Annotated in this window: 89 protein-coding genes, 5 tRNA genes and 1 pseudogene; 66 read left to right on the top strand and 29 right to left on the bottom strand. The window is 38.8% G+C overall.

The window, feature by feature from the left end; genetic code table 11:
* Positions 1-85: 85 nt before the first annotated feature.
* Positions 86-1,099: an AraC family transcriptional regulator gene (locus tag GBI66_RS15495; protein WP_151716703.1), complete on the top strand. Its 1,014-nt coding sequence runs from the start codon at positions 86-88 to the stop codon at positions 1,097-1,099.
* Between the two features lie 507 nt (positions 1,100-1,606).
* Positions 1,607-3,952, top strand: coding sequence for a TonB-dependent hemoglobin/transferrin/lactoferrin family receptor (locus GBI66_RS15490; protein WP_151716701.1), 2,346 nt, complete (start codon positions 1,607-1,609; stop codon positions 3,950-3,952).
* Between the two features lie 101 nt (positions 3,953-4,053).
* On the opposite strand, the gene GBI66_RS15485 is transcribed toward GBI66_RS15490, so the two are convergent.
* On the bottom strand, positions 4,054-5,199 hold the full coding sequence (locus GBI66_RS15485; RefSeq protein WP_151716700.1) for a DUF1624 domain-containing protein: 1,146 nt from the start codon (positions 5,197-5,199) through the stop codon (positions 4,054-4,056).
* A 292-nt stretch (positions 5,200-5,491) separates the two neighbouring features.
* Here GBI66_RS15485 and GBI66_RS15480 point away from each other — a divergent pair, with 292 nt between their 5' ends.
* Positions 5,492-5,779: a hypothetical protein gene (locus GBI66_RS15480; protein WP_151716699.1), complete on the top strand. Its 288-nt coding sequence runs from the start codon at positions 5,492-5,494 to the stop codon at positions 5,777-5,779.
* 26 nt (positions 5,780-5,805) lie between these two features.
* Here the strand turns inward: GBI66_RS15480 and GBI66_RS15475 are convergent, their stop codons facing one another.
* Entirely contained in the window at positions 5,806-6,723 is a 918-nt protein-coding gene (locus tag GBI66_RS15475; RefSeq protein WP_151716698.1) for a LysR family transcriptional regulator, read from the bottom strand.
* Between the two features lie 118 nt (positions 6,724-6,841).
* Between GBI66_RS15475 and GBI66_RS15470 the strand changes: the two genes are divergently transcribed.
* The 4 genes from GBI66_RS15470 to GBI66_RS15455 all read left to right on the top strand — a co-directional run bounded on the left by GBI66_RS15470 (position 6,842) and on the right by GBI66_RS15455 (position 9,923).
* Positions 6,842-7,822, top strand: coding sequence for an MBL fold metallo-hydrolase (locus tag GBI66_RS15470; RefSeq protein ID WP_151716697.1), 981 nt, complete (start codon positions 6,842-6,844; stop codon positions 7,820-7,822).
* 137 nt (positions 7,823-7,959) lie between these two features.
* Positions 7,960-8,925: a LysR family transcriptional regulator gene (locus tag GBI66_RS15465; protein ID WP_151716696.1), complete on the top strand. Its 966-nt coding sequence runs from the start codon at positions 7,960-7,962 to the stop codon at positions 8,923-8,925.
* Between the two features lie 184 nt (positions 8,926-9,109).
* Entirely contained in the window at positions 9,110-9,439 is a 330-nt protein-coding gene (locus GBI66_RS15460) for a hypothetical protein (protein WP_005183401.1), read from the top strand.
* A gap of 256 nt (positions 9,440-9,695) precedes the next feature.
* Entirely contained in the window at positions 9,696-9,923 is a 228-nt protein-coding gene (locus tag GBI66_RS15455; RefSeq protein ID WP_005183398.1) for a hypothetical protein, read from the top strand.
* A gap of 189 nt (positions 9,924-10,112) precedes the next feature.
* Here GBI66_RS15455 and GBI66_RS15450 read toward each other — a convergent pair whose 3' ends face one another.
* A complete protein-coding gene (locus GBI66_RS15450; RefSeq protein ID WP_005183397.1) occupies positions 10,113-10,343 on the bottom strand; it encodes a hypothetical protein in 231 nt (76 codons plus the stop codon).
* A gap of 292 nt (positions 10,344-10,635) precedes the next feature.
* Here GBI66_RS15450 and GBI66_RS15445 point away from each other — a divergent pair, with 292 nt between their 5' ends.
* The 11 genes from GBI66_RS15445 to GBI66_RS15395 all read left to right on the top strand — a co-directional run bounded on the left by GBI66_RS15445 (position 10,636) and on the right by GBI66_RS15395 (position 21,567).
* Complete coding sequence (locus GBI66_RS15445) at positions 10,636-11,247, top strand: translesion error-prone DNA polymerase V autoproteolytic subunit (RefSeq protein WP_151716695.1); 612 nt, start codon at positions 10,636-10,638, stop codon at positions 11,245-11,247.
* A gap of 4 nt (positions 11,248-11,251) precedes the next feature.
* Positions 11,252-12,550 (top strand): Y-family DNA polymerase, encoded by a 1,299-nt coding sequence (locus tag GBI66_RS15440; RefSeq protein ID WP_151716694.1) that lies wholly within the window; start codon positions 11,252-11,254, stop codon positions 12,548-12,550.
* A 179-nt stretch (positions 12,551-12,729) separates the two neighbouring features.
* A complete protein-coding gene (locus GBI66_RS15435; protein ID WP_151716693.1) occupies positions 12,730-13,638 on the top strand; it encodes an AraC family transcriptional regulator in 909 nt (302 codons plus the stop codon).
* 48 nt (positions 13,639-13,686) lie between these two features.
* Entirely contained in the window at positions 13,687-14,565 is an 879-nt protein-coding gene (locus GBI66_RS15430; protein WP_151716692.1) for an AraC family transcriptional regulator, read from the top strand.
* A 122-nt stretch (positions 14,566-14,687) separates the two neighbouring features.
* On the top strand, positions 14,688-15,602 hold the full coding sequence (locus tag GBI66_RS15425; RefSeq protein WP_151716691.1) for an alpha/beta hydrolase: 915 nt from the start codon (positions 14,688-14,690) through the stop codon (positions 15,600-15,602).
* Positions 15,603-15,694: 92 nt separating this feature from the next.
* Positions 15,695-16,846: an NADH-dependent flavin oxidoreductase gene (locus GBI66_RS15420; RefSeq protein WP_151716690.1), complete on the top strand. Its 1,152-nt coding sequence runs from the start codon at positions 15,695-15,697 to the stop codon at positions 16,844-16,846.
* A gap of 21 nt (positions 16,847-16,867) precedes the next feature.
* The gene (locus GBI66_RS15415) at positions 16,868-17,761 is read left to right on the top strand and encodes an AraC family transcriptional regulator (RefSeq protein WP_151716689.1); all 894 of its coding nucleotides are present in this window, start codon (positions 16,868-16,870) and stop codon (positions 17,759-17,761) included.
* Between the two features lie 241 nt (positions 17,762-18,002).
* Entirely contained in the window at positions 18,003-18,929 is a 927-nt protein-coding gene (locus tag GBI66_RS15410; RefSeq protein ID WP_151716688.1) for an alpha/beta hydrolase, read from the top strand.
* A 38-nt stretch (positions 18,930-18,967) separates the two neighbouring features.
* Positions 18,968-19,885: an alpha/beta hydrolase gene (locus tag GBI66_RS15405; RefSeq protein WP_151716687.1), complete on the top strand. Its 918-nt coding sequence runs from the start codon at positions 18,968-18,970 to the stop codon at positions 19,883-19,885.
* A gap of 78 nt (positions 19,886-19,963) precedes the next feature.
* On the top strand, positions 19,964-20,794 hold the full coding sequence (locus GBI66_RS15400) for an SDR family NAD(P)-dependent oxidoreductase (protein WP_151716686.1): 831 nt from the start codon (positions 19,964-19,966) through the stop codon (positions 20,792-20,794).
* 20 nt (positions 20,795-20,814) lie between these two features.
* Positions 20,815-21,567 (top strand): SDR family oxidoreductase, encoded by a 753-nt coding sequence (locus tag GBI66_RS15395; RefSeq protein ID WP_151716685.1) that lies wholly within the window; start codon positions 20,815-20,817, stop codon positions 21,565-21,567.
* A gap of 63 nt (positions 21,568-21,630) precedes the next feature.
* Here the strand turns inward: GBI66_RS15395 and GBI66_RS15390 are convergent, their stop codons facing one another.
* On the bottom strand, positions 21,631-22,551 hold the full coding sequence (locus GBI66_RS15390) for a LysR family transcriptional regulator (RefSeq protein WP_151716684.1): 921 nt from the start codon (positions 22,549-22,551) through the stop codon (positions 21,631-21,633).
* Positions 22,552-22,649: 98 nt separating this feature from the next.
* Here GBI66_RS15390 and GBI66_RS15385 point away from each other — a divergent pair, with 98 nt between their 5' ends.
* Positions 22,650-23,246: an FMN-dependent NADH-azoreductase gene (locus GBI66_RS15385; protein WP_151716683.1), complete on the top strand. Its 597-nt coding sequence runs from the start codon at positions 22,650-22,652 to the stop codon at positions 23,244-23,246.
* A gap of 74 nt (positions 23,247-23,320) precedes the next feature.
* Here the strand turns inward: GBI66_RS15385 and GBI66_RS15380 are convergent, their stop codons facing one another.
* Both GBI66_RS15380 and GBI66_RS15375 read right to left on the bottom strand, forming a co-directional pair.
* On the bottom strand, positions 23,321-23,956 hold the full coding sequence (locus GBI66_RS15380) for an SDR family oxidoreductase (protein WP_151716682.1): 636 nt from the start codon (positions 23,954-23,956) through the stop codon (positions 23,321-23,323).
* Positions 23,957-24,178: 222 nt separating this feature from the next.
* A complete protein-coding gene (locus tag GBI66_RS15375; protein ID WP_151716681.1) occupies positions 24,179-25,279 on the bottom strand; it encodes an MBL fold metallo-hydrolase in 1,101 nt (366 codons plus the stop codon).
* Positions 25,280-25,560: 281 nt separating this feature from the next.
* Here GBI66_RS15375 and GBI66_RS15370 point away from each other — a divergent pair, with 281 nt between their 5' ends.
* From GBI66_RS15370 to GBI66_RS15345, 6 genes are all read left to right on the top strand, one after another.
* Positions 25,561-26,208 carry a hypothetical protein gene (locus tag GBI66_RS15370; protein ID WP_151716680.1) on the top strand — a complete coding sequence of 216 codons (648 nt, stop codon included), beginning with the start codon at positions 25,561-25,563 and terminating at the stop codon, positions 26,206-26,208.
* A gap of 16 nt (positions 26,209-26,224) precedes the next feature.
* Complete coding sequence (locus tag GBI66_RS15365) at positions 26,225-27,190, top strand: D-glycerate dehydrogenase (protein ID WP_151716679.1); 966 nt, start codon at positions 26,225-26,227, stop codon at positions 27,188-27,190.
* Positions 27,191-27,301: 111 nt separating this feature from the next.
* Positions 27,302-27,889, top strand: a complete 588-nt coding sequence (locus GBI66_RS15360; RefSeq protein ID WP_151716678.1) for a 1-acyl-sn-glycerol-3-phosphate acyltransferase — start codon at positions 27,302-27,304, stop codon at positions 27,887-27,889.
* 155 nt (positions 27,890-28,044) lie between these two features.
* A complete protein-coding gene (locus GBI66_RS15355; protein WP_228267302.1) occupies positions 28,045-29,457 on the top strand; it encodes a M48 family metalloprotease in 1,413 nt (470 codons plus the stop codon).
* A gap of 31 nt (positions 29,458-29,488) precedes the next feature.
* A complete protein-coding gene (locus GBI66_RS15350; RefSeq protein WP_151716676.1) occupies positions 29,489-29,854 on the top strand; it encodes a GFA family protein in 366 nt (121 codons plus the stop codon).
* A 40-nt stretch (positions 29,855-29,894) separates the two neighbouring features.
* Positions 29,895-30,254: a hypothetical protein gene (locus tag GBI66_RS15345; RefSeq protein WP_151716675.1), complete on the top strand. Its 360-nt coding sequence runs from the start codon at positions 29,895-29,897 to the stop codon at positions 30,252-30,254.
* A gap of 78 nt (positions 30,255-30,332) precedes the next feature.
* Here the strand turns inward: GBI66_RS15345 and GBI66_RS15340 are convergent, their stop codons facing one another.
* A complete protein-coding gene (locus GBI66_RS15340; RefSeq protein WP_004808327.1) occupies positions 30,333-30,779 on the bottom strand; it encodes a GatB/YqeY domain-containing protein in 447 nt (148 codons plus the stop codon).
* A gap of 29 nt (positions 30,780-30,808) precedes the next feature.
* On the bottom strand, positions 30,809-31,024 hold the full coding sequence (gene rpsU / locus GBI66_RS15335; protein WP_004652785.1) for a 30S ribosomal protein S21: 216 nt from the start codon (positions 31,022-31,024) through the stop codon (positions 30,809-30,811).
* A 145-nt stretch (positions 31,025-31,169) separates the two neighbouring features.
* On the opposite strand from rpsU, the gene tsaD reads away from it, so the two are divergent.
* The 3 genes from tsaD to GBI66_RS15320 all read left to right on the top strand — a co-directional run bounded on the left by tsaD (position 31,170) and on the right by GBI66_RS15320 (position 33,303).
* Entirely contained in the window at positions 31,170-32,177 is a 1,008-nt protein-coding gene (tsaD, locus tag GBI66_RS15330; protein ID WP_151716674.1) for a tRNA (adenosine(37)-N6)-threonylcarbamoyltransferase complex transferase subunit TsaD, read from the top strand.
* Between the two features lie 173 nt (positions 32,178-32,350).
* A complete protein-coding gene (locus tag GBI66_RS15325; RefSeq protein WP_005183352.1) occupies positions 32,351-32,854 on the top strand; it encodes a hypothetical protein in 504 nt (167 codons plus the stop codon).
* A 125-nt stretch (positions 32,855-32,979) separates the two neighbouring features.
* Positions 32,980-33,303, top strand: a complete 324-nt coding sequence (locus GBI66_RS15320) for a hypothetical protein (protein ID WP_151716673.1) — start codon at positions 32,980-32,982, stop codon at positions 33,301-33,303.
* 20 nt (positions 33,304-33,323) lie between these two features.
* Here GBI66_RS15320 and GBI66_RS15315 read toward each other — a convergent pair whose 3' ends face one another.
* The 3 genes from GBI66_RS15315 to GBI66_RS15305 all read right to left on the bottom strand — a co-directional run bounded on the left by GBI66_RS15315 (position 33,324) and on the right by GBI66_RS15305 (position 35,502).
* Positions 33,324-34,238, bottom strand: coding sequence for a DMT family transporter (locus GBI66_RS15315; RefSeq protein ID WP_151716672.1), 915 nt, complete (start codon positions 34,236-34,238; stop codon positions 33,324-33,326).
* Positions 34,235-34,813: a TetR/AcrR family transcriptional regulator gene (locus tag GBI66_RS15310; protein ID WP_151716671.1), complete on the bottom strand. Its 579-nt coding sequence runs from the start codon at positions 34,811-34,813 to the stop codon at positions 34,235-34,237. The genes GBI66_RS15315 and GBI66_RS15310 overlap by 4 nt, the downstream gene beginning before the upstream one ends.
* 146 nt (positions 34,814-34,959) lie before the next feature.
* Positions 34,960-35,502, bottom strand: coding sequence for an HPP family protein (locus GBI66_RS15305; protein WP_151716670.1), 543 nt, complete (start codon positions 35,500-35,502; stop codon positions 34,960-34,962).
* Between the two features lie 92 nt (positions 35,503-35,594).
* Between GBI66_RS15305 and GBI66_RS15300 the strand changes: the two genes are divergently transcribed.
* Positions 35,595-36,155 (top strand): TetR/AcrR family transcriptional regulator, encoded by a 561-nt coding sequence (locus GBI66_RS15300; protein WP_151716669.1) that lies wholly within the window; start codon positions 35,595-35,597, stop codon positions 36,153-36,155.
* 64 nt (positions 36,156-36,219) lie between these two features.
* Here GBI66_RS15300 and GBI66_RS15295 read toward each other — a convergent pair whose 3' ends face one another.
* Both GBI66_RS15295 and GBI66_RS15290 read right to left on the bottom strand, forming a co-directional pair.
* Positions 36,220-37,320, bottom strand: a complete 1,101-nt coding sequence (locus tag GBI66_RS15295) for a DUF6670 family protein (RefSeq protein ID WP_151716668.1) — start codon at positions 37,318-37,320, stop codon at positions 36,220-36,222.
* Between the two features lie 101 nt (positions 37,321-37,421).
* A complete protein-coding gene (locus tag GBI66_RS15290) occupies positions 37,422-38,312 on the bottom strand; it encodes an ATP-binding protein (protein WP_151716667.1) in 891 nt (296 codons plus the stop codon).
* Between the two features lie 174 nt (positions 38,313-38,486).
* Here GBI66_RS15290 and GBI66_RS15285 point away from each other — a divergent pair, with 174 nt between their 5' ends.
* The 11 genes and pseudogenes from GBI66_RS15285 (at position 38,487) to GBI66_RS15235 (ending at position 50,590) form a co-directional block, all read left to right on the top strand.
* Entirely contained in the window at positions 38,487-39,995 is a 1,509-nt protein-coding gene (locus GBI66_RS15285) for a DUF3336 domain-containing protein (protein ID WP_151716666.1), read from the top strand.
* On the top strand, positions 39,970-40,788 hold the full coding sequence (locus GBI66_RS15280) for a serine/threonine-protein kinase (protein ID WP_151716665.1): 819 nt from the start codon (positions 39,970-39,972) through the stop codon (positions 40,786-40,788). The genes GBI66_RS15285 and GBI66_RS15280 overlap by 26 nt, the downstream gene beginning before the upstream one ends.
* Before the next feature lie 106 nt (positions 40,789-40,894).
* Positions 40,895-40,979: transfer RNA gene (locus tag GBI66_RS15275), tRNA-Leu, on the top strand.
* A gap of 68 nt (positions 40,980-41,047) precedes the next feature.
* A tRNA-Trp gene (locus GBI66_RS15270) sits at positions 41,048-41,121 on the top strand.
* Positions 41,122-41,268: 147 nt separating this feature from the next.
* A tRNA-Leu gene (locus GBI66_RS15265) sits at positions 41,269-41,353 on the top strand.
* Between the two features lie 67 nt (positions 41,354-41,420).
* Positions 41,421-41,494: transfer RNA gene (locus GBI66_RS15260), tRNA-Trp, on the top strand.
* Positions 41,495-42,063: 569 nt separating this feature from the next.
* Positions 42,064-43,107 (top strand): arginine N-succinyltransferase, encoded by a 1,044-nt coding sequence (gene astA / locus GBI66_RS15255; RefSeq protein WP_151716664.1) that lies wholly within the window; start codon positions 42,064-42,066, stop codon positions 43,105-43,107.
* A 449-nt stretch (positions 43,108-43,556) separates the two neighbouring features.
* Positions 43,557-45,009: pseudogene (locus GBI66_RS15250) on the top strand (amino acid permease).
* Positions 45,010-45,255: 246 nt separating this feature from the next.
* A complete protein-coding gene (locus tag GBI66_RS15245) occupies positions 45,256-48,075 on the top strand; it encodes a type VI secretion system Vgr family protein (RefSeq protein ID WP_151716663.1) in 2,820 nt (939 codons plus the stop codon).
* Positions 48,075-49,625 (top strand): hypothetical protein, encoded by a 1,551-nt coding sequence (locus GBI66_RS15240; protein ID WP_151716662.1) that lies wholly within the window; start codon positions 48,075-48,077, stop codon positions 49,623-49,625. Before GBI66_RS15245 ends, GBI66_RS15240 begins: the two co-directional genes overlap by 1 nt.
* Positions 49,626-49,642: 17 nt before the next feature.
* Positions 49,643-50,590 carry a hypothetical protein gene (locus GBI66_RS15235; protein ID WP_151716661.1) on the top strand — a complete coding sequence of 316 codons (948 nt, stop codon included), beginning with the start codon at positions 49,643-49,645 and terminating at the stop codon, positions 50,588-50,590.
* Positions 50,591-50,951: 361 nt separating this feature from the next.
* On the opposite strand, the gene purB is transcribed toward GBI66_RS15235, so the two are convergent.
* From purB to GBI66_RS15215, 4 genes are all read right to left on the bottom strand, one after another.
* The gene (gene purB, locus GBI66_RS15230) at positions 50,952-52,340 is read right to left on the bottom strand and encodes an adenylosuccinate lyase (RefSeq protein WP_151716660.1); all 1,389 of its coding nucleotides are present in this window, start codon (positions 52,338-52,340) and stop codon (positions 50,952-50,954) included.
* A gap of 108 nt (positions 52,341-52,448) precedes the next feature.
* Complete coding sequence (gene hflD / locus GBI66_RS15225) at positions 52,449-53,180, bottom strand: high frequency lysogenization protein HflD (RefSeq protein ID WP_151716659.1); 732 nt, start codon at positions 53,178-53,180, stop codon at positions 52,449-52,451.
* An 18-nt stretch (positions 53,181-53,198) separates the two neighbouring features.
* The gene (gene mnmA / locus GBI66_RS15220) at positions 53,199-54,332 is read right to left on the bottom strand and encodes a tRNA 2-thiouridine(34) synthase MnmA (protein WP_005183263.1); all 1,134 of its coding nucleotides are present in this window, start codon (positions 54,330-54,332) and stop codon (positions 53,199-53,201) included.
* Between the two features lie 4 nt (positions 54,333-54,336).
* Positions 54,337-54,825 carry an NUDIX hydrolase gene (locus GBI66_RS15215; protein WP_151716658.1) on the bottom strand — a complete coding sequence of 163 codons (489 nt, stop codon included), beginning with the start codon at positions 54,823-54,825 and terminating at the stop codon, positions 54,337-54,339.
* A 255-nt stretch (positions 54,826-55,080) separates the two neighbouring features.
* Here GBI66_RS15215 and GBI66_RS15210 point away from each other — a divergent pair, with 255 nt between their 5' ends.
* The 4 genes from GBI66_RS15210 to GBI66_RS15195 all read left to right on the top strand — a co-directional run bounded on the left by GBI66_RS15210 (position 55,081) and on the right by GBI66_RS15195 (position 58,058).
* Positions 55,081-55,413, top strand: coding sequence for a GNAT family N-acetyltransferase (locus tag GBI66_RS15210; RefSeq protein WP_228267301.1), 333 nt, complete (start codon positions 55,081-55,083; stop codon positions 55,411-55,413).
* 97 nt (positions 55,414-55,510) lie between these two features.
* On the top strand, positions 55,511-56,224 hold the full coding sequence (locus GBI66_RS15205) for a nucleotidyltransferase family protein (RefSeq protein ID WP_151716657.1): 714 nt from the start codon (positions 55,511-55,513) through the stop codon (positions 56,222-56,224).
* 318 nt (positions 56,225-56,542) lie between these two features.
* Entirely contained in the window at positions 56,543-57,718 is a 1,176-nt protein-coding gene (fmdA, locus tag GBI66_RS15200; protein ID WP_151716656.1) for a formamidase, read from the top strand.
* 43 nt (positions 57,719-57,761) lie between these two features.
* A complete protein-coding gene (locus GBI66_RS15195; protein ID WP_151716655.1) occupies positions 57,762-58,058 on the top strand; it encodes an FmdB family zinc ribbon protein in 297 nt (98 codons plus the stop codon).
* 101 nt (positions 58,059-58,159) lie between these two features.
* Here GBI66_RS15195 and GBI66_RS15190 read toward each other — a convergent pair whose 3' ends face one another.
* The 4 genes from GBI66_RS15190 to GBI66_RS15175 form a co-directional block, all read right to left on the bottom strand.
* On the bottom strand, positions 58,160-58,924 hold the full coding sequence (locus GBI66_RS15190; RefSeq protein WP_151716654.1) for a DUF4262 domain-containing protein: 765 nt from the start codon (positions 58,922-58,924) through the stop codon (positions 58,160-58,162).
* A gap of 66 nt (positions 58,925-58,990) precedes the next feature.
* Positions 58,991-59,533, bottom strand: a complete 543-nt coding sequence (locus GBI66_RS15185; RefSeq protein WP_151716653.1) for a gamma carbonic anhydrase family protein — start codon at positions 59,531-59,533, stop codon at positions 58,991-58,993.
* A 92-nt stretch (positions 59,534-59,625) separates the two neighbouring features.
* Positions 59,626-60,774, bottom strand: a complete 1,149-nt coding sequence (gene dacC / locus GBI66_RS15180) for a D-alanyl-D-alanine carboxypeptidase PBP5/6 (RefSeq protein ID WP_005183245.1) — start codon at positions 60,772-60,774, stop codon at positions 59,626-59,628.
* A 127-nt stretch (positions 60,775-60,901) separates the two neighbouring features.
* A complete protein-coding gene (locus tag GBI66_RS15175; RefSeq protein ID WP_005183242.1) occupies positions 60,902-61,303 on the bottom strand; it encodes an MCR_0457 family protein in 402 nt (133 codons plus the stop codon).
* A 337-nt stretch (positions 61,304-61,640) separates the two neighbouring features.
* Here GBI66_RS15175 and GBI66_RS15170 point away from each other — a divergent pair, with 337 nt between their 5' ends.
* Positions 61,641-62,003 carry a hypothetical protein gene (locus GBI66_RS15170; RefSeq protein ID WP_151716652.1) on the top strand — a complete coding sequence of 121 codons (363 nt, stop codon included), beginning with the start codon at positions 61,641-61,643 and terminating at the stop codon, positions 62,001-62,003.
* A 100-nt stretch (positions 62,004-62,103) separates the two neighbouring features.
* Here GBI66_RS15170 and GBI66_RS15165 read toward each other — a convergent pair whose 3' ends face one another.
* On the bottom strand, positions 62,104-62,478 hold the full coding sequence (locus GBI66_RS15165) for an MCR_0457 family protein (protein ID WP_005183237.1): 375 nt from the start codon (positions 62,476-62,478) through the stop codon (positions 62,104-62,106).
* 339 nt (positions 62,479-62,817) lie between these two features.
* On the opposite strand from GBI66_RS15165, the gene surE reads away from it, so the two are divergent.
* The 3 genes from surE to GBI66_RS15150 all read left to right on the top strand — a co-directional run bounded on the left by surE (position 62,818) and on the right by GBI66_RS15150 (position 65,591).
* Entirely contained in the window at positions 62,818-63,588 is a 771-nt protein-coding gene (surE, locus tag GBI66_RS15160; RefSeq protein ID WP_005145925.1) for a 5'/3'-nucleotidase SurE, read from the top strand.
* Between the two features lie 110 nt (positions 63,589-63,698).
* Entirely contained in the window at positions 63,699-64,523 is an 825-nt protein-coding gene (locus tag GBI66_RS15155; RefSeq protein ID WP_151716651.1) for a peptidoglycan DD-metalloendopeptidase family protein, read from the top strand.
* A 138-nt stretch (positions 64,524-64,661) separates the two neighbouring features.
* The gene (locus tag GBI66_RS15150) at positions 64,662-65,591 is read left to right on the top strand and encodes a LysR family transcriptional regulator (RefSeq protein WP_005183230.1); all 930 of its coding nucleotides are present in this window, start codon (positions 64,662-64,664) and stop codon (positions 65,589-65,591) included.
* Between the two features lie 39 nt (positions 65,592-65,630).
* On the opposite strand, the gene GBI66_RS15145 is transcribed toward GBI66_RS15150, so the two are convergent.
* Positions 65,631-68,261, bottom strand: coding sequence for a Lon protease family protein (locus GBI66_RS15145; protein WP_005183228.1), 2,631 nt, complete (start codon positions 68,259-68,261; stop codon positions 65,631-65,633).
* 187 nt (positions 68,262-68,448) lie between these two features.
* Here GBI66_RS15145 and GBI66_RS15140 point away from each other — a divergent pair, with 187 nt between their 5' ends.
* The 4 genes from GBI66_RS15140 to rpmE all read left to right on the top strand — a co-directional run bounded on the left by GBI66_RS15140 (position 68,449) and on the right by rpmE (position 72,555).
* On the top strand, positions 68,449-70,623 hold the full coding sequence (locus GBI66_RS15140; protein ID WP_151716650.1) for an MFS transporter: 2,175 nt from the start codon (positions 68,449-68,451) through the stop codon (positions 70,621-70,623).
* A 2-nt stretch (positions 70,624-70,625) separates the two neighbouring features.
* Entirely contained in the window at positions 70,626-71,027 is a 402-nt protein-coding gene (gene gloA, locus GBI66_RS15135) for a lactoylglutathione lyase (protein WP_005213261.1), read from the top strand.
* A 136-nt stretch (positions 71,028-71,163) separates the two neighbouring features.
* Positions 71,164-72,132 (top strand): bile acid:sodium symporter family protein, encoded by a 969-nt coding sequence (locus GBI66_RS15130; RefSeq protein ID WP_151716649.1) that lies wholly within the window; start codon positions 71,164-71,166, stop codon positions 72,130-72,132.
* 198 nt (positions 72,133-72,330) lie between these two features.
* Complete coding sequence (rpmE, locus tag GBI66_RS15125) at positions 72,331-72,555, top strand: 50S ribosomal protein L31 (RefSeq protein WP_005145945.1); 225 nt, start codon at positions 72,331-72,333, stop codon at positions 72,553-72,555.
* Between the two features lie 99 nt (positions 72,556-72,654).
* On the opposite strand, the gene GBI66_RS15120 is transcribed toward rpmE, so the two are convergent.
* The 3 genes from GBI66_RS15120 to epmB are packed head-to-tail and all read right to left on the bottom strand — an operon-like array spanning position 72,655 to position 77,514.
* On the bottom strand, positions 72,655-74,748 hold the full coding sequence (locus tag GBI66_RS15120) for an EAL domain-containing protein (RefSeq protein WP_151716648.1): 2,094 nt from the start codon (positions 74,746-74,748) through the stop codon (positions 72,655-72,657).
* The gene (locus GBI66_RS15115; RefSeq protein ID WP_151716647.1) at positions 74,730-76,484 is read right to left on the bottom strand and encodes a GTPase; all 1,755 of its coding nucleotides are present in this window, start codon (positions 76,482-76,484) and stop codon (positions 74,730-74,732) included. Before GBI66_RS15115 ends, GBI66_RS15120 begins: the two co-directional genes overlap by 19 nt.
* 13 nt (positions 76,485-76,497) lie before the next feature.
* Positions 76,498-77,514 (bottom strand): EF-P beta-lysylation protein EpmB, encoded by a 1,017-nt coding sequence (gene epmB / locus GBI66_RS15110; protein WP_004808250.1) that lies wholly within the window; start codon positions 77,512-77,514, stop codon positions 76,498-76,500.
* Between the two features lie 354 nt (positions 77,515-77,868).
* Between epmB and efp the strand changes: the two genes are divergently transcribed.
* The 8 genes from efp (at position 77,869) to GBI66_RS15070 (ending at position 86,657) form a co-directional block, all read left to right on the top strand.
* A complete protein-coding gene (gene efp, locus GBI66_RS15105; RefSeq protein ID WP_004808248.1) occupies positions 77,869-78,438 on the top strand; it encodes an elongation factor P in 570 nt (189 codons plus the stop codon).
* Between the two features lie 359 nt (positions 78,439-78,797).
* Positions 78,798-80,900 (top strand): carbon starvation CstA family protein, encoded by a 2,103-nt coding sequence (locus tag GBI66_RS15100; protein WP_151716646.1) that lies wholly within the window; start codon positions 78,798-78,800, stop codon positions 80,898-80,900.
* 2 nt (positions 80,901-80,902) lie between these two features.
* Positions 80,903-81,205, top strand: a complete 303-nt coding sequence (locus tag GBI66_RS15095) for a YbdD/YjiX family protein (RefSeq protein ID WP_004770453.1) — start codon at positions 80,903-80,905, stop codon at positions 81,203-81,205.
* Positions 81,206-81,283: 78 nt separating this feature from the next.
* The gene (locus GBI66_RS15090; protein ID WP_151716645.1) at positions 81,284-82,243 is read left to right on the top strand and encodes a MoxR family ATPase; all 960 of its coding nucleotides are present in this window, start codon (positions 81,284-81,286) and stop codon (positions 82,241-82,243) included.
* 13 nt (positions 82,244-82,256) lie between these two features.
* Complete coding sequence (locus GBI66_RS15085; RefSeq protein WP_151716644.1) at positions 82,257-83,174, top strand: DUF58 domain-containing protein; 918 nt, start codon at positions 82,257-82,259, stop codon at positions 83,172-83,174.
* A 2-nt stretch (positions 83,175-83,176) separates the two neighbouring features.
* Entirely contained in the window at positions 83,177-85,162 is a 1,986-nt protein-coding gene (locus tag GBI66_RS15080) for a DUF3488 and transglutaminase-like domain-containing protein (RefSeq protein ID WP_151716702.1), read from the top strand.
* 35 nt (positions 85,163-85,197) lie between these two features.
* Positions 85,198-85,274: transfer RNA gene (locus GBI66_RS15075), tRNA-Val, on the top strand.
* A gap of 177 nt (positions 85,275-85,451) precedes the next feature.
* Positions 85,452-86,657 (top strand): tyrosine-type recombinase/integrase, encoded by a 1,206-nt coding sequence (locus GBI66_RS15070; protein WP_151716643.1) that lies wholly within the window; start codon positions 85,452-85,454, stop codon positions 86,655-86,657.
* Positions 86,658-86,708: 51 nt separating this feature from the next.
* On the opposite strand, the gene GBI66_RS15065 is transcribed toward GBI66_RS15070, so the two are convergent.
* Positions 86,709-87,113 carry an XRE family transcriptional regulator gene (locus tag GBI66_RS15065; RefSeq protein WP_151716642.1) on the bottom strand — a complete coding sequence of 135 codons (405 nt, stop codon included), beginning with the start codon at positions 87,111-87,113 and terminating at the stop codon, positions 86,709-86,711.
* 148 nt (positions 87,114-87,261) lie between these two features.
* Here GBI66_RS15065 and GBI66_RS15060 point away from each other — a divergent pair, with 148 nt between their 5' ends.
* From GBI66_RS15060 to GBI66_RS15050, 3 genes are all read left to right on the top strand, one after another.
* Complete coding sequence (locus GBI66_RS15060) at positions 87,262-87,861, top strand: hypothetical protein (protein ID WP_151716641.1); 600 nt, start codon at positions 87,262-87,264, stop codon at positions 87,859-87,861.
* Positions 87,862-88,188: 327 nt separating this feature from the next.
* The gene (locus GBI66_RS15055; protein WP_151716640.1) at positions 88,189-89,130 is read left to right on the top strand and encodes a phage/plasmid replication protein, II/X family; all 942 of its coding nucleotides are present in this window, start codon (positions 88,189-88,191) and stop codon (positions 89,128-89,130) included.
* Entirely contained in the window at positions 89,127-89,345 is a 219-nt protein-coding gene (locus GBI66_RS15050) for an AlpA family phage regulatory protein (RefSeq protein WP_151716639.1), read from the top strand. Before GBI66_RS15055 ends, GBI66_RS15050 begins: the two co-directional genes overlap by 4 nt.
* A gap of 50 nt (positions 89,346-89,395) precedes the next feature.
* On the opposite strand, the gene GBI66_RS15045 is transcribed toward GBI66_RS15050, so the two are convergent.
* On the bottom strand, positions 89,396-89,725 hold the full coding sequence (locus GBI66_RS15045) for a pyrimidine/purine nucleoside phosphorylase (RefSeq protein ID WP_151716638.1): 330 nt from the start codon (positions 89,723-89,725) through the stop codon (positions 89,396-89,398).
* Positions 89,726-89,933: 208 nt separating this feature from the next.
* On the opposite strand from GBI66_RS15045, the gene GBI66_RS15040 reads away from it, so the two are divergent.
* The gene (locus GBI66_RS15040) at positions 89,934-90,461 is read left to right on the top strand and encodes a contact-dependent growth inhibition system immunity protein (RefSeq protein WP_151716637.1); all 528 of its coding nucleotides are present in this window, start codon (positions 89,934-89,936) and stop codon (positions 90,459-90,461) included.
* A gap of 196 nt (positions 90,462-90,657) precedes the next feature.
* On the opposite strand, the gene GBI66_RS15035 is transcribed toward GBI66_RS15040, so the two are convergent.
* Positions 90,658-91,248: a recombinase family protein gene (locus GBI66_RS15035; RefSeq protein WP_151716636.1), complete on the bottom strand. Its 591-nt coding sequence runs from the start codon at positions 91,246-91,248 to the stop codon at positions 90,658-90,660.
* Between the two features lie 213 nt (positions 91,249-91,461).
* On the opposite strand from GBI66_RS15035, the gene GBI66_RS15030 reads away from it, so the two are divergent.
* Together GBI66_RS15030 and GBI66_RS15025 are read left to right on the top strand one after the other, a co-directional pair.
* On the top strand, positions 91,462-91,896 hold the full coding sequence (locus GBI66_RS15030) for a hypothetical protein (protein ID WP_151716635.1): 435 nt from the start codon (positions 91,462-91,464) through the stop codon (positions 91,894-91,896).
* Between the two features lie 198 nt (positions 91,897-92,094).
* Positions 92,095-95,960 (top strand): DEAD/DEAH box helicase family protein (locus tag GBI66_RS15025; RefSeq protein ID WP_151716634.1); only part of this gene is annotated, 3,866 nt, incomplete at its 3' end.

Raw genomic sequence — 95,960 nt, 5'->3', positions numbered from 1 at the left:
AATTTGAGTAAATAATGTACTTGCATGAGTGGTTTTTGATTCCTTCTTGGAGGTGTGGTTCTTGATATGAGATAGAGTGGGTGAAATGGTTTTGAGTAAGTCTAATCAAGTAAAATTAGTGTCTAGTGCGATGCAAAACCTATTGATTTATTTTTGCGTAAAAAATAATCTTAAAAATGCAAAATATTTGAGTGACTATAAAACTAATGAATTAATTCCACTTTGGGATTGGATTGAGTTATTGGAAGAAATTAATCAAAAATATCCAAAGCCAACACTTGGGTTAGATATTTCAAAATATGCGCAGCCCAAACATCTTGGTATTTTAGGATATATTGCATTGTCTAGTGAAAATATATTGGAAGTTCTTAATTCTTTTATAAAGTATCAAAGGTTGTTTTGTGAAACGAAACCGGCAAAAATGTCTATTTCTGATGATTTTATTATTATAAGCTGGAGTGAAGATCCGTATATAAAAAACAATCATCTTGTGGATGAATTGTTGATGGGGGTTTTTTATGTGTTTTTAAATCAATTGGTCCATCCTAATATTATTCATGTTCATAAAATAAATTTTAGTACACAAAAAAATAAATTTTTTTATAATTATGAGAATTTTTTTGGTTGTTCTGTGGAGTTTGAAAGTGATCATGTTGAAATATATATTTCTATGAATAGCCTTGATTTAACGGTTCCAAATGCAGATCCAATTCTCAATGATATCTTAACCAAACAAGCAAATTTATTGCTGTCAAAGCGTCCCCATCTTGATGTTTTTGATGAGCTGGTACAAAAATCAATAATTCAGGCAGTGAGTAAAGGTAATATTAGCGTTGAATATGTGGCGAACCAAATTGGTCTCCCATCTCGTATTTTTCAAATGAAATTGAAACAGCAAGGGTACACTTTTAAGGAGCGGTTAAATCAAGTTCGCAGAGATTTAGCTTTTGATTATCTTGCTGATTTAAATCTGAGTATTTTGGATATTTCAATGTTATTGGCTTATCAAGAGCAGACTTCATTTATTCGAGCATTTAAAACATGGACGGGGATGAGCCCATTGCAATATCGAAAGAAAAAAATCTTAAATCATCGTTGATAATTTCATCATTTACTTTTTATTCATTACTTGAGAGTGGTTAAATCGTAGTGATTGTGAAGACCTGTATTCACGCTACAACTTTGATCAGATTTCATCCGTTCTTTTATTCGATTGTTCTTGTTCGGTGTTTGGTGTTGTATCAATCATCAAGGTGATGTCTTTTTTGACGATCCTTCAAAATTGATTGTTCATTCTAAAAAAATGGAGAAGTTATTTACATACTCTCAAATGTAAATGATAATTACTATTATTTATGGTGTTTGCATAATTTAATGATAAATCCTCTCCCAACGAATGATAGACATACGTTGATTCAAAATCGTGATCCCGATTACTATGTCGCACTGAGTCGATGCCTTAATTCTTTCATTGCTTACTTCAATATTGAAGAAGTTGACTGTTGCCGAACACTAATTTTTTGATTTTATTATTTTTATTTAAATCCTTAATTATTTTATCGCCTATTTAGGCGGACGATGAATTTTTATCTTTTGGTGAAGATGTATGTTTCAAGTTCTCTCTCAAAAAACGGTGATAAAGCCACTTGCACTAGCTATTGCTTTATCTATGAATGTCTTAACAGTACAGGTCTATGCAGATAGTAATACAACAACAGTTTTAGTGAATTCGAACAAAACTGTAGCATTGCCTAAAAGCTCATCCACAGCCAATGATCAGAACCAAATTTATCAAATGACACCAATTGTGGTGCAGGCAGAGAAAGAAGATACCATTCAGTTTGGTCAGAGTGTATTAAACCAAAAAGCCATCGATCGTTATCAGGCAAACAATGTTGCTCAATTGCTAGATAACATGCCAAGTGTTGGTTCCGCTGGTTCGCCAAGACCAGGTGGGCAAACGATTAATATCTTAGGGATGGGTGGGGTTGAAGATGTTCCAATTACATTGGATGACTCGGTAAAAAGCTTTGATAAATACCGTCAGGGTTCAGTCTTTATTGAGCCCGAAATTTTAAAGAAAATCACAGTAGATAAAGGGCCACATAACGTTGAAGTTGGTAATGGTGGTTTTGGTGGAAAAGTCACATTGGAAACCAAAGATGCAACTGATCTGCTTCGAGATGATAAAAATATTGGTGCTTTTTTAAAGTATTCACGGTTCTCCAATAATGCACAAAACACCTATACAGGCGCGGTATATGGCAAAAGTGAAGATGGGTTGGTCGATGGAATGTTTTACTATACCAATCGAGACAGTGGTGATGTTAAACGCCCAGATGGCACCAAGTTTTTATATTCTGCACAAGAGCAAAATACCTATTTGGCCAAGCTGAATTTCCATCCGACAGACAGTCAAAAAATCACATTAAATGCGATGCAGGGTGGACATAAAGGTTGGGAACCATTTGCGGCTATGCGTGATCAAGATGCTGTACCAACTGAAGCGGATATTAAAAAATATGGTTATGAGGAGGCTTGGAAGCGTCGTCTAGTCTACCGTGATCAAAACGATATCAGCTATTCGATGGGATATGAGTTTAACCCTGACTCAAATCCATACTTTAATCTAAAAGCTATCGCATCTTATTCAAAGACGGATCAACATGATCAAAGACTACCGAGCGTTAATGGATCAGCGGCAACCTTGGGCAATGAAAGTTGGGTAACGTATACCAATACGGCGCTTAAACTCAGCAATATCAGCGATATTGCAACTGAATACGGTACGCATAAATTAAAAGTGGGGGCGCAATATCAAAAGATGGAGCAGAATTCCCTGATCTATGATAAGAACAATGCCAAAAAGCCTGATTATAACTTTGGTTATTATGAGCCCAACTATATGCCATCAGGTGAACAGCAAATGTTGAGTGCCTTTGTGGAAGATCAATATCAGATCAATAATTTTACCATTACGCCATCACTTCGCTACGACCATATAACCAATACAGGCAATCCAAACCGAGCACCTCGTTATAATGATCCAAGTGCAGGGCATGACTATTCCAGCAAGACTTATACAGGTTGGTCACCACGTTTAGCTTTGGCATGGAAGCAGGCTGATTATCTGACTTGGTTTGCCAATATCAGTAAGACATGGCGTGCTCCGCGGGTAGATGAACAATATTATGTACAATCAGCGGTGACATCCGTGCCTTCGACCAGCCGTTATTTACGACCTGAAAAGATGCTCGCGATTCGTTTAGGCAATGAAATGAATTTTGATGATGTGTTTGCATCAGAAGATCATTTACAAGTTCGTCTGACTTATCATCGTAATCGAGGGAGTGACGAAATCTTCCGTAACCTTTCAACTTTTTGTAAGGTACAAGCAGAGAACAATGCCAACGGTGAAAATGGCAGCATTAATGACTGTAATGGAAACTATAATCACGGTTTTTATCGCAATGTAAACGATTACACGATCAAAGCATATGAGGCTGAGGTTTTCTATAATCAGCCGACTTGGTTTACAGGCTTAACCTATTCTTATATTCGTGGGCAGCGTGATAATTCGCCTGTGAATCCTTGGTTTGAGCAAAAAACATGGATGACCGATATACCTCCTAAAAAGGCCACAGCGACTTTGGGTGTAAATGTGCCTGAGCATCACTTAACGATGGGCTGGAGAGGAATCTTTGTGGCGGCACAGGATCGGAGTTTATCTGACAATGAGAAGTCGATTGCAGCATCTTCTTTCTCTTTGCCAAAAACTAAAGGTTATTCACTGCACAGTGTTTACGCCGACTGGCAGCCTGTGGGGGAGAAAGGACCAAAGTTAAATTTCTCAATTGATAATCTGTTTAATCGCGACTACAAGATGTATTTAGGGGAATATATGACAGGCACAGGTCGTGATTATAAGCTAAGCATTTCTCAATCATTCTAGTTCGAATGCTGTATCTCAGTTGAACTTTAAATCCTGTTTTATCCGTACAGATGTTTGTTTTATTTTCAACAACTGTACGGATTTAACTTTTTCCTTTCGCTCTAAAAATATTTAAGCAAAGCGATATGTTTATTTCTATGCTTAAAGTCTGAAAACTTAAGCATTAATGGATAAAGTAGCATACTGAGTATGATTGCAATGAACCAAAGCGTAGCAACATGATTTACGCCAAAGTATTCTCCTTGATTTGTTCCAAAAATATGAACGGCAATCAGATATAAAGCTTTTAGTACATACAAGTGAACAATATAGAAGAACATGGGTACTGAACCAAAGATGATTAATGGCTTGATCCATGATTTAGTTTCAAACTTTTGTAATAACACGAATAGCAGTAGCCCTATACCAACATTCCACAAAATGAAGAGAAGGGAGGGTGGATATTTGGTTAGATTGACAAAACTCATGATTGTTTCAGTGATGGTCGGCATCACAATCCATGCTTGATCGCCATACATATTGATCCATCTTAAGACCAAAAATAAGCCAATACTGCATAAGCCAAAGTTGAGTAATATCAGATTTCTTTGTCCTGCATTTCTATTTTGTTTAAATGCGACTGTACCAATACAATAACCCAGTGTGATCACGCCAATCCAGGGTAAAACTGGATAAGAGGTTCTAAATCGAATAAATTCTCCGAAGTCAATCCAGCCTCGTTCATGCAAAATCATCCATAGATTTTGTAGGATAGGGATATTTTCAAACGAGACCTGATCCAGCAGGTTATGCCCAAAAATAATAACAAGACTGATCGTCCATAAAATTTTTCGTGGTAAGCCAACCAGCGCTGCCAAAGCCAGCATACTCAAACCAATGGCCCAAATAACCTGTAAATAAATTACATCGGGTGGGAAGCTTCCAGTCCAAGCAAAGTTGATCACAACCAACTCAAGGAAAATCAAAAATAATCCACGCTTGAGTAAAAATTCGCGTGTCATCACAAGATTATTTTTGGCTTGATAGAGGTAAGCAGATAACCCAGTTAGCAGGATGAACACGGGAGCGCACAAATGAGCCAGTACTCGACTCAAGAATAGTGATTTGTCGGTATCAGCAATCAGCATAGGATCGGGTACTTGATGATGGAGATAAAAAGTTTCACGAACATGATCTACCATCATAATCAGGATAACTAAACCTCTTAAAGCATCGATTGCTTGTAAGCGTTGGGAGGATATTTGCATGAGTTTGTGCATGTTAAAAAGATATCTATTGTTATGTTATAGTATAACAATTTGAATTGAAGCTCAAACAAGGATATCGCCAAGGCATAGGATCTAAAGATTTTTTTTATCCGCAAAAGGCTTTATTGAGAAAATATAGAAATTTTAAATAAAAATAAGAATTAAAATCAGTTAATTATTTAAATTTTCACTAAATGATAATTTTTTAATAGTTTTCTGTTAATTACTATGAAAATAAATCCATATAATAAGAGTGAAATATTATTGAAAACTTATAATTAAGGTATTTCAAGTGAAAGATTGGATTTGCAAAAAGTGTAAGAAATATAAGAAATTTGAACCAAAAGATTTTAAGGAAGGTGATATAGTGTTCTTTTATCTATTTGAAATTTATGAGGAACAGGTTTTTAAAATAATAAGAGAGGGCGTTATATTAAAAAGAAAAAATCAGATTCTAAAAATACTAGATGATGGGGAGATTTTTTATTTACATGATCATGATGTATATCCTATAGGTGCACCTGCTAAATTCATTTACAACATGTTCGGTGTATGTTTTTGTTCTTTTTATAAACATTAAAAATGCATGGATGTGTGATTAATATTCTAATTTTTATTTAGCTTTTCTCGTAATAGTGGTATCGAAAAATCTAAAAACAATTTTGTTGCCAATAAAATATTTTGTCGTGTGGGGATGAGTGCATTAATCAGGGAGTGATGAAGTTCCCATCGGGTATTTGGTTCAAATACTTCTACAAATTGACCTGATTTTAATTCATGAATACATAAATACTTTGGAAGGATTGCTGCTCCCATATCCTGTTTAACTGCTGATTTTAGCACCGACATATTGCCACAGCTCATATATGGCTCAAGCTGTATTGCATGTATTTCATTGTGAAGATAAACAAATTCTTTGCAAACAGTATTTTTTTGAGTACTAAGCGCTATGAAGTTTAAAGCCTTAAGCTCATTTGGATGTTTGATTGGTAGTTTGTCCTCCATGTAATTTTGGCTGGCCACCAATACCATCGGTAAATCACAGATTGGACGTATAATTAAACTGGAGTCATCGAGAGGCTTGGATGAAATCCGAAAAACGAGATCAACTTGAGCACTGATCAAGTCAATATTGTGATCTGAGGTATTGATGATGATTCGTATTTTAGGATATTCACTCATAAATAACGCGAGGATTGGCATCAGAGCTTCTTGTGCCAATGTTGAAGAACAGCCGATACGCAATACACCTTTGGGGTCTCCAGCAAGGTCTGTTGCCACAGCAAATGCATTATGCGCTGCCTGTTTCAATGCTTTTGCATGGATGTAGACTTCTTCGCCTGCAGGGGTTAGTACTACATTCCTTGTATTTCTATGAAATAAACGTACTCCAATCCTATTTTCAAGTTCAGCAATATGCCGACTGAGCTTAGAACGCTGTATGCCTAGATTTCTTGCTGCGGCAGAAAAACCAGCATGTTCTACAACCTCAGTAAATAATAAGAGATCATCAAGTTTTTGCACGCAGTCTTTACCCTTTATTGTTGCTAATTTTAGGACAGTATATTGTGAATTCTGTGAGTTTTGTCAGGGGGCTTAACTTGCTAGATTTATCTTAAATGTCGCAATGTAGGTTTCTGATATGAGTACAATGAAAAATCAAAGGATTAGGTTGGTTCTAAGCAATAAAATTTTTGTAGCATTATTGCTGTCGTTACCGATCAGTACCATTTTTGCGAAAGATAATGGCTATTCTGTCGATCAATCAATCTATCAGAATCGTCCAGTTTTAACAGATTTTACTGCAGCGGCTTGTCCTGATAATCCGAGAGATTTAACCCAAGTGAAAGGAAATCTTTATCGGCATACCACAGGGGCAGGCTTAGCGGTACACAGTGGTTTAGTATTGATCACTAAAGAAGGTGCTTTGGTGATTGATCCTGCAATGACATGTACATCTGTATGGTTGAAAGATGAAATCAAAAAACGTTTCGGTGTCCCTGTAAAGTATGTGGTTTATACCCATGCTCACGCGGATCATATTAGTGGTGGGCAAGTTTTTAAAGCAGATGGCGCAACGATTGTTGCCAACCAACGCAGTATTGAACCGATTGTCGGGGAAAAATTAGCAACTGCATTGCCAGACCGTGTTTTTGATCAGGATATGAAAATTACCTTGGGAGGTGAAGAGGTTTTATTACACTACGTTGCACCAAGCCATTCGGATAGCATGGTCATGGTACTGTTCCCTAAATATAAGGCACTGCAATGTACGGATGTTTGTGAAAGTAAAAGCATGCCTTATAACGATTTCCTCGACTTTTATTACACTGGCTGGATTGATACTTTAAATTGGGTCATTAATCAGGATGTCGATATTATTGATGTTGGACACTATACGCCTGCAACTCGTGAGGATCAGATTGCGTTACGCAACTATCTCGTAGACTTACATCAGCAAGTGTTGGACTTGGTTCGGGCCGGGCAGTCATGGGATCAACTCTACCGTAACGTAAAATTCAGCCCTCAAGTTCAAACGTGGATTGCTTTTAGCACAATGAAAATACCAAATATTCAGGGCATGTACCGTTGGGTGAGTAACCACCGTAGAGGCAACTGGTAACAATCATAAGCCAACAAAACTGAAATTTTATTCTTAGGAGATCACTCAATACAGCTCTGGTGCATGACATCAGAGGCAGCCTTTTTCTAGATAAGCAAAGCGTAAATCTATTTGAAATGTATTTAAATAAAATATAAATGAGTGTGAAAGTGTTAGATATTAGAGATTTAAAAATTTTTATATACGCTGTTGAGAATTCATCTTTAACAGTAACCTCAGAAAAGCTAGGTATTGACCAGTCAACTGTAACGAAGCGGATCAATAATATTGAACAAAAATTGAAGGGTAAACTGTTCAACCGTAAAAGTAGACCTTTGCAATTAACGCATTTTGGTGAACAAGTATATTTCAAAGGACGTCATATTCTTGAACAGTTGGAGCAGTTGGAAAATTTTCATCAACAAAAAAAGGGATCATTACTAGAAAAAATAAAAATAGGACTTCCGAATACCTTGGTAGATGACTTATATGAATATATCGATGATCGATATAAGTTTGATCATTATTCGACTGAAATTGAAATGCAAAGTGGATGGGGGCGAAGCCTTATTCATCAGGTGGATGGTAGAGAGCTGGCACTTGCTATTGTCATGATTCCTTCCAATCTTCATCTCTCGGAACATTTGTTTTTCAAAAATATTGGAACTTTACCTTTGGTTGTTGTTGCGCTAAAGAATGGTGTTAAAGAATACAGAACTTTAGAACGGTGTAGTAAAAAGGGTTGGGTAGTACATCCAGAAGGTTGCTGTTTTAGAGAAAGCCTAAATAAAAAACTCAATGAAAAAGGCTCAGTTTTTTATGCAAATAAGGAGGTTTTCGGGATAGAGGCTCAATTAAATAGTGTTGTAAATGGTGATGGATTGGGGATATTTCCTAAACCTTTTTTTGATAAGTATTCTGAGAAGAACTCTAATCTGGAGGTTGTCCCCGTCAATGATTTTGATATCAATCTAAAAGTTGGGATCGTTTACGCCGATAAAAAAGATTTAGATCAAGTAAACTATTTTGCAAAAATTATAAAAGAACGCTATTTCATTCAATTTGCTATCATTTTGAATTTAGGGCTTTATTTTATCGATAGCTTGGTTGTTGCTTCCACCTAAATGTTGCGCTGAAGAGATATGATTCATTTGTTGATATTCATATGTCGTTTTCATATAGGGTAGCTCGATGAATTATTGTATAAATATAAGCAATTTGAAGCTTTGCAAAGCTGTTTTAAAGCATGAAAGCAAAGAGGATATGATAAAATTGGCCTTAAAATTAAAAATCAATTAGGACTTGAGAATGAGAAACATGCGATGGTGGGTGCTGACTTTGATGACATCAACAGCTATTTTTTCTGTTGAAACTTTTGGGGGCGATGTCGATCCAGCGGTACAAGTACATTTTGGCAATGTATCACCTGAAAAAAACAAAAATTCTCTTATTAAGCAATCTACAAAAAAGGCCGATATTGATGCTGAGGTGGATACACAAGCATTAAAATTAGGGGGGATTCATAAACGAGAAGATGCAAGAGAATATCTTGAGTTAAAAAATGAAGCAGAGAGAAGTGTTGAAAAATCGACTGATAAAAATAAGAACGAAATATCTAATGGGTTAACCAGTAAGTAAAATTGCCTTACTTTAGTGTGGGATATCGCTATATTGAGAGGGAATGCAGTGAAGCATTTTGAAACGTTTTCTACTTCACTGTAACTGTTTAGTTAAATAAATATTAATGGAATTTATTTATTTGAGGATAATTTCAAGTACTTAACTAATGAATTAATAAAAGTCTAATACTTATAACTCTTGTTACAACCATTTAGTCGACAAGGTTAAAAAAAATTCCCATAGTGCTATGAACAATATTATTGGGAGAACTGTTATGGATAAGATTACAGTCATCGTCAAGGACCAAGAAGAAAACGAATCTGTTGTCGTTGCACAGCTGAATGATTTAGAAGACCATGATATTCCTTTTTTTAAACGGGTTGAACATATTGAAGTAGAAGGAAATATCATTTTTCCAAATATCGACTTATTGTTTGAAAGTGATATCGATGGAAAAATCTATAAATTGGTTGCGCCAGTGAATGACAAAAGATTTATCTGAATTTAGCCCTGTTTTTAAACTATGTAAAAACCCACTTATGTTCAATCCAATAAGTGGGTTTTTATTTGAGAGAGGGCACATGATGTAAAACCAAATGAGGTCTATGAGAAAAAATAAAGAGCTTACAATTTAAATGTCACTTAAGCTCTTTTATCGATCAAAATTATATGTTCTTTTGTCTCGGTTCGATTAATTAATTGGATTAAGCCCTTTAACAATATCATTAAATTCAGAACCATTGAGCCAAAAAGATTTCTTTAAAAAAAGTGTGGTCATAATACTTTCTGCGGCTTCACTATTTTGGTTGTCACAAAATAGTCCGTAGCTATCACCTAACACAGTATTGTTCTCGATCAGGCGAATAAAGAAAGCATGTTGTTCGTCAGCATAACCAAGAATAGCATCACGTCGATTGTTCATTTTTCATGTCTCCACATCAAAAATATTTTGAATAAAACCTAACTGCTGAGAGATCAAATAGATTAATGAATTAGATCAATGGCTTAACATTTTTGAACTGAGTAAAAATAAAATAAGTCATTCATTTAAAACAATAATTTTAGTTTGTCTTACATCCTTGTCTAAGTTAAACAAGCTAAAATCTGATCTATAGATTTATTGTTATGCAAAATTAATTGTACGTCAACTTGAATTTGTAACTTTTTCAAGTTAAATTAATTGAAAGTATTTTAAGCTTGGGTAGGGGGAAATTATGTCCAAAAAAACTGAATTTGAACATGGGGGGGCAAGAAGCAATGCTGGGCGGAAGGCACAATTCAGTGAGCCGACCAAAGTCATTCGTGTTCCCGAATCTCAAGTTGATTTCATCAAAAATTGGTTACTGAATAATGTCAAAACGGGTACTCAAACTGATTTGACGACATCAATGAAAATACAAAATGTCCAAGCTAAGAATGATCGACTTTATCACATTCCATTGGCAACGGAACGTGTTGCCGCTGGTTTTCCGTCGCCTGCCCAAGACCATGTTGAACAAGCTTTAGATTTAAATGAGTTTTTAATTCGTAACGAAAATTCTACTTTCATTGTGAAAGCAAATTCACTTTCGATGTTAGATGCGGGCATTGATATCGATGATCCTTTGGTGGTGGACCGTAGTCTTCCTGCCAAATCCGGGGATATAGTGATTGCCTTGATTGACAATGATTTTACCGTGAAGCGATTAATGGTTGATCATCATTTCAGCCCGCCTAAAGTGTGGTTAAAAGCAGAGAATCCTGACTACCAGAATATTTATATTAGCGAGGGACAAGAGTTACTGATCTGGGGTGTTGTGACCTATAACCTGAAACCGATGAGATAAGTCCATGAGTCTGCCACAACGTATTTTTGCTTTGATTGACGTGAATAACTGTTATGTCAGTTGTGAGCGCGTGTTCAATCCAAAGCTGGAAAATCGTCCTGTGGTGGTCCTGTCCAATAACGATGGTTGTGTGGTTTCTCGTTCTTATGAGGCGAAACAGCTTGGTATTCGGATGGCGGTGCCTTTTTTTCAGATTGACGAGATTATTCGGCAGCATCAGGTTGAGGTTTTTTCAAGTAATTATGCCTTGTATGCGGAAATGTCGCGCCGTTTCATGAATATATTGGGCAGCTTTGTCGATCCATGTGAGCAGGAAGTGTATTCGATTGATGAATGCTTTCTAGAGTTAACTGCCTATCAACAAAGTTATGACCTGACTGCGTACGCTCATCAGATTTTAGATACCGTCAAAAACTGGTTAGGCTTGCCGTGCTGTATCGGGATTGGTTATTCCAAAACTCAAGCAAAACTCGCCAATAATCTCGCCAAAACGCATGCCTGTTTTAATAGTGTCTGTAATATCGTTGCTGAAGATCCTTGCGTGATTGAAGATTTGTTGCAGCATATGCCTGTGGGGGAAGTGTGGGGTGTGGGTCGTAAGATTCGACAACGCTTGGAAAAAATGAATGTCTACTCTGTGATGGATTTGCTGCAAGCAGATGCGAAAATGATGGGAAAGTATTTTTCAGTGCTGATGGAAAATACAGTCAAAGAATTACAAGGTATGGCTTGCTTAGAACTTGAGGATGTCGTGACGGATCGTCAACAGGTGTTGAGTAGCCGTTCATTTGGACAGCCGATTCAAGAGAAAAGTGATTTAAGTGGCGCACTGACTGAATTTAGTTTACGTGCCATAGAACGCTTACGCCTTCAGAAACTATTATGTAAGGCGGTTGGGGTAAGTATTCGTACTAACCGTTTTAATAAAGATCAGTATTATCGACCTTATACAGTCGTGTATTTGCCTGACTACAGTGATGATCGTTTAGAGATTATCAAAGCGGTACAGCAGGGGCTTGATCGCATTTTTCAAGCTGGGCATCGTTATAAAAAAGCGGAAGTGATCCTGTTAGACATCATTCCGCAACATAGTCATGCTGTTGATTTATTTCACGATACCGATGAACTGATTGCTCGAAGAAATCTTTCAGTGGCTTTTGATAGCATTAATGAAAAGTTCGGACGAGACACGATGACGTTGGGGCGTTTAATCACCCCTCATGGGCGGGCATGGCGTATGACGCAAAATCATAAATCACCGAGTTATTTGACTAATTGGGATCAAGTTTTAAAGATCGGATAAGCTGGCTATTTACTGCTAATCATTACTAAACCCTTATTTACTCATTTTTAGCTGCATGATAAATCTTGAGTCAGCGCATTTTATTGAAGAGAAAAGTGTATTTGACCCTATAGATTAATGTTTTATTATCAATGAATTGCTTCTATTTTTTAAACTTTATCTGGATAAATAAATTTGCTATGGCGACCTCTGTTGAAAGAAATGTAAATATGGATCAGTTGACTCAGGCAGTTTCGCATTTTGCTGAGCAATCTGGTGATCACATTTCTGTGATTCCTCAACTTTCGTTTCACAGTCGAATGCATCCGACTGACAGTACGCATTGTATTTATAACTTGGGAATTGGCATTATTTTGCAGGGACAAAAACAAGTTGTAATTGGTGATCAAGTCTATCAATGCTTTGAAGGGCAAAGTATGTTGACCACCATCGATTTGCCTGTCACCTCGCATATCGTGCAAGCTTCGCCACAAAAACCATTTTTAGCGGTTCTATTATTGCTTGATTTACAAATGGTGAATCAGGTTGTGGCAGAAATGCCTACACAAAACAGCGCTGTTGCAGAAGTTACACATCATTCTTTTACGGTGGAAGCTGTTGATACACCCTTGATTGATGCTTTTTTAAGGCTGATCAAGGTATTAGATGAACCGCTGATGTTGCCTCATCTTGTGCCTTTGATTCAGAAAGAAATTATTGTCCGTGTGCTAAATGGTCCGCATGGCACATATTTACGTCAGCTGGTGAAATCGGGTTCGGCCAATCAAAAGATCCACCAAGTGGTGAATTGGTTAAAGCATAATTATGTGCAGCCAATGCGTATGGACGATCTAGCCAATCAAGCATTTATGAGTCCATCGACATTTAGGCAGCATTTCCGTGCTGTAACGGGGATGAGTCCATTGCAATACCAAAAGCAGTTACGTTTACAGGAAGCTCGACATTTGATGTTTAACCAAAATGTTGATGCAGGGCGAGCAGCTGGTTTGGTCGGTTATGAAAGTGCATCTCAGTTTAGCCGTGAATATAGCCGTTTATTTGGTGAGTCTCCGCAACGCGATATCCAACGTATGCGGCAAGGTTTATAACAGTGTTCTTCTGTATGAAGGCCGATGTGGGATTAGATAGGTTGAGTTATGTATGCATCAGATCAAACAAAAGATTTGGTTAAAATATTAGCTGATAAAGTTGATGGGCTTATCCATGCTGATGACTTCTCAACTGAAATCTCAGGTTTTTCTTTACATCGACGTACAGCCAAACAGTCTATTCATTGCATTTATGGACTTGGTCTAGGCATTGTTTTACAAGGACAAAAAGAGGTCCTTATTCGGGATAAAGTATATCGCTATGGTGCTGGTCAAAGCATGCTAACCACCATTGATTTGCCCGCCATTAGTCGAGTGACACAGGCATCTTATCAAGAACCTTTTCTCGGAATGATGCTGTCACTCGACTTGAACTTGATTATTGAAACGGTACAGGCATTAGATGACAAGATTAAGCTAAAAAATCTGCCTGCATTTTCAATTGAGTATCTCGATAGCGCTCTGGTGAATACATTGACTCGTTTGGTGGATTTGATCGAAGAACCCACAATGATTGAGCAACTGGCACCGATCATCAAGCAAGAAATTATTCTTCGTTTACTGGTCGGACAACACGGTGTTTATTTGCGTAATTTAGTCAAGGCAAGTGTCTCGGATAAAAATATTTTTACCTTGATTCAATGGTTGAGACATCATTTTCTTCAGGAAAATTGCATACAAGATGCCTTTGAACAGGTCAATATGAGTGCCGCGACATTAACAAATCACTTCAAACAAATCACGGGCATGACTCCGCTGCAGTATCAAAAACAGTTGCGCTTACAAGAGGCCAGAAAGCTGATTTTATCCCAAGCAATGAATATGCAGCAGATTTCTGATTCGGTTGGTTATGAGAGTCAGTCGCAATTTACTCGAGAATATTCACGATTATTTGGCAGTACGCCTAGCCGAGATTTACAACAATAAAACCTCAGAATAGGCAAACTATTTTTAAAAATAGGCAACTTTGATTTGCAGCGAGTCTCTAAACTGATGTTATCAGCAAAGAGATCTTTGCTTACTCTTTCCTACATTCAAGAGGTGAAGAAATGGAAGCAGTTAAAATCAAAAATACCTATTGGGATATTGCCGCAGATTTATATTTTCCACCCGAATTTGATCAAACTAAAAAATATCCAACCATTATTAGTGCACATCCGATTGGTAGTTGCAAAGAACAGACCTCAGGCAATGTATATGGTGAAGCACTTGCTAAAGCGGGTTTTGTAGTGATTGCATTTGATGCTAGTTTCCAAGGCGAAAGTGGAGGAGAGCCACGTTATATTGAAGATCCTTCACTTCGTGTTGAAGATTTTCGTGTTGTTGTCGATTATCTAGTTACACTGGATTATGTCGATGAAAATCGAATTGGCGTCTTGGGCATCTGTGGTGGTGGCGGTTACTCGATCAACGCAGCCATGACTGAACGCCGTATTAAAGCTGTAGGAACCATTACAGGTGCGAACTATGGACGGGTCATGCGTGAAGCCAGTGGCGGTAATCCGATTGCATTCTTAGAAGCCATTGCAGCTCAAAGAACAGCTGAAGCAAGAGGCGCAGCACTTCGGGTTGATCAAGGTCTATATCCAACGGTAGAAGCAGCAAAAGCCGATCATGCCGATATCGATCCATTAGAAGCAACCGAATATTACCGTACAGCACGAGGCGAAAAGCCGAATGGCGTCAATAAAACGGTGTTCTCTCACAATGCAGTTGCTGTGGGTTGGGATGCTTTCCACTTGGCAGAAATCTTATTAACGCAACCCTTGATGATTATTGTGGGGAGTAAGCCTGGTGGTTTCGGTGCCTATCGTGATGGTTTTGAAATCATCAATCGCGCTGCATCAAAAAATAAAGAATTGGTGGTTGTCGAAGGTTGGTCTCATTACGATCTATATGACAAAGCCGAGCCAGTCAAAATTGCTTTAGATAAGTTAATTCCATTCTATCAAGCCAATCTTTAATTCTGGCTTGTTGTTCAAAAAACGGTGTTTTGAGTTGGTCAGGTGACTGATCAACTTTCTATTTTTGCAAAATCTCCTGTTGGAGGTGAATCATGGTGTGTTCAGTGAATCCTAAATTATTCCAGTCTTTTCAATTAACTCCAGATTTGAACTTACGCAATCGAATCGTTATGGCACCAATGACAACTTGGTCAGCAAATGAAGACGGTACGATTTCAGCTCAGGAACTTGAGTACATGCGTAAGCGTGTGAACGATGTCGGTTTGGTGATCACAGGTTGTACCCATGTACAAGAAAATGGGATTGGCTTTACTCGCGAGTTTGCTGGCTTTGATGATCGCTTTATACCGAGTCTGACCCAATTGGCTCAAGCAGCTAAAAGTGGCGGAGCACCTGCAATCCTACAAATTTTTCATGCAGGTATCAAAGCGATTCCAAACTTGATTGCTGATGCAGATGTTGTCAGTGCAAGTAGCTTGGCAATTACTGCGGGTCCGTTTAAAACTGAACAACTTTCCAGTCGAGCATTATCTTATGATGAAGTTCTGCAGTTGATTGATGATTTTGGTGAAGCAACACGTCGAGCGATTGAAGCTGGATTTGATGGGGTTGAGTTGCATGGTGCACATGGCTTTATCATTCAAAACTTTTTTTCACCTTTATATAACCAACGTGATGATGCATGGGGCGGTTCACTCGAAAAACGAATGGCATTTCCGTTAGCTGTGGTCGCGGAAGTGCAGCGTGTTATTCAACAACATGCGCAAGGTCCTTTTGCATTGGGTTATCGCATTTCTGTTGAAGAGTATGAAGACAATGGTTTGTCTATTGCAGACAGTCTGGAGCTGATTGATCAGTTAATTGCAACTGAGATTGACTATTTACATGTGTCTTTAGCAGATGTGCTGCATTCAGTGCCTAAACATGATCTTCAGCAACAACTTAGTATTCAACATGTATTAAAACGGGTGGCAGATCGAATTCCTGTGATTGCTGCAGGTTTGTTACGCACACCTCAACAGGCTGAACAAGCTTTAGGTCTCGGGTTACCGCTGATTGCCATTGGTAAAGCCTTGGTGATGAATCCGAACTGGGTCGCGTTGGCACAGCTTGGACAATTCTATGAGATTGCCCTTGAACTAAATCCTGCTGATGTTCCTGAATTGAGTATTCCTGAGCATCTCTGGCAGGAAATACAGGTCAGAGAAGGTTGGTTCAACATTCGCAGTACTGAAACGATTTAAGCCACTCGAGAGGATCAGACGATGATTGCAGAAAACAGCCATGATGTAATCGCTTTATTATCAAATAGCGTAAATCGTCTGATTCAAACTGATGGCGATCATCAAACAGCGATTCCTGCCTTATCTTTACATCGCCGTTCAGCTACCAGTGCGACACATTGTATTTATAACTTGGGGCTGGGGATTGTATTACAGGGTGAAAAGCAGATTATGATTGGGGATCAGATTTTGACCTATAGCGCAGGTCAATCCATGTTGACCACAATCGATATTCCTGTGATTAGCCATACACGCCAAACTAGTCACCACCAGCCTTTTTTAGGTTTGATGTTGTTACTTGATGTGCCGATGATTACTGCCATGGTTGCTGAGATGGGGCAGATTCATTTGAAAGAAAAAGTTCAGCCCTCATTTGGTATTCAAACGATGGATTACACACTGCTTGAAGCAATTAGCCGCTTGGTAAATTTACTGGATGAACCCGTGTTATTGCCACAGCTTGCGCCAATCTTGCAACAAGAGATCATGATTCGTTTATTGACTGGGCCGAATGGGGTATATCTGCGTCAATTGATTAAAACAGGTTCAGTCAGTCAAAAAATTGCGAAGGCTGTCGCTTGGTTAAAGCACAATTTCGTTCAGGCGATTCGTATGGATGACTTGGCTGAGCAGGTTTATATGAGCCCCTCAACCTTTAGGCAGCATTTCCGTGAAATTACGGGTATGAGCCCGTTGCAGTACCAAAAGCAACTTCGTTTACAGGAGGCTCGACATTTAATGCTGAATCAACACTTTGATGTCGGGCATGCCGCGGGCTTGGTTGGTTATGAAAGTGCATCACAATTTAGCCGTGAATACTCACGTTTATTTGGTACAGCACCACAACGTGATATTCAAGAATTACAACTCATTTAAATGTTTTATCTTTTATAAAGATTTAGCCTAATTCCTTATGGGGAGATAGGCTTTTTATTTTATATATAATTGAAAAATATTATTAAATTTTAATAAGTATGAATAAACAAAATAGGCAAAATTCCTGTTGGAATAGGCAATTCAATCACAGTCGATCCTCCTATACTGAGTACATAGAAAGATAGAAATCCAAGCTGAAACGGATTGTCGTTACGCATAATTCACGAGTGAGGTACTCAATATGCAAACTGTGAAATATAAAAACCTAGCATGGGAATCGGCAGCCAATATCCTGTTCCCAAATGATTTTGATAAAAGCAAAAAATATCCTGCCATTGTCAGTGTTCATCCAATTGGAAGTTGTAAAGAACAAACTTCTGGCAATATTTATGGTCAAGCCTTAGCGGATGCAGGCTTTGTGGTACTGGTCATTGATGCATCATTCCAAGGTGAAAGTGGTGGTGAACCACGTTTTATCGAAAATCCATATCACCGTGTTGAAGATATTCGTTATGCCGTCGATTATTTGGTTACTCAGGATTTTGTCGATGAAAATCGTATTGGTGCTTTAGGTGTCTGTGGTGGAGGCGCTTATGTACTCAACACAGCGATGACCGAGAAACGGATTAAAGCCGTGACTTCAATCACTGGCGTGAACTTTGGTCGTATGACCCGTGAAGGTTATGGTGGAACAGGTGAGGCTTTAATTGAAGGGCTTGAGGCCATCGCACAACAACGTACTGCCGAAGCTCGTGGTGCAGCATTGTTAGTGAATGATTTACTGCCACCATCTGTAGAAGAAGGTAAAAAAGCGGGAATTACCGATATTGATCCACTCGAAGCGACGGAATACTACAAAACTGCGCGTGGTCAGCAACCGAATGGCGCAACCAGTGCCTTATTCTCCCGCATGAGTGTGGCTTTGGGTTGGGATGCATTTCACTTGGCTGAAGTTCTATTAACACAACCGATCTTAGTCGTCATCGGTGATAAGCCAGGAGCATTCGGTGCTTATCGTGATGGTCATGAAATTGTACGTCGTGCAGCATCGAAACATAAAGAATTATTGGTATTAGAAAATACCTCGCATTACGAATTGTACGATCAACCAGAGCCTGTTGCTAAAGCACTGGCAAAAGTAATCCCATTTTTTAAAGCACATCTTTAAATTTGAAACACAAAAAATCTCAATAGAGGAATATGAAAATGTCAAAAGAAATCAGTATCCAAAATCATAATGGTCAAGGGATTACCCTTGCAGCAGTAATCAACTTCCCTGAAGGTTTTGATGAAAGTAAAACTTACCCTGCAGTGGTGGTGAGCCATCCAGGCGGTGGTGTTAAAGAGCAAACGGCTGGGTTATATGCGCGTAAGTTAGCTGAACATGGCTTTATCACGATTGCCTACGATGCTTCTTATCAAGGTGCGAGTACAGGTTTGCCTCGTCAGTTAGAAAACCCGTATGTTCGCACTGAAGATGTCAGTGCTGTGATTGATTATTTAACAACACTGCCTTATGTCGACAATAACCGTATTGGTGCGATGGGGATTTGTGCAGGTGCAGGTTATACCGCAAATGCCGCCATTAATGATCGCCGTATCAAAGCTGTCGGTATGGTCAGTGCAGTTAACATTGGTCAAATGTTCCGTAATGGCTGGGAGAACAATGTCAAAGATGCAGATGCGATCCCTTATATCCAAGCAGGTACCGATGCCCGCACCTCAGATGCTAGTGGCGCTGAGATTGCAACAATTCCGCTTGCGCCATTGCGAGAAGAAGATGCACCAAATGAAGAATTGCGTGAAGCATGGGAGTATTACCATACCCCACGTGCGGAACATCCAAATGCACCGGGTTTTGCTACTGCACGCAGTTTAACTCAAATCATTACTTATGATGCCTATAACAAAGCTGAAGCATTTTTTACTCAACCTTTATTGGCCATTGCAGGCAGTGTAGCAGGTAGTAAATGGATGAGTGAGGACTTGATTAATCGTGCAGCGAGTACGGATAAACAACTTTATGTAGTAGTCGGGGCCAACCATATGTCTCTCTACGACAAACTAAATTTTGTTGATGAAGCGGTCGCTCAATTGGTTCCATTCTTTAGCACAAAACTTTAATCACACCGTCCTTAAAGTAACTCAACAGGTCACTTTAAAGTGGCCTGTTTTTTTTTTTCAAGATGTGGGAGTAGCACAATGAAACGTATTTGGTTTGTGACAGGTACAACACGCGGAATGGGTGTTGAAATTGTTAAAGCAGCGATTCAGCAAGGGGACTCGGTGATTGCGACAGGGAGAAGTTTAAGCAAACTTAAGGCACTTTATTCAAATTTTCCTAGCGATCAGATTGAGTTGGTGGAGCTTGATATTCGTGATGAACAGCAGGTTAAAACCGCTGTAGAGATTGGACTAAAGCGTTTTGGACAGATTGATGTTCTAGTTAATAATGCTGGTTATCCATTGCTCGGACGTTTTGAAGAGGTGACCGCAGCACAAATTGAACAGCAATTTGCCACCAATGTCTTTGGCACATCTAACGTACTCCGTGCGGTATTGCCGATTATGCGTCAGCAACGTTCAGGTCATATCATCAATACATCTTCAATTGCTGGAGTAAAAGCCGTTGCCAATGCGGTGTTTTATTCAGCTTCAAAATTTGCAGTCGAAGCGATTAGTTTGGCTTTATTAGATGAGGTTGCACCATTTGGAATTAAGGTTACTACGATTGAGCCAGGCTTTTTCCGTACTGAGTTTTTAAGTGAAAGTTCAACACAATATGGGACGCAGCTACATAAAGATTACGAAGCATTGGGTAATACCAAGGCCTTGATGTCGGCTGCAGATGGACAGCAACAGGGCAGTCCTGCCAAATTGGCGCAAGTGGTGATGCAAGTGGCTGCAATGGACAATCCACCGAAACAGCTATTGATTGGCAATGATGCGATTGACTATGTGATGCCAACCTTGACGTCTCATTTAGATGAAATTAAGCAGCATGAAGCTTTAACTCGAAGTACTGATTATTAATTCAATAGGTAAGACTTAAAATGAAAACAGCTTTAATTACAGGTGCAAGTGCGGGTATTGGTAAAGCACTTGCTTATCAATTCGCTCAACAAGGTTTCAATTTGATCTTAGTTGCACGTCGCAGTGAAGCTTTAGAGCAAATTAAGCAAGATTTAGAAAACCGTTATTCAATTCAAGTAGAAAATCAGATCTTTGATTTAGCCGTATCAGGGCAAACGGCTGTGTTATATGACACAGTCAAGCATCATAAAATTGATGTACTGATTAATAATGCAGGCTTTGGTGACTATGACTTAGCTTGGAACGCAGATTTAAGCAAAGTCATGAAGATGATTGACTTAAATGTCAGCGCACTCACTGATTTATCATTACGTTATGTCAAAGACTATGTGGATGAAGATGCGGTATTAATCAATGTGTCAACTGTAGGAGGATACGCTGAGGTTGATGTTGCAGTTCCATACTGTGCGACAAAATTCTATGTTTCATCATTTACTGAAGGTCTTGATTTTAGCTTGCGGACGCAGGGTAAAAATATGCGAGCAAAAGTGCTTGCCCCTGCTGGAACGCAAAGTGAGTTTCATAATGTTGCCGCAGATGGTAGTGGGATCGATATCAATGAATTGTATAACGGTGCAGTGTTGATGACGGCTGAACAGCTTGCTGAAAGCGCTTATCAGCTTTATTTAAGTGATAAAACCGTAGGTATGGTTAATGCTGAGAATGAGTTTGAACTCAAAGATGCAATTTTTCCACAGGTTGCTTTATTGTAAGAAGAAAGAGATCTCGGTATTGATATGAAGCAAAGGCTAAAGGAATTTAGCCTTTCTTTTTTCTTAGGGGATATTTCGATTGCTTGATAGAGCTGGTGGTAAGTGCTGAATGAGTCGATCAATCGCCAAACGTGTTTTTAATGGCATATAAGACAAACTTGGCCAAACAACATGAATAGGGAAATCGACACTGGAAAACTCTGCCAAGACCTGAACTAAACTGCCATCATGCAGTTCTTTGTGAATCAGCCAATCGGGAAGCCATGCAATGCCATGATGTGACAACACCGTATTTTTAATTGCCTGCATATCATTTAACATCAATTTTGCTTTGGGCTTGATCGCGTAAAGCTGCTTGTTTTCATCTTGTAGTTGCCATTTTGGCAAATGCCCTGATGAGGGAAAGGCAATCGTGGTGTGTTGTAGTAGATCATCTAAGTGATTTACTGGACCTGATTTCTGGAGATATTCAGGGGTGGCACAGAGCAGCATCCGATGATCGCCTAGCTTTCTCGCAATCAAATGATGGTTATCTGGTAAAGCACCAATACGAATGGCTAAATCAAAACCATCTTCGACCAAATCGACAGTTCGATCATTAAATGAAAGTTCCACCTGCAAATCAGCATGTTGCTGTGCGAGTTCTACCATTAGTGGGGCGATATAGAGTTGACCAAACAGAACAGGTGCCGAAATTCTTAATAAGCCGGTTGCACTGATTTTACCTTGCTCTAATAAGCTCTCTGCACTATGGATTTCAGCAATAGCACGCTGACTGTGTTCATAAAACAGCGTACCTTCCGCCGTTAAGCTGAGGGTTCGGGTGGTGCGTTTAAATAAAGTCACACCTAAACGTTGCTCTAAACGCGCAATACTTTTACTGACCGCCGAGCGGGTTAGATGCAATTGCTCTGCGGCATTACTAAAGCTACCTGCCTCGACCACTGTCACAAATATTGAAATTGTACTGAGTTCAGTTTGCATGATTGTAGATATTTGGGAATCAATAAATAGAAATATTATCACTACTGGTGATTTAGTTGTAGTAGTAACATGTCTCCATCAAGATATGGAGAACAAACATGGCGAAAGTGTTGGTGTTGAAATCAAGCATTATGGGTGATCAATCACAGACCAGCCGTTTGATCGATGTATTTTTAAAACAACGTGCTGAAAAAGGCATACAGGATGAGGTAATCATCCGTGATTTAACAACACTTAACTTGCCTGTATTGGATGCGGAAATTTTCCATGCACTGCGTGGTGCAGAGCATGTTTCAGCACCGATTCAAAAAATTATTCAGTTATCAGATGAATTGATTGCAGAGCTTAAAGCAACAGATTTATTACTGATTGGTGCACCAATGTACAACCTGAATGTGCCAACACAGTTGAAGAACTGGTTCGATTTGGTGGCACGTGCTCGTCATACCTTTCGATATACCGAAACCTATCCACAAGGCTTAGTTGAAGGCGTAAAGGCAATCGTAATGAGCAGCCGTGGCGGTATTCATCTTGGGCAGGTCACAGATGCAGTAACGCCTTATCTTCAGTCTGTTTTAGGATTGATGGGCATTCATGACGTTAAGTTTGTATATGCAGAAGGTTTAGACATGTCTGCTTTAAAAGTTGATGCGTTAAAACAGGCGCACCTAAAAGTACAACAGATTGCCATTTAACAATCTGAGACCCCTTACTGCCGACATTGGTAGAGTCGGACAATCAGGTGCCTGATTGTCCGATTTTTTCATATTTACATAAAATAGGGGCGATTTGCATCTGTATTGGGCTTGTTCACACCTAAGTTATCCCGTGAGGCAAAGCTTGGTGTTTGTATGATTTTGACCACTAAGGCTGCGACACTTTTACGTGAAACAACCGTGCCTTTAAAGTCTTCATTACGCGCAGTGGTTTCATAATCAATTTCATCTTCATCCATGAGCCAAGCCGCACGCAAAATACTGTAATCCAGATCAGAGGCTTCTAATAAATCGGCTGCTTTACGATATGGGCCAAGGTATTTGCCAATTTCATTCTGATTCCATTCACCAAATTTACCTTTGACTTCATCATAGATGCCTAAGGAATTAATCAAAATAATGCGCTGAACACCTGCACTGTGCATGGCTGAAATAATATTTTGTGTTTGTTGTTCTAATTCACCAGCAAGGTTGGCGTAAACAATGTCTTGCCCTTGTACAGCCTGCTTTAATTGCTCGAGATTCAAAACATCAGCTTCGACAACTTTTGCATTGGCTGGCAAATCAGTTCCTAATTTCTTTGCATCACGCACCAATAATGTTTGGGTCAGGTTAGGTTCATTTGCCAACATCTCGATGGCCCATTGAGCAATTTGACCTGATGCACCAAGTACTAATATATTTTTCATTTTTAACGACCTTTGTTTAAGATTCATCATTTAAGAAAAGGCATGTGGATGTCATTTTCTTGATCTTTGATGATTCTATTTAAGCCTAAAAATACGAAACGGATTGACCTGAAATGCTCAGTTGTTTGCCTAATTTGATCAGCTTTATTTTTCATTCTGTCAATGCGCTCAATAAAAAGCCCCATATGTGAATGAGGCTCTTAATCGAAAGGGATTGTTTAATTAACGGATATTCTTCCACCATTGTTTAAAGGATTGGCGATCATTATCTAGCTCTACTAATTCACCAATCATTGGTGTAGCAAGACGATATTTCCTGCTTTGTGAATATTCGACAATACGGGTAATTGGCTCGTACCAAGCATGTTTAGCCAAACTGAATTTTGAATGATGTACGGGAATCATATTACGTGCCTTCAATTCCTCCGTGGCCTGAGCCACTTCATCTGGATGGCAATGCACTGAACGCCAAGCAGCATCATATTGACCATTTTCCATCAAGGCCCAATCAAAAGGACCGTATTTCTGTCCAATCTCGACAAAGTGTTTGCCATAGCCACCATCACCTGTATAGAAAATCTTTTTATGTGGGGACTGAATCACAAAGGAAACCCAAAGGTTTTTACCGCCATCTAAAGCGCGGCGAGAGTCATGATGGGTAGTTTCAGTGATAATGGTGATCCCATCATCAAACTCGATTCTGTCACCCCAGTCTCTTTCAATCAGTTTCTCTTTGGGATAACCCCAATATTCAAAATGTTCACCAACACCTAAGCCTGTAATCACGTATTTGACTTTGTCTTTAAGTTTAAGCGTGGTTTCGTAATCCAGATGATCATAGTGGTCATGTGAAATCAGCAAATAATCAATGTCGGGTAAATCTTCAACCTTATAAATATCTGTCCCTTTATAAGCACGGGTGCCCCACGGGAAAGGGGAAGCTTTGCCACTCATGACAGGGTCGATCAAGAAGGTTTTACCATGCAGTTGCATAAAGACCGATGAGTGACCAAACCAAATAATGACATCTTGTTTAGGGTCTAGGGCGAGGAGATTGGTTTTAATGGAAGGGATTGGATCGATGGGGTTACGATGCGGAATGGTTTTGATAAAGGTTTTGTAGAGTTCTACCGCAATATTTGAGCCTTCACTCATGCCTGATTTTTCGATGAGATTACGGAATTGGCCTTGTCGATAATTGGGAGAATTCTCGATTAATTGTAGGCGTTGACCCGAAGGGATTTTACCAAATAGGGGTTGTTGGGCATACATGGCACTGCCAGCAATGAGCAGAACGACAGCGATAGCAAAAAGAATAAGCATAGAGAGCGTCAACCTTTTCATTTGAGCATTCGATACAACAGTAATAAAAAGTAAAAGCGACAAAATGATGAAATATTGTCTAAAAGTCGACGAATGAAAACTTGCCTATTGTTATTGAATATTTGCCTAAACTAACGAGAAATGTATTCCTAATGATGCAATTGGATTTGTATTGACGTGATTGAGCAAAAGGAAGTCATTTAGGGCGACTTGGTTTATGCTAGACTATGCGATGTTACAGCATTGCAAATGACTGTGAGTCAAGAGAATGAGTAGGTAAGATGATCGGGCAGCAGAGAAACATATTGGCAACTTTGGGAATCGATGTTTGGATTCCTAGAGAAGTGGTATGTCAAAAAAATACTGCACCGAACTTATGGCGAGATCAAGTGGTTGATGAGGTCTCACAATCGACAGTGCTTGCATTTGATTCGGCTCCGATTGTTCAAGAGACTCCAGTTACACCTGCGCATACGACACCAATTACCGAAATTGAAATACCTCAACAGACGAAAGTTGTTGTAGAGCCTGTCGCTAAAGAAGCTGTCGTTGAAAAAGAACAGATTGTTATTACGGCTCAGATTCAGGCTCTTGAGTTGCAAATGTATGTTTTGGACAACTGTGCCATTTTATTAGAAAGTAGCCAGTTGAATGATGCAGAACAGCAATTATGGCAAAATATTCAAAAAGCAAGATTGGGTCAATACGCAGAGTTGAAATGGCCATTTCCCTTGGTCGCTTTTCAGGAAAGCAGAGGGCTGTCTTCGTATATTCAAGGTTTTATCGATGCCACTGCGACCAATAAGAAAATATTATGCTTAGGTCAACTGGACTTTATCCAGCATTCTAATATATTACATTTAGCGAGTTTAGAAGAAATGATTGCTCAACCGCTTTTGAAAAGACGGTTGTGGCAACTTATGCAATAAAGAACGGAATGTAATAATGAAGAAAGTCGTTGTATTCAGCCAAATAGATCAGGATGTTTTAGTAAAGTTACAGCAAGATTATCAGGTGGTGGTCCTTAACCCGAAGCTTGGTGATATCAACGAACAGATTCGAACTGAGGTGGTTGATGCTGATGCCATGATTGGTGCAGGGCGTTTACTGAATGAAAGCAATTTAGCTCCCGCACAAAAACTCAAAGTTATTTCTACGGTTTCCGTTGGCTACGACAACTACGATGTCGACTATCTCAATAAAAAGAAAATTTGGCTTGCCAATACCCCACATGTACTGACAGAAACGACCGCTGATCTTGCATTTACATTATTGCTCAGTGCAGCACGTAAAATTCCATCATTAGATGCATGGACCAAGCAGGGTCAATGGAAACGAACCGTTTCAACTGAACAATTCGGTGTTGATGTGTTCGGGAAAACCTTAGGTATTATTGGTTTGGGTAATATTGGAGCTGCCATTGCTCGTCGTGGTTTCTATGGTTTCAATATGAATATTTTGTACCATAATCGCCGTGAAAAGATCGAAATTGCACAGGCATTTAATGCCCAATATCGTGACTTAGATCAGTTGTTACAACAGTCTGATTTCATTGTCGTTGCGGTCGATTTAAATACTGAATCTAAAGCACTGATTGGTGCAGAACAGTTTGATTTAATGCAGAAACATGCAGTATTTGTGAATATTGCTCGTGGTTCGGTGGTGGATGAAGATGCACTGATTCAGGCCTTACAGCAAAACAAAATCTTTGCAGCTGGTCTAGATGTTTATACCAAAGAACCTTTGCAAAGCTCTCCTTTATTTGAATTAGCAAATGCTGTGACTGTACCGCATCTGGGCTCGGCAACTGCAGAAACACGCAAAAAAATGGTAGATCTTGCTTATCAGAATCTGATTGATGCATTGGAAGATCGTACACCTCGCTATTTGGTGAATCCAAAGTTCGAATAATTGCTTACAATGCAGACAACTTGATTGCTGCATTATTGTGCGATCTCATCTTTCTAAGCTGATTAATATTGATACACTTGCGCCCTTTGTGATTTCGTCTTGGGGCGTCTGGTGTTTGAGAAATTAGCTGAACAAAGTTTGGGCTTAATGGGTTGGGAAATCGACAATCATTGGGATTTAAACATTGACCAATGTGTCATGATTGCTGCCCCGCATACCAGCAACTGGGATGCTTTATATGCGCGTTTGGCGTTAAAAGCGTTGGGCGTTAATGTACGCTTGACCATTAAAGACAGCTATATGAAATTTCCATTTGGGCCATTTGTTCGTGCAATGGGCGGCATCGGGATTGATCGTACTGTCAAACAAGAAGGGCAAGCGCGACCAAGTATGGTCCAGCTGATGAGTGACCTGTTCAAAACTCATCCTAAGTTAGTCATGCTTGTGACTCCAGAAGGGACGCGTGCTAAACAAGAGCAATGGAAAACAGGTTTTTATCACGTTGCAATAACAGCGGGTGTGCCGATTGCACTTGCGTATATGGATTATGCCAAGAAAAAAACGGGTGTAGGAAAAATTGTTTACCCTACAGGTGATTATGAAAAAGATATGACAGAGATCATGTCTTTCTATGCGCAAATTAATGCTAAATTCCCTGAAAATTTTAGTGTAGATCAGCGTTACGTTGCGGCAGAGTAATCTGGCTGATTTCAAAAATCATAAGATAAGGCAGGATTTCTCTGCCTTTTATAACACTTTGTTGCAAATTTCTCCTATTTTCAATGTTATAGTAAATTTCTTTATTAAAATCATAGAGAAACCACTTGAGATCGTTGCTGCTCGCCTGTGGCTTATTGGCCACAACTCAATTGAGTCACACTGAGGTCTTTTTACCTTCCCATACGGCTGGGCAAACAGAAGTGCCTGAAATCGGCAGCGGTATAGGTTTACTTGATCAACAAAAAGAAAAATTCATTGGTGAAAAAGTCTATCGTGAAGTACATCGGCAAATGCCCACAGTGCAAGATGCATGGTTGGAAGATCAGTTCTTTCAAGTATTTTCAGGTATTCTCAGCCAGACTCAATTGGGTCAACCGATTGGCTTGGTGATTATCAAAGATCCTCAAATTAATGCTTTTGCTGTTCCTGGTGGTCTATTTGCATTGAATACAGGTTTGATTACTTCAGCTAAGAATCTGGATGAGATTGCTGGTGTCATGGCGCATGAGATTGCACACGTATCACAGCGTCACTATAGCCGTTCTCAAGAAGCATTTAAGGGACAGGGCTTGCTTGCATTAGCGGGGATTCTTGTTGGTGCAGCTATTGCATCTCAAGCCGATGGCAATGCGGGTGCAGCCGTAATGATGGGTACTCAAGCAGCATTGATGGATAAGCAGTTGAGTTATAGTCGTAATCAGGAACGTGAAGCGGATCGTATCGGTATGCAGTTTATGTCTGCGGCAGGTTATAACCCACAAAGTATGGCAGATTACTTCGAAACCATGCATCGAGCGACCAGCCGAGTTAGTTTTTTACCTGATTTTTGGTTTACTCATCCACTAACAACAGAACGTATGAGTGAAGCACGTCTGCGCGCCAATCAACTTCCTAAAGTAAAGTCTAAAATTTATGATCTTGATTTTGAAATTCTAAAGCTTTACACCTTGGTGGTATCGAATCAGGCGACTGAAATTCAATTACAGTCACTGGCAAATCAGAAAAATACAGCTGCACAATTAGCACTGAGCAAGTTTTATCTGGAGCAGGGCGATTATGCACAAGCTCAGGCCAATTTAGATTTGGTGAAGACTAAACTTCAGAATCATGTACTTGTACCGCTGATTCAAACCGATATCTATTTAGGTCAAAATAAATTGGATCAGGCTTTTAATAGTATTAATCCAATTCAAAAAACCATGCCTGAGAATCGAGCTCTATCTTATAAATTGGCAGAGGTGCTGATTCGACAAAAGCAAGTTGCACAGGCACAAACATTGGTGCAACGTTTTATTCATAAAAACCAACGTGATATTGAGGGTTGGCAATTGTTACAACAGGCAACCAATTTAGATAAAAGTTCACCTTTGCAAGCCGTTAATGTATTGGGTTATCGGGCAGAGGCCGAATATTGGTCAGGCTATGAAGAAAATGCGATTAAGTCGATGTTACATGCGCAACGTCTGGCAAAAGGCAATGTCGCGATGTCGGCTAAGATTGACGCTCGGTTAAAACAAATGCAAGATGAGCGACGTATGAGGCTTTAGATAATCATTAAAACAATTAAAGGAAAGACACATGGTTAAAGGACAATGTTTGTGTGGAGTAGTGCAGTATCAATATCATGGGGAAATTGAAAACAGTATTTTATGTTACTGCACTGATTGCCAACAAGCACAAGGTTCTATCGCAGGTTGGAATAGCCCAATTGATCAAATTCAATTTGAGCTTATTTCTGGGCAAGACCAACTGAAAGAATATTTTCATACCCCAAATAAGGCACGGGTATTTTGTCAAAACTGTGCCAGTCCACTTTATTCCTATCGTACGGATTTACTCAATATTATTCGTTTACGTCTTGGTACGGTAACAGAAGGGAATATACCAGCTCCGACAGAAGAATTTTTTCTGGAGCATAAACCAAATTTTATTGAATTGAGATAAGATGGCGTGCGTAAGCAAGAGCTGAGAAGTTAAAAGATTTATGAACAAAATTTTAGTTTTTATTTTTGCGATAAGCAGTGTGGGGATCAGCTCAGCGGCTTCCGTTGAACAATATGTAAACTCGGTGGATAAAATTCGTGGCGTCTATGCGCAAGATATTCGTAGCTTTTTGCGGAGTCTGAATCCACAAACCTCACAGTTTACACCTGAGCAGCAAGCGAAATATTGTCAAATTAATCAGCGCTATATTCAAGATATGTCTGATGCGATTGAGCAAAACCGCTCATCATTACCGCAACAGTATGCAGGTATGACCAAGCAAGATTTGATTAAACAGGTGTCTGAATCGAAAGAGATGCAAATGCTTTCGAAATATAATGTTCAGTGTGATTTTAAATAAAAGAAAGACTTTGGGTTCATTGTTGAAATGAATCCAATTTTTTAATGCAGTTGAATATATAAAGGAGAGTTAAGCAGATTAGCTTAATTTTGCTTTAATTTTGGCAGAAACTTGTGCAGGATCGGCACGCCCGGCTATGATCGGACGTAGAGAATTCATCACCTTACCCATATCTTTCATGCTAGTAGCTTCTTGAGCAGCAATCGTTTGCTCAATGATGGAATCAAGTTCTTCCTCAGTCATAGCTGCTGGTAGAAATTGAGAAATAACCTCAACTTCGGCTTGTTCCTTACTAGCTAAATCATCTCGACCAGCGCCAGAAAAGGCCTTGATCGATTCTTTACGTTGTTTAATTTGCTTTTCAATGACCGCAAGAACCTGAGCATCGTCAAGCTCAATGCGCTCATCGACTTCGATTTGCTTAATTGCTGCCTGTACACCACGAATAACCGTTACTGTTGCCATATCTTTGGCACGCATTGAATTTTTTAACACGTCAGTAATTTGGTTTTTTAAAGTATTCATAGTCTCTTCAGCAGTCAATCACAAATTAATTAGTAAAGGCGAGTAGTACGTACAGATTCGCGAGTCAATTTCTTTTGATAACGCTTAACTGCAGCAGCTTTTTTACGCTTACGTTCTTGAGTTGGTTTCTCATAGAATTCGCGCTTACGAACGTCAGCTAAAACACCAGCTTTTTCGCATGAACGTTTGAAACGGCGGATAGCTACGTCTACTGGTTCGCCTTCTTTCAACTTAACTTGTGGCATGTAAAATCCTCTAAGATGATGGATATGATCTAACGCACTATTGCACTAGATCGCAAGTGAAGGTCAGTATTTTACTCATTTACAACTCAGATCACAAGTCTATAATAGCTCGGATATTATTTTTGATCGTTGTAAAGGCAGTTTAATGATTGTTTTGGGCTTAGAAACTTCGTGTGATGAAACTGGGTTAGCACTCTATGATAGCGAGCTCGGCTTACGTGGACAGGTTTTGTATAGCCAAATTAAACTGCATGCAGAATATGGTGGTGTTGTACCAGAGTTGGCTTCACGTGACCATGTTCGAAAAATGATTCCTTTAATTAATCAGTTGCTTGAGCAAAGTGGTGTCAAGAAACAACAGATTGATGCAGTTGCTTATACTCGTGGACCTGGTTTAATGGGTGCACTGATGACAGGTGCATTGTTTGGTCGTACCTTGGCATTTGCATTGAATAAGCCTGCAATTGGTGTGCATCATATGGAAGGTCATATGCTTGCACCATTACTTTCGGAAACTCCACCGGAATTTCCGTTTGTAGCGTTACTGGTTTCTGGTGGACACAGCCAATTAATGGCAGCTTACGGTATTGGTCAATATGAACTACTGGGTGAGTCGATTGATGATGCCGCAGGTGAAGCCTTTGATAAAGTCGCAAAAATGATGAAATTGCCTTATCCGGGCGGTCCAAATATTGCGAAGTTAGCTTTACAAGGTGACCCGCAAGCGTTTGAATTTCCGCGCCCGATGTTGCATCAAGGTTTAAATTTCTCATTTAGTGGTTTGAAAACTGCTGTTTCAGTACAGTTGAAAAAGTTGGGTGAAGAAAATCGAGATGCTGATGTGGCAGCGTCTTTTCAAGAAGCGATTGTGGACACATTGGTTAAAAAATCCGTGAAAGCTTTAAAACAAACAGGTCTAAAACGTTTAGTGATTGCAGGTGGTGTGAGTGCCAATCTGCGTTTGCGTGAACAATTAGAAACGTCATTGGCAAAGATCAAAGCTCAAGTTTATTACGCTGAACCTGCTTTATGTACCGATAATGGTGCCATGATTGCTTTTGCAGGATATCAGCGTTTAAAAGCAGGACAACAGGATGATTTGGCTGTGACAACCACACCGAGATGGCCGATGACAGAGTTAAAGCCAACCTAAGATATCACTCGTAATTTTGTTTGGATGCTATGCTTAAAGCCAATCCTCATTATTATTTTATTTAAAAATCAGATCATTCATTTTTATGCAGGCTGCGGTGACAGTTTAGAGTCACTGCTATCTTGTTAAATTATTTATTTTGATGAGCTAAAACTCATCGTGGAGTATAGACGTTGAAAATTTCTTATATTTTTACATGTGGCCGATTAGAGTCTTTATTTAAGATTCTCTGCCTCACTCAACAAGGTGAGAAAAAGGTCGAGTCAAAAGAAAAGGTCGTTGAACAATATAGAAAAGACATCGCTTTAGGGCGTCCTTTTGAAGAAACTGAACTTTATCAAATAATTGAAAAAAGTGAAGAAAAAATTGTCATTAATCGCTTGAGTAATATTCTTCGAGAAAAACCTACTCAGCAGAAGAGTAGCTATGATGCAGACGAATATAAGACAGGTGCATGGTCTGAGTTTAATGACTATAAGCTGGCAGTTCGATTCTCAAATGCGAAAACCGAGTTAAGTGAAAAGCACTTTGCGAAAACTGGTGAATACATGACCAGTCGTGGTGTCGCAAAATTGACGGGTTTCAATCCAAGCAATATTAAGAATATGTTGCAGCATAAAAGAAGTGTAGTGAAAAAAATGCTCGCGACATTAGAGAAGTTAGCAAAAGAGTATTGATATTTAAGCTTTAGACGCGATGCAGAGAAAATTTTTCTGCGTCGCTAATTATCAATTGTTATTGATTACTAATAAAACTTTAATTTATATTTTCTGCAATAACTTAATATAAAAAAGGAAAAATAATGTGGTTTGTTAAAGCTGCAACGATAGCTGCGTGGTTAAGTATCATTATTATTGCTGCGGCAGTGATTTTTTCAATTTATGTTTTAAGTATCCCATGTACGGTTGATCGAATTTGTGAGATGCCGCCCATCCATTTATTCTTTTTCTTGGCATTAATTATCTCGGTGATCTGTAATTTTATTGGCATCATTTTGTCGATCATTGGGTTGAAGAAAGAAGAACCGATTAAAAAATTAGCCAAACAGGCATTACGTTTTAATGGGAAAATCATCGCTTTTAGCTTTGTAGCAGCAATGTTGCTACTTTTGATTTTAATGACTTAGACAAATTGCTAAGCCAATTGTTATGAACGATCTGCTTTTGACAATACTGCCAGACAAACAAAAATCAGAACCATACCAACCCAACCAATCGGGGCGAGTTGTTCACCGACTAATAATACTGCAAATAGTGCGGCAACCAGTGGTTCAAATAAGGTCAGTGTGGTCGCGGTACTGGCTGAAATGGTCTTTAAAGCATAACCAAATAACAGATAACCGAGAAACATTGGGATCAGCATCATATAACCGACAACATACAAATTCACAGGTTCATCAAAAAGGTTTGAACCCGTAAAAAATAATGTAGGTAATAAAATTAAAGCACCGAAGCCAAAAATTAATCCCATAGAAGCTTTTGAGTCGACCCCACGGTCAATCATTTTCTTGGCAGCCCAAGAATATAACGAATAAGTCAGGGCAGCGATCAGCCCGAGAATAATGCCAATGCTTTTCTGGTCTGTCGCAATAGTATGTGCAGATGCTTGGGAATGTGATTCCCCTATAGAGAGCAATAAAACACCAGCGACACCAAAAATAAAGCTAATAAACCACTTACCTGAGAGTGCTTTTTTATCAAAGAACTTTTCCAGTAATGCCGTAAATAAAGGGGCTGAACCAATTGAAACCACTGTACCAATGGTAATCCCCGCCATACGCATCGATGAATAGAAAGCCAGCGGATAAATCGCAACCGAGACCATGCCAATCAACAATAATGGATAGTAAGAGCGAATTTGAGGTAAATGGCTACGGATATTTTTATGGGCCAATAAAGCTTGTAATAAACCACCGCCACCCATTGCAATTGCGCCAATCGCTAAGGGACTTAGATTTGGAGCATAAGAAGCGGCTGTGCCTGTCGTTCCCCATAAAATAGAGGCAATGAGGACGGCAATAAAACCAGAATGAGCACTGAGGCTAAAAGAGGGGGTATTCAATTTGAAACCTCTTGCGCTAATAGGTTCTGAACCATTTGTTTTGCAGCAAATACTTTGTCACTTGAACTTTCTAAACCTGCACGGGCAATGGAACCTTCCAAGATAAATGAAAACAGTAGTGCCAGTTCTTTGACTCGTTGTGGGTTGGTGCTGAGCTGCTGTAAATGCCCCGCTAAAATTGCTTCGATTTCATCTTTATGCTGTTTAACCGCCAAACGTTCAGGACTATGTGCAGGGAATTCTGCGGCTGCATTGAGTAGGCCACAACCACGAAAGCCTTTTTCATAAGCAAATTCTGCGTGATCCTGATAAGCATCAAAAACCGCCAAAATACCGTCAATCGGGGTTTGGATTTGAGCTTTTCTCTTTTCATATAAATCCAGCCATTCTTGATGGCGAGCTTCGATATAGCAGGTAATCAGATCTGATTTGGTGGCAAAGTTATTGTACAGCGACATTTTTGCCACATTGGCTTTCTCTGTAATGCTATTGATGCCTGTATTGCTAATGCCATCGTTATAAAACAATGTAGAAGCTGCATCCAAGATTTTTTGTTTTGCTGATTTAGTGTTCATAGTAAAAAATTATTTATGTATACCGATCTACCTAATTTTATTGAAAAGTAAATTATTTGCAAGGGGAAATTGGAGTTTCATTGAATTTTGATGAACAGGATGGCATCGATTAAAACGCTGACATTGCGCTTTAATCGATAGATGGGTCATTCAATATTTTGCTTACTGTGGATAAAAGCCAATCCATACACAGGCCATTTCTTTTCTGATTTAAGGTTATTGACCAACCATGCCACCATGACGAGTGCAATTGAACCTAATAACACGGGGAAAAATAAGAAACTCCATTGGTATTGAATGGTATTGGCTGTTAGCAATATCACCAATGGATTTGCGCCAGCAGGTGGATGAACACAACGCAGAAGTTGCATGGCTGCAATCGCACAACCGACAGAAAGCGCAATGCTCAAAGCCGATGTACCAAAAACTTTAAGAAACAGTAAGCCAATAAATGCTGAGACAAAATGTCCCAAAATTACATTGCGAGGTTGAGCCAAAGGCGATTGTGATACGGCATATAAGATGACACAGGTTGCGCCAAAAGGAGCCATGATAAATAGATTGTGGGTGAATTTACTGAGCAGGATTAAGATCAAGATGCTTAAGGTGCCGCCAATTAAACTTCTTATAATATCAATGGATTGGGGTAAGGGAGCAAGATGTTCTCTACCGTTGAATAAAGATAACATGGTGATCTCACGACTGGGTTGCTTTATGGCGATAATAGAACTAAAATTATAAATAGTACAGATCTGTACTATTATTTAATGAGTAAATCTTTATGTCGAAGTCTGCTGATAAAATTTTGCATACCGCAGAAAAATTATTTTATGAAAATAGTTTTGTTGGTGTCGGAGTCGACCTTATTCGAGATGAATCTGGCTGTTCAAAAACCACGATGTACACCTATTTCAAAAATAAAAATCAATTGGTGAAGTCGGTCTTGGAAGCACGTGATGAAAAGTTTCGGCAGCGTTTATTGGGTTATGTGGCGGAGACAACAGGGCGAGAGGCATTGAACAGGTTGATCGATTGGCACTTATTATGGTTTCAAGAAGATAACTTTAAAGGATGTTTATTCGTCAGAGCTGTGGCTGAGTCGCATTTGGGTGATCAAGACATCATCTCTGTGTCTAAAGAACATAAAGTTTGGATTAGAAACTTGATTACGGAATATTTGCAATCTTATTCAAAAACAGAGATGTTGGTTGAAGTGACGTATACGCTGATTGAAGGGCTCATTAGCCGATTCTTGGTCGAAGGTTATGATGCAAACGTGGCAGCGGAGATTAAGGATTCAGTCAATCAAATGATTGATACTTTGAACCCTCAGAGCAACTAGATTGCAAAGGGAAATGATGAGCCTTTGACGTTTTAGCAAAGACTCATCAACGTGTTCAGTTCATTTAATCCTTAAATGCATTCTGATCTTCTACATCCACATATTCGATATAACCACGACCTTGAACAGAGGTATTTAAATATTCACCTGTGAAGGTATAAGCACTGGCATAGCCAATGCCATGACCGTAACGGAATGGACTATCAATTTCTGCGGTGATATCTAAAATTTTCTGATCAGCATCATCCTTGACAGACCAAGAGAATAATTGCGGTAAGCGCATTTTCTTACCACTTGGCGAAACATAATCATCAACTTGATGTGCAATCACCTTGAATTCGACATTGGTATAGACTTCAGCAGGCTTGTCGGTATGTCGAACATGCAATGTATAGGCTGCTGGTTGACCCAAAATATCAGCTTTAGTGAGTAATAATTGGGTGGTATCTGTTAAATTGATAATTTGATAGGTAAAGAAATCGAGTGGTAATTTATACGGTTCAGGCAACAACTTTTTTACTACGCCATGCGCACCTGTAGCGCGGGCATATTCATAGGTACATAAGCCTTCGGCAGGCGTGATTTTACCTTGATACTCAAGCTGACCTTTGAAGTTTGCCAATAAACTAAAATGATCATAAATCGGGGTTTTGATAAACCATGAGATTTGATCGGTGACATCTAAATCAAATTCAAAGCTGAGTCCATGGTAGGCACCTTTGAGATGAATATTTGGTAGAGTTCCTTGGATCGAAACTTCTTCACCGAGCTCAATAGTTGTTCCATTGTCTTGAATATTGGTTTGTTCTGGAATGATATAAGCTTTGAGTAGATGCTCATCTACTGCCGCGGTACTAGAGAAAAACGTTGCAGTCTTTCTTGGGTCACCTAAGGTAATATCATCATGGTCAAACGCAAGTGCTCCTGGTGTACCCAGTAAGATCATAATATTTAAATAACGATGAGGTTCAGGCAGTAGAGGAAAGAAGATTCCATAATGTGTCCAGGTATAAAAATTCCCATCAGTGCGTGGGCGAATGATGTCTGGTTCTGAAAATGGTGTTGTTGAATATTTTACGGCTTTATCAAGCGTACCTTGTGCCAATAATAGGCTTTTACCCAAAAATTTGCTGGTCAGGGATGTTGGTGGCAATTGTTTCTTCATCTTGTTTCCTAGACTCAATCCATGCTGTGACAGCTAGATTATGAGAAACAATTGCCAATGCTAAGCGGAAATAAGGACAAAGCTACGGCTTTTCAGGACATTTACGCAGAGGCTTTGTTTGACAATTTTTCTAGATTTTGAGAGCCAATCCAGTGCTTTGAGAACTGATAGGCTGCACGTCCAGAACGCTGACCACGAGCTTGGCACCACTTCAGACTTTCACCACGAACCAGATCGTTATATTCCAAGCCTGCTTTCACAATGTAGTGCTCTACAATTTGTAAATACAACTGTTGATCCATTGGATAGAAGGAGAGCCACATGCCAAAACGATCCGAGAGCGAAATTTTTTCTTCAATTGCTTCTTGCGGATGTAACTCGGTGTATTGCGGGACATCCACTTTACGTACAGGTGTGTTTTCGTGCATAAACTCAGGCAGTAAATGACGACGGTTACTGGTTGCATAGATAATAAAATTGCTTGAGCCTGATTGCAGTGAACCATCTAACACACTTTTTAAACTACGATAATTTTCATCTTCGGCATTGAAAGCCAGATCATCGCAATAAACGATAAATTTTTCAGGACGATGTTCAATCAGCTTTTGAATTTTGGGTAAATCAGATAAATCATCACGCTCAATTTCAATCAAGCGTAACCCCTGAGTTGAATACTCGGTGAGAAGCGCACGTACAATCGATGATTTTCCAGTACCACGAGAACCTGTCAGTAAGACATCATTGGCAGGCAGGCCATTCAGGAACTGTAGGGTGTTTTGAATGATCTTGTCTTTTTGGCGCTCAATGCCTTTTAAGTCTTCCAAATACATTTTCTTGGGTTGTTGTATGGCGACCAGTTGCTGGTTTTCCCAGCGGAATGCGATTGCTGAAAAGTCAGTGGGTTGCTTTGGTGCAGGGAGAACTTGCTGAAGCTGCGTTAAAACACTTGATAGCGATTGAAGAATAGATTCGGGTAAATCAAGGATAGCCATACATATAAACCAAACTCAATGATGAATAGGGATACTATCACTGCTATTACCGAAATAAAGAAAATATCATCAGAAATATCGAAATAAATCGATTTTACCCTTGATTGTTGTGGCTGCTTTTTGCATTGTATAGGTGCAAGAATATAAAAAATAAGCTGAAAATCAGGATCGCGAATGTTCAATAGAGTTCAAGAGAAAAAGAATACATATCAGACACATAGAGTTGATGTGTTGCAAGAACGCTTACGACATGCCAGTTCTTATGCCGAATGGAAAGAAATTGCACTTAAACTGGATGAAGAATCAGGTCATGAAGCATGGAAGTATGACAATGAATCGCCTTATTATGATGCGGAAATTTTATCTAAACGCTATAACTTATTAAAAAAATATCGTATGCAGCATCGGACTTTAGATCTGATCTATGTGTTAAGAGAAGGCCTGTCTTATGATTTTGCCAACATTGGGCATCCAATGTTGTTTGCACAGACCTATATTGGTACTAAAAAAATAATCGAAAACTATGTTGAGGAAATGAGTGACTGCCTACGTTACTTGGCTTCGAGTGAATGTATTACCTTTCAATTAAAAGAAAAAATTCAGTTTTTTGAAGAATGTCAAAAGGCCTATGGTCAACCCGCTGTGATGTTTTCTGGAGGCGCAACGTTAGGTTTATTTCATACTGGGGTATGTAAAGCATTAATCGAACAAGATCTGATGCCTCAAGTGCTATCGGGTTCAAGTGCAGGGGCAATCATGACAGGAATGTTAGGTGTTTCTACGCCAGATCAAGTTCCTGAATTGCTGCAAGGGGAACATTTTTTTAGTGATGCCTTTAAATTTAGGAAAGTAACTGAATTATTGAGGGCGAAGGGTGGTATTGCCGATGTGATGTATTTGAAAAAATTTCTGATGCAGAACTTGGGCGATGTTACGTTTGCCGAGGCCTATAAACAATCCAAACGCCATATTAATATCGTGATTGCACCATATAACACAGCCCAAAATCCACGTATTATGAATGCGCTGACTGCACCGAATGTATTGGTGTGGAGTGCAGTATTGGCTTCTTGTGCGGTGCCTGTGTTATTTCCACCTGTGCATCTGACCAGTAAGCGTTATGATGGGCAACATACGCCATATCTCGCCAATACCAAGTGGGTGGATGGCAGTATGCGCAGTGATTTTCCACAGGAAAAGATGGCTCGGCTCTATAATATTAATTACACCATCGCCAGTCAGGTCAATCCGCATATTGTGCCGTTTATGCAAAGTGATACTGAACGTTTCCGTAGAGATGTACTCAGTTGGCCTGAGCGGATTGTTCGTCGTCAAGGTAAAGCCATTGCAATGGAAGTCATGGATTTAACACGCAGCCATATGGGTAGTTTCTTCCCGATTCGTCGTGTATTGGATCATGGTTATGGTATTTTGGGGCAACGTTATTATGGCGACGTCAATATTATTGCCAAATATGGACTCAGACATTATAGCTATATGCTGAAAAACCCACGGCCAAAACTGTTTAAAATCTTGCAACAAGAAGGTGAGCGTGCCACATGGCCGAAGATTGCTTCTATTGAAATACATGCACGAATTGGAAAAACCATTGAGCATTGTCTAATATCGTTGCGAAAGCAGGAAGAAAAGCAGCAGAATGAGTTTTACTACGTGGATCTCTAATCCAAAGATTCAACTTAACGATCTAAACTTAGTGACCAAAGCGCAAAGTTATGCATTTGGGCGGCGTGTCTACACCTTTCAAGTTGATCAGCAACGTTACTGGCTGAAATTCCATAAAACCAATGATCAGCCTGTTTTGGCACAGGCTTTCCAACGAGAGTTAGTTTTTTATCAGCACTGTCAGCAGCAAGAACAAGCGTTTTTATTACCATTCCAAATGATTCCATTGCGTCATCTTATAAATGAATTAGATCAGGATGGAATAGGGGTAATCACGGTTGATTCGCATGATTTTTTTGCTGAAGCTCCTATTTCTGAGAATATTGAACAGATCAAACAAAAGATACTTCTGGCCTTAGATGCACTTGATACATTGCACCAATTCGGGTGGGTACATGGTGATTTGAAAGCAGAACATTTTCGTTTCTATGAAAACTCATGTCGGCTGATTGATTTTGAGCAATCTTTTCGGATAGGGCATCCGATTCATACTTTAGATGCAACACCACATTATATGGCACCAGAGCTTTTTCAGGGGGCAGGGAAAAGCATTCAAAGTGATTTGTATGCCTTGGGGATTATTGTGTATGAATGGCTCACTCAATCTCGATTAAAGGCGAGTACTTTTCACGATTGGGCAGTATTGCATTGCCAACAACTACACATTCAACTTCCAAAGGGCTGTGAAAGTTTTTATCCTTTACTTAATGGCCTCACGCAAAAGCATATTAAACAACGCTTTAATTCAGTTTTAGAGGTAAAAGATTGCCTAAAACGACTTGATATGTTGTAAAAGTAAACATAAAAGGGTGATTTGAATATTATCTGTTCATTTGAATGGTTTTTTTAATAGAAAGACTTGTCAGAGAGTATGTTTCTCACTAATATGCATACCCATCGGGGGCGTGGCGAAATTGGTAGACGCACTGGATTTAGGTTCCAGCGCCGCAAGGTGTAAGAGTTCGAGTCTCTTCGCCCCCACCATATTTAAAAAGCAAGAGTATCTTGCTTTTTTTATGATTAAACGAAATAGAGTTTAATCATGTGGTTATAGAGGATTGGTGTAATGGTAGCATGACGGTCTCCAAAACCGTTCGTCAAGGTTCGAGTCCTTGATCCTCTGCCAAATTCAAAGGAACTTTATATAAAGTTCCTTTTTTTGTGTCTGCTGTTTCTATCTGTATATTAAAAAAGCATTAGCTTTCATAAACATAGTTTTTTTATAAAAAGGGCTTGTCAGTAGAAAGGTTTATCTCTAATATACACACCCATCGGGGGCGTGGCGAAATTGGTAGACGCACTGGATTTAGGTTCCAGCGCCGCAAGGTGTAAGAGTTCGAGTCTCTTCGCCCCCACCATATTTAAGAAGGTAAGCATTTCTTACTTTCTTATGATTGAGTCAAATATGATTTAATCATGCAGTTTAGAGGATTGGTGTAATGGTAGCATGACGGTCTCCAAAACCGTTCGTCAAGGTTCGAGTCCTTGATCCTCTGCCAAATAAATAAAAAAGCCCTTGTGAAAACAAGGGCTTTTTTATGGCCTGTAATTTATCTTAGATAATATCTATTTTTCGAATCATTCCTTATTTTTTTTATTATTTAACATCCTATTAACCTTTGGTTTGAACTTGATGTCATCTCTGTTATTTCACGCTTTTGAGATGAGATCTACTTTTTCATTCATTCCAAAAGTGAAAAATAACTTTCATATTGTCACTGTCAATAAATAAAATGCTAAAAAACAACTCATTTTTTGCTTAATTTTCAATTTTTTGTGCCAATTAGTTTTTGAATAATAGAGTGATCAGCAGAGCTATTAATCAATTTAGATTATTGAATTTAGATTTCAGCTTGATGAAAGAAGTCATAAAAAAGACTTAGATAAATAAAGCCAGCTCGGCCATCAATGAGCTGGCGCTAGGGAAAAATTTAAGAATTAAGGAATAACAAATGTCTGTATTGTGCATGGTTCAGCATAGAAAAAATGAATTGGATGTCTTACTCAAGAGCACAATCAGCGCAGCCTGTGTCTCGTTTGTTCTGATTGAGAATAAGGGGAAATAGACATGATGATGATTCGTTATATCAAACAAAAAGATATTCATGATCTTTACCACTTAGCACAGAAAGCAGGTTTTGGTTTAACCTCTTTGCAACCAGATATGGAAATACTGGCTGCACGGATTGATCGAGCGATTAAAACGGTCGAAGGTAAACTGGATAAGTCGGAGCAGGGTTATTTATTTGTGCTGGAAGATACCTCACTGCATAAAGTGGTTGGTGTCTGTGGAATCGAGGTTGCCTTAGGTCTAAAAGAACCTTGGTATAATTTTCATATCGGCACACAAGTTCATTCTTCCGAACCTTTGAATGTTTATAAATCATTGCCGACCTTATATCTGAGTAATAACCACACTAACTGTAGTGAGTTATGTACCTTATTTTTAGATCCTGATTATCGTTTAAATAAGAATGGTAAGTTTTTATCTAAGGTTCGGTTTTTGTTCTTATCAGCATTTAGGCAGTATTTTGAAGAAACCATTGTGGCTGAAATGCGGGGTTTTTCTGATGAAAATGGCCGTTCACCATTTTGGGATGCGGTCGGTCATAAATTCTTTGATATGGAATTTACCAAAGCAGATTATCTAAGTGGTACAGGCAAAAAAGCCTTTATTGCGGAACTCATGCCACGGCATCCACTTTATGTCGACATGTTGCCTGATGAAGCGAAGGCGGTGATTGGAGCAGTACATCCTAATACTGAACCCGCGTATAACCTTTTGATTGAAGAAGGGCTGCGTTATAAGGGCTATGTCGATATCTTTGATGCGGGTGCAACCTTGCAGGCGGATATCGAGAATCTAAGAGCAATTAAAGATAGCCATGTGCTCACCGTCCATATTGAACAATCTGATTGCATTACTCTTGGTGATGAGCCTTATATTGTTGCCAATGATGATTATGAAAATTATCGCGCCATTCTGATCTATAGCCAGCCAGACTCAAACCAAGTGATTTTGAGTGTAGAACAAGCCCATCAGTTACATGTGAAAGAGGGTGCATCAGTGCGTTTGCTTAATATCAATATTGCAAATCAGAACAAGCGTTAATGGATTTTCTTTCAGCACGAAATTCAAAGATTTAGATATTAATTGGCAGCGTTTATACTGTATTTTTAGCCATTTTTTTATTTATATCGATGCATAATTTTTTACTATCCTCGATATTCATATCTTTATCAGATGGAATGAGATTGGGGTAATAGAGTATATTTCATGTTAATTGGGTAATAATTAAGCGAAAATGAAAAGCATCATCTTCAACTCGTTTGGGGATGAGATATGATGCTTGCGGCTAAAATACTTTTGATCAATAACAACAGGTTTTAGTGTGCAGAAAAGGGATTTAATACGAACTATTTACAAGTGAGGTGGGTTAATTAAGTTGTTAATTTCAAAATAATTTTAGAAAGATGGAACTTTTAAATTAAAGCATTTTAAAAATATTTTATTTTTATTAAGCATTTATAACGGTTGCTGCAAACTGGAGTAAGGATGACATGAGTCAGAATAAAGGAACGCAACTTCTGGATGAAGATTTGCAGGAAAGTTCGCAAGATGAAGAAAAATTACAACGTTCGCTGACCAATCGTCATATTCAAATGATTGCAATTGGCGGTGCAATTGGTACAGGTCTATTTATGGGCTCTGGAAAGACCTTAAGTATTTCAGGTACTTCAATTGTTTTAACTTATTTAATTATTGGTTTTTTCTTTTTCTTTGTTATGCGGGCAATGGGCGAGTTGCTGCTGGCAAATACCAACTTTAAAACTTTTGCTGATTTTGCGACAGCTTATTATCGGTCCTTGGGCAGGTTTTTTCCTCGGTTGGTCTTATTGGTGTAACTGGATTATTACTGCGATAGCCGATGTCATCGTGATTGGGGGATATATGCAGTTCTGGTATCCCGATATTCCTGTCTGGATCCCTGCATTTACCTCATTGGCTATTCTGACCATACTGAACTTTGTTGCTGTTCGAATGTTTGGTGAGTTGGAGTTTTGGTTTTCGTTGATTAAGATCTCCGCCATTATTCTGTTTATCCTTGCGGGTATCTATTTAATCAGTACCGGCTTTACTTCACCCAATGGTGTTAAAGCATCTATGAGCCATGTGTTTGAAACTCAATCGATGTTTCCTTATGGCATCACCGGCTTTTTAGCAGGTTTCCAAATTGCGATTTTTGCTTTTGTCGGAATTGAATTGGTCGGAACCACAGCTGCTGAAACTAAAGATCCGCATAAATCTCTGCCTAAAGCGATTAACTCAATCCCATTACGTATTTTACTGTTCTATGTTGGCGCATTGATATGCATTATCGCGGTCACGTCTTGGGCAAAAATTTCACCTGAAAAAAGCCCATTTGTTGAAATGTTCACGTTGATTGGTTTGCCGATTGCTGCTGGTCTGGTTAATTTTGTCGTTGCAACCTCAGCCTTATCTTCTGCAAATAGTGGTATCTTTGCGACGAGTCGGATGCTCTATGGTTTGGCGTTGGATAATGATGCACCAAAGAGCTTTAGTAAATTATCGAAGAAAAAAGTACCAATTCGAGGTCTGATTTTCTCCATGACTTGCGTCACCATCGGGACTTCAATTTTATTTATTGTGCCAAATGTAATGACAGCATTTACGATTATCTCTGCACTGACCTCAATTCTATGTGTATTTACCTTTATGCTGATTATCCTGTCGTATATTGGCTATCGTAAAAAATTTCCAGAGTTACATTTACAGTCTAAATTTAAAATGCCTGGTGGTTTGGTCATGGCGTGGCTGACGATGCTATTTTTGGTCTTTACAATTGTGATCCTTGCTTTAGACCACGATACCCTTATTGCATTGGGGCTTTCACCAGTGTGGTTTATTGGCCTATTGATTGCTTATCGTTATAAAAAGAAAAAAATGTTAGAACTGGATATCTTAAAGGCAAGTAGGGCTGATTATGTTTAAGTGGAATTAATTTACTGCTACATTCTGACCCACATTGAAATAAAGCAGAGCTTCGGCTTTGCTTTTTTACATTATTTTTAGTGTTAGAGCATTTGAAGAATGTTTTATATCTATGAATATAAAAAGTATTATTTTAAACCATGAAATAATGGTGACGAAAAATGTCATAAACAGACAATACTGTATAGACAGAGGCATATTGCTATCGGTAAAATGCCGTAAATTTAAGCAAAAAAATCTATAAAAATGTTGAACAACATCTTTCAAGCCTTAGAGAGCCTCGGCCTTACAGCACAAAAACGTGCGATTCATATTCAATTTTCTAATCAAAATTTAAATTCGCAGGTTTTTCTGCAACGTATCGATGGTCAGCATCAACTCAATGATGGATTTAAGGCAGAACTGATTTGCTTGTCGACCAATGCCACCATTCCACTAAAGCAATTTATTGGCAGCCAAGCTGCGATAGATAGCGTGACTGATCAAGGCCAGTTGACCCGTGTCACAGGCATTATCACCCAAGCCTTACAAGGACAATCCGACGGTAGCCTAACTGTCTATAAACTGACTTTAGAAGACCCAACTGCACTGTGGAAACAACGCCGTAACAGCCGTGTGTTTATGAATAAAAGCGTGCGGGATGTAGTGGAAGTTGTCTTTAAAGAATGGCAGAGCAAAAGCCCTTTATTTGCATCGAGCCTAACGCTGGACCTAAGTGGACTCAGTCAAGACTATGATGTCCGCCCATTCATTATGCAGTCTAATGAAAGCGACTATGACTTCCTCACCCGTCTCATGCGCAGTGAAGGGATTAACTGGCTGGTTGATGAATCAAAGCTGAAAGTCGCCAGTGCTAGCGAACAGATTCAGGCCCAGAAACTTCGTTTAATTGATGACAATAGCCAGTATCAGGCCTTAGACAGAAGAACAGTTCGTTATCACCGCAGCAGTGCCACCGAACAATACGACAGTATGACTAGTCTGGTAGGGCAACGTTCATTACAACCGAGTGCAGTCCATGTACAACGCTGGCAAGCCGATGCCTTAGAACAAGTAGATGGTGCAGGTAGTGTACAGAGCACACACAAACATAGTGAACAACATGACAATGCCAGTCTGGGTTTAGAACAGGCATGGCATTTTTCACCAGCATGGATGCAAGACCTCAATGGTGAAGATGGCGCAACCCAATCCGGCAATGCACAGATCGAAAAGCTCAATCAAAACTTAGGTCAATATTACGACCTGCAATCCAAACAGTTCGTGGCTAAGAGCACCGTCCGAGATACCCATGTCGGTTACTGGTTTGAACTGGCAGAACACCCTGAGATTGACCAGCACAGTGGCGCAGACAAAGAATTCCTGATTACAGGCAAACAGTTCTATAACCAGAACAACTTACCCAAAGATCTACAGCAGCAGATTAATCAGCTACTGGCACAAAGTCATTGGCAGCTCACCCAACAAAGCGACACAGAAGAACGCCAAGCCAATCAAATCATGCTACAACGTCGTAGCATCAAAACTGTTCCTGAATACAACCCATTACAACACCGCCCAGCCGCTTCACCACAACGTGCCAAAGTAGTTGGGCCAAGCGGTGAAGAAATCCATGTAGATGAATGGGGCCGTATTAAAGTTCGTTTCCTGTTTACCCGAAATGATGATCATAGCCATGATGGTGGTGCAGGCGCTAATGACAACGACACCGATTCAGCTTGGGTCGATGTACTGACGCCTTGGGCTGGTGAAGGCTATGGGGCGCGCTTCCTGCCACGTATCGATGAAATCGTAGTTATCGACTTCTTTGATGGCAACATTGACCGTCCTTTTGTAGTGGGACGTATCCATGAAGCACATCGTAGTCCAACCAAGTTCGACAATGCAGGTAAGCTGCCAGACACCAAGAAACTGGCAGGGATCAAGTCCAAGGAATATCAGGGTGAAGGCTTTAACCAACTGCGCTTTGATGACACCACTGGACAGATCAGCGCCCAGCTCCAAAGTAGTCATGCTGCCAGCCAACTTAACTTAGGTAAACTCAGTCATCCGAAAGACAAAGCAGAAAGTGAAGATCGTGGCGAAGGTTTTGAACTACGTACTGATCAATGGGGTGCAGTACGTGCAGGCGAGGGTTTGCTGCTTTCCACGCATAAGCAGGATCAGGCCCAAGGCGAACATCTGGATGCTCAACCTGCTAAGCAACAGCTTGATGGCAATCAAAACAATGCCAAGGCACTGAGTGAAGTTGCCAAGAACCAGCAAACTGATGAAATTGAATCCGTTGAACAATTGAAAGCATTTGCAGAACAGATTGAAGCAAAAATTGCTAAATTTAATAAAGCCTTATTGCTATTAAGCTCACCTGTGGGGATCGGTCTAAGTACCAATGAGGATATTCATGTTTCCGCAGATGGACAAATCAACCAGTTTGCAGGCGACAGTATCAATCTAAGCACGCAAAAGAATCTGATTACGCATGCGCAAAACAGAATCAGTCTGTTTGCAGCCCAAGGTGGGATTAAGCAGGTGGCTGCCAAAGGTAAGTTTGAGGTTCAGGCGCAGTCAGATGGAATGGATTTACTTGCTAAGCAAGGCATTCAGATCATTTCAACTGAAGATCGTATTGAGATTACCAGTCCGAAAGAGATTGTGATTACTGCGGGTGGCTCTCAGATCAAGCTGAATGGTTCAGGTATTTTCCCAACCACAGGTGGTAAGTTTGAGGTAAAGGCAGGGCAGCATTTGTTTATGGGGGGGGCGAAAGCAAATGTGCAATTACCAACTTTGCCTGAATTCGATAATAAAAATTGGATTGCTTTAGAACATCTAGATGTAGATCGCCAACCATTTGCAAATTTGGGTTATAAAATCTTTTTTGAAAATAATCAGGTTATTGAAGGAAAATTAGATGAGCATGGTAAAGCTCATCATGACAATGTTCCAGAGAAAGCAATTAGAGTTGAGTATGAGCAACCTAAAATGGAAGAAGATAAGCCTTGGGATCAGTTTGATACAGTCATGGCAGAATTAGACAAGATTGATAAGAATAAGGGGCAATTTTAATGCCAGATTTTTTACCATCTAAGAAAGAGCTAACCAATGCTCTAGCGTGGTACACAGCCCCAGTAAATGATGCAATCAAGAAAGGGAAAGAAACTGCAGCGGATATCGCAGAGTGGCTTTGGGTTGTGTTACAAGGAGACTTTGCAGAGGATCAAACAACTGCACAAATTGTCACTGGTACAGTGATTTCAATGATCCCTTTTGTAGATCAGATTTGTGATGTTCGGGATATTTGTGCGAATGCGACAAAGATTAAAGAAGACAGTAATAATCCGTGGGCATGGATTGGGCTGATTCTAACACTGATTGGCTTATTTCCAGTATTGGGTTCATTATTTAAAGGGGTTTTCAAAGTTATTTTGGCTCCTATTAGACGCTTTATGCTTAAGCCTGCAACCAAAGGTTTAAAGTTTACGGGTGGAAATATATATAAGTTTGCTGAACCTGCGATTGAAAGTGGAATTACAGAGTTAAATAAATTTCTTGCACGCCCAGCGGTAAAAAAAGCCATTAAAAACGCAAAGATTACCAATATTTATAAAGCAACAGCGAGCAAAATTCGAGAAGTTAAAGGCATGTTGACCAAGCAGGCTTTGTTGGGCGTGTTTGATAAACTTGTAGGATATTTAAGAGATACGGTTAAATTTATTGATAAATACGCAAGTAAGGCGATTGGTGCAAAAGCACGACAAATGTTGCAAACCGTAATTGATGTCCGTAACTTGGCGAATCAAAAACTTGGCGAGTTTTTAAAACCTGTACAAGACTTTTTGGAAAGATTGGCGGTTAGAATCGAGAAAGAGAGTAATCAGGCTTTTAAAGCGACGACTAATGTTAGAAATGTGACGCAATTTAGAAGATTGGGTGATGACGAAGAACTTAAAGCATTTCGTAAGCAAAAGCCAAATTGGGTTCATCTAACTCCAGAAAATGGGCGATTACCTTTTCCGCAAGCTAGAAAAGACCCCAAAACAGCAACTACACCATTCCATCCTAGTTTAGGAAATGTGCAGCCTGCATTGAAAAATCCTAAACTAACACACCCTTTAAAAGGAAAATTTGATACTTTTGCTCAAGGTCCAAAGGGAGAGAAATTAATTAAAGCACAAATATTTAATGAAGGTGATATTTTAGTGCGTGTATTAGCGCCAGGTAGTTTTGACAATAGTATTTGCTGGATGCGTAAGTCCGAGTTTGAAAAGCTAAAAAGCCGTGAAGAGTGGCGTGATAAATTTGCAGTTTGGGCGAGTTGGAATGCTAATGGAGAATATCTTGAATATACAGTCCCTAAAGGTAAAAAGTTATATGCTTGGGAAGGTCCTGCTGCCTCACAAGAACTTGGTGAGTTTTATTTAAAAGGTGGCGGTATTCAGATTGTACTAGATCCCAATGACTTGGTTACTTCCGGACTAAGCAAGCGAAAATTGACAGGTTGGGGTTATGGTACGGACACAGAAATTGGTGATTTTTCAATGGTTGGAGTCCCTACTTTAGCCACAAATTTGGGTGATTATAGCTTAGCTGCCAAATTAGAATATAAACCGAGATAAACAAGATAGAGAAGATCATGAATTACGAAGTAAATCCTAAAGCCGCATATTTATTAGAACAATTTAGCTCGTTAGCATTTTTTGAGACTATGCGAAATAACTATGGTCTTTTTTTAGATAGTTTAGAAGAACTATTTGAAATCTATATGCATAATTTACCATATAATTTACGAAGTTTACCCTATCCAGAACAAGCAGATATTCAATGGGGGGGGACTGTTTTGCCTAATTTAAGAAATACGATGGATCGTATAGAGTCTGCATACGCAAAAATAAAAACAGGTGATTTTACTTATTTACGTTGTACTGGAGAAATACGCTCTAATGATAAAGGTTTGAGTGAGTTTTCTCCACATTGGATGGATGATTTACCTACAGATAAAGTAAAACAATGTTGGGATTACTATTCAATTGCCAAAAGCTATGCTTCAATTATTTCAAATACTTATCCAACCTATTGGAATGTTGATGAGCTTGTTATTGATTATCCTGAAGCTGATATATTTCATGAAATCAATCTAGTTTTACCTGACTCTTATCCAATTTATAGGGTAAATCCAGAAATAATAGTTAAATCTAATGAGAACGTTGGGAAAACAGGTATCTATATTTGTGAAGAAGATAGAAACAGAATTGAGTTTATGGCAACAAGTGAGGAGGAAGGTAGAGGAGTAGGAAGTGTTATAGCTACTGGAATGGATACTGAAACATTTGAGACTTTTTATGGCGATTGTACTTGGATGTTAGTTGAGCGTATTGCAGATGAAGGTGGTTCATCTGAAACAATTCAAGTAGAAAACTTAAAAGGTTTTGCCGGTCAGACTTGTCAACGAGCAGGCAATTGGTGGAGCCCTGCAAATCAATTGCAATCCCGTTATTTTGAACAGGGAGAAGTATTTCCTGAGGTTGAAAATAATAGTTGGGGAGAAACGATTTGGTATTTAGAGGTGACAAATAAGAAGTAATTTATGTATTCAAGGTTAGATTGTAAAAATAATGATAAAGTTTTGAGTAAGGTGAAACTTTACCTGAAATCAAATCTGATTGGGGGTAAGGTCTATTCGCAGTTTAATGGTGATACTTAAAAGTGATGAATGCCTAATGCTATTAATTGCGCATGATATTTATGTGATTGAACAGTTTCTAAAACTCGAACGAATATTTACCCCCTGATCATTAGGCTAATTATGTATGGGGGAATAATCGTATTACCAAATTTGAGAGGAGTCCTCCCTAATTGAGTTGGGGGATGACTTGAAATAAAATTTTTGCCAATCTTAAACTAAAAAAGCAGAGCCGAAGCTCTGCCTTTTAAGTTAATCAGTTTTAGATTTTGCTGATCAAATCACTGATTTGTTTTGCTTGTTCAGCTGCATTACCAGTATAAGTTGCAGGTGTTAACTCAGCTAGACGAGCACGTTCATCAGCTGGAACTTGAGCAAGTTCATCACCATTGACGAAGTTCACCATCATTTCACGTGTCATTGCCTGACCACGAGTCAGTGCTTTTAATTTCTCGTATGGCTTTTCAACGTTATAACGACGCATAACAGTTTGAATTGGTTCTGCAAGAACTTCTTGTGCTTGGTTTAAATCTTCATTTAAACGAGCAGCATTCAATTCAAGTTTACCAACACCTTTTAAGCAAGCATCAAAAGCAATTAAGCTTTGCGCAAAACCAACACCCATATTACGTAATACAGTAGAGTCAGTTAAGTCACGCTGCCAGCGAGAAACAGGAAGTTTTTCACCAAGGTGGCCCAATACTGCATTGGCAATACCTAAGTTACCTTCTGAGTTTTCAAAATCAATCGGGTTTACTTTGTGCGGCATGGTTGAAGAACCAACTTCGCCATCTTTTAACTTTTGTTTGAAGTAACCAAGCGAGATATAACCCCAAACGTCACGGTTAAAGTCGATCAGAATCGTATTGAAACGACGTAACGCATCAAACAATTCAGCCATATAGTCATGTGGCTCGATTTGTGTAGTGTATGGGTTGAAGCTTAGGCCTAAAGATTCAACAAATGCTTGTGCATGTGCAGCCCAATCAATTTCTGGGTATGCAGAAAGATGTGCATTGTAGTTACCTACAGCACCATTGATTTTGCCTAATAATTCAACATTTTCGAATTGCTTGATTTGACGTGCTAAACGATAAGCAACGTTTGCCATCTCTTTACCCAAGGTAGTTGGGCTAGCTGTTTGACCGTGCGTACGAGACAACATTGGTTGTTCAGCATGCGTTGTTGCCAAAGCTGAAATCGCATTGAGAAGTTGTTTCATACTTGCAACTAAAACTTCACGGCCATTTTTCAGCATAAGTGCATGAGACAAGTTATTGATGTCTTCAGAAGTACAAGCAAAGTGAATAAATTCGCCTGCATTTTGTAATTCATCAATGTTGGCAATTTTTTCTTTAAGGAAATATTCAACCGCTTTTACATCATGGTTAGTGGTGCGCTCAATTTCTTTAATGCGGTTTGCATCTTCTTCAGAGAAGTTTGAAACGATTGCATCTAAAGCTGCATTGGTTTCATTTGAAAACGGTGCAACTTCGATGATTTCTGCACGATTTGCAAGTGCTTGTAACCAACGCACTTCAACCGTGACACGAGCGTGGATTAAACCAAACTCAGACAAAAAAGGGCGTAGGGCATCGCATTTGCTAGCGTAACGTCCATCAAGTGGCGAGAGTGCGGTTAAAGCATTCATACAGATTCCTTAAAGTTTAGCTCTCCCTTGCGGAACTTTAGTCGTTCCTCAGGAGAGATTTAGAGAGGTTGTAAAACGGCATAAAAATAAATTCGTTGTAGCATCGGTCTATACCACCTGATACTGCAAACGAGCGAGAGCTTGAATATCTTGCAATAACTTGCGTTTACTAAAGATCATACTCCATGAGCTGCCACCTGACTGCTTCCATAAATGTGCCAGCTGTAGGCCTGTAAATAAGCTTGCACGAATACGGTTGGTATGATTGATGTCTTTAAATGCTTCTGCATTGCCTCGGACTAAAATACGAGGATTGATTTGTCCTGCAGTTTCGACATAGGTTTGGGCTAAATTGGCGATGATGCTTGGGTGTAAATAGTTATTATCGAAAAAAGAGAGTTGCTTTAAGATTTTTTGTTGGGCAGTTTCTATAATTTTGACATATTCAGGATTGCTATAAACTTTCTTTTCCAACTGCAACAGGGCCATTGCATAGGACATTGGCAATTTAGCAGTCGACATTTTAGGAACTCGGGATTTCGGTGCAGTATTAAAAGGCTGAGTAATACAGCCTTCTAATGTTTTTAAACCGAGTGAAATGTCTGCAAGTTGATTAAAAAAATCTAAGGTTTGAGTGGCGTTGTTAGCGGTAGGACGTATATTCAGGCTGGCTTTAATCAATAGCTCAAAATAGAAATTACCACTATCGCCAATGCTTTGCTGGCCAGCCATCGCAGTCATATGTGTTAACTGAGTTGCCTGAAAGACTGCGGCCAATGCTAGAGCACGGTTCTGTCTAACATTCAACGCTTGAGCGTGCTGAAAGGGTAACTCGACCATGCTTCGCTTCCAATTTCCTTAAATAAAATCTGGTTCAGGTGCATTGGTATGATGAATAACACCACCACCTAAGCAGACCTCTCCAGAATAGAACACCACGCTTTGTCCTGGAGTCACAGCGCGTTGCGGCTCATCAAACTCAACACGAATACCATTTTCAGTCTGTTCATCGCGATAAATTGTACACGCTTGATCTGGCTGGCGATAACGGGTTTTCGCTGTGCAGCGGAATCCAGCCGATGGAATGTCCTGTTCACCTGCAACCCAATCAATCGACTCACTCCAAAGCTGTGTACTTTGCATCAATGGATGTTCATGTCCTTGACCAATCACCAGTCGGTTATTGGCAATATCTTTATGTAATACGAACCATGCACCTTCTTGTACACCTTTCATACCACCGATACCGATACCACCACGTTGACCCAGCGTATAGTACATCAAGCCATGGTGTTCACCAACTTCTTTACCTGATTCCAAAACAATTTTTCCGGCTTGTGCAGGTAAGTATTGTTTAAGGAAGTCTGTAAAGCGGCGCTCACCAATAAAACAAATACCCGTTGAGTCTTTTTTCTTGGCTGTTGCTAAATCAAGTTGTTCTGCGATGCGACGAACTTCTGGCTTTTCAATTTCACCCACAGGAAACAGGGTTTTGTTAATTTCACGGCCATGAACTGCATGTAGGAAATAGGTTTGGTCTTTATTGTTATCAACACCGCGGAGCAATGGGGCGTAAGTTTCGCCACGTGAATTTTGTGTACTTGCACCACGACGCGCATAGTGACCTGTTGCAATAAAGTCTGCACCCAAAGTCATGGCATGATCGAGGAAGGCACGGAATTTAATTTCTTTATTACATAAGATATCTGGGTTTGGTGTGCGACCAGCAGCATATTCAGCCAAGAAGTGCTCAAAGACACGATCCCAATATTCCATTGCAAAGTTAGCTGTATGCAGCTTGATGCCAATTTTATCTGCAACGGCTTGAGCATCTGCCAAGTCTTCCAATGCTGTGCAGTAATCCGTACCATCATCTTCTTCCCAGTTTTTCATGAAAAGACCTTCAACTTGATATCCTTGTTGAAGTAATAATGCGGCAGAAACGGAGGAGTCTACACCACCAGACATACCGACGATGACACGTTGTTGCATCTAATTAAGCGTCCAAATGAGAAGTTAATGAGGGAGAGAAAGGGTGCTCATAAATAAGCGATAAAGGATATTTCTTACCAGCAAGGGCATCTGCAACAGCTTTTAAAACCAATGGACTACGTGCACGTGCTGTTTCTTGTAATTCATCCAAGTTCATCCAAACTGCACCAACAATACCTGTATCCAGTTGCGCATTTTCTTCAACTGCAGTGACATGTGCCAAGAAGCAAAAACGGTAATAAGTGCGGTCTGGAAACATTGGTGGCGTATAGGTGTAAATCCCAAGCAGATGATCAATTTCAACATGATGACCCGTTTCTTCTAAGGTCTCACGGATAGCTGCTTGAATAATGGTTTCATCGCATTCGACATGACCTGCCGGTTGATTAAACACGGTATGTACAAAGCCTTCGCTGTGTTCTTCAACAAACAGAAAACGTCCGTCTTTTTCGATAACAGTGGCGACTGTGACATGAGGTGTCCAAGCGGTCATAGAAAGCATCATGGTTTTAAAAAATGTATTCTACAAAATTTGAGAGTTTTTGGCTATGGTGAGTTTCTAGAGTAGGTTTTTGTATAGAAAATATCATCAATTTCCACTGAAATTGAAGTTAGGAACATCTAGTTCACAAAGTTTTAAAGCTAGGAGGCAGAAGATATGGATGAGATTAGAATCACACTCAATAAAAATGAAAGGGATATTAATGTAGTTCATTAATTTCTCAGAAATGCTTATTGGTCGAAGGGTATTCCAAAGACTGTTGTTCAGAGCGCGATTGAAAACTCTTTATGTGTAGGTTTGATGCGAAAAGATCAAATTATTGGTTTTGGTCGGGCAATCACAGATTATGCAACATTTGCATATCTTGCAGATATTTATGTTGAAGCACCATTTCGTGGAAAAGGTTACTCTGAGCTTATCGTCAATGCCTTGCTTGATCAGTGTGATTCAAAAGGGTTAAGAAGGATTCTTTTGGCGACTGCAGATGCTCATGGTTTGTACCGTAAGTTTGGATTCGCTAATTTGGCAAAGCCTGAAAATTTTATGGAAATAAATCAGCCAAACCTATACCAAAAATAGTTTTTTTGGGCGCAATTAAACTAATAATCTAAATGTTTCATGAATCCAAAGCACTAGCTTAAGGCTGTGAGGTTGCTCTTAGTTGTAGGAATGAAAGATGATTCAAAAGGCATATCAGCCAATTTTAAAAGATCTGATCTCAGTTTTTGCTAGAGAATTCACGACAGAGCTTGATAGTCTTTATATTTATGGAAGTGTCGCGAAAGGGAAAGCGGTTGTTGGTCAATCAGATTTAGATATATGTGTGGTTTTTAAGCATGAAATTACGAATTTGGATCAACAAATTGCTGAAATTAAAGTAAAGCTTATTACCCGCTATCCATTTATTCCAAAGATTGATGTGGATGTTGGTTATTTAAAAGATGTTTTACATGAACAAAATAGGAATCGTTGGGGAGCATGGATTAAGTTTTTTTGTGTGAATATTTATGGGAGAGATTTAACTTGTTTTTTCCAAGATATAGAGATTGATAGAAATGTAATTAGAGCAATCAATGATGGATATCATGAGGAGATACATACATATTTTGAGTTATTGGAAATAAAGGAAAAACCTCAAGCTGAATTGCTCAACTTAAAAAAATCTTTAATTAAAAGAATGATTCGCCTGCTGCCTCTAACTATGAGGCATATTGAGGAATGGCCCTTAGCTTTAAATGACACCATCGATCAAACGGTACAGGTCTATCCTCAGCAAAAAGATCGACTGTATTTCTTGTTGCAAGAGCTTGATAAACCAGCGTTAACTAATGTGATTTCTTTAAATCACTTAAGGGAGACGTATGCTTGGATAGAAGCTCATTTGCTGTAATTTTTGCTTATCCCATTACTGGTTGAAATAAATACTCTTTACCTAGGGGGATAAAATTTCACTGTTTTTGGCTACATAGAAAGGCTAATTTGCTAAAGTGAAAGAAAAATATTTGCTGCCATCCGTGTGTATTTGATGTGTTGAGAATCGAAAAGAAATTGCTTCAAAAAAACAGAATGTGCTAGTGTGTTTTTTGACCGCAAGGTAAAAATAATAATTCCGTCTAAGCGATGTATTGTTTGCTCAGGCCTTTCAATAACTTAGAAGTAGAACAGATGATGAATTAGACTCATATACAGCACACGGAGTTGAAGTATTATGCAACATATTAAAATTAAACCTGGTGTCGCTTTAGCAGAACAAGCAGAGATTGGCCATAATCGCTGGCATCCAGATATTCCATTTTTAACATCGGTAAAACCCGGAGAAGAAATTCTCATCGAAAGTCTAGATTTTCTAGATGCACAAATTAAAGATACCGATGATGTTTCTGATGTAAAAAATGTTGATCTTACTCGAGCACATCCTTTGACAGGACCTTTTTATGTTGAGGGTGCTGAGCCAGGAGATTTATTGGTGATTGATCTTTTGGATATTCAACCGATCTCAGCAGTTGGTTTTTCAGGTGTGTTTGCGAAAGAAAATGGCGGTGGCTTTTTAGCGGATTATTTCCCTGAAGCAGATAAGGCAATTTGGGATTTAAAAGGATTATTTGCAACATCACGTCATATCCCTGGTGTTCGTATTGCTGGCTTAAAACATCCTGGATTAATGGGGACGCTTCCTTCACATGAGCTTTTAAAAGAGTGGAACCATAGAGAAGCGTTATTGGTACCTAAGGGACAGGCAAATCCACCTGATCCAAGAACTGCAGTGTTACGTGGTGTGAGTGGGGCAGAGTTCGATCGAATGGCAATTGAGGCAGCCCGTACGGTACCACCACGTGAACATGGCGGTAATACCGACATTAAAGATCTTGCGGCAGGCAGTCGTATCTATTTTCCTGTGTATCAGAAAGGTGCTGGCTTCTCGATGGGTGATCTACACTTCTCACAAGGTGATGGCGAAATCGGATTCTGTGGTGCGATTGAAATGGATGGGGTAACGCGTGTTGGTTTTGACCTGATTAAAGGAGGAATGGAAAAATATAATATTGATTCGCCTATCTTTGTTCCAAGTAATGTCAGACCTAATTACGATCAGTGGCTAACCTTTGAAGGGATCAGCGTGGAAAATGGGGTAAATCATTATCTAGATGCCACGGTTGCCTATCGTCAAGCCTGTTTAAAAGCGATTAAATATCTTGAGAATTTTGGATTTACGGGATCTCAAGCCTATATGTTGCTGACCGCTGCACCTGTTGAAGGGCGTATTGGTGGCATTGTGGATATTCCCAACTGTGCTTGCACAATTTCTTTACCAACCTCGATCTTTGAGAAGAATATTTTGCCGCAAGGTGCCTTAAACGAAAATAAGTTTTGGGGACATCGTTAGTCTTGGGTGAATGCAAGATTGATCGCTAAAGAAGGATTTTAAGATGCCACTGTATGATTTTAGATGTGAACATTGTGAAGGGATTTTCGAGCAGAATGTCCCAATGGCCAGTATTGCAAGGGATAACACCTCTTGCCCATATTGCCAGCAATCCATGTTATTAAAACCGATGATTACCGGACATCAAAAGATCTCAGTCAAAAATAAATGGCGACCATCATCAAGTGCAGAGCAACTTGCGGGGCCGTTGGTTGAGGGACCTGGAACAAGAAAAAAAAGTGCTCGCACATCGGTGTTGCATAACTGCCGAGGTGTGAATTGTTCTTTATGTGAGGTTTGAGTGACTTCGCTTTGAAAGTAAGGTTGATGTGCCATCCTGTACATTTTATTGTGCTAGGGTGGCATGCATATAAGCTTGATAATCTGTCTTTAGGGATCGTATTATTCTTCTTGATGTTCATCAAGATCTAATCTTTCCCATCCATTGAAATTTCTTTCAGCCACTTGACCGTAACCAAGATCAAAAATGTCATTCAGACTCGGGTCTTTTAAAATCATTTGTTCCAAGGCAACTAAGCGAATATCATCGGGTTGTTGATTTCCAGTTAAAAACTGCCAATCACCATCGGTATCGTGAACAACACGTAAGATTGGTTGATCGTACTCTAGCCATTGTCGAGTGGTAAAAATACCGAGGTTTTTAGCTTCTCTGAACTTAAAATCAGCATTTCGGTCTAAGAGTGGTTGATCATAAATAAATTCTTCCTCAAACCCATCTTCCCAAGGCAATTTATTATTACGATCTGCCCAAACCAATTGCAAAGCGGAAAAATTGTCGTGTTGATAGTAATTTAAAGCAGCACCAAAATAATCTTCAATATTTTTAACATCTACAGGCAAAAATTGAGCACGAGTTTCTTTAAAAATTTGATCGCCATACTCTTGATTGAGAGCAATTTTTTCTCCATTTTTAATCAGATTGGCGACATCATTGATGATGGTATGTGCTAAGTCCGTTGGTAACCCAAAGCATATGATTTCAGGGTGCTGATAGCTTTCAAATAAACAGATACTATAACTAAAAGAGGGTAAATAGTCTGTCGCACTAATTCCTATAACTTGCAGTCCGTACTTTTCAATATTGAGTTTAATTGTATTAATGAGTGCATCAGGAGTAGGGCAATTATGTGGATGATCAGTGTTCATTAGATATCTCTAAAAGTTCATTATTTTTTTATTATTTATAAAGGATTGAAGAAAAGAATAACGAAGCTAGGCTTCGCTATTCTTATAATTATCCTTCACTTTGACATAGTGATGTGCTGAATAAGGTAAAAATTCCATTTCCTTTTCAGTCAGTGCACGAACTTGCTGTACTGGGCTGCCGACATAGAGATAACCGCTTTTTAGCACTTTACGTGGTGGAACAAGGCTACCTGCACCAATCATCACATCATCTTCAATGATCACGTCATCTAAAACAACGGTATTAATCCCAATCAGGACACGATTACCAATGGTGCATCCATGTAAAGTCACATGATGCCCAACCGTTACATCTTCTCCAATGACGAGTGGAGAACCATTCGGTTTAGATTGATTTTTATGGCTGACATGTAACATACAGTGATCTTGTACATTGCTATTTTTACCAATTTGAATCGAATTTACATCACCGCGAATTACAGCAAAAGGCCAGACCGAAACATTTTCTGCGAGCTGGACATCACCAATTACCACTGACATGTCATCAATGTAGCAGCTTGAATCAACGTCAGGTTTTTGGTCTAGATAAGGACGGATGTTCTTTGGCATAGTGGCTTTCGATTGGAAAATTTAGAGTAATTATAAAATAAAAAAGCATTCATGCCCAAGAGCATGAATGCTTAATCTGACTATTCTAAAAATTAGAATAAGTTGCTGAAGAACATTTTGATATGGTCAATCATACGTGCAAAGAAACCGGCTTCTTCAACAGGTTTTAATGCAACAAGCGGTTTTTCAGCAATCACTTTGCCATCAAGGCTAGCCACTAACTTACCAACCACTTGACCTTTCGCTAAAGGTGCATTCAGTTTAGGTTGAACCACAAGCTGAGTTTTGATTTTGTCTACTTGACCTTTAGGCATGGTGACATTGAAGTTTTCAGCTAGGCCGATTTGAACTTCATCTTGTTTACCAAACCATACTTTGGCTTTAGCAAGAACTTGATTAGCTGGTTGAACGTTTGCAGTTTCAAAGTTTGCAAAGCCCCACGCCAATAATGTACGCGTTTGGCTGGCACGTTCATTCATGCTTGGTGTACCAAAGATCACTGAGATCAAACGCATTGGGCCGCGTTTACTTGAGGTGGTTAAGCAGAAACCTGCTTCATTGGTATGACCTGTTTTTAAACCATCAACACTTGGATCTGTATAAAGCAAAGCATTACGGTTGCCTTGCTTAATCCCGTTGAAAGTAAATTCTTTTTCAGAATAGATTGGGTAGTATTTCGAGCTGTCTTTAATAATATGCTGAGCAAGGATCGCCATATCTTTTGCAGTTGAATAATGACCATCAGCTGGCATCCCTGTAGAGTTGATGAAATGAGTATTCACCATACCAACACGTTTTGCCTCTTGGTTCATCATGTGAGCAAAAGTACCTTCATTGCCCGCAATATGCTCAGCCATTGCTTTAGAAGCATCATTACCTGACTGGATAATAATACCGCGTAACATTTCTAAAACTGTTGCCGTACCATTTAATGGAACATACATACATGATTCAGAACTGCTACCACGACACCACGCAGATTCGTTCATGCGTACTTGTTCGTTTTCAGTCAATTCGCCCTTTAAAAGTTTCTGCTCAATGATGTAGCTTGTCATCATTTTTGTCATTGAAGCAGGTGCCAGTTTTTCATTTTCATTTTTGGCAGCGAGGATCTGTCCTGTCTCATAATCCATTAATACATAGGATTTATTATTTAGTTCTGGTGGGGCAGATAGGACAGTTGCTGCATATGAAAAGCTTGGCAAAAGGAGTAATGCAGCAAGAGCGCTTTTTTGAGTCATTCTAGGTGGTTCCAATATCTTGTATGAAGCAGACGAGCCTAGCATTTTAGGATAAAGCAAAGCCGACTTCTATGGGGGAAATCGGCTTTTTCATACAGTATTGTAACCTGAAGCTTAATTGGTCGGATTATTTCGAATAATAATTACGAACATCATCGCAAATTTGACGGTTGTCGTTATCAGAAGCTGCTTTTGCATCAGCACGCGCTTCTTTTAAAGCTTCCTGAAAATCTTTGCCTTTCACGCGTTTATTGAGCGTTTCCACAGCATTGGCATCGTTGCTCAAATAGGCTTTGACTAAATTGTCGTAGGCTTTATTAAATTTTAAATCTTTACCAATCAGACTTGGGCAAATTTCAGAAAGCACATAGATTGCAGCAAGTTCTTGCTTGGTTACGCTGTCAGACATTGGCGTGACTTCAATCTTTTCAGTTTCTGACTTTTTGTCAGCCGCAAATGCTGTTGAAGTAAGTGCACTCGAAGCGATGAGCAATGATAGACCTAGTGTTTTAAAAACATTTTTCTTCATAAGAAATCAAACTCAAAACAAGACTTAAAGAATTTGAATAACTTATAGCATAAAAGCATGTTAAAAAATGTATGTTTGCTGTAGGAACCGTGGAGAAAGTGTGGGTGAAAATATACAGAATATAAAATGCAGTTATCTTATGGAGGGCTAGTACAGTTGTCTGGATATCCTTGCTTGCACATATTTTGCTTAAAACGTAGGCTGTTTTAAGATGGGTATATCTATTTACAGGATTGTAATACGAATAAGCTGCACTGCTCGTACGATAGGGTAAGCTCGCAAGGTAAATAAAAATGCTCAAGAAAATAATAATTCTGTATGCAACAGGAGTAATAAGATGAAGCCAAAATTCACAGGCGGTGTTGATATCGCGCTTAAACTTCCACCACATCAATTCGAAGCCACCATTGCATTTTATCGTGATGTGATTGGCCTTAAACAAATTACAGACAAACTACCTGATATAGGCTTTGAACTTGGACCTGTTAAATTATGGATCGCCGCGGCACCTGAAATGAGTCAAGCTGAGCTTTGGCTTGAATTATTTACCGATAATTTTTCAGAAGCTGCTGAATATTTAAAAGCAGCAGGTGTGGTTCGTTGTGATGCAATTGAACCCTTAGCAGAGGGATTTCGAGGAGGATGGATTAGCAGTCCAGCCAACATCATTCATATGGTACGTGAACCTGATGCTTGGTAATGGTTATTCGAGCAACATCAGCACTTTTTATCAATTAGATATAGCGATGTGGTTTTAACTTATTCAATCGTTAAAACCACATCAAAATTTTAAAGGCAGATTAGCCTTCGAAATTTAAAACTTCTTCACATACTGACTTTTGCTCAGCTTTGTCTACTTCTGTCGCTGCTTCACGTGCATCTTTCAACAAAGTTTTGAACTCACCATCTTTCTGTAAACTATCTAATGATGCAGTTTTGTCAGAATAGTTGCTGAGATATGAACCAATCATTTTTTTGATATTTTGATCAAACTTGGCATTCTTACCGATTAAATTAGGACACATTTCGATAAGCACTTGTGCATTGGCGATATCATCTTTAATTAATGCATCAGCTTCTTTAATTGAAACCGCTTCATCAGCAAAAACAACTGGTGCTGTTAAAAGTGTGAAACTAACCCCGAAAACTCGAATAAAATTAGATAAATGTCTCATGGTTACGTAAATTTCTAATACTATGAAGTCATAAATATATATAATTTAAGGAATAATTCAATTGGGAAAACTGTTGAGTAATCTAAGTGTTGTTGACATTTGATTGATGCTTACAGCATGAGTTAGATCTATTTAGCCTGTGCTAATTCGTTTTATATTGCGATTATTGAGTGCTTGGTCTTTTTGGACTTGAGGGTTAAAAATTGCTGTGCCATGGTTACTAAGCTTGACAACAGCGTTATCATTGCCTAGGTTTCATGCCTTATTTGAGTTATTTCAGCTGTTCATTCAAGGCAGAGCTGAAGATGCCAGCAGATACTGTATAGAGAATTAATTTTAGTGAATATCTTAATTGCAAATGATGATGGTGTGTTCGCACCAGGACTACAAGCTTTGGCGCAAGCATTAAAGCCATTGGGTCGGGTGGTGGTGGTTGCGCCTGAAAGTGAACGAAGTGGTTATTCGAGTGCTTTAACACTAGATCGTCCACTACGTCCTATACAAATTTCTGAAGATGTTTGGGCTGTGAATGGTACGCCTGCAGACTGTGTTTATTTGTCCATGAATGGGTTATTTGATTTTGAATTTGATCTGGTGGTCAGTGGAATCAATAGTGGTGCCAATCTCGGAGATGATGTTTTATATTCTGGTACGGTAGGCGCTGCTTTTGAAGGACGATTGATGAAGCATCCTGCAATTGCGGTATCGCTAGCTGGATCAAATGTACGTGCTTATGAGCATCCACAGCATTATGCGGTCGCTGCACAATGGGTACATGACTTTATCGCAAAAGGTTTGCCTGTTTTGCCACCGCGTCATATCTTTAATATTAACATTCCTGATGTTGAGCAAATTAAAGGGGCGCAGGTCACTTATCAAGGTCGTCGTGCACAATCAAAGCCAATTAGTAGTCATGTTGATCCACGTGGTCGTCAAGTTTATTGGATTGGATTGGCTGGTGAAGCGATTACGGATCCACAAGCGGTATCTAGTGATATTCAGTCTGATTTTTTTGCAGTTTCGAATGGTTATGTCAGTATTACTCCAATTCAAATGGATGCGACGAACTATGCTGTACTGGAAAATTTACATGCCCATGTAAATGGTTAGGCGTTTGAATGTTATAACTTTGTGAATATAAGAGGTCAGAACTCGTTTTTTCTTACTTTTTTGGTACTCTTAGGCGCAAATATATTAAGGTTTTTTCGATGAGGGCGAAGATGCACTTAAACCATGTCTCGGTTTTTATATCACAGAAGATGATTAAAACAATCGTTTTGTCTATGGCGGTTGCAACAGTGACAGTGATGACAGGGTGTGCATCTAAACCGCAGGTGAATGGTGGCACACGTTCTGTGCAAGCACCGAACTACTACACCGTTCGTTCGGGTGATACTTTAAGTGCGATTTCAAATCGCTATGGTTTGAACTATTTAGATGTCGCTGCGCTGAATGATATTGCTGCGCCTTATCGAATTTATGTCAATCAATCTTTGCGCTTAAAGGGCTCAGTGGCACAGCGTACAACGTCTACGCAAGCAATGACACAAACATCTCCAATTCAGCGTCAAAGTATTAACTTGCCGACTCAGCAGCCTGTCGCACCAAAAACACAGCCTGTCATACCAAGACCTGTTGTTCCAGTCGTGCCTGTGAATCCATCAACGACCTTGGCGTCAAGTTTACGTTGGGTGAAACCATCAAATGGACCAATTATTCAAAGCTATAATATGGCGAATAATGTAAAAGGAACGCGTTACGGTGGTAATGAGGGTGATCCAATTTTTGCTGCTGCAAATGGACAGGTCGTCTATGCTGCGGATGGCTTAAAGGAATATGGCAATCTGGTCTTAGTCAAACATATTGATGGCTATATCACTGCATATGCACATAACAGTAAGATGTTGGTAAAAAGTGGTGACAATGTGACTGCTGGTCAAAAAATTGCAGAAATGGGTTCTTCAGGGGCTTCTCGAGTCATGATGGAGTTCCAAGTCCGTTTAGATGGAAAACCTGTGAACCCTGTCACGGTTTTACCAAATTAACCCTAGGATTATTAACAATATTTCAATTATTTATTAATAATCCACTAGTGCATAAATAGACTTCCTTGTATACTCAAATTAGATTGCTTTCATTAGAACAATAAGCATATTAATAAATTAAGGGTAAGAGGGAAGTCTATGCTAGATCAATTGCGTGCAATGGGGGTCTTTGCCTGTGTTGTAGAAAAGAGCTCTTTTAGTGGTGCTGCAAGAGACTTAGGAATTACAACCAGCGCGGTCAGCCAACAAATCCGTTCTTTAGAACAAGAAATGGATGTCACTTTACTTCATCGTTCAACCCGTAAACTCAGTCTTACTGAGGCTGGACAAGCATTCTTCTTAAGCTGCCAAGAAATGTTGGCTGCGGCTGAACGCGGCAAAATCCGAATTAATGAATTACGTGATGATTTGGTCGGAGATCTGCGTATCGCAACAACGCCTGAACTGGGTGCTTTACATGTCATTCCTGCGCTTTCTCATTGGATGTCAGCACATAAAGGCTTGGCAATTCATTTCGAAGCGGATCACCGTTATATTGATTTAATTGAAGAACGTATTGATATTGCGATTCGCATGAGCTTAAAAGTTGATGATCATCAACTGGCTGCTGTGCCTTTAGCGCGAGTAGATCAGGTACTGGTTGCTTCGCCAAGTTATTTAAATCAAGCACAACCAATTACACGTCCTGAAGACTTGCGTCATCATGAATTACTGCCAATCACTCTAATGCAAGGCTATCAACATTTTGCATTCCGTCATGGTATCAGTGGTGAAGTCGTAAACATTGATATGAAATCACGTTTAGGCACCAATAATGTCTTTGTAGCAAAATCCTTATGCCAGCAAGGTCATGGCATCGCACGTATTTTGTATATGGATATTCAGAAAGAATTGGTGAGTGGTTCGTTGGTTGAGGTCTTACCAGATTGGCAACTACCTGCATATACTTTGCATGCGTTGACGTCTAAACGTGAACAATACCCAATGAAAGTCCATCGTTGTATTGATGCGTTGAAACAATATTTTGCTCAGTTACCTGGTGGGCGTTCCTTACAGGGCGTAGCCTAACAAAAAAGCCATGCTCCTTAGGGAACATGGCTTTTTCTTTTATTGCTTTTTCTTTTGCTTAAGAGATTTTAAGCTTTTTGCTTCGACAGCTGTGTCATCTGAATTTTTCACTTCAGCAGCTTCTTTTTTGGCTTTCTTACGCTTCTTCTTTTTCTTTGGTTCATCATCTTCAACTGCTTCACCATCTTCGATCGCTTGCCAATACTCTAATTGTTCCATGACCGCAGCATAGATCGAGTTTTTGCTATAACGTCCTTTCTTGTCGAGGGTTCCGACAGGGCGTGCCATTAGAATCTCTAAAGCTTGATCAATGGTATCAATTGCATGGACATGGAACTGCCCAGCTTGTACCGCATCAATAACGTCTTGACGTAACATCAAGTGTTGCATGTTTTGGCGTGGAATAATCACCCCTTGTTTGCCAGTTAAGCCTTGCAGTTTACATGCATCGTAGAAGCCTTCGATCTTGGCATTGACACCACCAATTGGCTGTACCTGGCCCAACTGGTTCATCGAACCTGTAATTGCCCATGATTGATCAATTGGGATTTGGCAGATAGCAGAAATTAATGCTGAAAGTTCAGCAACGGTAGCACTATCACCATCGACCTGTCCGTAACTTTGCTCAAATGCTAAAGCTGCAGAGAAGTGGAGTATTTGTTCACGTCCGAAGTGTGCTTTTAAGAAGCTGGACATGAGTAGTACACCTTTGGCGTGTAGTGAACCCCCTAATTCAACGCTACGTTCAATGTCGAGGATATCACCGCCGCCTTGATAAACAGATGCGGTCAGACGTGAAGGTAGACCAAACTCTACATCGGCATAGTGAATCACAGAAAGCGCATTGATTTGACCTAGGCGATGTCCTGACGTTTCTATCAACTGAGTACCACGCGACAGATCCTGCCAATATAACTCACGTAAATAACCGAGACGATACTGGCGATGATGCAGTGCTTGATTTACGTGCTGATCGATAACGATCTTGTCGTCTGCTTTAAAGGCGTGATGATGGGCTTCACGAATTAAATCACCAAGTGTCGAGGCGTGTAGTGATAATGAACTTTGATCTTCGGCTTGGCGGCTAGAGTCGGTGAGTAAAGCTGCAAGTGCCGAGCGATCAAAAGGAAGTAACTTGTCAGCTTGAACATAATCAGCGATCAACTGCATATACGCTTGTTCATTACTGTCATTACGTTGTAATGTATCGGTAAAGTCGGCACGGATTTTAAAGACACTGCCTAACTCAGGTTCAAGCTCTAAAATTTCATAATAAATTTCAGGTTCTGCCAATAAAATGACTTTAATATCAAGCGGAACGGAAGCTGGTTCAATTGAAATACTCCCTGTTAAGGTGAGCATGTGTTCGAGTGATGAGAGCTTAAGTTGCCCTGATTTTAAGGCACGCTTTAAACCTTGCCATGCATAAGGCTGCTCAAGTAGCTGTTCAGCTTCAAGCATTAAAAAGCCGCCGTTGGCTTGATGTAGAGAACCTGGACGAATCAAGGTGAAATCGGTGGTAATCGTACCGTTATGGGTTAATTGTTCAACATGGCCTAATAGGTTGTAGTGCGTTGGAAAGTCTTCAAAAATGACAGGTGCACCGCTATTCGGTTTGTTGGCAATGATCACATTGGCTTGATAGCGTGAAGGAACACGGTTAAATAATGCTGGAGTAAAATCATCTTCTTCTTGTTCTAAGATCAGCTCAACATTATCAATAATGTCTTCAGCATAATGTTTTAAGAACAGTTCTAATCCGCTGACTTCTTTATTTTTATTTAAGATTGACTCAATACGCGGCATCACGACTTGTGTTGCAATATCGCGATTTAAGCTTGAAACTCGATCACGTGCATCATCTTCTAAATCACCTAGATGTAAGCCTAAACGTTCAAGCTTTTTCTCCATATAGCGGATATTGGCGTTGATTTCTGTACGCTCTTTGCTTGGGAGTGCATTTAACTCATTTTGAGTTAACTCATGATATTCATTTTCTTTGAGCTGCATTGGAATAAAGACATGTTTGTCATTACGAGAAATCAATTTTAAATTGATTTCCTCACCTTCTTTCGTGAGTTCAACTAAAGCTTGTTGTTGTACGTCCCCAGTATCTTGACGGATACGTTCGATACGATTGTGGTAGCTTTCTGCGCTAAAACGACGTTCTAACTGTTTTAAAATGATTTGCCATGCTTGTTGCAGCGCATTTTGAAATTTAGTGCCTTGTCCTGCTGGAAAGCGTAATGCAATGGGCTGTCTTGGATTTTTGAAGTTGTTAACATAGACCCAATCATTCGGTGTTGGCATAGATTTGGCATGCTGCTGCAGCAAACGCTTAATCATGGTGCGTTTACCAAGTCCAGCCGTCCCGACAGCAAAAATGTTATAACCTGAATAAGGTAAGGAGATCCCAGCTTCAACTGAGGCGCGGGCTCGATCTTGCCCTAAAAAATTATTGAGCGGTTTAATCCGTTTGGTTGAGCTTGGAATCTCAGCTAAATCTGGAATATGAGTCAGTTGATCAGCACGTAATGCTGTTTTAGTCAGTGTTGGTTGTATGTCCGTCTGCTCAAAAGCGCTAGGTAATGAATTAAGGTTTGCAGTAATAGTGTTTGTTGGTGTTAAAGATAAAGTTGTTGCCGTCATTTGATCGAGTTTTTGGGTCACTGTTGCTGTCCAACAAATTAAACTAAAGTTGAGTAATTAAAGGTATACAGTTTTAGGTCTAAAGATCAAGCGAACTTGTGTTTTTTATCGACAAAACAAAACAATGGTTGCATAAAGCAACTTGCAAGCAAGGGCAAGAAACGATTGAATAAGCACATTCACGCATGTTCATGGAAAATAATAACCAATGACAACTCAAGCCTCTAGTTGGGCATCTGCATTTAAAGCATTTTTAGATCGCCGTGCTCTAATTATGTTATTTCTTGGTTTCTCTGCGGGGATTCCAATTTTATTGATTTTTTCTAGCCTATCTTTATGGTTGGGCGAGGCTGGAATCGATAAAAGTGCGGTCACTTTCTTTAGTTGGGCTGCACTCGGTTATTCTTTTAAATTTGTTTGGGCACCTTTAATTGATGAATTACCCGTTCCATTTTTAACCAAGAGTTTAGGTCGTCGCCGCGCTTGGTTGCTGATTGCACAATGCTTAATTATCTGTGCGATCTGTATCATGGCATTTTCTGACCCATCTTTGGGGCAAAGCTATTTAATCCAGATGGCGGTTGGTGCTGTACTGTTGGGCTTCTCGGCAGCGACTCAAGATATTGTCATTGATGCTTACCGTATTGAGCTGGCCGAAACTGAAATGCAAACCGTTTTGGCTTCGACCTACAATGCAGGTTATCGTATTGGGATGATCGTTGCTGGTGCTGGTGCATTGTTTTTGGCCGCCTATTTGGGCACAGCAAAAGGTAATTACATCTACGAGGCCTGGAAATACACTTATTTGACCATGGCTGCGGTGATGGTGGTTGGGATCATCACCACTTTGTGTGTTCGTGAGCCACAAGTAAATCGTGTTTATAAGCACTATAAAACCACTGACTATTATCGCTTGGTATTTGTATTTTTTATTGCTGTTGCAACGTTTGTTATCAGTTATATTTATTCAGGCAATGTCACTGATGCAATCGCAAAGTCAGCAGGAATTAAGGACACAGCTGCATTATTTGGTTTAGAAGCACTACGCTTTTTAACGGCTACGGCAACAGCTTTACTGGTTGGTTTTGGGCTGGTTAAGACTGGTGTAGTCAATCAGCAAATGGCTAAAGAAACATGGGTTGCACCGATTCTAGATTTCTTTAAGCGTTATGGCGTTAAACTGGCATTGGTTTTATTGCTATTGATCGGTTTCTTCCGTATCTCTGATATTATTGCAGGGGTAATTTCCAATGTGTTCTATCAAGATCTAAACTTTAGTAAGGAACAGATTGCGGAAGCCGTTAAGATTTACGGCGTGCTATTTAGCTTGGTAGGTGGTTTCTTAGGTGGCTTGTTGGCACAACGCATGAACATTATGAAATTGATGTTTGTGGGTGCTGTCTTAGCCAGCTCGACCAATTTGATTTTTATCGGTTTGGTAAAATCGGGCAAGCCACTCGATCAAGTAGAAGTACAAGTTGGTGATCAGCATTATCAAGTTCAGACCGATGAGGTCGGTTATTGGAAATTACAAGTACCGAATGAAGCGTTATTAAAAGCAGATTCAGTTCAGGTGAGTACCCAATATCAAAACCAAGCCGATTCTAAAATTCAATTAGCGGTGCCGTATTTAATCAGTTCGCAACAGCCTCAGATTCAATTGTTGCCAATGAGTGGTGATGATCAACTCACACCAAAAGAGTTAAAACAAAGTTTAGTGATTAAAGGTCAGCTCGCGAATATTAAAACTGAAGATTTAGATACTGAACGTCCAGTGATCTTATCTTTAGACGGTCAGGAGTTTGTGGCTAAGGTAGATCAACAGGGCTTATTTACTGGCGTTATCGATGGCAAAATTTTGCAGGCATCGCCAAGTAAAACCATTACAGCTATGGCAAACTTAAAAAGTAATCCTACGGATCAATTGTTAGCAACGCGACAATATCGTGTGGATACTGATTCTCATGCTGATGCAGCTTTAAATGTAGATATTCAACCGATTGCTGTGATTGATCCTGCTCAGCAAGGGACCGTTGAACTTTCTGGTAAGGTGATAAAAAGCTATAGCTCTTTATGGTTATATTTAGCCATTATTGTGGATAATTTGGCTTCTGGTCTTGCTGGTGCTGCATTTATTGCCTTCTTGTCTAGCTTGACCAGCGTATCATTTACAGCGGTTCAGTATGCAATTTTCAGTTCATTAATGACTTTAACGCCTAAGTTATTAGGTGGTTATTCAGGAACAATTGTCAGCAATATCGGTTATCCGAATTTCTTTTTAATGACAACTTTAATTGGTATTCCAATTTTAATTCTCGTGGTTTGGGTTGCGAAACTTTTACGCGACCATGAAAACCAAACAACTCAACAGACAGGTGAATAACTATGCGCATGTTACATACGATGCTACGAGTAGGTAATTTAGAACAATCTTTAAAGTTCTACACTGAGGTACTTGGTATGAAATTGCTACGCCAACGTGATTATGAAGAAGGGCGTTTTACATTGGCTTTTGTTGGCTATGGTGATGAGAAAAACAACACCGTGCTTGAGCTTACCCATAACTGGGACACAACCAGCTATGAGCTCGGCAATGCCTATGGTCACATTGCGATTGGTGTTGATGATGCTTATAAAGCATGTGAAGACATCAAGGCACGTGGCGGTAAAGTTGTACGTGAAGCAGGTCCAATGAAGGGTGGGGTCACGGTGATTGCTTTTGTTGAAGATCCAGATGGTTATAAAGTTGAACTTATTCAACAAGATCAGGATGCTTATAATAATTAGTCTTTGGTCAAATAAGTCCAAGATTTCTTATCTAAAGCTCTAGCTTTATTTATATAGCCCAGTATGATGATTCGATCAAATGGTCAACAAGTCATGCTGGGCTTTATAGTTCTTAGAGAATAGATAGGGATAAGTTATGTTGAAATTATTGGCATTGGATCGCTTTACCATATTGTTGGTTACTATGGTAATACTGGCGACGTTTTTTCCAGTTTCGGGGCAAATTGCACATTATTTTAATATTCTAACCACCGTCGCAATCGCAGTACTTTTCTTCTTACATGGTGCGAAACTGTCACGTGAGGCGGTGCTTGAAGGAATGATGCATTGGAAAATGCATGCGTTGGTGTTTGCTTTTACTTTCGCAATTTTCCCTGTCATTGGGTTACTCGCTAGACCTGTTTTGGAACCTCTTTTAGGTCAGCCCTTGTATTGGGGTTTTCTGTTTATGTGTTTCTTGCCCTCAACAGTACAATCCTCAATTGCATTTACCTCTATGGCTAAGGGGAATGTAGCAGCTGCTGTCTGTAGTGCTTCTTTCTCAAATATCATTGGTATGTTTATTACCCCGATTTTGGTGAGTTATTTTATCTTAGGCCAAAGTCAGCATGGTTTTGATCCAACCAAATCGATTATCCAAATTACTTTATTGTTGCTTGTCCCATTTGTTCTTGGGCAATTATTCCGTCCTTATATTTTTCCATATATGGTCAAAGTCCCTAGTATCGTCAAAGCATTTGATCAGGGTTCGATCTTAATGGTGGTGTATGGTGCATTTAGTAGTGCTGTAGTTGCAGGTCTGTGGCATCAAGTCAGCGGATTAACCTTGTTGTATTTAGTGCTTGCGTGTTCAGTGCTATTAACCATTGTTATGCTGCTTGCCTTGTATGTACCAAAATGGTTGGGCTTTAATCAGGCTGATCAGGTGACGATCTTTTTCTGTAGTTCAAAGAAAACACTGGCGAGTGGGGTACCCATGGCCCAAATTCTATTTATTGGGCAACCTTTGGGTATGATTGTGTTGCCAATCATGATTTTTCATCAAATTCAGTTAATGGTATGTGGTGTGATTGCGAATCATTGGGCAAAATCAAAGCAGGAATAGTTCGCAAAATTTAATTTTTGGCGTATAATGCTCGCCACTTGTTGGCTTTGCTCTGACCGTTAGAGTCTCGGTGAGTCAAAAGAAATGGTCTGTTGTGGTGTTGATCTGCAAGTGTGTGAACACTTTGCTTTCCTCGTTTTGAGAGTGATCAATTGCGATAACAGCTTAAGCCTTTCTTACTAAATAGGAGCATCGAGCATGCGCGCCGATATTCACCCTAAATACGAAAACTTAGTTGCTACTTGTTCATGTGGTAACGTAATCGAAACTAAATCTGCTCTTGGTAAAGAAACAATTTACCTTGACGTATGTTCAGCTTGCCACCCATTCTACACTGGTAAACAAAAGAATGTGGACACTGGCGGCCGTATCGACAAATTCAAACAACGTTTCTCTGGTATGTCACGTTCTATCAAACGTTAATATCAAGAAAGAAAAAAACGGGCAATATGCCCGTTTTTTTTATGCCTGTAAGTTATTCTATTGAGGAACTTGCAGCAGTTCCTCAATATTGAGAAGGCGTTATTGATCTTGTACATCCGTTAAGCGATCAAGTTTTTTCTGGAAATAGTTACCTTGTAGGTAGCGAGCCTCTACATTCCATGCATTTGCAAATAGATTCATGTCATTGAGCTCCATCAAGAAAATTTCCACTGGCTTTTGACCAATAAAGTGCAGGATTTTCTCTTGTAATGTTGCCATGTCTTTATCTGAGCTTAGCATCTTGGTCAGTTTGCTATGCAAGCTCAAATACTGAACATCAATTTGTTGTAGCATGGTGTCGCTATATAAGGAATCACCAAAGCCACGAATCGAGATTTCTGCACCGTGTTGGCGGAGTAAGGCAATTTGTGGCTGGGCTTGAGATAAGTTCTGTTGAAGTGCCTGTTCTGAGAACTGTAAAATCAATGGGTGGGCTTGTTTACTGCCAATAATAGTCAGTAACTTGGCAACCAATTCAGGCAACTTCTTATCATTCAACAGCACATGATGGTTGAGGTTTACAATCAGCTTGGCTTTTGGATATTGAGTAATAAAGTTGTGTAATTGCTTGCAAGCTTCTACAAGTATCCAGCGATCAAGTTGAATGGATAACTCAGGATCATCTTTCAGATCGCCAAGATCACTTAAATCCTGCCATTGATTATCAAAGATGAAGCCACCAGAAACTTCATAAGTATGGGTGTGTTGATCTTGCTTATCATAGAGTTGTTGATATTTAAGATGAATATCACCTGTATCAAGTTTCTGTTTCAGCCCTTGTAATAAAGTTAATTGAACTGCTGTTGGAATATGTTCTGTGGTGAGACCAATATCCGCATCAATTTTTGGCGTATTAAAGACTGGCAATCCTTCCGCAAATGCTTTACTGAGAATTTGTTCAAAGCGTGCTTCATCTGGAATTGCTTGTGCAAGCTCACAATGGCCCAGCTTAAGATGCAAGGGAAAGGTGTGTTGGGCTGTCGATAAGAGTTGTGGCTTTTGCAAGCTATTTAAGCCAATCAGAAGCGAGTTTAATACGTTCTTAGATTCAGCTTGAAATAAAGCAACATATATCGCGCTATCAACCTGATAAACAGGGACATTCACTTGTTCTTTAATAAAGTTCTGAATATTGGAAAAATACGCTTTTGTTCCGCGCCAGTCTGTTTGGAAGACTTCATTTGGGCAGCTACTCAGACTGAATAGTACGACTGCATTGGCATTGGCAGGGTGATTGGTCAATTGCCGATTAATCTGCTGTAACGCTGTATTTAAATTTGATACTTTTTCAGAAGTAACAGCTGCAGCTGGTGTCGCAGCTATAGCTTGAAAGGGGATGCCGCATTCGATATTCAGTTGAATTTCTTCTTCATTGCCTGAAGGTAAAAACTCAAGATGTAAGGGATTATTTTTTACTGTTGGATTCTGGGTGCGGAGCTCAAAGCTACCATGCTCGAATTGCCCTTGAGAAATCTTTTTAAATCGAAGTTTAAATTGACTTAGATCTTCAGGTTGTAACACGTCCAGAATAGGCAGACCAATCAGCTCATCTTCATTGCTGAAACCAAAGAGATTGGCATATTCAGCATTCACATTGATATGAATACCTTCCTGTAAAATGGCAACAGCTTTATGACTCTCTGCAACCAAAGACTGTGCTTGAGACTGTGCTGCTTCCAATTCGTTTAATAAACGATGTTCAGCTTGTACTAGGCGGCTATAGGAAAGCGCACGGACGATGCTGATGTAGAATTTTTCTGGAGATTTAAGGTTTAATACATCATAGATACCTTTATGAATATAGGTCTGATATTGATCAGCATTATAGTCATCTGGTTCTAACAGTAGTACAGGTAGGCTCGGCTGTGATGATGCCTGAATCAAAGAAAGTGTTTGTTCAATTTTTAGGTCATAAGCACGACCAAAAATAACAATATCCCATGGTAAATTCAGCTGTTTCTCAAATGTTTTAAGATCATCCAGCAATGTCGCTTGAATTTGATGGTCTTGTGCCGTAAAAATTGCTGCAATTTGATTATAACGTAATTGGTTATCATCAATAATCAGTAAACGGGTTTCCGTCCGTTTGAGTTTCTTAGAGAGTAAAGAATTTCTCACTTTAATGCTTCCCATAAATCTTGATCAATTGTGTCCATATTTTTTTGTGCCATATATTTTTGAAGAACAGGGAGTTCCTCATCATTTAGCAGTTCAAACTCAAATTGAACAAAACTCTGGGTAATTAATTGTGCGTTTAATAAATACACTTTGACTTCCTCTTTCCCCAATCTTAAATGAACAGCTTGGTGTTCTCTAAAAATTTGTGAACCTGGTAAAATTAAGGTTGTTTTTGTTTCATCCAAATTTTGGTTTTTTAATAAAAGTGTTGGATGATAGTTGCTGATATGTCGATCTGCCTGTATACGAACCGCGCAAGGGAAAATTTCCTGTGCTAATACTTCTAAACCAAGTTCTAAACTTTTCTCGCTCGATTGTTTGAGCCAACGGATTACCCCTCCACGCCAGTGCCCATGTGATGTTTCTTTGACTAAAATGTATTCGCCTGTTCTTAGGTTTTTCGGTGCTTCTCCTGACCATTTAATACGATAACCGTTCACACTGATATCGAGTATATCTGCTTGGTAAACGGCTTTGCTTTCACGGCTCAAGCGCTGAATGGCTGATTCCTGATTGTCTGAAGTACTTTTTTTATCCCAAGCTGACATAAACTTTGATTCGTTTTGCAGACCATAACCATGATCTAACAATAACGTTTCGGAAAAGTTTTTAGCTTTAGATAAATAGAAGTGAGCGGTCAGCAGACCAAAGCAGATATGCAGTTGCGCTGAATATTCATAACGCTCATGTCGACGTTCTGCAGTTGTACCTAAGATGGTTTGCACATGAAACTTAAGTGCTGGTGTTAAATAGATTTTTTCATTCTTAGAAATGTATTCAGCATTTTTATGTAGCGTTGCTGTGACATGATCCAACAAACTATGTGTGCTGATAAAGATGTTTGGGTTGAAGCCAGAACTTTGCTTTTTATTATAAATCGGTGGATGGTCTTTGCTGGTATCAACTACATATTTGGTCAGGTCGGTTTCCTTCGCCAAAATTTGAACCATTTTTGCCCAGTCAAAACTACACTGAAACAGAGCCTGTATTTCAGATTGACGAATTTGATTGGTATTAAAAATATCCATCAAGATCAGTTGAGCATAGGCCTGCGTAATATTGGTAATCGAACTTGGTTTGCCCTGAGACTGATCTAAGTTGGTATGCTGATATTTATGTGTCACTGCTGCATCATAGAGCTGATGAGCAATTAACCATTGTCCAGCAACTGGTTCGCTATACAACATATGTTGCTGATAGAGAAGTTGGGTTAATTGCTGTAGCGATTGAAAGGTGGCTAAGGTTCTCGCCGTTTGCAGGTTTTTCTTTTGATTCAGCGCGAAAATAGAAAACTTTTGCTGATCAAGCTGATCATTACTGCGACGCACAATATTGATATAGATTGCTGCGAAGTAGCAACGCAATAACATTGCCAGTTCAATGATATGTTCATTACGATCTGAGCTAATCACACCCTGATTAAAAAAGTTCTTTTCTAGGCTACCTAAAACATTTTCAATAGTCGGATGCAGAACCTGAACCAAGTCAAAACGTAAAGTTTCCGAACATTCTAATTCACTCAGCTCTAACAGAGCTGCAAACAGTGCTTTGGAGGTATCACCCAACTGCATAATGGATAGATTTGAAATCCATTCATTGAGACTTTTAGAATTGGTATCACAAAAGCTAAGTTTGTCCCGTCTTAAGACTGTTGGAATTTGGAAAATATCCGAAAAAGCATTATTCATCATTGTGTTATCAATCTCAGAATGTTTGAACCCCAAAAAGCGGTGTTTTATTTTTTTCGCCCGCAATTTCCCTGACGAGTTTCGGGACGAGATATCCTGGTAAACTCGCTAATACATCACTGTATATCTGATCTATCTCTGAAGATCTTAAATCAAAATGCTGAGCACCTTTAACTTTATCCAAAACATGAAGGTAATAGGGCATTACTCGTGCTTCAAATAAACGGCTACTCAATGCATTTAAAGTTTCTGCAGAATCATTCACACCTTTGAGCAAAACTGCCTGATTAAGAACGGTTATATGCTGGAATGATAACTGTAGCAACTTCGAGCAAGTGAAATCATCGAGTTCAGCTGCGTGGTTTGAGTGTACCACTACTACAATACGTAGCCTACTGTTTTTTAATATAGAAATCAGCTCTTCATCAATACGATTCGGGATCACAATAGGAACCCGTGAATGAATTCTCAATATCTTAATCTGAGGGAGAGATGCGACTCGTTCTAGCCACAATGAAATTTTTCGATTGTTTAGCGTAAGGGGGTCACCACCACTCAAAATCACTTCATTGATTTGTGGATTTTGCTCAATATACTGTTTGATATTTAACCAATCGTCATTTTTAGGAAGATTTTCCTGATACGGGAAATGACGACGGAAACAGTAGCGACAGTGAATTGCACATGCACCCGTTAAGGTCAACAAAAAACGTGATTGATATTTATGTAGAACTCCCGCCATTTGATTTGCGGCTTCTTCACCTAAAGGATCTGTCACAAACTCAGGATGTTCTTCCAGTTCGAGATGATGGGGTAAGACTTGCAGTAGCAGAGGGTCAAGCGGATCGCCAACGGTCATTTTTCCGACGAATGCACGTGGGACGCGCAATTTAAACTGTTCAGAGGCGAGGATTGCCCCTGATAATAGTTGATCGGTAGATAACTCAAGCAGATTTAACAGCTCTAAAGGATCAGTAATTAGGTCACTGAGTTGTGATTGCCAGTTTTGCTCTTGATGTAAATAGTTTATCATGCCATACGTAAAAATAGTGTTAGCCGCAGCTGTGTGCCTAGTCTAGCATTGGGGCTTGTTTAACGTTCATATATGAATTGCGTTATCGGTTAAAATTTAATCATGCGAGGCGTGAAACGTAGGGAATGGCTATTCCCTTGCCAAGTTTCATAACGAAGTATGAGGAAATTTTAGCCATAACCCTACGGGACAGGGATATTTTTTGTAGCTACTGCGTTATGTATGGTTCATTTAGAATAACTAAATTTCACCATCCATGCCTTGTATCGTCGAAAAAATCTCCTCTGTCGCAACCAAATATGAATGTTAAACAAGCCCATAAGATTTGATTTTTAAGTTTGGAGTGCGCCTTTCATGGCCTATTATTCTACAAATGATTTTAAAGCAGGCCTTAAGGTTATGCTTGATGGCAACCCATGTTCAATCATGGAAAATGAATATGTAAAACCAGGTAAAGGTCAAGCGTTTAACCGTGTGAAATTACGTAACCTTCGTTCTGGTAAAGTATTAGAAAAAACATTCAAATCAGGTGATTCTTTAGAAGCAGCTGATATTGTAGAAGTTGAAATGGATTACCTTTACAACGATGGCGAAATGTGGAACTTCATGGATCCTGTATCTTTCGAGCAAATCGCTGCTGATAAAACAGCAATGGGCGATGCTGCGAAATGGTTAAAGGACGATTCAAATGAAAAATGTACGATCATGTTATTCAATGGCGTACCTTTGAACGTAAATCCACCAAACTTTGTTGTGTTGAAAATTATTGAAACTGATCCAGGTGTACGTGGTGATACTTCTGGCGGTGGCGGTAAGCCAGCGAAGCTTGAAACAGGTGCAGTTGTACGTGTTCCATTATTCGTACAGCAAGAAGAAAGCGTTCGTGTAGACACACGTACTGGTGACTACCTAGAACGTGCATAATTGTGAATGAGTAGCCAAGCTACTCAAGATATACAATTATCGAAGGGATGATTAAACAATCATCCCTTTTTTTATGCCAAAGTATTAGATAAATAATTGAAGCTAGAAGGTAAACTTACAAAGATATTTCTTCTACAGAAAATATGGAAAGGGAAATCTAATAGGGCTTGCTGACATTTTTTGTTGCCACTACATTATCTTGCGTAGCTGTAATCGCTACTCATTATTTAGAATAGCTAAATTGCATAAGACATGCTTTATGTCTTCTAAAAATGTTCTCTGTCGCAATGATAGCTATAGCTCGTAAAGTGAAATGTCAACAGACCCTAACCACGCATTATGTATTTGAGAGGTTTTGAATGGAGACAACACAAGCAAAGTCAACACTTCCCTCGAAACTCCTTTGGAGTTTGGTTGCCATCGTTGGGGCAATTTCATTTGGGATCTTGGCGGTTAGTCGTGGTGAGCATGTTAATGCGGTCTGGTTAGTTCTTGCCGCAGTCTGTGTATATAGCATTGCATATCGGTTCTATAGTTTATTTATTGCAAACAAAGTTTTTGAATTAAATCCTAAACGGTTAACCCCAGCTCATCGTCTCGCAGATGGTCTGGATTATGTTCCTACCAATAAATTCGTTTTATTCGGTCATCACTTTGCAGCTATTGCAGGTGCAGGGCCTTTAGTCGGTCCAATTCTCGCAGCGCAAATGGGTTACTTACCTGGCACCATCTGGCTTTTAGTCGGTGTGGTGATTGCAGGTGCTGTACAAGATTTTCTGGTTTTATTTATCTCCACACGTCGTGATGGTCGCTCTTTAGGCGAAATGGCAAAACAAGAACTCGGTACTTTTGCAGGTGTGATTGTGATGCTAGGTACGCTAGGGGTGATGATCATTATCCTTGCTGTGCTGGCTTTGGTCGTCGTAAAAGCATTGGCGCATAGCCCATGGGGTGTGTTCAGTATTGCTGCAACCATTCCAATCGCCTTATTCATGGGCGTGTATATGCGCTATCTACGCCCAGGGAAAATTGCAGAAGTATCAATCATTGGTTTTGTATTGATGATGGCGGCAATTGTGTATGGTGGGGATGTTGCAAAAGATCCATATTGGGGGCAGTTATTTACCCTCAGTGGTACTCAATTGACATGGGCCTTAATTATTTATGGTTTTATCGCCTCTGTTTTACCGGTTTGGTTGTTATTAGCACCACGTGACTACTTATCAACCTTCCTTAAAATTGGTGTGATTGCAGGCTTGGCGATCGGGATTATCTTTGCGATGCCTGATTTGAAAATGCCAGCAGTGACCCATTTTGTTGATGGTACAGGCCCTGTATTTGCGGGTAGTTTATTTCCTTTCCTGTTTATTACCATTGCCTGTGGTGCAATTTCAGGTTTCCATGCCTTGGTTGCATCAGGTACAACACCTAAATTGGTCGATAACGAAGTCAATATTCGTATGATCGGTTATGGTGGTATGTTGATGGAATCTTTCGTCGGCATCATGGCAATGATCTGTGCGACAGTACTCGATCCAGGCATTTACTTTGCAATTAATGCACCAGCAGCAGTTTTAGGGACCTCGGTAGAGACCGCCGCAGAAGCAGTGCGAAATCTTGGTTTCGTGGTGAGTCCAGAAATGTTGACTTTACTGGCTCAGGAAGTCGGTGAGAGTTCAATCTTATCTCGTACAGGTGGTGCGCCTACATTTGCAATTGGTATGGCACATATCATTTCAGAGATTTTCAATAACCGCTCAATGATGGCATTTTGGTATCACTTTGCGATTTTGTTTGAAGCATTATTTATTCTAACTGCGGTTGATGCGGGTACACGTGCTTGTCGTTTCATGGTGCAGGATACAGTCGGTATCGTGGTTCCAGCGATTAAACAATCGAGTTCATTCTTTGGGAACTTGGTTGGGACCTTTGTCGCGGTGGCAGGTTGGGGCTTCTTCGTTTACCAAGGTGTGGTTGACCCACTTGGTGGGATTAACTCATTGTGGCCGTTATTTGGTATTGGTAACCAGATTCTTGCCTCGATGGCCTTGATCTTAGGTACAGTCATTCTATTCAAGATGAAGAAAGAGAAGTATGTTTGGGTCACCATTATCCCGACGATTTTCTTATTTATTACCTCAATGACAGCAGGTTGGCAAAAGATTTTCCATGAAAATCCAAAAATTGGCTTCCTTGCACAAGCGAATCGTTTCTCGGATGCAATTGCGCGTGGTGAGGTGCTTGCACCAGCCAAAACCGTTGCTGAAATGCAAACGATTGTGATGTCAAATCAGATCAATGCTGCACTGTGTGGCTTCTTTATGATTGTTGCGATTGTGATGATCATTGCTTCGATTGGTATTGTACGCAGAGCATTGGCGAGCCCTACACCAACAGTAAACGAGGCACCAGCAGTTTATTCAGAAACCCCGATGACTGCGAATAGCATCAAAGGAGAGTAGCGATGGATTTTAAAATTGCTCGACAAGGCAGCGCAGTGATTGTGAAGATTATTAAATTCACCATCATGTCGCAAAAACATTTACTTTTATCACCCAAGAATTGGTCACGGATTGCTGTGTTATGGCAACGTTTGCAGCAGAGTTTTCGTTTGATGGTCGGTGTGCCTGACTACGAAACCTATGTGCAGCATATGAAAGCGCATCATCCAGATTTAACTCCGATGGATGCAAAGACATTTTATCGTCATTGTATCGATGCACGTTATCCTTCAGCGGGTGGTAATATGAAAAAATGCCCTTGCTAGAAATCAATTGATTTCGTTGAAAAAAAACCAAAACAGTGTATGTTGAAACATGCACTGTTTTATTTTGGGGATAAAATTATGTGGGGCATGGATCAAGCTTCAGTTCAAGACAAAAAACGACAAAACCAAGCGTTAGAACAAGATATTAAAAGCTTTGGTCAAAAGATTGAGCAATTTTTAATTGAAGTCAATCAGCTCATTTTAGATAAGCCGCAACAAACCAAACTGGCACTGACCTGTTTGCTGGCAGGTGGTCATGTATTGTTTGAAGACTTACCTGGACTCGGTAAAACAACCTTAGCCAGTGCCTTGGCGCGTTTGGCAGGATTACATTTTCAGCGCATTCAATTTACCAATGATATGTTGGCCAGTGATGTGATTGGTATCAATATTTTTAATCAGAAAGAACATGTATTTGAATTTAAGCAAGGTCCTGTTTTTACCCAAATCCTCCTCGCAGATGAAATTAACCGCTGTAGTCCCAAAACTCAAAGTGCTTTGTTGGAAGCGATGGAAGAAGGGGCTGTTACAGTAGATGGCGTGCATTATGAATTGCCACAACCTTTTTGGGTGCTGGCGACGCAAAACCCACTCTTTCAAAGTGGAACTTATGCATTGCCAGAGTCTCAATTAGACCGCTTTTTGATGCGATTGTCATTGGGTTATCCATCTCGTCAAGCAGAAAAATTACTGTTACAACAAAGCTCACGCCAAGTCCTGATTCATCAATTAGATGCTGTGTTTAACCAAGCCGATATTTTGCATTTACGTGAATTGGCCAAACAGATATTCATCAGTGACGCCGTACTTAATTATATTTTAGATTTAGCTGCTGAAACACGTAAGCAACGCCATGGCCTGTCTACACGTGGAGTATTGGCACTGAAAGCCGCAGCACAAGCCTATGCGTTGGTTGAAGGGCGTAGCTTCGTGACCACGGATGATGTACAAACGGTATTTGTGGCTGTAGTTGCACATCGTTTAAGTTTGGGTGAGATGGAGGTAAAACAGCTGTTGCAGTCAGTTGATGCATTGTAGGTGAGTACAGACTATGCAAACTGGACTTAAACAACAGGTCAAGCAATGGATCGCAAAACGTTTCCAAATGGATCGCAGTAAAATCCTGCGACAAAAAGACGTTTTGGTTTTTATCTATAAACAAGGTTTTTTATATCTGGTCCTGATTCTAATTACCTTTATTGCTGGAATTAACTATGCCAATAATCTGATTTTAGGATTTTGCTTTCTAATCAGTGCCATTCTTTGCATTAGTTTTTATCTGACCTTTAAGCAATTACATGATTTACAAATTGATATTGTGCTGCCTGAAGTCGGACAAGTCGATCAAGCAATCATTTTAAAGCTGCTATTTAAACAATCTGTTCGTTCTGCACGTTATCTAAGGATACAGTGGCAAACTCAAGAGCAATTGGTTTTTATCGATCAGACACAACATAGTGTTGAGCTTGCAGTTATGCCTGACAAACGTGGGCTCTATGAATTCGGTGCCGTTAAAATTTATTCTACTTATCCATTAGGATTAGTCCGCGCATGGACTTATTTATATCCAAAACATAAAGTCTGGGTTGCCCCAATGGGCTATGATTGGCAGAAAGAGCATAAAAATAAGCCGACTTCTGCCCAAGATAGCTTAGATGAGTTTAAAGAGTTACGTGGCTTTCAACATGGTGATTCTTATCAAAATGTGGCATGGAAACAGGTCGCACGTGGGCAGGGATTTCTGATCAAAATGTTTGAAGCTCAGGCCAATCACCAGCATCTGGAAATTGACTATCAGCAGATCCCAGCTCAAAGCCATGAAGATAAATTAAGCTTTATGATGGGTTTGGTCGAGCAATGTGAACAGTTAGGTGATGATTATGCACTTATTTTGCCGCATGCACGCTTGGAAAGTGGGCAGGGACTATCTCAGTTAATTAAGGCCAAACTTTTATTGGCGCAGGCATAATGATGACTAAACAAATCTATTTCTGTGTTTTAGCTGTCTTGGCTTTGGTATTACTTGGGCAAACCGCTTTTGCACCTGCTGCTTTAACGGGATTATGGGCGGTGGTTTGGCTTTTATTGGTTCGTAGATATCGTAAACAAAGCTGGGTGCCTTTTCCTAAATGGTTTTTGGTGTTTTTTATTCTATTGTCCTTGGGTATTGTTTATATCAATTATCAAACCATCCTCGGAGTAGAAGCGGGCGTCGCCTTTTTAAGTACCTGTTTATTTGCCAAATGCTTAGAAGCTAAAAACACCCGTGATTTATTGATTGTCTTTAATTTTGCTCTATTTGTCAGTGCCAGCCTATTATTACATAGTCAAGCTTTTTGGGTGGCATTGATTGTATTTACAGCCTTTGTGATGTGTTTGCTTGGTTTGTATCGGATACAGACGGGGTTGTTTAATCGAACGAAACTATCATCAAACCAACTTAAACAAGATGTGAAGCAAATTTTTAAATTTGTAGGCATTGCAATTCCTTTCTTTCTCATCTTATTTATTTTCTTTCCTCGATTGCCACCGCTTTGGGCGGTTCCAATTCAGAAGGATCAGGCTACAACAGGAATCAGTGACCGGATGTCGCCTGGAGATATCGCGCAATTATCGCAATCTTCAGCATTGGCTTTTCGGGTGGTGGCAGATATGTCGCAGTTTCCAAGCAGACCAGAATTGTATTGGAGAGCTTTGGTTTTAGATCAATATGATGGAACCACATGGACCAGCAGTTTTTTCAATCAGCAAATTAAAAATGTACGGTCAACTCCAAGGAGCGTGCCTTATCAATATTTAGCAGCAGATGAGCAAGCCAATTGGATCATGGGTTTGGAATATTCGATTCCGCAAGAACGTTATTTGCAGTTGTATCAAGATAATAGTATTCGCCCATCTAAGCTGATCAAGCGCAATGTACCCATACAGATGTTGTGGTTGGGGCGCATGTCGGCAGAGCCTATTTTGTTGTCAGCACGTCAACTTGAGTTAAATCTTAATTTTGATGAGGGGCGGGATCTTAAAGCGCAGCAATTGGCGCATGAGTTGTTTGAAAAAAGTCAAAAGCAACCTGAACAATATCTACAATCAGTGCTGTCATGGTACCGAAAAAATGGTTTTGTATACACTTTGACGCCTGGGACTTTAGGTGGTGATCGTATAGATCAATTCTTGTTTTCCAGCCGAAAAGGTTTTTGTGAGCATTATGCATCTAGTTTTGTCATGTTAATGCGTTATGCAGGTATTCCTGCACGAGTGGTAACAGGTTATCAAGGTGGTCAACTGGCGCCTGATGGGCAAAGTTGGGAGGTTCGTCAACTGGATGCGCACGCTTGGAGTGAGGTCTATCTAGATGGAAAATGGAAAAGAATTGACCCAACTGCCATGATTGCACCGCAACGAATTGATACGGGTATGCAGGATTATTTGGCAGAAGATCAAACTGTATGGGGAGATGAAAGTAAAGCTTGGCGTTTGCAACAATTTAAATTTCTAAAAAATATGCGGATTTGGAGTGATTATTTAAGTTATCAATGGCAAAGCAAAGTAGTTGGTTATGATGCAGAAAAACAGAAGAACTGGTTATCTCGCTTAGGACTAGATTCAAGTTATGCATATGCGATTGTGCTGATTGTTGGTGTATTCGCTATTTTGCTGGTATATGTGGGTATCTATTGGTGGAAGCAAACAAGGCAGCAACACAGCTATCAAAAAGCTATATTCAAATTTCAAAAGAAACTGCCCAAAAATCTGCAAAAGCAACCTGCAGAAACTTTTCAAGTGTGGATGCAGCGTTTGGCATCGCAAGTTGAAGACATACAGGTATTTGAACAAGCGATTGTGTTATATCAACAAATTGTTTTTTTAGAGCAGCAGAATAGCGTAAATACTCAAGATTTTAAGTGCTTGCTTAAAGACTGCGCAATTGCACTGAAACAATCTCAAAAAAACTTGTGAAGCGCAGAAAAAATGAATATGATGCTTCTCATTCTAGGTGTATAGCTCAGTTGGTTAGAGCGCTACGTTGACATCGTAGAGGTCTCCAGTTCGAGTCTGGATATACCTACCAAGATATTAAAGTCATATAACTTTTTATAAAGTTACATGAACTCCAAAGCCCTGAATTATATAGATTCAGGGCTTTTTTTTAGCTTTTTATAGCGGTATATAAAGTTACATACCACTGTCCACCTTGTATCATGTGGTGTATCATTGGTTGGAGCTTAACTCATGATACAAAAAACAAATGAAACGAGATGCTATTAAAAAAAGACCCTTGTCCGATACAACTTTGGCAAATTTAGAACCTGAAGACAAAGATTATCGTGAACGTGATACGGGTGCATTGTATTTTGTAGTGCAAAAGACAGGGAAGAAGTCTTGGCAGTTACGTTATAAAAATGAAAAAGGTACTTGGTCATGGAAAGGGATTGGTGGATATCCAAGTGTTAGTGGTGCAGCAGCAAGACGTAAAGCAATTGAGTTATCTGAGAAGATATCTAATGGTGAAGTTTTAGAAACAAGAAAGTATCTCAAACAGAAGCAACAAGGGATTGAGGGGAAAAAGTTTAGTAAGCTAATGAATGAATGGTTAGATACTCGAAAATCCGCATGGGGTGAAACAACTTTTGATAAAGCACAAAAATCTATTAATCGTCATATCATCCCTAAATTTGGTGAACGTGATTTTACTGAAATTACCCCTAAAGAATGGTTTGATTTTTTTCAAGGTTTGCAGCGTGAATTAAACATCCACACCCAAGTTGAAAAATTAACCTCTTATTGCCGTAATACTTATGATTGGGCGAAATTCCAATCAAAGATCAACTTTAACCCAATTGATGGGATAACCAAACATTTAGATAAAAATGAAAGTGGGAATATGAAGTTTGTCGAAATAAATGAATTCCCTCAATTAATTAAAGATATACGTAATCACCATCAACGTAAATTGGCAATTGGTTTGGAACTAATGGCTCTATTATTCCCACGCCCTGTAGAGTTACGTTTCGCGACTTGGGGGCAATTTAATTTTGAAAAGGCAATTTGGATTAAACCTGCTGAAATTATGAAAAAAGGTATTGCTCATGTTGTACCGTTACCTAAACAAGCCATCACATTATTAAAAGAGTTAGAACAATACCAAACAGAATCTGAGTTATTGTTTGCAGGTCGTAATAGCCTAAGTCAGCCTATATCGGACAATACCTTTAATATGGCATTAAATCGTATGGGTTATAAAGGGCGACAAAACCCACATGGTTTTAGACATATTGCAAGTACCGCATTGAACAATCAATTTAGTGATAAAGAGCAAGTGGTTGAAGCTTGTTTAGCCCATATGAAAAAGGGTGTAAAGGGTGCCTATGATAAAGGATCACACCTTGAAGAACGTGCTGGAATGATGCAATGGTGGGCAGACTACATAGATGATTTAGTAAAAGGAAAATAGCCTAAGTAAAATATTCTAAAATTTTGAAGAACGACTATGTACGGTAATAACTTAAGTTGATTTTGATTTATCAGATAAAGTAACAATCATATCTCGAACAAGTTTTTTATGTGCAGGAGATAGTGCTATAAAAGCTTCAAATACTTCTTTGTCTCTATAACCGATGTCCTGCTGCCAACGGGCTTCACGTTGAGCAATAGCTTTTTGGATATCTTTTTCAAAAGCAAGTTCTTCTGGTGGTACGTCTAGCCATTTTGCAAGCGTAAGAAGTTTGTCACCTGATGGGATAGATTCCCCGATGAGCCATTTGCGGACACCATGTAAGGTCATAGGTCTGCCTGAATAGTTCAAATTGAACTCTCTTTCTAAAACTGAAGCTTTAGCTTCGTAACCTTTGGCTTGCATAGCTTTTATTAAACGATTTGCAAATAAGGTTTTTTCATCATCATTTTTCATTACCTCAAAATAATTAGCTTAACTAATAGTTACGTAACATTTGATTTTAATTACGTAAATTATTAAACTTTAGTTACGTTAATTGATTAACTTTTTAAATTTAATCTCACGGTGTGAAGTGATTTATTAAGTGAGTAGGTGAAGAAATATGACTATTAGTAGTGGGGAAATTATGATTAAAAACATGTTGTATTGCAGTGTGATGGTGTCATCCTTATATTTTGTAATGGGATGTAGTGAATCTAAAAATACGCAAGCTGTAGGAGCTCAAACGGCACAAGCTGAAGCAGAAGAAGCTGTTGCTTCTGCTGAAGATGTTGTTGGTGTTTTAGCTGATGCGAGTACTAAAGCAGATGAAGGTGCTGCTATAGAGAGTGGTGATTCTAATATTGCAAGTGATGAGGGATATACAGATGAGGGTAGCGTAAATCCTATTAAACAACTATTAGAAGGGGAGCCTGTCGAGGTATCGTATAGTCCTAATCAATTTATGACGCAAATGTATGAAAGACCAGTATATGATATTGTCATCCAAGCAAAAACGGATCAAGTCACTGTAAATGACATCATAATTAATCGTGGTAATAATTGTCATATAACTAAATATGATCGTGATAAGAAGTTACCAGCTAATTTATCTTTTGGTCGTATGATTAAATTATCTATTGGTTGTGAGCCTAATTATGTTAGGGAAGTTGAAGTTAAAACCAATTATGGTAATTATAAGTTTGGTAGTATAAGAAATTAAAATACTTTTTGGGATGTATAGAGGCTTATCATATGATAAGTCTTTTTTATTTTTAATAACGGTTAGATGTTTAAGCTAATAGTATGGAACTTGACTTTTTATAAAGTTTATGTAATACTAAATACTAGTTATTAATGTTAACTATGTTAACTATGTTAACTATACATTTGTTCAAATTTTGAAAAGAAAATAAATATAATAATATTGCTTCATTCATAGTGGTAATCAATCTTTATGCCAAACACTTTAAGCTGTAGCTTATTGTGGGTTTTTTATGTTTGAATTTTAGTATTAGTAAAAATAATTAAATTATACGTGAGGAATAGAATGAAAAAAACAAATAAATTTCATATTGACTGGTTAGATGTTCTTGTAAATATTACACATGATCCGAAAAAAGTATCTAATGGATTGACCTTATATTTAAATGAAGATTTTGATTATGATAAAGGACAGAAATCCTATCGTGCAAAATGTATAGAATCAGAGAATAAGCATATATTACAAGTTAAATCTACCGATAATAAATTAAAAATTAGTGGTAATTTTTATAAATGGTTGAACGGTCAAAATGTTGAAGGTTGTGATAGTGTTCGTGATTTAGTCATTGAGGTGCTTCTAAAACTTGAAGAAATGAGTGTTATTCAGCCAACAATTGATCAGTATGAAATAATTCGTCAAGGGAAGTTTAGAATATATAAAATTCATGTTAAGCAAGATATAATTTTTAATAATAAAAATCTAGCATTAACTTATTTAGAGAAAATAAAAATGGGTGGCTATTATCCTAATAGGAAAAAAACTATTTACCAAAATGGAGTTTATTATGGTCAAAATTCTAAAAGATGGGTATTGGGGTTTTACCACAAGGGCAAAGAGATAGATCAAGCAAGGAAGAATAGGTGTATCTTAACATCTGAGCAAAAGGAACTTGCGGATAAGATGATTCGATCTGAAATTAAGATTAATCCGCTACAGCTTAAAGATTGGGATCTGAGATTTGGTTGGCAATGGTTTGATATAGGTAATTTGGATACAATTTTCAAACGGCGTTTAGATAAATTGCAGTTACCAGATTTTAGTAGAGTAATCGAGCTAGATAAAATAACTAACAACGCAGATAAGAAGTTTTATTTCAGTTTGAAAAATGGGAATGAGAAAATTTTCTACTGTAGAAGTAGTATTCATCGTATGAGAAAAAAGTTCATGAAAGAGTATAATATCGATATAGATAGTATTTATAATAATCAATTGGGGAATAATGTATGAAAAAATTAAGATTAACAAAAAAAGAAGTATGTGAAGCTTTATCAATTACAGCAAGTAGATTAGATAAAATGATGCAAGAAGATAGCTCATTTCCCAAAAAATACAAAGATGGAACGGCTAGGCAGGCCGCCGTGTATTTTGACCGTCAGGAGATAATTGATTGGTGGAATAGTAAAAAAGCTGCAAATGATCAAAACGCTATGTTAGTGGCATAAGGTTTTTACCATTCTTGATATAGAATTATTTATTAATTAGCCTAAGCAGTTTATTTTTGATCATTAAGATGACAAACATAATTTACAATTTCATTCGTATGAATGCTAAATTGACTATTTGAAGGAATATAAAAAAATTCACCTGAGCTATAGATGTGTACCTCAGGTGCATTGCCAATTTGAACTGTACATTGCCCTGAGATTATTTCAATACGTTCAGCTAAATGTGTCTTAAAGGTCAAAGGTTCTTCTGAAGGAAGTATAACCCCTAAGGTCTTTTTAGTGCCATCTTTTAAAACAAGCATATGACTTATGGATGCGCCACCAAAATGCACATACGCTTTCTTTTTAATAGACACATCATCAAATTGTTCAAGCACTTTTGATCCTCTAAGTTTTTGTGCTGCTTGGGTTACATCTTAATAAATTGATCTAACTAAACTCAATAATTTTTTTAAATGAAAAGACACTTTATCTTTTATTGGTATTCCTAAAATACTGATCTAGTACAATGGGCACAGATCAATAAAGCAAATCAATATAGTCCACCTAAAGGTGTAAAATTAACAATTACGGTAGTAAAGTAATATGGATAAAAAAATCTTTAACACAGATGATTTTTCTTTCAAGACTAGTAGTATTAAAGCCAATCAATTTGTCTTGGCAATTAATACATTGTCAGGAAAACGCAGCTTCATTCTTGATAAGAATGGTAAAGAGTACTTACTTGAAGGAAATATTGATAATGTACAGATAGGAAAGGCATTGGTTGATTGTCTTTCAGTAAGCCGTAGGGTCTCGCCTGTTGATGACGTAGATTTATTTGATTACAAGCAAGGGGCTGAACGTTACAAAAGTTGGATTGGGAAATTACAGGATTTTGTTGGGTTTAAAAGTAAAGAAAAGTTATTTCGCCCTATGTATTCTTTAACGGTAATTGAACAAAATGGGACTATCTTTATTCAACCATCACGGCAAGGAAAACCTGAAGCTTGGGATGGGGAGGGTATAGAAGAGTCTGATGAGGTGCAAATTTCAAGTACATCTAGTCACGAAGAAATAGGCAAAGCTGTGCGATTGGCTTTAGCAAAATGTAAGTCTGTATTTGAAAAATAATTTTAACAATCATGAGCCTCATGTAATTTTTTGAGTGGAGTTTATAGTTTTATCTGAACTTTAAGTTTCAAAGCTTCTGTTTTTACCTCTATTGTAGAAACTTCTGGATATCAAATTAATTTTATTAGATTAGTTTATGAATATTAGCTAGATCTATCTCATTAGGTGGTGGTATCTAGCTGACTCAATATAATATTTATTTTAAAACCCTATATACTGTAGCTACACCACATCCAACAGCTTTAGCTATTTCTTCTTTTGTTAGTCCTTTTACATTCAACTCTTTGATTCTTGCATGTTTAATGATATCTGCTTTTTTACCAGAAGGTTTATAACCTTTCCGTTCTAGTCCTTGTTTAATACGTTCTCTACGTTTGTCATTGTCTAATCTAGCCATAGTAGCCAACAAATCTATTAGCATGTTATTAACCAGATTAAGGATAGAACTGGTGATGGTATCAGTTGAGCTAATAAGCATGTGCGTAGTAGGAAGATCTGCTACTACTAATTTTAATCCTTTTTCTTTTATACGTCCTTTCAAAATCTCAAAATCAGGTTGAGTTAGTCTAGATAAGCGATCCACGCTTTCAACTAACAGAGTGTCACCATGATTTGACTCATCTAATAAGCGATTTAAAACGGCGCGGTTAAGCTTCGTTCCAGACTCATTTTCTATGTATTCTTTAATATCAATTTGAAGGTTTTCAGCAAACTTTCTTAAATCGTCTAATGCTCTTTCAGCATCTTGATCTTTAGTACTAGCCCTTACATAAATTCTAGCAGTCATTTCTTATTTAACTATATTCGTTTAAGTATTATGATAATACTATCATTTAATTAATTTTTAAACTCTATTGATAGTTTTTTTATCATTTAATTTTTTTGTCTTTTAGGTATAGTGCTATGAGAAGAAAGCAGCTAGGCGACCTATTAGTGTAATCTGTAGAAAAATCAATAATAAAGTTCTAAACTAATTTTTTTTATATTCAATTAGAAATTTATGAAGCTTTTAAAATATGTATTAAGTAGTTTTATCTTTTTGTCTGCATGTAGCAGTTCTGATCCTATCGATAGCGATGTGAAGACGGAGGAGCAGAGTATAGAGAATGTTGAACAATCCTCTCAGAATTCTGCAACTGCTAAAGAAATAGCAATCCCAATGCAAAAGAGTGGTTATGATGGTAAGTATTTTTTAGTAAGCGATGAAAAGAAGAAGTATAAGCATATAGTTGTTTATCGTAGCGTTTGGGTGGATGAAACTGTTTTTTCTAAAGATGAGATTGATTGTAAAACAAGAAAATATAGAAGTTTAGGTGAGGGTAAAAATAGTCTAGATGACTTAACGATGTATCAAGAAAAAAGTAAGTGGGTGGATATTACTGAAGGGGGAAGCAGCGAGGATATCGTTGATTTTATTTGCTCTCGAAGAGAATAAATATTTAAGAAAATTACTTCCATATACAGATATGGGCTCAAATCAGAAGCTGTGGATAGAAGGATTGAATATTTATAGAGCAGATAGCATACGCCTTTGCCTATTAATATAAGTTTTTTAAGTTCAATCTGTATTATTTTCTACTTATAAGTACAATAGCAAATTAGGGATAGTAATAGTTTTAATTTTGGGGATGTTATGTCATCTTTTTTCCAGTTAATAGATACATTTAGAACAATAGCAAAAACAGAACGAGAGAAAGGTACATATTTTGAACAGCTTTGTATCCAATACTTTAAGTATGAGGCTTACTATGCTGACTTATTTACTAATGTGCAAACGTATACGGATTGGGCGATTGAGCAGGGATTAAAAGGTACTGATACAGGTATTGATTTAGTTGCTACAACAAATGATGGAGAGTTTTATGCAATCCAATGCAAACTCTACGCAGAAAATTATAGATTGCAAAAAACAGATATCGATAGTTTTTTTACAGCAGCAAGTAAGAAATACTTTGCTCATCGTATTATTGTAAGTACAACACGTAATTGGTCTGTAAACGCCTTAGATGCCTTGGATAATCAAGACCCTCCAGTTATTAAAATTGATTTATTTACCTTGGAAAATAGTCAAATTGATTGGTCAAAGTTTGCAGAAAAGAAGCAAGTAATTTTTAAACAAAAGAAAAGACTGAAAGATCATCAAAAAGCTGCTTTAACACAAGTCAAAATTGGCTTATATGAGCAAAAATTAGAGCGTGGCAAGCTGATCATGGCTTGTGGCACGGGAAAAACCTTTACTAGTTTAAAAATTGCAGAAGAGTGTGCAGGTAAAGGGAAGCGAGTTTTATTTTTAGTACCAAGCTTGTCGTTGCTTTCTCAGACATTGACGGAGTGGACACAAGAGTCCACAACACCGCTTCATAGTTTTGCTGTATGTTCCGATAGTGAAGTGGGGAAAAAGAAAGAAAAAAGTTCCATTATTGATCAAGTTACGACACTAGCACATGAACTCCAGTATCCAGCAACGACAGATGCAAAAAAATTACGAGAAAAAGTAGAACATTTGCATGATAGTGAACATATGACTGTTGTGTTCTCTACTTACCATTCCATTGCTACTATTAGTGACGCTCAAAATGATTATGGAATGGGAGAGTTTGATCTCATTATCTGTGATGAAGCACACAGAACAACTGGTGCAACACATGATAGTGAAAGTGATTCAAACTTTGTCAAAATTCATGATTCTGGTTTTATTCTTGGAAAAAAACGTCTTTATATGACTGCAACACCTCGTGTGTATTCTGATGATATAAAGAATAAAGCTGAGGATTTTACTTTATATTCAATGGACGAGCCTAAGTTATTTGGTGAAACCCTTTATACAATTAATTTTTCTGAAGCAGTCAAATTAGGTTTATTAGTTGATTATAAAGTTATTGTTTTAACTGTTGATTCAGACACGATTATTGAAAAAATTGGTAAGACCATTACGGACAGTAATGAAATCGTTGTAGATGATGCTGCTCGTATTATTGGATGTTGGAAAGCTTTATCTAAACAAGGAATACATGTTGATATTGCAGAAGATACAAGTCCTATGCAACGTGCTTTAGCATTTTGTCAGGTGATTGAACAAACTCAAAAAGCTCGTAAGCATCAAGTAAGTTCGAAGAATATTGCAGGTATTTTTCAACAAGTTGTCGAAGCGTATCAAGAAGCCGAAGCTAAGGAAGGAAATGAAATTTCGCACCATTTAGTTTGTGAAGCAGATCATGTTGATGGTGGAATGGGAGCTGATTTAAAAGAGCAAAAGCTAAATTGGCTTAAGGCTAGTCCTGAAAAGCAATTTGATTATGATGGCAATGAACGACCAGTTTGTCGTGTTTTAAGTAATGTGCGTTGTTTATCAGAGGGTGTAGATGTTCCTGCTCTTGACGCTGTTTTATTCTTAACGCCACGTAGTTCACAAGTAGATGTTGTTCAGTCTGTTGGTCGTGTGATGCGCTTAGCACCAAATAAAACCAAAGGCTATGTGATTTTACCTGTTGTAATTCCACCTGGTGTAGAGCCTAACAAAGCATTGGATGACAATCAAACTTATAAAGTCGTGTGGCAAGTTTTACAGGCTTTACGCTCTCATGATGATCGTTTTGATGCCATGATCAATAAGATGGATTTGACAGGTATTGATCGTTCTAAAATGGAAGTGATTGCGATCACTAATAAAGTTGTAAAGAAAGCTAAAAAACAAAGTGCTGGTCAAGGTGGAACAATTATTGGTAAAACACCAAGACCCAAAAAAGAACAAGAAGATGAACAAACGCAACAATCTTTTAGCTTTGAATCTACAGAAATAGAACGGGCAATCGTTGCTAAAGTTGTTCAAAAGGTAGGAAATAAACACCATTGGGAAGATTGGGCAAACGATATTGCACAAATTGCACAGACGCATATCAAGTTAATCACAGATATTTTAAAACGCCCCCAATGTGTTCATGAAAGAGACGTATTTCAGCAGTTTGCAAATGAATTACGTGATGATTTAAACAATGCTGTCAGTGATGAAGAAGTCATTGAAATGCTTGCTCAACATCTCATTACTAAACCAGTATTTGATGCTTTATTTGATGAATATAGTTTTGCTTCTAATAATCCTATGGCACTTGCAATGCAAAAGGTTTTAGATGTGTTAGATCAACATCAGATAGATAGTGAAACTCAATCATTACAACGTTTTTATGAGAGTGTGAAATTACGAGCTACTAATATTGATAGTGCAGAAGCTAAACAGAAAATTATCGTTGAGTTATATGATAAATTTTTCCGTAATGCTTTTCCGCGTATGACTGAACGTTTGGGTATCGTATATACACCTATTGAGGTTGTAGACTTCATTATTCACAGTGTAAATGATGTTTTGCAAAAAGAATTCGGTAAAAGTTTTGCGGATGACGGCGTTCATGTTATTGATCCATTTACTGGTACAGGAACATTTATTTCAAGATTATTGCAAAGTGGGGTAATTCCTTCTGATAAATTAGTTTATAAATACAAGAGTGAAATTCATGCAAATGAAATCGTGTTACTGGCTTATTATATTGCGGCAATTAATATTGAAGCTGTTTATCATAGCCAAATAATTGATGAATATTCTCCGTTTAGTGGAATATGTCTAACTGACACTTTTCAGATGTATGAAAAGGAAGATTTGGTAAGTAAAGTTTTAATTGATAATAGTGAGCGACGTAAACGCCAAAAATCTTTAGACATCCGCGTAATTATTGGAAATCCACCGTATTCAGCAGGACAGGATTCAGCAAATGATAACAATGCGAATCTAAAATATCCATATTTAGATGAAAGGATACGCTCGACTTATGCAGAAAACTCAAAAGCAATCAATAAAAATGCCTTATATGATTCTTATATTCGGGCAATTCGTTGGGCAAGTGATCGTATAAATCAACAGGGGGTTATTGGATTTGTTACTAATGCAGGTTGGATTGATGCAAATACTGCTGATGGTTTGAGAAAATGTTTAGTTGAAGAGTTTAGTTCTTTATACATTTTTCATTTAAGAGGTAATCAAAGGACTTCTGGAGAAAAGTCTCGTCAAGAAGGCGGGAAAATATTTGGTAGTGGTAGTCGTGCGCCTATTGCAATTTCAATTCTAGTTAAAACTCCTTATACAGAGAATAAAGGAAAAATTTATTTCCATGATATTGGAGATTATTTAACTCGTGAACAAAAATTAGAAAAAATTTCTGAATTTAAAAGTATTAATGGTATTGAAAGAGCTGTTGGCTGGAAAGAAATTATTCCAGATGAGTATCATGACTGGTTAAAGCAACGTGATGATAGTTTTAGTCAATATATTAGTATGGGAGATAAAAAAAATAAAACGTCGTTAACATTGTTTGAAAATTATTCTCGTGGTGCTGAAACTGGTAGAGATGCTTGGAATTATAATTTTTCAAAGAAAGAGTTGTCTTTAAATATAAAAAAGATGATTGATTTTTACAATATTCAAAGAAAAGGATTTATATCATCAAATAA

The organism is Acinetobacter sp. TUM15071, from assembly GCF_008980925.1.
Lineage (GTDB): Bacteria > Pseudomonadota > Gammaproteobacteria > Pseudomonadales > Moraxellaceae > Acinetobacter > Acinetobacter dispersus.
The sequence above is the reverse complement of the archived record's forward strand: the minus strand, read 5'-3'. Positions and strand labels throughout refer to the sequence as shown.

Coding starts and splice junctions, on each gene's coding strand:
- GBI66_RS15495 (WP_151716703.1), top strand. CDS start 86: ATGGTTTTGAGTAAGTCTAATCAAGTAAAATTAGTGTCTAGTGCGATG.
- GBI66_RS15490 (WP_151716701.1), top strand. CDS start 1,607: ATGTTTCAAGTTCTCTCTCAAAAAACGGTGATAAAGCCACTTGCACTA.
- GBI66_RS15485 (WP_151716700.1), bottom strand. CDS start 5,199: ATGCAAATATCCTCCCAACGCTTACAAGCAATCGATGCTTTAAGAGGT.
- GBI66_RS15470 (WP_151716697.1), top strand. CDS start 6,842: ATGAGTACAATGAAAAATCAAAGGATTAGGTTGGTTCTAAGCAATAAA.
- GBI66_RS15465 (WP_151716696.1), top strand. CDS start 7,960: ATGAGTGTGAAAGTGTTAGATATTAGAGATTTAAAAATTTTTATATAC.
- GBI66_RS15460 (WP_005183401.1), top strand. CDS start 9,110: ATGAGAAACATGCGATGGTGGGTGCTGACTTTGATGACATCAACAGCT.
- GBI66_RS15455 (WP_005183398.1), top strand. CDS start 9,696: ATGGATAAGATTACAGTCATCGTCAAGGACCAAGAAGAAAACGAATCT.
- GBI66_RS15450 (WP_005183397.1), bottom strand. CDS start 10,343: ATGAACAATCGACGTGATGCTATTCTTGGTTATGCTGACGAACAACAT.
- GBI66_RS15445 (WP_151716695.1), top strand. CDS start 10,636: ATGTCCAAAAAAACTGAATTTGAACATGGGGGGGCAAGAAGCAATGCT.
- GBI66_RS15440 (WP_151716694.1), top strand. CDS start 11,252: ATGAGTCTGCCACAACGTATTTTTGCTTTGATTGACGTGAATAACTGT.
- GBI66_RS15435 (WP_151716693.1), top strand. CDS start 12,730: ATGGCGACCTCTGTTGAAAGAAATGTAAATATGGATCAGTTGACTCAG.
- GBI66_RS15430 (WP_151716692.1), top strand. CDS start 13,687: ATGTATGCATCAGATCAAACAAAAGATTTGGTTAAAATATTAGCTGAT.
- GBI66_RS15425 (WP_151716691.1), top strand. CDS start 14,688: ATGGAAGCAGTTAAAATCAAAAATACCTATTGGGATATTGCCGCAGAT.
- GBI66_RS15420 (WP_151716690.1), top strand. CDS start 15,695: ATGGTGTGTTCAGTGAATCCTAAATTATTCCAGTCTTTTCAATTAACT.
- GBI66_RS15415 (WP_151716689.1), top strand. CDS start 16,868: ATGATTGCAGAAAACAGCCATGATGTAATCGCTTTATTATCAAATAGC.
- GBI66_RS15410 (WP_151716688.1), top strand. CDS start 18,003: ATGCAAACTGTGAAATATAAAAACCTAGCATGGGAATCGGCAGCCAAT.
- GBI66_RS15405 (WP_151716687.1), top strand. CDS start 18,968: ATGTCAAAAGAAATCAGTATCCAAAATCATAATGGTCAAGGGATTACC.
- GBI66_RS15400 (WP_151716686.1), top strand. CDS start 19,964: ATGAAACGTATTTGGTTTGTGACAGGTACAACACGCGGAATGGGTGTT.
- GBI66_RS15395 (WP_151716685.1), top strand. CDS start 20,815: ATGAAAACAGCTTTAATTACAGGTGCAAGTGCGGGTATTGGTAAAGCA.
- GBI66_RS15390 (WP_151716684.1), bottom strand. CDS start 22,551: ATGCAAACTGAACTCAGTACAATTTCAATATTTGTGACAGTGGTCGAG.
- GBI66_RS15385 (WP_151716683.1), top strand. CDS start 22,650: ATGGCGAAAGTGTTGGTGTTGAAATCAAGCATTATGGGTGATCAATCA.
- GBI66_RS15380 (WP_151716682.1), bottom strand. CDS start 23,956: ATGAAAAATATATTAGTACTTGGTGCATCAGGTCAAATTGCTCAATGG.
- GBI66_RS15375 (WP_151716681.1), bottom strand. CDS start 25,279: ATGCTTATTCTTTTTGCTATCGCTGTCGTTCTGCTCATTGCTGGCAGT.
- GBI66_RS15370 (WP_151716680.1), top strand. CDS start 25,561: ATGATCGGGCAGCAGAGAAACATATTGGCAACTTTGGGAATCGATGTT.
- GBI66_RS15365 (WP_151716679.1), top strand. CDS start 26,225: ATGAAGAAAGTCGTTGTATTCAGCCAAATAGATCAGGATGTTTTAGTA.
- GBI66_RS15350 (WP_151716676.1), top strand. CDS start 29,489: ATGGTTAAAGGACAATGTTTGTGTGGAGTAGTGCAGTATCAATATCAT.
- GBI66_RS15345 (WP_151716675.1), top strand. CDS start 29,895: ATGAACAAAATTTTAGTTTTTATTTTTGCGATAAGCAGTGTGGGGATC.
- GBI66_RS15340 (WP_004808327.1), bottom strand. CDS start 30,779: ATGAATACTTTAAAAAACCAAATTACTGACGTGTTAAAAAATTCAATG.
- rpsU (WP_004652785.1), bottom strand. CDS start 31,024: ATGCCACAAGTTAAGTTGAAAGAAGGCGAACCAGTAGACGTAGCTATC.
- tsaD (WP_151716674.1), top strand. CDS start 31,170: ATGATTGTTTTGGGCTTAGAAACTTCGTGTGATGAAACTGGGTTAGCA.
- GBI66_RS15320 (WP_151716673.1), top strand. CDS start 32,980: ATGTGGTTTGTTAAAGCTGCAACGATAGCTGCGTGGTTAAGTATCATT.
- GBI66_RS15310 (WP_151716671.1), bottom strand. CDS start 34,813: ATGAACACTAAATCAGCAAAACAAAAAATCTTGGATGCAGCTTCTACA.
- GBI66_RS15305 (WP_151716670.1), bottom strand. CDS start 35,502: ATGTTATCTTTATTCAACGGTAGAGAACATCTTGCTCCCTTACCCCAA.
- GBI66_RS15300 (WP_151716669.1), top strand. CDS start 35,595: ATGTCGAAGTCTGCTGATAAAATTTTGCATACCGCAGAAAAATTATTT.
- GBI66_RS15295 (WP_151716668.1), bottom strand. CDS start 37,320: ATGAAGAAACAATTGCCACCAACATCCCTGACCAGCAAATTTTTGGGT.
- GBI66_RS15290 (WP_151716667.1), bottom strand. CDS start 38,312: ATGGCTATCCTTGATTTACCCGAATCTATTCTTCAATCGCTATCAAGT.
- GBI66_RS15285 (WP_151716666.1), top strand. CDS start 38,487: ATGTTCAATAGAGTTCAAGAGAAAAAGAATACATATCAGACACATAGA.
- GBI66_RS15280 (WP_151716665.1), top strand. CDS start 39,970: ATGAGTTTTACTACGTGGATCTCTAATCCAAAGATTCAACTTAACGAT.
- astA (WP_151716664.1), top strand. CDS start 42,064: ATGATGATGATTCGTTATATCAAACAAAAAGATATTCATGATCTTTAC.
- GBI66_RS15245 (WP_151716663.1), top strand. CDS start 45,256: ATGTTGAACAACATCTTTCAAGCCTTAGAGAGCCTCGGCCTTACAGCA.
- GBI66_RS15240 (WP_151716662.1), top strand. CDS start 48,075: ATGCCAGATTTTTTACCATCTAAGAAAGAGCTAACCAATGCTCTAGCG.
- GBI66_RS15235 (WP_151716661.1), top strand. CDS start 49,643: ATGAATTACGAAGTAAATCCTAAAGCCGCATATTTATTAGAACAATTT.
- purB (WP_151716660.1), bottom strand. CDS start 52,340: ATGAATGCTTTAACCGCACTCTCGCCACTTGATGGACGTTACGCTAGC.
- hflD (WP_151716659.1), bottom strand. CDS start 53,180: ATGGTCGAGTTACCCTTTCAGCACGCTCAAGCGTTGAATGTTAGACAG.
- mnmA (WP_005183263.1), bottom strand. CDS start 54,332: ATGCAACAACGTGTCATCGTCGGTATGTCTGGTGGTGTAGACTCCTCC.
- GBI66_RS15215 (WP_151716658.1), bottom strand. CDS start 54,825: ATGACCGCTTGGACACCTCATGTCACAGTCGCCACTGTTATCGAAAAA.
- GBI66_RS15205 (WP_151716657.1), top strand. CDS start 55,511: ATGATTCAAAAGGCATATCAGCCAATTTTAAAAGATCTGATCTCAGTT.
- fmdA (WP_151716656.1), top strand. CDS start 56,543: ATGCAACATATTAAAATTAAACCTGGTGTCGCTTTAGCAGAACAAGCA.
- GBI66_RS15195 (WP_151716655.1), top strand. CDS start 57,762: ATGCCACTGTATGATTTTAGATGTGAACATTGTGAAGGGATTTTCGAG.
- GBI66_RS15190 (WP_151716654.1), bottom strand. CDS start 58,924: ATGAACACTGATCATCCACATAATTGCCCTACTCCTGATGCACTCATT.
- GBI66_RS15185 (WP_151716653.1), bottom strand. CDS start 59,533: ATGCCAAAGAACATCCGTCCTTATCTAGACCAAAAACCTGACGTTGAT.
- dacC (WP_005183245.1), bottom strand. CDS start 60,774: ATGACTCAAAAAAGCGCTCTTGCTGCATTACTCCTTTTGCCAAGCTTT.
- GBI66_RS15175 (WP_005183242.1), bottom strand. CDS start 61,303: ATGAAGAAAAATGTTTTTAAAACACTAGGTCTATCATTGCTCATCGCT.
- GBI66_RS15170 (WP_151716652.1), top strand. CDS start 61,641: ATGAAGCCAAAATTCACAGGCGGTGTTGATATCGCGCTTAAACTTCCA.
- GBI66_RS15165 (WP_005183237.1), bottom strand. CDS start 62,478: ATGAGACATTTATCTAATTTTATTCGAGTTTTCGGGGTTAGTTTCACA.
- GBI66_RS15155 (WP_151716651.1), top strand. CDS start 63,699: ATGCACTTAAACCATGTCTCGGTTTTTATATCACAGAAGATGATTAAA.
- GBI66_RS15150 (WP_005183230.1), top strand. CDS start 64,662: ATGCTAGATCAATTGCGTGCAATGGGGGTCTTTGCCTGTGTTGTAGAA.
- GBI66_RS15140 (WP_151716650.1), top strand. CDS start 68,449: ATGACAACTCAAGCCTCTAGTTGGGCATCTGCATTTAAAGCATTTTTA.
- gloA (WP_005213261.1), top strand. CDS start 70,626: ATGCGCATGTTACATACGATGCTACGAGTAGGTAATTTAGAACAATCT.
- GBI66_RS15130 (WP_151716649.1), top strand. CDS start 71,164: ATGTTGAAATTATTGGCATTGGATCGCTTTACCATATTGTTGGTTACT.
- rpmE (WP_005145945.1), top strand. CDS start 72,331: ATGCGCGCCGATATTCACCCTAAATACGAAAACTTAGTTGCTACTTGT.
- GBI66_RS15120 (WP_151716648.1), bottom strand. CDS start 74,748: ATGGGAAGCATTAAAGTGAGAAATTCTTTACTCTCTAAGAAACTCAAA.
- GBI66_RS15115 (WP_151716647.1), bottom strand. CDS start 76,484: ATGATGAATAATGCTTTTTCGGATATTTTCCAAATTCCAACAGTCTTA.
- epmB (WP_004808250.1), bottom strand. CDS start 77,514: ATGATAAACTATTTACATCAAGAGCAAAACTGGCAATCACAACTCAGT.
- efp (WP_004808248.1), top strand. CDS start 77,869: ATGGCCTATTATTCTACAAATGATTTTAAAGCAGGCCTTAAGGTTATG.
- GBI66_RS15100 (WP_151716646.1), top strand. CDS start 78,798: ATGGAGACAACACAAGCAAAGTCAACACTTCCCTCGAAACTCCTTTGG.
- GBI66_RS15095 (WP_004770453.1), top strand. CDS start 80,903: ATGGATTTTAAAATTGCTCGACAAGGCAGCGCAGTGATTGTGAAGATT.
- GBI66_RS15090 (WP_151716645.1), top strand. CDS start 81,284: ATGTGGGGCATGGATCAAGCTTCAGTTCAAGACAAAAAACGACAAAAC.
- GBI66_RS15085 (WP_151716644.1), top strand. CDS start 82,257: ATGCAAACTGGACTTAAACAACAGGTCAAGCAATGGATCGCAAAACGT.
- GBI66_RS15080 (WP_151716702.1), top strand. CDS start 83,177: ATGACTAAACAAATCTATTTCTGTGTTTTAGCTGTCTTGGCTTTGGTA.
- GBI66_RS15070 (WP_151716643.1), top strand. CDS start 85,452: ATGAAACGAGATGCTATTAAAAAAAGACCCTTGTCCGATACAACTTTG.
- GBI66_RS15065 (WP_151716642.1), bottom strand. CDS start 87,113: ATGAAAAATGATGATGAAAAAACCTTATTTGCAAATCGTTTAATAAAA.
- GBI66_RS15060 (WP_151716641.1), top strand. CDS start 87,262: ATGACTATTAGTAGTGGGGAAATTATGATTAAAAACATGTTGTATTGC.
- GBI66_RS15055 (WP_151716640.1), top strand. CDS start 88,189: ATGAAAAAAACAAATAAATTTCATATTGACTGGTTAGATGTTCTTGTA.
- GBI66_RS15050 (WP_151716639.1), top strand. CDS start 89,127: ATGAAAAAATTAAGATTAACAAAAAAAGAAGTATGTGAAGCTTTATCA.
- GBI66_RS15040 (WP_151716637.1), top strand. CDS start 89,934: ATGGATAAAAAAATCTTTAACACAGATGATTTTTCTTTCAAGACTAGT.
- GBI66_RS15035 (WP_151716636.1), bottom strand. CDS start 91,248: ATGACTGCTAGAATTTATGTAAGGGCTAGTACTAAAGATCAAGATGCT.
- GBI66_RS15030 (WP_151716635.1), top strand. CDS start 91,462: ATGAAGCTTTTAAAATATGTATTAAGTAGTTTTATCTTTTTGTCTGCA.